This window comes from Dictyobacter formicarum (genome assembly GCF_016587435.1).
In genome coordinates this window covers 1-113,602 of record NZ_BNJJ01000002.1, presented here as the reverse complement: position 1 = coordinate 113,602, position 113,602 = coordinate 1, and the positions used below count along the sequence as shown (strand labels likewise).

General features: G+C 53.9%; 108 protein-coding genes, 13 pseudogenes and 2 riboswitches. Of the genes and pseudogenes, 73 read left to right on the top strand and 48 right to left on the bottom strand.

The window, feature by feature from the left end:
- Positions 1-348 precede the first annotated feature (348 nt).
- From JMI88_RS02955 to JMI88_RS02940, 3 genes and pseudogenes are all read right to left on the bottom strand, one after another.
- Positions 349-858 (bottom strand): annotated as a pseudogene (locus tag JMI88_RS02955) (IS6 family transposase); the annotation flags it as partial.
- Between the two features lie 845 nt (positions 859-1,703).
- Entirely contained in the window at positions 1,704-2,543 is an 840-nt protein-coding gene (locus JMI88_RS02945) for a class I SAM-dependent methyltransferase (protein WP_201360253.1), read from the bottom strand.
- Positions 2,544-2,587: 44 nt separating this feature from the next.
- Entirely contained in the window at positions 2,588-3,772 is a 1,185-nt protein-coding gene (locus JMI88_RS02940) for a sigma-70 family RNA polymerase sigma factor (RefSeq protein ID WP_201360252.1), read from the bottom strand.
- A 229-nt stretch (positions 3,773-4,001) separates the two neighbouring features.
- Here JMI88_RS02940 and JMI88_RS02935 point away from each other — a divergent pair.
- A pseudogene (locus JMI88_RS02935) lies at positions 4,002-4,202 on the top strand (cysteine hydrolase); the annotation flags it as partial.
- A 1,148-nt stretch (positions 4,203-5,350) separates the two neighbouring features.
- Positions 5,351-6,322 (top strand): zinc-dependent alcohol dehydrogenase family protein, encoded by a 972-nt coding sequence (locus tag JMI88_RS02930; protein ID WP_201360250.1) that lies wholly within the window; start codon positions 5,351-5,353, stop codon positions 6,320-6,322.
- A gap of 6 nt (positions 6,323-6,328) precedes the next feature.
- Here JMI88_RS02930 and JMI88_RS02925 read toward each other — a convergent pair whose 3' ends face one another.
- Both JMI88_RS02925 and JMI88_RS02920 read right to left on the bottom strand, forming a co-directional pair.
- Positions 6,329-6,796 (bottom strand): hypothetical protein, encoded by a 468-nt coding sequence (locus JMI88_RS02925; RefSeq protein WP_201360249.1) that lies wholly within the window; start codon positions 6,794-6,796, stop codon positions 6,329-6,331.
- An 893-nt stretch (positions 6,797-7,689) separates the two neighbouring features.
- Positions 7,690-9,351, bottom strand: a complete 1,662-nt coding sequence (locus JMI88_RS02920) for an ISL3 family transposase (protein ID WP_236022793.1) — start codon at positions 9,349-9,351, stop codon at positions 7,690-7,692.
- 311 nt (positions 9,352-9,662) lie between these two features.
- Here JMI88_RS02920 and JMI88_RS02915 point away from each other — a divergent pair, with 311 nt between their 5' ends.
- The 4 genes and pseudogenes from JMI88_RS02915 to JMI88_RS02900 all read left to right on the top strand — a co-directional run bounded on the left by JMI88_RS02915 (position 9,663) and on the right by JMI88_RS02900 (position 16,205).
- Entirely contained in the window at positions 9,663-10,490 is an 828-nt protein-coding gene (locus JMI88_RS02915) for a transposase (protein WP_505712009.1), read from the top strand.
- A gap of 853 nt (positions 10,491-11,343) precedes the next feature.
- Complete coding sequence (locus tag JMI88_RS02910; protein WP_201360246.1) at positions 11,344-13,203, top strand: reverse transcriptase/maturase family protein; 1,860 nt, start codon at positions 11,344-11,346, stop codon at positions 13,201-13,203.
- 174 nt (positions 13,204-13,377) lie between these two features.
- Positions 13,378-15,228 (top strand): reverse transcriptase/maturase family protein, encoded by a 1,851-nt coding sequence (locus JMI88_RS02905; RefSeq protein WP_201360245.1) that lies wholly within the window; start codon positions 13,378-13,380, stop codon positions 15,226-15,228.
- A gap of 288 nt (positions 15,229-15,516) precedes the next feature.
- A pseudogene (locus JMI88_RS02900) lies at positions 15,517-16,205 on the top strand (IS6 family transposase).
- A gap of 212 nt (positions 16,206-16,417) precedes the next feature.
- On the opposite strand, the gene JMI88_RS02895 reads toward JMI88_RS02900, so the two are convergent.
- From JMI88_RS02895 to JMI88_RS02885, 3 genes are all read right to left on the bottom strand, one after another.
- A complete protein-coding gene (locus JMI88_RS02895) occupies positions 16,418-16,804 on the bottom strand; it encodes a hypothetical protein (RefSeq protein ID WP_201360244.1) in 387 nt (128 codons plus the stop codon).
- A 64-nt stretch (positions 16,805-16,868) separates the two neighbouring features.
- Positions 16,869-18,251: an aldehyde dehydrogenase family protein gene (locus JMI88_RS02890; RefSeq protein WP_201360243.1), complete on the bottom strand. Its 1,383-nt coding sequence runs from the start codon at positions 18,249-18,251 to the stop codon at positions 16,869-16,871.
- Positions 18,251-19,348 carry an AMP-binding protein gene (locus tag JMI88_RS02885; protein WP_201360242.1) on the bottom strand — a complete coding sequence of 366 codons (1,098 nt, stop codon included), beginning with the start codon at positions 19,346-19,348 and terminating at the stop codon, positions 18,251-18,253. Before JMI88_RS02885 ends, JMI88_RS02890 begins: the two co-directional genes overlap by 1 nt.
- 233 nt (positions 19,349-19,581) lie before the next feature.
- Between JMI88_RS02885 and JMI88_RS02880 the strand changes: the two genes are divergently transcribed.
- The 3 genes from JMI88_RS02880 (at position 19,582) to JMI88_RS02875 (ending at position 21,902) form a co-directional block, all read left to right on the top strand.
- Complete coding sequence (locus JMI88_RS02880) at positions 19,582-20,505, top strand: LysR family transcriptional regulator (RefSeq protein WP_201360241.1); 924 nt, start codon at positions 19,582-19,584, stop codon at positions 20,503-20,505.
- A 53-nt stretch (positions 20,506-20,558) separates the two neighbouring features.
- Positions 20,559-20,690, top strand: coding sequence for a hypothetical protein (locus tag JMI88_RS40010; protein ID WP_268905960.1), 132 nt, complete (start codon positions 20,559-20,561; stop codon positions 20,688-20,690).
- A 390-nt stretch (positions 20,691-21,080) separates the two neighbouring features.
- A complete protein-coding gene (locus JMI88_RS02875) occupies positions 21,081-21,902 on the top strand; it encodes an ATP-binding protein (RefSeq protein WP_201360240.1) in 822 nt (273 codons plus the stop codon).
- A gap of 48 nt (positions 21,903-21,950) precedes the next feature.
- Here JMI88_RS02875 and JMI88_RS02870 read toward each other — a convergent pair whose 3' ends face one another.
- Positions 21,951-22,349 carry a hypothetical protein gene (locus JMI88_RS02870; protein ID WP_201360239.1) on the bottom strand — a complete coding sequence of 133 codons (399 nt, stop codon included), beginning with the start codon at positions 22,347-22,349 and terminating at the stop codon, positions 21,951-21,953.
- A 132-nt stretch (positions 22,350-22,481) separates the two neighbouring features.
- Here JMI88_RS02870 and JMI88_RS02865 point away from each other — a divergent pair, with 132 nt between their 5' ends.
- Both JMI88_RS02865 and JMI88_RS02860 read left to right on the top strand, forming a co-directional pair.
- Positions 22,482-22,934: a hypothetical protein gene (locus JMI88_RS02865; RefSeq protein ID WP_201360238.1), complete on the top strand. Its 453-nt coding sequence runs from the start codon at positions 22,482-22,484 to the stop codon at positions 22,932-22,934.
- A 102-nt stretch (positions 22,935-23,036) separates the two neighbouring features.
- Positions 23,037-23,330 carry a hypothetical protein gene (locus tag JMI88_RS02860; protein WP_201360237.1) on the top strand — a complete coding sequence of 98 codons (294 nt, stop codon included), beginning with the start codon at positions 23,037-23,039 and terminating at the stop codon, positions 23,328-23,330.
- Between the two features lie 11 nt (positions 23,331-23,341).
- On the opposite strand, the gene JMI88_RS02855 is transcribed toward JMI88_RS02860, so the two are convergent.
- Both JMI88_RS02855 and JMI88_RS40005 read right to left on the bottom strand, forming a co-directional pair.
- A complete protein-coding gene (locus tag JMI88_RS02855; RefSeq protein WP_201360236.1) occupies positions 23,342-24,418 on the bottom strand; it encodes a virginiamycin B lyase family protein in 1,077 nt (358 codons plus the stop codon).
- Complete coding sequence (locus JMI88_RS40005; RefSeq protein WP_268905959.1) at positions 24,391-24,519, bottom strand: hypothetical protein; 129 nt, start codon at positions 24,517-24,519, stop codon at positions 24,391-24,393. The genes JMI88_RS02855 and JMI88_RS40005 overlap by 28 nt, the downstream gene beginning before the upstream one ends.
- A 363-nt stretch (positions 24,520-24,882) precedes the next feature.
- On the opposite strand from JMI88_RS40005, the gene JMI88_RS02850 reads away from it, so the two are divergent.
- Together JMI88_RS02850 and JMI88_RS02845 are read left to right on the top strand one after the other, a co-directional pair.
- Positions 24,883-25,125, top strand: a complete 243-nt coding sequence (locus JMI88_RS02850; protein ID WP_201360235.1) for a hypothetical protein — start codon at positions 24,883-24,885, stop codon at positions 25,123-25,125.
- Between the two features lie 82 nt (positions 25,126-25,207).
- Positions 25,208-26,674 (top strand): annotated as a pseudogene (locus tag JMI88_RS02845) (PAS domain-containing sensor histidine kinase); the annotation flags it as partial.
- Between the two features lie 26 nt (positions 26,675-26,700).
- Here the strand turns inward: JMI88_RS02845 and JMI88_RS02840 are convergent.
- Positions 26,701-27,474, bottom strand: coding sequence for a TnsA endonuclease N-terminal domain-containing protein (locus tag JMI88_RS02840; protein ID WP_201360233.1), 774 nt, complete (start codon positions 27,472-27,474; stop codon positions 26,701-26,703).
- Between the two features lie 63 nt (positions 27,475-27,537).
- Here JMI88_RS02840 and JMI88_RS02835 point away from each other — a divergent pair, with 63 nt between their 5' ends.
- Together JMI88_RS02835 and JMI88_RS02830 are read left to right on the top strand one after the other, a co-directional pair.
- A complete protein-coding gene (locus JMI88_RS02835; RefSeq protein ID WP_201360232.1) occupies positions 27,538-28,236 on the top strand; it encodes a CopD family protein in 699 nt (232 codons plus the stop codon).
- On the top strand, positions 28,197-28,715 hold the full coding sequence (locus JMI88_RS02830) for a hypothetical protein (RefSeq protein WP_201360231.1): 519 nt from the start codon (positions 28,197-28,199) through the stop codon (positions 28,713-28,715). Before JMI88_RS02835 ends, JMI88_RS02830 begins: the two co-directional genes overlap by 40 nt.
- A gap of 151 nt (positions 28,716-28,866) precedes the next feature.
- On the opposite strand, the gene JMI88_RS02825 is transcribed toward JMI88_RS02830, so the two are convergent.
- Positions 28,867-29,094, bottom strand: a complete 228-nt coding sequence (locus JMI88_RS02825) for a hypothetical protein (protein WP_201360230.1) — start codon at positions 29,092-29,094, stop codon at positions 28,867-28,869.
- A 244-nt stretch (positions 29,095-29,338) separates the two neighbouring features.
- Here JMI88_RS02825 and JMI88_RS02820 point away from each other — a divergent pair, with 244 nt between their 5' ends.
- Together JMI88_RS02820 and JMI88_RS02815 are read left to right on the top strand one after the other, a co-directional pair.
- Positions 29,339-29,617: a hypothetical protein gene (locus JMI88_RS02820; protein ID WP_201360229.1), complete on the top strand. Its 279-nt coding sequence runs from the start codon at positions 29,339-29,341 to the stop codon at positions 29,615-29,617.
- A gap of 29 nt (positions 29,618-29,646) precedes the next feature.
- Positions 29,647-29,880, top strand: coding sequence for a hypothetical protein (locus tag JMI88_RS02815; protein ID WP_201360228.1), 234 nt, complete (start codon positions 29,647-29,649; stop codon positions 29,878-29,880).
- Here JMI88_RS02815 and JMI88_RS02810 read toward each other — a convergent pair.
- The 5 genes from JMI88_RS02810 to JMI88_RS02790 form a co-directional block, all read right to left on the bottom strand.
- Positions 29,872-30,015, bottom strand: coding sequence for a hypothetical protein (locus JMI88_RS02810; RefSeq protein ID WP_201360227.1), 144 nt, complete (start codon positions 30,013-30,015; stop codon positions 29,872-29,874). The genes JMI88_RS02815 and JMI88_RS02810 overlap by 9 nt on opposite strands.
- 3 nt (positions 30,016-30,018) lie before the next feature.
- Positions 30,019-30,519, bottom strand: a complete 501-nt coding sequence (locus JMI88_RS02805) for a hypothetical protein (RefSeq protein WP_201360226.1) — start codon at positions 30,517-30,519, stop codon at positions 30,019-30,021.
- A gap of 103 nt (positions 30,520-30,622) precedes the next feature.
- Entirely contained in the window at positions 30,623-31,282 is a 660-nt protein-coding gene (locus tag JMI88_RS02800; RefSeq protein ID WP_201360225.1) for a thioredoxin-like domain-containing protein, read from the bottom strand.
- Positions 31,283-31,465: 183 nt separating this feature from the next.
- Positions 31,466-32,422: a M56 family metallopeptidase gene (locus JMI88_RS02795; RefSeq protein WP_201360224.1), complete on the bottom strand. Its 957-nt coding sequence runs from the start codon at positions 32,420-32,422 to the stop codon at positions 31,466-31,468.
- Complete coding sequence (locus tag JMI88_RS02790) at positions 32,422-32,856, bottom strand: BlaI/MecI/CopY family transcriptional regulator (protein WP_201360223.1); 435 nt, start codon at positions 32,854-32,856, stop codon at positions 32,422-32,424. The genes JMI88_RS02795 and JMI88_RS02790 overlap by 1 nt, the downstream gene beginning before the upstream one ends.
- 240 nt (positions 32,857-33,096) lie before the next feature.
- On the opposite strand from JMI88_RS02790, the gene JMI88_RS02785 reads away from it, so the two are divergent.
- Positions 33,097-33,765: a class I SAM-dependent methyltransferase gene (locus JMI88_RS02785; RefSeq protein ID WP_201360222.1), complete on the top strand. Its 669-nt coding sequence runs from the start codon at positions 33,097-33,099 to the stop codon at positions 33,763-33,765.
- Positions 33,762-33,884: a hypothetical protein gene (locus JMI88_RS40000; RefSeq protein WP_268905958.1), complete on the top strand. Its 123-nt coding sequence runs from the start codon at positions 33,762-33,764 to the stop codon at positions 33,882-33,884. Before JMI88_RS02785 ends, JMI88_RS40000 begins: the two co-directional genes overlap by 4 nt.
- Before the next feature lie 54 nt (positions 33,885-33,938).
- Here JMI88_RS40000 and JMI88_RS02780 read toward each other — a convergent pair.
- The 3 genes and pseudogenes from JMI88_RS02780 to JMI88_RS02770 all read right to left on the bottom strand — a co-directional run bounded on the left by JMI88_RS02780 (position 33,939) and on the right by JMI88_RS02770 (position 36,264).
- Positions 33,939-34,760: pseudogene (locus JMI88_RS02780) on the bottom strand (IS6 family transposase).
- A gap of 319 nt (positions 34,761-35,079) precedes the next feature.
- Positions 35,080-35,745 carry a peroxiredoxin-like family protein gene (locus JMI88_RS02775; protein WP_201360221.1) on the bottom strand — a complete coding sequence of 222 codons (666 nt, stop codon included), beginning with the start codon at positions 35,743-35,745 and terminating at the stop codon, positions 35,080-35,082.
- A 138-nt stretch (positions 35,746-35,883) separates the two neighbouring features.
- Positions 35,884-36,264: an oxidoreductase dimerization domain-containing protein gene (locus JMI88_RS02770; protein WP_201360220.1), complete on the bottom strand. Its 381-nt coding sequence runs from the start codon at positions 36,262-36,264 to the stop codon at positions 35,884-35,886.
- Here JMI88_RS02770 and JMI88_RS40530 point away from each other — a divergent pair.
- Positions 36,190-37,611, top strand: a complete 1,422-nt coding sequence (locus tag JMI88_RS40530; RefSeq protein ID WP_201360664.1) for an IS4 family transposase — start codon at positions 36,190-36,192, stop codon at positions 37,609-37,611. The genes JMI88_RS02770 and JMI88_RS40530 overlap by 75 nt on opposite strands.
- A 27-nt stretch (positions 37,612-37,638) precedes the next feature.
- Here the strand turns inward: JMI88_RS40530 and JMI88_RS40525 are convergent.
- A pseudogene (locus JMI88_RS40525) lies at positions 37,639-38,535 on the bottom strand (dihydrolipoyl dehydrogenase family protein); the annotation flags it as partial.
- Positions 38,536-38,743: 208 nt separating this feature from the next.
- On the opposite strand from JMI88_RS40525, the gene JMI88_RS02755 reads away from it, so the two are divergent.
- From JMI88_RS02755 to JMI88_RS02740, 4 genes are all read left to right on the top strand, one after another.
- A complete protein-coding gene (locus JMI88_RS02755) occupies positions 38,744-39,133 on the top strand; it encodes an RNA polymerase sigma factor (RefSeq protein ID WP_201360219.1) in 390 nt (129 codons plus the stop codon).
- Positions 39,134-39,414: 281 nt separating this feature from the next.
- Positions 39,415-40,428, top strand: a complete 1,014-nt coding sequence (locus tag JMI88_RS02750) for an alpha/beta hydrolase (protein ID WP_201360218.1) — start codon at positions 39,415-39,417, stop codon at positions 40,426-40,428.
- Positions 40,429-40,662: 234 nt separating this feature from the next.
- Entirely contained in the window at positions 40,663-43,413 is a 2,751-nt protein-coding gene (locus tag JMI88_RS02745) for a winged helix-turn-helix domain-containing protein (protein ID WP_201360217.1), read from the top strand.
- A gap of 814 nt (positions 43,414-44,227) precedes the next feature.
- The gene (locus JMI88_RS02740; RefSeq protein WP_201360216.1) at positions 44,228-44,632 is read left to right on the top strand and encodes a TraR/DksA family transcriptional regulator; all 405 of its coding nucleotides are present in this window, start codon (positions 44,228-44,230) and stop codon (positions 44,630-44,632) included.
- A gap of 80 nt (positions 44,633-44,712) precedes the next feature.
- Here JMI88_RS02740 and JMI88_RS02735 read toward each other — a convergent pair whose 3' ends face one another.
- The gene (locus tag JMI88_RS02735) at positions 44,713-45,171 is read right to left on the bottom strand and encodes an Hsp20/alpha crystallin family protein (RefSeq protein ID WP_201360215.1); all 459 of its coding nucleotides are present in this window, start codon (positions 45,169-45,171) and stop codon (positions 44,713-44,715) included.
- A 637-nt stretch (positions 45,172-45,808) separates the two neighbouring features.
- On the opposite strand from JMI88_RS02735, the gene JMI88_RS02730 reads away from it, so the two are divergent.
- Positions 45,809-46,132 (top strand): RidA family protein, encoded by a 324-nt coding sequence (locus JMI88_RS02730; protein WP_201360214.1) that lies wholly within the window; start codon positions 45,809-45,811, stop codon positions 46,130-46,132.
- A 287-nt stretch (positions 46,133-46,419) separates the two neighbouring features.
- The gene (locus JMI88_RS02725) at positions 46,420-47,031 is read left to right on the top strand and encodes a sulfite oxidase-like oxidoreductase (protein WP_201360213.1); all 612 of its coding nucleotides are present in this window, start codon (positions 46,420-46,422) and stop codon (positions 47,029-47,031) included.
- Positions 47,032-47,055: 24 nt separating this feature from the next.
- On the opposite strand, the gene JMI88_RS02720 is transcribed toward JMI88_RS02725, so the two are convergent.
- Positions 47,056-47,439: a hypothetical protein gene (locus JMI88_RS02720; protein WP_201360212.1), complete on the bottom strand. Its 384-nt coding sequence runs from the start codon at positions 47,437-47,439 to the stop codon at positions 47,056-47,058.
- Positions 47,440-47,720: 281 nt separating this feature from the next.
- On the opposite strand from JMI88_RS02720, the gene JMI88_RS02715 reads away from it, so the two are divergent.
- Positions 47,721-48,230, top strand: a complete 510-nt coding sequence (locus tag JMI88_RS02715; protein WP_201360211.1) for a dihydrofolate reductase family protein — start codon at positions 47,721-47,723, stop codon at positions 48,228-48,230.
- Positions 48,231-48,623: 393 nt separating this feature from the next.
- Positions 48,624-49,562, top strand: a complete 939-nt coding sequence (locus JMI88_RS02710; protein WP_201360210.1) for an NADP-dependent oxidoreductase — start codon at positions 48,624-48,626, stop codon at positions 49,560-49,562.
- Here JMI88_RS02710 and JMI88_RS02705 read toward each other — a convergent pair.
- Positions 49,509-49,934: a transposase gene (locus JMI88_RS02705; RefSeq protein ID WP_201360209.1), complete on the bottom strand. Its 426-nt coding sequence runs from the start codon at positions 49,932-49,934 to the stop codon at positions 49,509-49,511. The genes JMI88_RS02710 and JMI88_RS02705 overlap by 54 nt on opposite strands.
- Between JMI88_RS02705 and JMI88_RS02700 the strand changes: the two genes are divergently transcribed.
- The 12 genes and pseudogenes from JMI88_RS02700 (at position 49,927) to JMI88_RS02645 (ending at position 57,721) form a co-directional block, all read left to right on the top strand.
- Positions 49,927-50,106, top strand: a complete 180-nt coding sequence (locus JMI88_RS02700) for a hypothetical protein (protein ID WP_201360208.1) — start codon at positions 49,927-49,929, stop codon at positions 50,104-50,106. The two genes, JMI88_RS02705 and JMI88_RS02700, sit on opposite strands and share 8 nt — an antisense overlap.
- Before the next feature lie 11 nt (positions 50,107-50,117).
- Positions 50,118-51,359, top strand: a pseudogene (locus tag JMI88_RS02695) (ATP-binding protein); the annotation flags it as partial.
- 9 nt (positions 51,360-51,368) lie between these two features.
- Positions 51,369-51,767, top strand: a complete 399-nt coding sequence (locus JMI88_RS02690) for a response regulator (RefSeq protein ID WP_007916152.1) — start codon at positions 51,369-51,371, stop codon at positions 51,765-51,767.
- 327 nt (positions 51,768-52,094) lie between these two features.
- Entirely contained in the window at positions 52,095-53,117 is a 1,023-nt protein-coding gene (locus tag JMI88_RS02685) for a GlxA family transcriptional regulator (protein ID WP_201360207.1), read from the top strand.
- Positions 53,118-53,172: 55 nt separating this feature from the next.
- Positions 53,173-54,120, top strand: coding sequence for an NADP-dependent oxidoreductase (locus JMI88_RS02680; RefSeq protein ID WP_201360206.1), 948 nt, complete (start codon positions 53,173-53,175; stop codon positions 54,118-54,120).
- A 49-nt stretch (positions 54,121-54,169) separates the two neighbouring features.
- Positions 54,170-54,349 carry a winged helix-turn-helix domain-containing protein gene (locus tag JMI88_RS40520; protein ID WP_201360662.1) on the top strand — a complete coding sequence of 60 codons (180 nt, stop codon included), beginning with the start codon at positions 54,170-54,172 and terminating at the stop codon, positions 54,347-54,349.
- Complete coding sequence (locus JMI88_RS02670; RefSeq protein WP_201360205.1) at positions 54,346-54,984, top strand: HD domain-containing protein; 639 nt, start codon at positions 54,346-54,348, stop codon at positions 54,982-54,984. Before JMI88_RS40520 ends, JMI88_RS02670 begins: the two co-directional genes overlap by 4 nt.
- 107 nt (positions 54,985-55,091) lie before the next feature.
- On the top strand, positions 55,092-55,655 hold the full coding sequence (locus JMI88_RS02665) for an alcohol dehydrogenase catalytic domain-containing protein (RefSeq protein ID WP_201360204.1): 564 nt from the start codon (positions 55,092-55,094) through the stop codon (positions 55,653-55,655).
- Entirely contained in the window at positions 55,610-55,954 is a 345-nt protein-coding gene (locus JMI88_RS40515; RefSeq protein ID WP_373323756.1) for a zinc-binding dehydrogenase, read from the top strand. The genes JMI88_RS02665 and JMI88_RS40515 overlap by 46 nt, the downstream gene beginning before the upstream one ends.
- Positions 55,890-56,502: pseudogene (locus tag JMI88_RS02655) on the top strand (IS6 family transposase); the annotation flags it as partial. The gene JMI88_RS40515 and the pseudogene JMI88_RS02655, both read left to right, overlap by 65 nt.
- Before the next feature lie 105 nt (positions 56,503-56,607).
- Positions 56,608-57,274 (top strand): annotated as a pseudogene (locus JMI88_RS02650) (IS6 family transposase).
- 261 nt (positions 57,275-57,535) lie between these two features.
- Complete coding sequence (locus JMI88_RS02645; RefSeq protein WP_201360203.1) at positions 57,536-57,721, top strand: hypothetical protein; 186 nt, start codon at positions 57,536-57,538, stop codon at positions 57,719-57,721.
- 257 nt (positions 57,722-57,978) lie between these two features.
- Here JMI88_RS02645 and JMI88_RS02640 read toward each other — a convergent pair whose 3' ends face one another.
- Together JMI88_RS02640 and JMI88_RS02635 are read right to left on the bottom strand one after the other, a co-directional pair.
- Positions 57,979-58,122, bottom strand: coding sequence for a hypothetical protein (locus JMI88_RS02640; RefSeq protein WP_201360202.1), 144 nt, complete (start codon positions 58,120-58,122; stop codon positions 57,979-57,981).
- Positions 58,123-58,131: 9 nt separating this feature from the next.
- Positions 58,132-58,470, bottom strand: a complete 339-nt coding sequence (locus JMI88_RS02635; RefSeq protein WP_201360201.1) for a hypothetical protein — start codon at positions 58,468-58,470, stop codon at positions 58,132-58,134.
- Positions 58,471-58,734: 264 nt separating this feature from the next.
- Here JMI88_RS02635 and JMI88_RS02630 point away from each other — a divergent pair, with 264 nt between their 5' ends.
- The 4 genes from JMI88_RS02630 to JMI88_RS02615 all read left to right on the top strand — a co-directional run bounded on the left by JMI88_RS02630 (position 58,735) and on the right by JMI88_RS02615 (position 61,631).
- Positions 58,735-58,926, top strand: a complete 192-nt coding sequence (locus JMI88_RS02630) for a hypothetical protein (RefSeq protein ID WP_201360200.1) — start codon at positions 58,735-58,737, stop codon at positions 58,924-58,926.
- 299 nt (positions 58,927-59,225) lie between these two features.
- On the top strand, positions 59,226-59,375 hold the full coding sequence (locus JMI88_RS02625; RefSeq protein WP_201360199.1) for a hypothetical protein: 150 nt from the start codon (positions 59,226-59,228) through the stop codon (positions 59,373-59,375).
- 205 nt (positions 59,376-59,580) lie between these two features.
- Complete coding sequence (locus tag JMI88_RS02620) at positions 59,581-61,323, top strand: ISL3 family transposase (protein ID WP_201360198.1); 1,743 nt, start codon at positions 59,581-59,583, stop codon at positions 61,321-61,323.
- Complete coding sequence (locus JMI88_RS02615) at positions 61,320-61,631, top strand: hypothetical protein (protein WP_201360197.1); 312 nt, start codon at positions 61,320-61,322, stop codon at positions 61,629-61,631. The genes JMI88_RS02620 and JMI88_RS02615 overlap by 4 nt, the downstream gene beginning before the upstream one ends.
- Positions 61,632-62,058: 427 nt before the next feature.
- On the opposite strand, the gene JMI88_RS02610 is transcribed toward JMI88_RS02615, so the two are convergent.
- Entirely contained in the window at positions 62,059-62,682 is a 624-nt protein-coding gene (locus tag JMI88_RS02610; RefSeq protein ID WP_201360196.1) for a class I SAM-dependent methyltransferase, read from the bottom strand.
- A 548-nt stretch (positions 62,683-63,230) separates the two neighbouring features.
- Here JMI88_RS02610 and JMI88_RS02605 point away from each other — a divergent pair.
- From JMI88_RS02605 to JMI88_RS40510, 3 genes are all read left to right on the top strand, one after another.
- Positions 63,231-64,868 carry an IS1182 family transposase gene (locus JMI88_RS02605; protein ID WP_201360044.1) on the top strand — a complete coding sequence of 546 codons (1,638 nt, stop codon included), beginning with the start codon at positions 63,231-63,233 and terminating at the stop codon, positions 64,866-64,868.
- Between the two features lie 312 nt (positions 64,869-65,180).
- The gene (locus JMI88_RS02600) at positions 65,181-66,056 is read left to right on the top strand and encodes a 5'-3' exonuclease (RefSeq protein ID WP_201360195.1); all 876 of its coding nucleotides are present in this window, start codon (positions 65,181-65,183) and stop codon (positions 66,054-66,056) included.
- Entirely contained in the window at positions 66,057-66,260 is a 204-nt protein-coding gene (locus tag JMI88_RS40510) for a DUF6946 family protein (protein ID WP_373323733.1), read from the top strand.
- A 341-nt stretch (positions 66,261-66,601) separates the two neighbouring features.
- On the opposite strand, the gene JMI88_RS02595 is transcribed toward JMI88_RS40510, so the two are convergent.
- Positions 66,602-66,850, bottom strand: coding sequence for a hypothetical protein (locus JMI88_RS02595; RefSeq protein ID WP_201360194.1), 249 nt, complete (start codon positions 66,848-66,850; stop codon positions 66,602-66,604).
- A gap of 477 nt (positions 66,851-67,327) precedes the next feature.
- On the opposite strand from JMI88_RS02595, the gene JMI88_RS02590 reads away from it, so the two are divergent.
- Positions 67,328-67,861: a hypothetical protein gene (locus JMI88_RS02590; protein WP_201360193.1), complete on the top strand. Its 534-nt coding sequence runs from the start codon at positions 67,328-67,330 to the stop codon at positions 67,859-67,861.
- A gap of 649 nt (positions 67,862-68,510) precedes the next feature.
- Here JMI88_RS02590 and JMI88_RS39240 read toward each other — a convergent pair.
- From JMI88_RS39240 to JMI88_RS02550, 7 genes are all read right to left on the bottom strand, one after another.
- A complete protein-coding gene (locus tag JMI88_RS39240; protein ID WP_236022790.1) occupies positions 68,511-70,514 on the bottom strand; it encodes a hypothetical protein in 2,004 nt (667 codons plus the stop codon).
- The gene (locus JMI88_RS02575) at positions 70,438-72,552 is read right to left on the bottom strand and encodes a recombinase family protein (RefSeq protein ID WP_201360192.1); all 2,115 of its coding nucleotides are present in this window, start codon (positions 72,550-72,552) and stop codon (positions 70,438-70,440) included. Before JMI88_RS02575 ends, JMI88_RS39240 begins: the two co-directional genes overlap by 77 nt.
- Positions 72,542-72,718 carry a hypothetical protein gene (locus tag JMI88_RS02570; RefSeq protein WP_201360191.1) on the bottom strand — a complete coding sequence of 59 codons (177 nt, stop codon included), beginning with the start codon at positions 72,716-72,718 and terminating at the stop codon, positions 72,542-72,544. The genes JMI88_RS02575 and JMI88_RS02570 overlap by 11 nt, the downstream gene beginning before the upstream one ends.
- 648 nt (positions 72,719-73,366) lie before the next feature.
- Positions 73,367-74,848 carry a S41 family peptidase gene (locus tag JMI88_RS02565; protein ID WP_201360190.1) on the bottom strand — a complete coding sequence of 494 codons (1,482 nt, stop codon included), beginning with the start codon at positions 74,846-74,848 and terminating at the stop codon, positions 73,367-73,369.
- Between the two features lie 61 nt (positions 74,849-74,909).
- Positions 74,910-75,653 (bottom strand): ABC transporter ATP-binding protein, encoded by a 744-nt coding sequence (locus tag JMI88_RS02560; RefSeq protein ID WP_201360189.1) that lies wholly within the window; start codon positions 75,651-75,653, stop codon positions 74,910-74,912.
- A gap of 26 nt (positions 75,654-75,679) precedes the next feature.
- Positions 75,680-76,942 carry an ABC transporter permease gene (locus JMI88_RS02555; RefSeq protein ID WP_201360188.1) on the bottom strand — a complete coding sequence of 421 codons (1,263 nt, stop codon included), beginning with the start codon at positions 76,940-76,942 and terminating at the stop codon, positions 75,680-75,682.
- A gap of 29 nt (positions 76,943-76,971) precedes the next feature.
- The gene (locus JMI88_RS02550) at positions 76,972-78,390 is read right to left on the bottom strand and encodes an ABC transporter permease (RefSeq protein WP_201360187.1); all 1,419 of its coding nucleotides are present in this window, start codon (positions 78,388-78,390) and stop codon (positions 76,972-76,974) included.
- 326 nt (positions 78,391-78,716) lie between these two features.
- Here JMI88_RS02550 and JMI88_RS02545 point away from each other — a divergent pair, with 326 nt between their 5' ends.
- Together JMI88_RS02545 and JMI88_RS02540 are read left to right on the top strand one after the other, a co-directional pair.
- Complete coding sequence (locus JMI88_RS02545) at positions 78,717-80,108, top strand: sensor histidine kinase (RefSeq protein ID WP_201360186.1); 1,392 nt, start codon at positions 78,717-78,719, stop codon at positions 80,106-80,108.
- Positions 80,101-80,772, top strand: a complete 672-nt coding sequence (locus JMI88_RS02540; RefSeq protein WP_201360185.1) for a response regulator transcription factor — start codon at positions 80,101-80,103, stop codon at positions 80,770-80,772. The genes JMI88_RS02545 and JMI88_RS02540 overlap by 8 nt, the downstream gene beginning before the upstream one ends.
- 537 nt (positions 80,773-81,309) lie before the next feature.
- On the opposite strand, the gene JMI88_RS02535 is transcribed toward JMI88_RS02540, so the two are convergent.
- Positions 81,310-81,552 (bottom strand): hypothetical protein, encoded by a 243-nt coding sequence (locus tag JMI88_RS02535; RefSeq protein ID WP_201360184.1) that lies wholly within the window; start codon positions 81,550-81,552, stop codon positions 81,310-81,312.
- 168 nt (positions 81,553-81,720) lie between these two features.
- Between JMI88_RS02535 and JMI88_RS02530 the strand changes: the two genes are divergently transcribed.
- Complete coding sequence (locus JMI88_RS02530; RefSeq protein ID WP_201360183.1) at positions 81,721-82,083, top strand: hypothetical protein; 363 nt, start codon at positions 81,721-81,723, stop codon at positions 82,081-82,083.
- A 200-nt stretch (positions 82,084-82,283) separates the two neighbouring features.
- Here JMI88_RS02530 and JMI88_RS02525 read toward each other — a convergent pair whose 3' ends face one another.
- From JMI88_RS02525 to JMI88_RS02505, 5 genes are all read right to left on the bottom strand, one after another.
- Positions 82,284-82,754, bottom strand: a complete 471-nt coding sequence (locus tag JMI88_RS02525) for a hypothetical protein (RefSeq protein WP_201360182.1) — start codon at positions 82,752-82,754, stop codon at positions 82,284-82,286.
- Between the two features lie 72 nt (positions 82,755-82,826).
- A complete protein-coding gene (locus JMI88_RS02520; protein WP_201360181.1) occupies positions 82,827-83,249 on the bottom strand; it encodes a hypothetical protein in 423 nt (140 codons plus the stop codon).
- A gap of 310 nt (positions 83,250-83,559) precedes the next feature.
- Entirely contained in the window at positions 83,560-83,820 is a 261-nt protein-coding gene (locus tag JMI88_RS02515) for a hypothetical protein (RefSeq protein ID WP_201360180.1), read from the bottom strand.
- A 476-nt stretch (positions 83,821-84,296) separates the two neighbouring features.
- Complete coding sequence (locus JMI88_RS02510; protein ID WP_201360179.1) at positions 84,297-84,689, bottom strand: HAD family hydrolase; 393 nt, start codon at positions 84,687-84,689, stop codon at positions 84,297-84,299.
- A 60-nt stretch (positions 84,690-84,749) separates the two neighbouring features.
- Positions 84,750-84,944, bottom strand: a complete 195-nt coding sequence (locus JMI88_RS02505) for a hypothetical protein (RefSeq protein ID WP_201360178.1) — start codon at positions 84,942-84,944, stop codon at positions 84,750-84,752.
- Positions 84,945-85,258: 314 nt separating this feature from the next.
- On the opposite strand from JMI88_RS02505, the gene JMI88_RS02500 reads away from it, so the two are divergent.
- Complete coding sequence (locus JMI88_RS02500) at positions 85,259-86,890, top strand: recombinase family protein (RefSeq protein WP_236022789.1); 1,632 nt, start codon at positions 85,259-85,261, stop codon at positions 86,888-86,890.
- Here JMI88_RS02500 and JMI88_RS02495 read toward each other — a convergent pair.
- Positions 86,873-87,874: an ISAs1 family transposase gene (locus JMI88_RS02495; RefSeq protein WP_201360177.1), complete on the bottom strand. Its 1,002-nt coding sequence runs from the start codon at positions 87,872-87,874 to the stop codon at positions 86,873-86,875. The genes JMI88_RS02500 and JMI88_RS02495 overlap by 18 nt on opposite strands.
- Positions 87,875-88,091: 217 nt before the next feature.
- Between JMI88_RS02495 and JMI88_RS39235 the strand changes: the two are divergent.
- A pseudogene (locus JMI88_RS39235) lies at positions 88,092-88,670 on the top strand (GrpB family protein).
- A gap of 45 nt (positions 88,671-88,715) precedes the next feature.
- Positions 88,716-88,889 (top strand): hypothetical protein, encoded by a 174-nt coding sequence (locus JMI88_RS02480; protein ID WP_201360174.1) that lies wholly within the window; start codon positions 88,716-88,718, stop codon positions 88,887-88,889.
- Positions 88,890-89,393: 504 nt separating this feature from the next.
- On the opposite strand, the gene JMI88_RS02475 is transcribed toward JMI88_RS02480, so the two are convergent.
- Positions 89,394-90,563 carry a transposase gene (locus JMI88_RS02475; protein ID WP_201360173.1) on the bottom strand — a complete coding sequence of 390 codons (1,170 nt, stop codon included), beginning with the start codon at positions 90,561-90,563 and terminating at the stop codon, positions 89,394-89,396.
- Here JMI88_RS02475 and JMI88_RS41205 point away from each other — a divergent pair.
- The 5 genes and pseudogenes from JMI88_RS41205 to recD2 all read left to right on the top strand — a co-directional run bounded on the left by JMI88_RS41205 (position 90,495) and on the right by recD2 (position 96,305).
- A complete protein-coding gene (locus JMI88_RS41205) occupies positions 90,495-91,127 on the top strand; it encodes a DUF4037 domain-containing protein (RefSeq protein ID WP_505712008.1) in 633 nt (210 codons plus the stop codon). The genes JMI88_RS02475 and JMI88_RS41205 overlap by 69 nt on opposite strands.
- A gap of 128 nt (positions 91,128-91,255) precedes the next feature.
- Entirely contained in the window at positions 91,256-91,816 is a 561-nt protein-coding gene (locus JMI88_RS02465; protein ID WP_201360171.1) for a helix-turn-helix domain-containing protein, read from the top strand.
- Positions 91,813-92,598 carry a transposase gene (locus tag JMI88_RS02460; RefSeq protein ID WP_236022788.1) on the top strand — a complete coding sequence of 262 codons (786 nt, stop codon included), beginning with the start codon at positions 91,813-91,815 and terminating at the stop codon, positions 92,596-92,598. Before JMI88_RS02465 ends, JMI88_RS02460 begins: the two co-directional genes overlap by 4 nt.
- A 138-nt stretch (positions 92,599-92,736) precedes the next feature.
- A pseudogene (locus JMI88_RS02455) lies at positions 92,737-93,576 on the top strand (IS6 family transposase).
- A 134-nt stretch (positions 93,577-93,710) separates the two neighbouring features.
- A complete protein-coding gene (gene recD2 / locus JMI88_RS02450) occupies positions 93,711-96,305 on the top strand; it encodes an SF1B family DNA helicase RecD2 (RefSeq protein WP_236022787.1) in 2,595 nt (864 codons plus the stop codon).
- 227 nt (positions 96,306-96,532) lie between these two features.
- Here recD2 and JMI88_RS02445 read toward each other — a convergent pair whose 3' ends face one another.
- Positions 96,533-98,053, bottom strand: a complete 1,521-nt coding sequence (locus JMI88_RS02445; protein ID WP_201360169.1) for a recombinase family protein — start codon at positions 98,051-98,053, stop codon at positions 96,533-96,535.
- A gap of 334 nt (positions 98,054-98,387) precedes the next feature.
- On the opposite strand from JMI88_RS02445, the gene JMI88_RS02440 reads away from it, so the two are divergent.
- The 4 genes from JMI88_RS02440 to tenA all read left to right on the top strand — a co-directional run bounded on the left by JMI88_RS02440 (position 98,388) and on the right by tenA (position 103,922).
- On the top strand, positions 98,388-99,203 hold the full coding sequence (locus JMI88_RS02440) for an ISAs1 family transposase (RefSeq protein WP_201360168.1): 816 nt from the start codon (positions 98,388-98,390) through the stop codon (positions 99,201-99,203).
- A 138-nt stretch (positions 99,204-99,341) separates the two neighbouring features.
- Positions 99,342-99,431: riboswitch (adenosylcobalamin-variant (AdoCbl-variant) riboswitch) on the top strand.
- Between the two features lie 131 nt (positions 99,432-99,562).
- A complete protein-coding gene (gene metE, locus JMI88_RS02435) occupies positions 99,563-101,872 on the top strand; it encodes a 5-methyltetrahydropteroyltriglutamate--homocysteine S-methyltransferase (protein ID WP_236022786.1) in 2,310 nt (769 codons plus the stop codon).
- Positions 101,869-102,921: a uroporphyrinogen decarboxylase/cobalamine-independent methonine synthase family protein gene (locus JMI88_RS02430; protein WP_201360167.1), complete on the top strand. Its 1,053-nt coding sequence runs from the start codon at positions 101,869-101,871 to the stop codon at positions 102,919-102,921. Before metE ends, JMI88_RS02430 begins: the two co-directional genes overlap by 4 nt.
- 87 nt (positions 102,922-103,008) lie before the next feature.
- Positions 103,009-103,122: riboswitch (TPP riboswitch) on the top strand.
- A 92-nt stretch (positions 103,123-103,214) separates the two neighbouring features.
- Positions 103,215-103,922: a thiaminase II gene (tenA, locus tag JMI88_RS02425; protein WP_201360166.1), complete on the top strand. Its 708-nt coding sequence runs from the start codon at positions 103,215-103,217 to the stop codon at positions 103,920-103,922.
- A 117-nt stretch (positions 103,923-104,039) separates the two neighbouring features.
- Here tenA and JMI88_RS40505 read toward each other — a convergent pair.
- A pseudogene (locus tag JMI88_RS40505) lies at positions 104,040-104,288 on the bottom strand (transposase); the annotation flags it as partial.
- A gap of 783 nt (positions 104,289-105,071) precedes the next feature.
- On the opposite strand from JMI88_RS40505, the gene JMI88_RS02415 reads away from it, so the two are divergent.
- The 8 genes from JMI88_RS02415 to JMI88_RS02380 all read left to right on the top strand — a co-directional run bounded on the left by JMI88_RS02415 (position 105,072) and on the right by JMI88_RS02380 (position 111,092).
- On the top strand, positions 105,072-105,242 hold the full coding sequence (locus JMI88_RS02415; RefSeq protein ID WP_201360165.1) for a hypothetical protein: 171 nt from the start codon (positions 105,072-105,074) through the stop codon (positions 105,240-105,242).
- A 96-nt stretch (positions 105,243-105,338) separates the two neighbouring features.
- Positions 105,339-105,665 carry a helix-turn-helix domain-containing protein gene (locus JMI88_RS02410; protein WP_201360164.1) on the top strand — a complete coding sequence of 109 codons (327 nt, stop codon included), beginning with the start codon at positions 105,339-105,341 and terminating at the stop codon, positions 105,663-105,665.
- 128 nt (positions 105,666-105,793) lie between these two features.
- A complete protein-coding gene (locus JMI88_RS02405) occupies positions 105,794-106,207 on the top strand; it encodes a TnsB C-terminal domain-containing protein (RefSeq protein WP_201360163.1) in 414 nt (137 codons plus the stop codon).
- An 83-nt stretch (positions 106,208-106,290) separates the two neighbouring features.
- Positions 106,291-106,605, top strand: coding sequence for a Mu transposase C-terminal domain-containing protein (locus tag JMI88_RS02400; RefSeq protein ID WP_201360162.1), 315 nt, complete (start codon positions 106,291-106,293; stop codon positions 106,603-106,605).
- A 95-nt stretch (positions 106,606-106,700) separates the two neighbouring features.
- On the top strand, positions 106,701-108,218 hold the full coding sequence (locus JMI88_RS02395; RefSeq protein ID WP_201360161.1) for a site-specific integrase: 1,518 nt from the start codon (positions 106,701-106,703) through the stop codon (positions 108,216-108,218).
- Entirely contained in the window at positions 108,215-109,810 is a 1,596-nt protein-coding gene (locus JMI88_RS02390; protein WP_201360160.1) for a hypothetical protein, read from the top strand. Before JMI88_RS02395 ends, JMI88_RS02390 begins: the two co-directional genes overlap by 4 nt.
- Positions 109,783-110,481: a hypothetical protein gene (locus JMI88_RS02385; RefSeq protein ID WP_201360159.1), complete on the top strand. Its 699-nt coding sequence runs from the start codon at positions 109,783-109,785 to the stop codon at positions 110,479-110,481. The genes JMI88_RS02390 and JMI88_RS02385 overlap by 28 nt, the downstream gene beginning before the upstream one ends.
- Entirely contained in the window at positions 110,478-111,092 is a 615-nt protein-coding gene (locus tag JMI88_RS02380) for a hypothetical protein (protein ID WP_201360158.1), read from the top strand. Before JMI88_RS02385 ends, JMI88_RS02380 begins: the two co-directional genes overlap by 4 nt.
- A gap of 482 nt (positions 111,093-111,574) precedes the next feature.
- Here JMI88_RS02380 and JMI88_RS02375 read toward each other — a convergent pair whose 3' ends face one another.
- Entirely contained in the window at positions 111,575-111,853 is a 279-nt protein-coding gene (locus JMI88_RS02375) for a TRM11 family methyltransferase (protein WP_201360157.1), read from the bottom strand.
- 839 nt (positions 111,854-112,692) lie between these two features.
- The gene (locus JMI88_RS39230; RefSeq protein ID WP_236022785.1) at positions 112,693-112,929 is read right to left on the bottom strand and encodes a hypothetical protein; all 237 of its coding nucleotides are present in this window, start codon (positions 112,927-112,929) and stop codon (positions 112,693-112,695) included.
- 3 nt (positions 112,930-112,932) lie between these two features.
- Here JMI88_RS39230 and JMI88_RS39225 point away from each other — a divergent pair, with 3 nt between their 5' ends.
- Both JMI88_RS39225 and JMI88_RS39220 read left to right on the top strand, forming a co-directional pair.
- Positions 112,933-113,133 carry a VOC family protein gene (locus tag JMI88_RS39225; protein ID WP_236022784.1) on the top strand — a complete coding sequence of 67 codons (201 nt, stop codon included), beginning with the start codon at positions 112,933-112,935 and terminating at the stop codon, positions 113,131-113,133.
- Between the two features lie 4 nt (positions 113,134-113,137).
- Positions 113,138-113,392: pseudogene (locus tag JMI88_RS39220) on the top strand (DDE-type integrase/transposase/recombinase); the annotation flags it as partial.
- Between the last annotated feature and the right edge of the window lie 210 nt (positions 113,393-113,602).

Genomic DNA, 113,602 nt, shown 5'->3' with positions numbered 1-113,602 from the left:
TGGAGGAGACAAGGCGAAGGTCCGCCAGGGTAAGTCCAAAGAAACGAGGAAAAAGGAGTGAACCGGGAAATGCAGATGACGGTGGATTTTCCACTGGTGCGTCCTGGGACGATCTAGCAATCGCCAACTCTCCACCTGGGAGTATCTGGACCCAACCGGAAAGCCGGATGCCGAGAAATTGGCCTGTCCGGTTTGGAGCGGGGGAAAGGTCGAAAGGCCCTACCTATCGCTACTGGCGATACTCCCTGGTTGTGTTCAGTGTAAATGACGTTTGAGCAGAGCGTATCGCTTTTTCCTCTGGATTTCCAGGGGTTCGATGTCGTCGGACACCCCGGGAGACGAGGGACCAACTGCATACACATAGGCTGCGTTCTTATCGACATTGATCACTCGTGGAATTGATGTGGCGGAGTTGACCGCAGTTGTGAGCTGGGCCATCTGCGCCTCAACTGGATGAGCTTGAGGACCTCCATCAGCGGTGAAACGCAGCGCTTTCAGAAAGAAATGTGTGGCTGCCTCAGCATCGCGCGTCGGACGCAAGAGAAACTCGAGTGTGCACCCCTCAGAGTCGACGGCCCGGTAGAGGTAGAACCAGACTTTCTTGATTTTGATAGATGTCTCATCCCCTTTCCAGGAGTCGTTGCAGGTTTTGAGATGCGGTCGGCAGCGTTTCTCCAGCTCGGAAGCATAGCGCTGCACCCAGAGATAGATCGTGGTGTGATCCACATGCAATCCCCGTTCCAGCATGATCTCTTCAAGATCTCGGTAGCTCAGAGCGGAGCGGAGATACCAGCGCACACACAGAAGAATGAGCTCGACTTCGAAATGGCGCCATTTGAAAGAGTGCTGCACGGTCATACAGAGTCCTCGTTCGTTTTTTTGGGACCATCCTAACAGATCAGCTTTATCTTTGCAACACAGCCGTTCACCACGGTAATCCCCATTGCCAGCATTCCCAAATATGCCGAGAAACTGATGCGTATGCGTTTGGAGAATTACGGTTCTGGTGCGAACCACTTCTCCTCTCTTGCGTCCGGTGTAACCCGGCGCGCACACCTGATCAAACCGGTGATGGGGAGCAGGCAAGGTGTCTGCTTGTGGCAGGGCGCGCTGCCGGGCAGTTTGTCGGGTTCCGTCCACGTCGATTACCACCCACTGCCCGCCTGTTCGGTCAAGCAAACCGCCGAGAGAAGGGAATGGCTTGCGGGCCAGCAAATCCTTGTGAAAGAGCGTGCGAAGTGCCTCCACCGTGGGCTGGTCGAGAGTCGCCAGAAATCGGGACAAGGTGGAGCGATGAGGCAACTGATCTCGACCAAACAAGGCCATGAACGGCGAAGCAAAAGGAGCAAGCCGTTCGTAAAAGGCCAGCAGCGTTGGCTCACCGGAAAGGATGTAGCCAATCAGCACGGCACCAAAATCGATCAGATCGTAGCGGCCAAAGCGTGCGCGCGCAAAGCGCACCTCATCCTGGATGGTTTTCAGCAGGCCCGTATACGTGAGCACTTGAGCAAAGGCTGCCACTTCTCCCAACCAGGAAGGAGGTGAGGGAGCAGATTGAGGCGTGATCTGAATGGTTACCATTTTCGTCAAGATCCTGGTTTTCCCTCCAGTAGTCTTTGGTTATCTCCATCTTCCCCTCGCCGGAGCCTAGATAAGGCGCAATTTGAGGCTAAGCGGCACGAGAAGAGGAAGCCTCGCCTCATCTATTTGCTTCCCACACCAAGCAACAATTCTGCCGGAGCCACAAGGCCATGAGATCCCTCAAACTGGCTCAATGCCTCTCTCACCTCCCCCAACAGTTGCTGCTGCTCAGGTTTTCTGAGCTGCCCCATCACATCAGCGGTCAACCTGCTTGCTGTCGATTGTAGGAACGCATCGAGCGAAGCGTAATGGGACTGAAATGGAAGAGCACGGGTGGTGACCTCGGAAAAGCCAGCTCTTGTGAGTTCCCGCTCAAAGACGGTCGAAGCTGAGAGAGCAAGAGGATTAGGGAGATGAGAGGACGCTCCTCTTGCATATTTTGACAGAATGGCAAGCGGCAAAGAAAAGAGCGGATTGTTTTCAGGTACCGACCAGATCAGCGCCGCAAGTTTCCCGCCCGGTTTGAGGACTCTTCGTATTTCTCTGAGCGCTGACTGCAGATTCGGTATGAGCATTAGACCAAGACGGCAGATCACCGCATCGAAGGCATTGTCTTGCAGGTCAAGTTGTTCGGCATCCATGACGCGCGTGGTGATAGTGGTCAGACCCTCCTGCTGTACCACTCGCGCGGCGATGCCCAGCATTTCCGCAGAAATATCGGTTGCCAGAATGGAGCCGCCCAGTCCCACTAGTCGTGCCGCCAATAGACTCTGATCCCCAGTGCCCGCCGCAATGTCAAGGACGTGATCTCCCGGCCCCAGTCCCGCAGCTTCTAGCATGCATTGTGTCGCTTCTGAGAAATCGAGCCTCCTCCGTTCGACATCCTGCTGCCAGTGCTCAGCTATCTCAGATGAACTCCATAAGCCACTCTGCGGCATGTATCCTTTCTCCTCGTTTGACATATTTTTTTCCCTTTCTCATCTTGTCAGTTCTCTACCATTCGTCTCTAAGCCGTTCCCAGTATGGTGGAGAAACGCTTCACACAATGATCACAAATGAAGATGCTGGGCGAGGGTGTACTCCTTTCCGCAATGCCGACCTCTGCTGGGAAGAGGCGGGCGGCCTCTTCACCGCTGCGCCCACAGAAGGAGCAGATCTGGGAAGCATCGGCAGGCACCGACGCCGTGTGTCCTGGCACGAAGCTGAAGCCGAGCGTACGAAGCAAGCCTGCGCCAATTCCCTCCCCTTCATTCATCAAGCCAAGCAGCAGATGCATCGGGCGGATGCTTTGTTCTCCCTGGCTCTTCATCTCTTCTGCTGCCAGGAAGATCACCCGTTTGGCGCGGGGGGTGAGCAGTTTGAGCGCATCGGATGAGACGTCGGCAAGTGGTGGAGAGCCCTGGACCGATTGGCCTTGATGCGTCTGGCGGTCGAAGAGAAACACAATGCCAGCATGAATACGCTCAGGCGTCATCCCCTGTGGAGTGAGAAATGACGTGAGACTCTCCTCGCTCGCCAGACCCCACAGCAAGTGTTCCGTGCCGATCCACCAGTGTTTCAGGTTGAGCATCTCCTCGCGGGCCAGATCGAGTACCCGGCGGCTTTCTGGTGCCATGCATTTGACAAAGATGTCAAATGGTGATTCTTGTTCTTGCATCCTGTACCTGTTCCTTTCCATTGTTTCCACTTGTGCCGCTCGCCTCAGAGCACGCAATTGCAGCACTCGAATATGGCCCGCGCTTGTTCCCAGGGCAGCGGCAATTTCAGGCGCGCTATACCCCTGGAGGTAGCGCAGGGTCAAAATGGTGCGATCACGTTCTGGCAAGAGGCTAAGAAGGTATTGCACGCGCATCTCGGCCTGCTGGGAAGCCTCTGCAGCGTCATCGCTGAAGAACAACTGCTCCTCCAGGCCGCTCAGCGAACGCACCTCGATCTCTCTCTGCGCCTGCCAGTAATCGACGATAGTGGTACGAGCCGTTGTGTAGAGCCAGCCATGCACGCTGATCTGGCTCTGATCCTCCCTGAGCCAGCGCAGCGCCTTGAGAAAGACCGTGCTGGTCAGGTCCTCGGCCAGAGTGGGATCGCCGACCTTGTTGGAGATAAAGTGTTGGAGATCAGCGGCATACGCACGGTAAATCTCCGCCAGCCAGTTTAGGCGATCCTGGCGGCGCGAGTGGTTAGAGAACTGCATAGCGTTGCGATGGTTCCTTTCTGAGACGCTCAGGTTTTTCACTGTAGTATACAGGGAGGCGTTACAGCCAGAAATGAGGCGGGTGTTTTTTCGATGTGTGGCAGAGGATGCATTTTCTCTCGCGGAAATCTCGTGTTGATGCTCCTAGCAAACAGGCTCTCTAAAAGACATGTTCTGTCAGTTTTTTTCCTTCCTGTTCAACTATTGAATCTCGTTGCGCAACCCGTGGGTGTTGGCAAACATGTGTGTCGAATCTCACCTGCGAGAATTGCTTGAGCAAGGTTTTGAGATTGCCGTCGCCAAAGACGCAATGGCTGCTCCCCGACATCCCGAGTGGGGCGACGGCTACACTGCAGCGCTCATTAACTACCATTTTCTGGCACATGCAGTTCTATCAACAGACGAGGTCGTGAATGCCATGAAGTCGTAACAGGATCTTCCCCCAGGATGGAAATGCCCCATCTTCACTGAAAGCACAGTAGCATACAAGACCGTCTGGAACCAGTTCAGTCACGTGTACATCTCGTTGGGCATCCTGTCGCCAGCAAGCAAGTGCTGCGACCAGGATGGCTTCTGAAGCCGCTTTGCGCTACGCAGCCTGCTTGTGGCTCTCAATGTGTTGTTGACGGTGATGCATCGGATCGATCAGGACTCCCCGGTATGTTGACTGCCGTGGGTCGCCGTCGCTGTCTGGATGGTGAGTTGTGAGCAGAAAATCTCTAACGCTCACACTACAACACTGTGGAAGTGTGCTCATGGAGAGGGACGGGCACTCGTTTGATTAATGCTCATCGGCGTCCTGGCGGGCGAGAGAGACGTTTTTTCTTCCTCCTCGTCCAATTTGGACGTTCTGGATGAGATGGTAAATTCACTGAAGGGCTGGCAGTTTTTAAGGATCTTGTTCAATGTAGGTAGATGTTGAGCTTATTCAAGGGCATTGATTGTCTGATTGAGCACAAGCTTCATCAGTTCAGCCGTTTTCTGAAGAGCTTTTCCACCGGAATTGAGCAAGACCCGTTTTTAAACTGAAGGATGGAAATTTGATCTGAATGGTGAGCAGCACAACCATTGGTTGCTTGAGAAACCGCCTTTGGAGTCATTCACAGCGCATCGTTTTTGGAAATTGAGATGCAACTTCCAGCCCAGAGACAGATGAGTCAATCAATCAGTTTGTACGAAAATGCTCAGGTGTACGGTCTGTCCCGCTTGCATTCCTTCTCTCGCCGATCTAGGCTAGGGGTGCCTCCTTTTGGTACTGTGGTACTGAGGTCTGGCTGAACGTTGAAAGGGAACGAGAACACCCCTGCCATTGTCGTTTGACTTAATTCGGTTCGTTTTTCCGGCTCATAAATTTCGCGTCTGCTTGCTATTGGCGGGCTTGTGGGGCCGACGAAGGTCATGTATCGACTCGATGGTTCTGCCGCATAAATTTTCCAGGCAGCATTTGATTATTTTTCTCGAATTGATCTGTGGCTGGTGTAAATGTGATTACTGGATGACGTCGTTTTTTGATAATGATATGACCGCCTCCCACAGACAGCTTTCTCAATGGGAGCGTTCTTAGAAAGGAGTAGGACCATGCACGCCCTTCAGATAGCAATATTCGGCAACCCATCCGAGGTGGTCGAGCTGGTAGAGCTTCCTGACCCGGATGCCCCTGGTGTCGGTGAGGTGCTGGTCGCCATCGAATATGCGCCGATAAACACTTCCGTCCTCTTGACGATCAGTGGCCGGTATGGCGTTCGGCCTCCCTTGCCCATTGGCGTCGGCAATGAAGGGGTTGGGCGCATTCTGTCAGTAGGAGAGAAGGTGGACCATCTCCAGATCGGGGATCGGGTACTGATTCCAACCACCGCTCCCTCCTGGCGCGAGCGGCTTGTATTACTAGCAAAGGATCTCTTCGCTCTGCCACCTGAGGCTGATCCGCAACAGTTATCGATGCTGCGCATCAATCCTCCGACCGCGTCGCTCTTGCTGAGTGAATACGTTGCCCTCTCACCAGGTGATTGGGTGCTGCAAAATGCCGGCAATTCTGGCGTCGGACGCTGGGTGATCACCTTTGCCAGGGAGCGTGGACTGAAGACGGTGAGCGTGATTCGCCGTCAGGAACTCATTGACGACCTCATCGCTGCAGGAGGGGACGTTGTGCTGGTGGATGGAGCCGACGTAGCTAGTCGGGTTGCCGAAGCCACCGGACACGCGACAATTTCATTGGCGCTTGATGGCGTTGCCGGGGCAGCGATGCAGTCACTGTCTAGCTGCCTGTCCCCTGGAGGCACTCTGGTCGTCTATGGCTTCATGAGCGAACAACCCGGTCAGGTCAACCCGGCGGATCTCATCTTCCGCCGTGTGACGATTCGCGGCTTTTGGCTTGCATCTCCAGCGGTTCGCGGTTCGCCCAAAGAGCTGGAGGCCATCAAGACAGGGGCCAGGCTGATTGCCGAAGACAAGCTACACCTACCCATCGCTGCCGTCTATCCGCTCAGTGCAGCAAAGGAAGCCATCACGCGTGCACAAAGTGGAGGGAAGGTACTCTTCGCGTGCTCCTAGGCGATTTTAACTAAGCCTGGAGTGCTGAGGATGGCCCAACGCTCCAGATCGGCGGCTCGTGGCCGCTTTTGGCGCGCCATAGCCTTGCGTGTAAGGCCGGTAGATGGGCTGTTCTGGCTGTATGTAGACCAACTCCAGAGCCTCTGGTACGGCAAGGAGATAGATCCATAGGCAGATCGGACTGAAAAGGAAGGTACACACAAACCAAGTCCACTGCTGCCGCTTCGCTTGCTTGGTCATCGCTCCAATCCAAGCAATGATCTGTAACACGCCTGCGGCTAATATCGACACCTCCCCAATAATGGAAACAACGATCTGCCAGGTTGGTGGGGTACTTGGGATACTTGGTAGGGGACAGTTGGGCGAAGAGCAGTATACTGCATTTACAGCTGTCTCCACTACAATGGTTCCAATGCTTACAAGGAATAATCCCAGGCCGATGAGCGTAAGGATTGCAAGGGTCTTCCTGCGCATAATGGTCATCCCTTCACTGAATGTGTGCGAGTACTTTTCGGTTGTGATTTGTATTATATCCGCTGAAGAGCTTTCTGGGCACAGCGAGAGAGACAAGTTTTCCTGATGCTGCTGCGAATTTACACCTTCTGAACACCGCAGCCTGCTTCTGGAGCGATTTTTCCAAGCGACGAATCACCATCGCTCATGCTTCGCGCCGATTGCTCACCTTGGCCCTAAAGCCTGCTTGCTCTTCATTTTAATTACCACATATTAAGTGCAACTGTAGTGATCCGCCTTTTACCCGCTCTCACGACGTTCTCGATCCGACGGTTGCCTGTCTCGTTTACGCCTCCAACGCCTAGTGACGGTGATGGGAGCGGGTGTGCTGATGGAGCAGGAGCAGACGTGATTGCCAGGGCCCCTGGATCTGCAGATGTGGAAGCGGGAGGTGAAAGAAGCCCATGTGCATGGGAGCGTGGTGATGTCGCCGCTGATGTTACCGAATGGGAGAGAGGCCGGCGAGTGTGCATAGTGAGGTGTCAGCCACAAAGTGGGAAGGATGGGTCTGGGAGGAAGGACTCATGGAGATCGGATGTGAAGGGATGAAGCGCGTACGTTCGTCGTAAGGGCGTGCGCGCGTTTTTTTTGTGTAAATATGGCGATGCGTCGTCACATTTACGGAAGAGCGAGCGTGTGAGGAAGGGCAACATCGTGAGCCTGGTTTCTTCCTCCTGGCGATTCCTGACTCCTCGCGACGTGGTGGTGATGGCATCGCCGATCCGCCTTTTGGTCACCTCACGTACGCCTCGTGACGCCTTGTGGTGAGGAGTGACTCGTCCTGCAGCTATGTGTTTTTCCTGAGTATGATGGACCCATAGAACGGGCTCTTCCGCATAAACCGTGCTCAGTAATTAAGCGACATCCAAAACGCGCTGCCGAAGGAGTTCGAAACTCCCTCGGCCATACATGGAGCGTTTAATATACTTGAGCCGATTCACGTGGCCTTCGACGGGTCCATTGCTGTATGAGAAAACCAAAGCGGCTTTGATCGCCTCGTAATCTTTTTGTAATCCTTGAGCAAACGACTCCACGTCGGGAATATCACACCTCAGAGCGGCCTCTAACCAGAGATCAAATGCCTCGAAGTCCCCTTCACTCATCAGGGTAACAAAATCTTGGGCGAGATCAGAAAGCCTGGCAATGAGAGGGTTCTGACGAATGAAGTCACGTGTGCGTCGTTCTTGCGTATCCATGGTAGATGGGTCTCGAAGCAGAAGCCAGACCAGATGCCGCGGAGCCTCCAATGATATTGGTTCAACAGGTTTACTCGCTTCCTTTGGCTCCATCCGTTGGGAGTGGGTTCCTGCCTCCTCCTCAGTCTCTAGACCCAAGAGATCTTTCTCACGCAGTGAATGTTTGCGCCCTGGTTTTTCTCGCCGGGGAGCGAGCCAACGATTGACCACCTTGTATTCTCCCGTGAAGCCTTGTGCCACCACTTCCTTCCAGAGTTGGTTGGCATTGCGGCATCCCTGCGCCCACCGTTGTTCAAGATAGGGGACATAGGGATCGAGCAAGCTCTTTGTTCGCAGGGCCGTCGCTCGCTCGGGAAAAGCTCCAGCGTAGACAAAATTGCGTACGGTGCTCCGACTCATGCGCAGTTGATCAGCAATGCCCAGGATACTCATTCCTTGTTTGTACAGCATAACGACCTCCTCATAGCGCGCTTGTCGTCTCAACCGAGCCACTTTGGCCGTTGCGATTTCCGTTTGGCTCCGGCGACGTTTGTAACGAGGCATCTGGGGAGACCCTGAAGCTTGTTGTTGCTCAAGCAATGACGCGTGCAGACGCTTGAGTGCACGTTCCACCGCCTCACGGAAATTCTTCAGAATGTGAAAACGGTCAGCTACTTGCTGAGATTGAGGAGCTCCATCACTGGCTCCTCGAGCGTATTCGGTCGAACGATCCCGACTGATGATCAAAACACCGGGGTGAGCTCGGAGCCAGGAAGAAAGTGCATCGGCAGTTCGTTCGGGGAGTAAATCGATCGGACGATGGGTCTGTAAATCGACCAGGATGGTTCCATAGGTCCGACCACGCCGAAAAGCAAAGTCATCGACGCCCAAAACGAGGGGAACCGTGACGGCTGGCTCGTTCAGGTGTTTCGCCCGTCTCAACAGGGTATCCGCGCTCGTCACCATTCCAATCTGATTGAGGAGTCGAGAACCCGCTTGTCCACTCATAACCATGGCAAAGAGTGTCAATGTACCATTGAGCCGAATGGTTCGCCTCGCGCGAGGGGAGACCACTTCAGGCAAGCGTTCCACGAAGGTTTGCCGTTGACACGCCTGATTCTGGCAACGAAAGCGACGAACATGCAAGCTCAGTTGGACTGTCTGACCGCTCATGGGCAAATCGTGGGGAGAACGAGTGTAATAGCTATGCACACGATGTGAGATGTACTGGCATGTTGGGCAAACGGCTGTTGCCGCCAGAGCACGAGCTGTAATGATCAATGAAGCGCCTTCACGAGAGCACTCTTGGATTTCAAATCCTGGTAACGAAAAAGGGAGCATGAGGAAAAGCAGCACCTTATCTTTGATAGTTCATGAACGAGAATTTTTCTCTTCTCATAATTCTACGAACCAGGGTTGCAAAACTAGCACGGTTTATGACACTGTTGGGAAACCTTTCTAGCCTCTCTTGCTTTCACATGTTAGGATAAGAAATCAAAGAAAGCATCCACGTAAAGATTGAAAAGCAGGAGAAAGATAATGACCTTGCATCCGCAACATGAGTTCTCAATTCCTGAAGAAACAGTGCGTGTGGCTCGTGCAGCCTATCCTAAAGGGAATATCTACATGAACATGCGTGACGCGTTGGAACCATCTATCAGGATCAGTCCTTTGCCCATTTGTTCCCACAGAATGGACGGCCTGTCGAATCTCCATGGCGTTTGGCATTCATCACGGTTGTGCAGTTTATGGAGGGACTTCCTGACCGACAGGCGGCTGATGCCGTGCGAGGACGAATCGATCTCAAGTATGCATTGAGCTTAGAACTTTCAGATCCTGGCTTTGATTTTACCATCCTGTCTGACTTTCGCGCCCGCCTGGTGCAAGGAGAAGCAGAACACCTACTCCTAGATGCGATGCTCGCTCTCTTCAAGGAACGGGGTTGGCTCAAGCAACGGCAACAGCAACGCACCGACTCCACCCACATTTTGGCCAAGATCCGTGCCATTAATCGACTTATGTGTGTGGGTGAAGCCATGCGATTTGCCTTGAATAGCCTAGCAGTTGTGGCTGGTGATTGGCTCCTCACCCATGCCGAGGAGGACTGGGTCTACCGCTATGGGCATCGCATTGAGGAGAGGCGCCTGCCAAGTAGCCAGCATGAACGTCAAGAGCTCGCAGAAACGATTGGCAGGGATGGAGCTCTGCTCCTTGGTGTCATTTTCGAACCAACTGCCCCACCACTGTTGCGCGAGATCCCGGCGATTACGATCTTGCGTCAAATCTGGGTCCAGAATTACTGGTACGAAGATGGGCAACTCCGCTGGCGCAGCAATGAGAATATTCCACCCTCGATCCTCTACATCGGTTCTCCTTATGATTGTCAGGCCCACTACAGTAAAAAGCGGAGCACAACCTGGGTCGGATACGTGCGCCGTGTCGGTGCAGATGAAATTCCTGCATTATGCAGGAGAGGTTGAGAGCAAAACACCTCTAGGACAATGACTTACTTAGAGGGGAAACCCAAAGAGGACAACAGCATGTCTATAAAGCGGAGAACGGGAGAAGGCATGTATGTCGCTGCTCCGCAAGTCCTGTGCGCAAGGTTAGACTGGGACTGTCGAATCTGAGTTCCGCACGATACTATCCATATCCATCACATCATGCCTGAAGTGATGACGCTGGAATACGCATCAGTTGTAGCCGGATGCGCAATGCTCTCTCCAGCGAGTGGCAGGCAAGGAGCCTGAGAAGGAACGGAAGGGGACCTACACGCACTTAACGTCTCATCTGCGCAAACGCGGGATCCCCTAAGGACCGCGAGGTCTATGGGGACGGAGTCCTCGTAGTAGTGCGCCTCTGTGCCACGAACGTCTCTCCCGCAGGGAAGCGGGTTCACTAGAGCAAGGTGAATAAGACAACGGCTTACCTTCAACCCGAAAGGGAGGGGGGACAATAGCATGCCGGAACAAAGGCCGGTGAAGTTCTAGTCTCAAGAACCAGAGGTCGGTCAGTCAGGCTGTATATGGTGAAAACTGCATTGTTTGAACTTTAGTCACGGCGGAACCGGGTGACAGCCCACAGGAAACGAGACTACTGCCTGTGTCCAACGTGAGTGGGAACGGTACTACTTCCTGCTCAAGCTCTTGTTGGAGCCAGCCCTCATGGAGAGGGAAATGACGAACGAAGCACCTACGTACAGACCGAGATGTTCGGAGGAACTGAGGGATGGCCTAAAGCCTGTAAAGGCCACGGTCACGGAGGAGTCATAGTAGTGCCTCAAGATGAGGGCGAAGGACTCTAGGGAATCAAATTCAATCGAGGAGGGTTGACTTGGACGAGTCACAGAAGACCCTACAGCGACTTGAATGCCTACGAAAACTGAATACAGACCGGGAATGGCTCAATAGCAATCTGTATCGATTGCTCTACAAGGTTGATCTCTACATTGTAGCCTACGAAAGGATGAAATCAGCCCCAGGAAATATAACCCCTGGATCAGATGGAAAAACCATCGACGGTTTTTCACTTCAAGCGATCCAACAAATCATCCAAGAGATGCGAACGGAGCAATTCCAGTTCAAACCGGTTCGCACCGTCTACATCCCCAAACCCAATGGAAAAATGCGGAAACTGGGTATCCCTTCTACACGGGATAAGGTGGTACAAGAGGTGATTCGTCTGATCCTCGAATGTATCTACGATAGCCCACACGGCCCCTACTTCCACGAAGCCAGCCACGGCTTCCGACCGGGTCGAAGTTGCCATACTGCCCTCCGAGAGATTCGCGGGAAATGGCCTGCGACGAATTGGTTCCTAGAAGGCGATATCTCCGACTGTTTCGGAAGCATCGAGCATGGAGTGCTCGTCGGCCTGCTTCGTAAGAAGATCCGAGACGAACGTTTCCTCAATCTCATCTGGAAACTGCTTCGGGCAGGATACCTGGACCTGCAAGAAGCAAGACATGATAGTCTGGCAGGAACCCCTCAGGGGGGAATTGCCAGCCCAATATTAGCGAACGTATATCTCCATGAATTAGATGAAAAAGTCGAAGGGATACGCGCACGCTTAGAACGAGGGAAAAAGAAACGGAAGAATCCGCTTTACCACAATCTGGTAGAACGCAAAAGACGACTACAAAAGAAAGGAGGAGGACACACCAAAGCCTACCGCGAACTGGTGAGGCAGATGAGGAGTATGCCAGCAGTCGAGGTCAACGACCCCGATTTCATTCGGGTCAAATACCTGAGGTATGCCGATGATTGGTTGGTGGGTATATGTGGTCCACGAACGCTGGCAGAACAAGTAAAGGAAGAACTCAAGTCCTTCTTGCGTGACCATCTCAAGCTCACGCTGAGCGAGGAAAAGACTCGTATCACCCATGCACGAGAAGAACAAGCTCAGTTTTTGGGAACGCAACTCTTCATTGGTAGAGGAGGAATCCAAAGAGTCGTCACGATCAACAATGGTCTGAGCAAACCATTCAAACGACGGTCAACGGGTTCAGAGATCATCATGGAAGCCCCAACCCACAAACTTATCAAAAAATTGGAGAGCAAAGGGTTCTGTACGGCAAAAGGGATACCTACGACGAAAAAGGCGTGGATCGCCCTCGATCCGGATCAAATCGTTCAACTCTACAATGGAATTAACCGGGGCCTTCAAAATTACTACCGGTTCGCTGACAACTTTCAGCACTTCATGAGAATTCAATATATTCTCCAATACTCGCTTGCAAAAACCCTGGCAGCGAAGTACCGATACTCCGTGAGACGCATCTACAAGAGATTTGGCAAAACGATCACGATCCCTGTGAAAATCAAGGACAAACCAGACCGCAAGGTATCGTTTTATGTCAACCATGATTGGAAAAAACAACGAAACGGGTTCCAGGTCGGGAATGCCAAAATTGACCTCTTGCTGTGGACAATCACGATGCGAACGCGTTCAAAATTAGGGAAAGCGTGCTGTGTATGCAACGATCCCTTACAGGTGGAAATGCACCATGTCCGCCATATTCGCAAGACGGGAGCAAAACCACCAACAGGATTTAATGCCATTTTGCAAGCACTCAACCGAAAGCAACTCCCAGTTTGTAGATCATGTCACCAGAAGATTCATCGCGGCGAATATGACGGGATGCGTCTTACTGACTTGGCGTACAACCCATACGCCTCAGAAAAACGTAGGTGATTTCGTGAGAGCGTAGTGCATCGAAAGGGTGCATGCTGCGTTCGGAGGGGAGGGGTTGGTGTTCCTGAGTCATCAGGACCCGGCCTCTTACCCTACCTCAAAAGCTCATCGTAATGGATGAGACAGGGGGAAGGGCAACAGAGAGTTCATTCTAGTTACAGGAGGTTGACCTGGATGGGTCAAACGATCTCAGAGCGACTGGAATACCTGCGTCAAGCGAACAGGAACAGACAATGGATCAATGATGACCTCTATCGGCTCCTGTACAAGGAGGACCTGTACATTCTCGCCTACGAGCGCATCAAATCAAGACCTGGAAACATGACCCCAGGAACCGATAGGGAAACACTCGACGGCTTCTCGATGGAAACCATTCAAACCTTCATAGAAGAGATGCGAACCGAGCAGTTCCGATTTAAGCCGGTACGGACCACCTTCATACCGAAGGCCAACGGCAAGATGAGAAAACTTGGCATTCCTTGTGTGAGGGATAAAGTGGTCCAAGAGGCCATGCGCCTCATTCTAGAAGCTATCTATGATAGCCCTTACGGTTCCTACTTTCGGGAAACCAGTCATGGGTTCAGGCCAAACCGCAGTTGTCACACAGCATTACGCGAATTTCGAGGGAAATGGTCAGCGGTCAACTGGCTCATCGAAGGAGACATAAAAAGCTGTTTTGATGAGCTGAGCCACGGCGTCTTAGTCAACACACTTCGCAAGAAAATCCACGATGAACGGTTTCTCAATCTGGTCTGGAAGCTACTTAACGCCGGATACATGGACTTGCACGGGAAGAAAAAGGAGAGTCTCATCGGCTCTCCTCAGGGCGGCATTCTCAGCCCAATTTTAGCCAACGCATACCTTCACGAACTCGATGAGTTCGCAGAAGGACTCCAAGTACAGCACGAAAAGGGCCAAAGAAAGATTTGGAACCCCGTCTATCGGCGGCTCTCTCGACAAAAGAACCGTATGGTCAAACGCGGAATGACCAAGACGAAGGAATTTCAACGTATCAGCCAACTGATGCGAACGCTGCCAACCCGACAAGTAGATGACCCTGGTTTCATCAGGATCAAATACCTGAGATATGCAGATGATTGGATCGTTGGAATTTGGGGAAGCCATGCACTTGCTGAACACGTGAAACAGGAGATCAAAACCTTCCTGAAGAACCACCTTCAACTTACCCTCAGTGAGGAAAAAACGCACATTACCCACGCCCGAACCGAAGAAGCCATCTTCTTAGGAACAAGGTTGAGCCTAAGAACAGGGGTAGAAGCTAAACTGACCCTGACCACTAACAGATGGGGCAAGAAGTTTAAACGTCGCTCTACCGGATGGGAGACCGTCATGAAGGCTCCCCTGCCCAAGCTGCTCAAGCGATTAAGTGACCGAGGCTTCTGCACCAAAGAAGGCAAACCCATTGCTAAATCAGGTTGGGCCTTTCTTGATACGGATCAGATCATCCTTCTGTACAGCAGCGTGAATCGCGGCATTCAGAACTACTATCGATTCGTGGATAACTGGGCCAAACTGCAACGAATCCAATATATTCTGCAATATTCACTGGCCATGACCCTGGGGCGAAAGTTCAAAATCTCGACGCCCAAAGTCTTTAAACGCTTCGGGAAAGCCCTCACCTATGTCATTAAAGACAAAGAGGGAAAAGAGAAAACGACGGTCTCCTTTTATCTTAATCACGATTGGGCCAAGAACAGGGATGCTTTTCAAAGAAAGCATGCTGATATTGACCTTATCCAATCAGAGATGCACATGAGATCACGCTCACGTATCGCCAAGCCGTGCTGTATCTGTGAGGACACGCTGGATAAAGTGCAGATTGAAATGCACCATATCCGGCATATTCGGAAGCTCTCCGACAAGCGGCAAGCCTCAGGCTTCAACCGCGTCCTGCGGATGCTCAACCGAAAACAGATCCCAGTCTGTAAGACATGCCATGAAAAAATCCACCGAGGAGAATACGATAGCTTGAAGCTATCGGATCTGGCATATCTGCCAACCTGAGAAGCGAGCGAGGGAACTCTTGGAGAGCCGGATGCGTCGAAACGGCGCACGTCCGGTTCGGCGGGGAGGGGTTGGTGCTCTTGGGCAACCAAGACCTGGCCTCTTACCCGACAAGGCAAGTAGGTTGTTCAAGTGAGCAATAGACCAACGTATGCGAAATGCAAAAAGCGGAAGCCTAAAGCAAACGACCAGGTATCTGGGAACAACTGGAGAGCCGGATACTTGGAAACTTGTACGTCCGGTTCGGAAGGAGGGTCACAGAAACCTCCCTCATCGGGAAAAGGCGCTGTGATCCCACCTTACCCGCCTGAAATCATCAGCCACGCTGTATGGTTGTATTTCCGTTTCTCGCTCAGTTTTCGTGATGTGGAAGAGCTTCTGGCGCAGCGCGGGATCGTCGTGACCTATGAAACAGTTCGGCAATGGTGTTTGAAGTTTGGACAGACCTACGCCAATGAGCTGCGTCGTTGTCGTCCTCGTTGTGGCGACACATGGCATCTGGATGAAGTCTTCCTCACAATCCGTGGAGAGAGACATTACCTGTGGCGAGCCGTGGACCACGACGGCAATGTGCTCGACATCCTTGTGCAAAGCCGACACAACAAGAAGGCCGCGAAACGATTTTTCGCGCCGCGCTTCTCAAAGGGTTACAATACGTTCCACGCGTGAACATCACCGATAAGCTGAAGAGTTATGGCGCGGCGAAACGCGAAATCTTGCCTGGCGTGGAGCATCGTCAGCACAAAGGGTTGAACAATCGTGCTGAAAATTCGCACCAACCTACGCGACTGCGTGAAAAGAAGATGCGGCGATTCAAGTCTGCCAAACAGGCACAACGCTTTCTCTCCGCCTTCGGTCTCATTGCTGGGCATTTTCAGCCACGACGTCACCGTTTGCAGGCCGAGGAATACCGTGCCATTTTACAATGCAGATTTCAAACTTGGAGTGAGGTGACTGGAGTCAAACCGGTCGCATAGCCACACCGATCCCCTCATTCTTCCTGGCTTTCAATACCTTTCCTCTTTCTAAATCATCAATATATTGAATTCCCGCGAACAAGTTGACAGTACCCACACCAGTTGGCCGGTGCGCGGATCCAGCTCCCACGCGCCTACGTGAGTCGCTTCCAGCGCAAGTTGGATCTGCGCTTCATCCATCTGTTCATGCTGTCTTTGTTGTGAGAGGTTCCTCATCCCTTTTTCACCGCCTCTTTCTGTGCTTTCCCACTCTGCTCGGCACCTTCGCGCGACACGGGGAGCGCGTTTGCCGTCGCTCTCTGGTGCTCGGCGTTCCCACCTGCTGACCCGTTCCTTTCCCCCTCTGGAGAGGAGAACCCGAGCATTTGCAGGAATTGGCTCGCCGTGAACGAGGAAGCACGCAGGTCCGTGTTTCCTCGCTCCACCTGCTCATCCAGGTCCTTGCGCGCGAAGGAAGCGAACACATGCACGCACTCAGGCGGAAGTACGAAGTAGAGCCGAAGCACCTGCCCTCCTGCCGCAAGCGAACCGAGCACCGTTGATTTCCACTGCCAGGTGGGTGGCTTCGCCACCTGGACGGCCACACGATCATACATCATTTTTTTCTCCGTTTCTCTTCGTCTTGCTCCTGAGCGCAGGCACGGCTTGCCGCGCAGGAGCGGTTCAGCCGCGGATGACGGCTTTGGTGCGCATGAGAAATTCGCCAAGGTAGCCATCGTGCGGGATGCCTGGCTGTATCCAGTAGGTCGGATGGTTGCCGATGTAGAGATTCTTAATCGTCGGCTCCGCGAGCAGCTCATCCAGCAGGTGCTCGTCTTTTGTCACTGTTGTGAGCACCAGGCTTTGCTTCAACGGAGCGATCCCGGCCCTCCGCGTCCAGGGCGCGACCCACACGCACGGAAAGGCCAGCTCAATGTTCGCCTGGGAAGCGTCGGGGCGGTCCAGCTGGTGGACGGCGGGCCGCAGCACTGCGCTGCCATCTCCCAGTTCATCGACGACCCCTTCGCCACCCAGGTGCGCCCTGGTTCCTGCCGCTTTGGCCAGCAGGTAGCGCTCGATCTTCTTTGCGGCCTCCAGGGAATAGACCGTGAGAACGGCTCGCTCATCCTCCGGTGGCAGGCTCGGAATGGCTGCGAGCCGTTCGGCAATGGCTTCAGCCACTGGCGTGGGGTCGCCCTCTACAAGCACTGCTGTGGTGTTCACGCAGGCTCTTCCGCCCTCATGGCTGATCGAATCGACGATCATGTCGAGGTATTCACGCCAATCGGCGTCCGCGGTGAGCAGGATCTTGGATTGTCCGGGTCCCTGCGGCAACACGGTTGGGCTTGCGGTGTATGTGTCAACCACCTCCTGCCCTCCATAAACCATAGAGAGATCGGCCTGGTGCAGGATCTCGGAGGCTTCATCGTAATCGGTCGGCAGCAGGACGACCTGGTCGTCGCCAAACCCACAGGCACGCAGCGCAGCGATCAGCCGATACGGTGTGAGCGGTTCACGCCGCGAGGGCCGCACGGCCACCCGGTAGCCCAGGGCCAGCGCCTCCAGCCAGATGCCGTGTACGCCAGGGTGGTTGCCTGGCGCATGTACGGCGAAGACATGCCCACGCCGAACCCAGACCGCTGTCCCTTCACGAGCGTTGGGCTCTCGCCAGTCATTCACCGCACCGATGGGACGGGCCTGCTGCGCGCTGTCATACATGTCAGCAGCGTGACGGGAAATCCCCTCAACCGCTTCGCGCACGATGGAGATCGGCGTGCCAGACATCCGGCTTACGATATACTGATACTCAAGGGCAGACATCCCGTTGACCGTTCCACGAGCGAAGAGCTCGCCGGCTCGTGCCAGCGCGTCCAGGCGCACCTTTAGCGGCAGGGGCTCTGCCTTGCGCAGCGCGGTCATGGCTCGCGTGACGAATAACTTCGGCACCAGGCTCAGTTCGGCCAGCGGGTGGCCCGCCACATCCGAGAGGGCCAATCGGTTGCGCGCCCGGTAGGTCCCAGTAGGCCCCAGGGCATCCACCGCGATCAGTTCATGAATCACACGCATTAGTACACCCCCTCAATGACGGCTTCATTGTCAAACTGTGCAACAGGAGTCACATCGGCGACCGAGTCTCCCAGTTGTCCCTCTGGCGATTCGATCCGCGTCGCCAGGTCACGCTCCAGATTGTTGGGCAGCAGCATATTTTTGCTGAGATGGTGCATCACCACCTGGCCCCGCTCGCCATAGCCGACCTTGCGGCCAGTGCCGGGGTCGATCACACTGAAGAGAATAAACGGCGAGGGTGGATCGAAGATGCAGGGATCGTCATCAGTCAGACCCAGACGCTCAGCGGTGCCTCCCAGGATCATGGTGCTTCCATACACTCCCACCAGCTTCACGCCAGGGAAGACCTCCGTCCGGTAGAGGTGGCGCGTATCGGCGTCCATGTGCGCGCCGCCCCAGATGATCCCTTTCACCTTCTGGTTGATGAGCTCAACCAGGTCATCGTGGCGAGCGATCCGTTCCAGCATCGGCGGGGTAGTTGCAAGGATCCCGATGTTCTGGGTGCGCAACAGATGGGCAGCCTGTTCGACGAGATGTTCGGCGTAAGCCTCGGCCTCCTCGATCTTGCCAGCAGCGATCAGCTTCTTAACCCAGCGTGGGTCCATATCGATCGGAAAGGCCAGGCCTCCACGTTGCTCGGCCAGCTGCTTATTGGTCATTCCTGCCATATGGGGCCCGCTTGGGAAGAGGACAAGCCAGTTGACGTTGTTCGGCCAGCCGTGCGCGTCAAGCTGGGCGCTCAGGCACGCCTGGGCGCGGTCGGACCAGCCATGCAGCAGGATGACGCGCTTGGGAGCGCCAGTGGTGCCTCCGCTTTCATAGATGCCGATAATGTCGGGATGGAGCCCATAGCCGCGGGGGATCAGGTCCTCCACCCGCACGTCGCGCAGTTCGTTGACGAGATTGGGGAACAACGCCAGGTCCTCCACACGCTTGATATCCTTGCGTGGATCAAAGTTCAGCGACTTCGCCCGTTCTAGCCAGAAGGCTGAACCGGTTTGGGGATTGAAGTGCCACTCCATAACGGCATGAATGAATTCCCCTGGATCACAGCTTTCTCCCAACGGAAGATCCAGGAGCGTTTGTGATGCAAGCATGTGAAATCATCTCCTTTCCTGGCCGAGCGGACTCGACCAGCTGAGCAGAGTATACAGATCAACAGAGATAGGAAAGAGGCATGGGAGCTTCTCAAATTGTTGTGCTTTAATAGTGTATTGACTACAGTATTTATATTACAAGTGTCTGCTGATAAAGTCCAATACAGAATCATCAATAGTCTCATAGAAAGGAACCTATCAATACACGCCAGCAGATGAGGAGGTATGATCCGATGGATCTCTTGCAACTGAAGTATTTTCAAACGGTAGCCCGGCTGGAGCATATGACCCAGGCAGCCAGAGCGCTCTCGATTGCGCAGCCCTCGCTCAGCCAGACCATTGCGCACTTGGAGGATGAACTGGGGGTGCCGCTCTTTGAGCGACAGGGAAGGCACATCCATCTCAACGCCTTCGGCAGAGCGCTCCTGCGACACGTGGAACGTCTGTTTGGCGAACTGGACGAGGCCAGGCAGGAGCTTGCTGACCTGACGGGCGCAGAACAGGGCCAGATTGCACTTTCCGTGATCGCGCCCCAGATCTTGCCGGAGCTGCTGGGACCCTTCCAGGAACGCCATCCTCACATCAGCTTCCGCCTCTTCCATCAGCACACACTCCAGGCGGTGCAGCAGCAAGTGGAACGCGGAGAAGTGGACCTATGCATTACCTCCCCTCCGCTTGAGCAGGAGGGCATCGACTGGCCGGAGGAGATAAGCTGGGTTCCCTTGCTGAGCGATGAGATCTATCTGTTGTTCCCGCTCGGCCATCCTCTGGCCGGGCGGGAAAGCATTCACTTGTCCGAAGTAGCCCACGAGCCCTTTATCAGTTTGAAGCCTGGGGATCTCTGGCGGGAGCTGACCGACCGCTTCTGTCGCCAGGCAGGCTTTACGCCCAGGGTGGTGTTTGAGGGAGACGAGCTCGAGATGATTCGTGGCCTGGTCATGGCTGGCCTGGGGGTGACGTTTATCTCTCACCTCATGGTGCGCAGTGCCCCGTATCTGGCGACCCAGCCAGTGAGAATCCTTCCCATCGCAGAGCCGCGCTGTTGGCGTCAACTCGGGCTGGTCTGGCGTACCACGCATTACCTCTCGCAGGCGGCCCAGCAGTTTCGAGCGTTCGTCATCCAATATTTCCAACAGCTTGAACAAGAGAGACCGTGAATGCTGGGATAGTGCAGGCGACAGAGGGCGAGGCCTTCGGCTGGAGGAACAAGATGGTACCGATACAAGGGACTGCGCAGTCGGCTCTTGGTCTGTGCCTGAGGGCTGCTCAGGCGAGTATGACGGACAATGAGCGCGAAGCTCCTCTCGTGCCTCTTGTGGAGGAATCCATCCTGCAGCACTGAGACGGCGGCCCAAAGACAAGCCACGTGCAGGATCTCGGAAGCTTGTGAGCGTATTCTGCCCATACCAGGGTGGGAGCAGTGCGCACCTGTGGGCATCAGCAAACGTTGTGAGCAGTCTATGTGACCAACCTCTGATAATGTATGCCTTGCGGTCCAAGACAGGAACCAGACGCATCTGGGGCGGCGTGTCGAATGGAGGTTTCGGCCACGCGTCGAATCGGCGCGAAATCTCGAAAGCAAAAGCCGCTGATCAATAAAGAGCGCGTTTGTTTGTTAGTAACAGAGATATAATCCTCACTAGTGCCAGGGTAAAACTCCCCACCTGGGGATCATGGGACATCCTCAAAGCAATGTGGCTTCAGTGGTCACGATGCTTGAAGGAGGAAACCCATGTTAGCACTAGAGGAACGATTCATGATCAGAGAGATGTATCGCAAGGGGGTCTCGATCAGCGAGATTGCCCGTCGGACGGGACGAGATCGCAAAACCGTTCGGCAAGCTGTCAATGCGCCTGAGCTCTCACCGCCAAAGCATTCACGTCAAGTGAAGGCGTGCAAAATCGATCCGTACATACCCTACTTGGAGCAGCGGATGACAGAAGGGGTGCTCAACGCCCGCAAGCTCTATGGGGAAATCCTGGCACAGGGCTATCCTGGGAAAGAAAGTAAGGTGCGTGAATTTGTGCATGATCGACGCCCCGAAAAGGAGCCTGCTGGCTCGATGGGAGTAGCCGCGATCATGCAAGGGATGAGTGTCGTCTTTTTCACGGTGGCCGACTTGATGGATCTGGTGCAACAAGATAGCAAAGAGGATCGGCTGGAGCGGCGATTGCACGCATTATGCACACCGAAACTCCTGATCCTAGATGAGATGGGCTATGTCCCCTTAGATCAGCGTTCAGCTCAGTTTCTCTTTCGTCTGATTAGTCGCCGGTATCAAAAGGGCAGTATTATTCTCACCAGTAATAAATCCTATGGCGAATGGGGCGATGTGGTGTCGGATTACGTCCTCGCCACTGCCATGCTGGACCGCCTCTTGCATTACTCGACCACGATTAACATTCGAGGAGAGAGCTACCGCCTTCGCGAGAAACGTAAGGCGGGCGTGTTCCATGACCTCCCTGCAAAGCCTACGAAAGATAGCCCTTCCACTCCCCGAAAAACACAGGGGGAAGGGCAAAGCGGAACCAGCAGCAGATATGAAAACTTGTAGATGAGGAAGGAGGAATGACATTTCGGAGAACAGACGTTCTGGGGAGTTTTAGACTGGCACTCGAAAACGCCAACGTAAAATTCCCCACCCTGGAGACTTTTTGAGTGGCACTTTTGGGGATCTTTTCGGTGCTATTGACAATGACCAATGGTGCACTTTCAAGTGGGCCAGGGGCAACGTCGCTGCGGATGCCGAGTCCAACCTGGAAAGCGTACAATCTGGGGCGGGATGCCCAATGAGCGGGCTGCTCACGTTTTCCTGGAGCTTGGTCTGGGCCGGAGTCAGGTGTTGAGAAGCAAGCAGCAGAAAATCGACGTTGATGAGATTGATCAGGAGAACGAGGCTGATCCGTCGAAAGGACCGCTTTGTGCGCGCATGGGCTGTGTGTGGTGAGCGGTCCTGCGCTGATCCGACCGCGTTTTCGGCCTGGTTGCCGAGCGTCTCCATCTGGTTTCCCTCTTTCTTCCTAACGCTTTTTTCCCGCGGTGCGACGAGGGGGGAGCAGAAAAGCGTTTGGTGGTTTGACAGGGACGAGCAGGATGCTCCACTATTCCTGCTGTTCCCATCGGGTTCGTGCTCTTGTGTCCCTTCCCTCGCCGTTTCCAGACCACACGCCACCCGATCTCGCGTATCGTCCCGCAGACAGGAGAGCATCTGGAAGCAGTCAGCACGACAGTTTTCCCGCGTCTCTCGCTGATGACGCTGGGAGCAAGTGAACCAGGGTGGCTGCATCCGCCATCGGTCTGGGGAACGCCGTCAGGTGCATCTCGTTGTTTTCCCGTGAAGCAGGGGTCGGTGAAAACTCTCTCTTCGTGCCGTCCTCGTGCATTTCTCTACTATCTTGTAGGAGTACGACTGGCAACTGGTATAAGGGAAAGTCATCTCTGTGCCAAGACAGCGTGGAACCGACGAGGGCGCGGTACCCCTGGCTATGGCGAGACCCTGCCTGATGAAACGGCGTACGACTCCCAAACGTATCATGAGGAGGTGGGCTACGACGGTACTATCGTACGACTCTCATGCGTAGGTTGAGGAAGGAAAAGCATGCCGGTCTTGATATGATCATCGCGAGACCACTTCGTGGAGAGATGACCACGCTCCATCGTCTTGTTTCGAGAAGGAGGCAAAAAAAGCATGTGCAGTGGAATGATGTTCGGGATGTTTTTCTGGTGGATTTTTGGTCCGCTGCTGTTCCTTGCGCTGATTGCAGCGGTCATCTGGTTGCTGGTGCGCGCGTTTCGAGCACCTCGCCAGCCTTCGCCACCTTGGCCGCAGGAAGCACCCCAACCGTATCAGCGAAGCGCTCCTGTTCCTGGGACGGCTGAGACCTATGAGGAGGGGGGACGCGCCTATCCGTATCCAGAACAGCCATCTCCTCAGTATCCACACGCTCCAGCAGAACAGCAAGAGCAACGACGGCGGTTCTAACCAATGGCACATCATGGGAATCTGAGTTCACCCGCACTCCCTGAAGAAGTAAACCAGACGTGGCCTGCTGCGTCAACTGTAAGTCCGTAGGGCGCGCTGGCTCTTGGAAGAGCAAAGAAGGTGTAGGCAGCCTGGTCGGGGCGATACCGAACCAGGGCTGAGGCGGTGCGGTCTGCAAACCAGATGGTTCCGTCTGGAGCAGCAGCTACTCCATACAACGCGGGTGGTGCGTTCTGGATGGATGGAACCGAGAACAGCGTGACCCGGTTAGTGGCAGGATCAATCATGCCCAGGCGTCCTGGGAGCAGTTCGGTAAACCAGATCCGTCCAGAGCGATCTGTGGTCATCGAAAAGATGGTGGCTTGCGGATCGCCTAGATGGAAGAGGGTGACATGCCCGCTCGCCGGATCGAGCTGTCCCACCGTTCCTCCGGTGAGATAGCCGAACCAGACCTGACCGGCCAGGGTCACCGTCAGGCTAAAGGGGATCGGTGGAGCGCCGGAAATGGGAGTTGGAACCGGCCATGTCCGTATCCTGCCGGTCAAAGGATCTAGTTGTCCAAGAGCCCCACCACTAGAAGCAGTGAACCAGAGCTGCCCTCTTGCGTCAAACCGCACACTCTGCGGCCCCATCGGACGCTGATGGAGGGACCCAAGGGGAAACGTCTGAAAGCGCTGTGTGGCCGGGTCAAAGCGCCCAAGATAGTTGGCATTTTGCTCCACGAACCAGACGTGGCCCGCTTTATCGATGGTGGTGGTCATGAGTCCGCTTTTTCCCTCTGGCGGTTCCCAGGTGCGCACCTGACCGGTTGCCCTATTCAGTCGGGCCAGACGATTCGCCGACATCTCCCCAACCCAGAGCTGGCCCTGTGCATCCACGGCGGGTTGCATCAACCCCGGATTGGTTGACCCAAAGGCATAGCGATACACCGGCGTCGGACGAGCGAACGTCATGCGCGGTGTGAGTACCACCGGTGTGGCGTTCGCCGTCGAGACGGATTGAGGACCAGGGGAAGCTGAGAAGCCGGTCCCCTTGCCAGGACGGCTGAACGGGGCGCTCGTCAGCCCACGATCACCAGACTTCCACACAACAGCAGAACAAGGAGGATGAGGAGATCATGGCGGCGACGAGCTGACCAATCGGCAGGCCAGAAGTCACGTCTCCAGCGGTTCCGTTGTGTAGAAAACATAGGATTCATTGCTCCTCGTTGCTCTTCGTAGATGCTCTGTATAGATGCACGATCATCATCGTCTTCTTGCCCTCCTCACCTACTATAGCGCGCCAAACCGAGAGATAACAAGGGGCAGACGTGTCGCTGTGTCCTACTCCCAGCGTATTGGGGGCGGCATGGAGTGGCTCGTCAGGCCGAACGCCGCCGAGACGAGGAGCGGTTGATATTCTACGAAGTTCTCTAGTACTCTTGACTAATAGTAGCGATGGTTCTATAATCTGACTGACGAGTCCAGTGTCGCTCTCTCTCAGGATGATGGGGGGGAGGGGGGACAAGAACGACTGGTTCCGAAAGACGAAGACGAGATAAAGGGACGCTCCAATGAATATACGACCGCAGTGGTCTTTCTGCATACAGACACCAGCGATCACCAAGCTCTGCATCGCCTTGTTGCTGGCCTGCTGGGTCCTCCTGGCCTTTCCTGACAACAGCTTCGCGCATGCTGTGTTGATCCGCTCTGATCCTGCGCAAGGGGCCGTGCTCCGCGTCTTCTCACATTTCTCAATGCTGTTTCGAGATATCAGAGCAGGGAAGCATCTTCCTTCCAGGGATGGGACCACATGAAAGGGATAGCTACTGCATGATGTTGAATGGAAAACAGATCAAGCATCTCACGCTTCCACTCTGGAAGGCGCCCATCAAGTATATTGCTGTGCAGAAACGTGCGGAGCAGCAGCTCAAAGAAAGCCGGGAGAACTTTCGTGTCCTTGCCGAGACCGTGCCACAACTGGTGTGGGTGAAACGACCCGACGGCCTGTACAAATACACGAACCAGCGCTGGCGTGACTACACCGGGTTGATGCTTGAGCAAGTACAAAGCGGCCGCTGGCCTTGTCTCCAATTCATCCATCCTGATGATCAGGAAGGCCACCGAGCCCACTGGCAGCATGCCCTGGACACGGGAGACATGTTTGAGCACAAAGCGCGTCTCAGAAATGGCCAGACCGGGGAGTATCGCTGGTTCTTAACGCGCGCCATGCCGGTGCGCGACGAAGCTGGCCAGATCGTCAAGTGGTTTGGGACCAACACTGACATCGAGGACCAGGTGCGTATCGAGGAAGCCTTGCGCCAGAGTCAGGAGCGCGCGAACGCCCTGATGAACTCCAACATTATCGGGATCACTATCATCGAAGGTGAGCAGATCGTGGATGCCAACGACACCTTTCTGCGCATGACCGGTTATACCCGCGAAGACCTGCGCGCCGGGAACATGAACTGGAGACATATGACGCCGTCAGAGTATCTGGATCGGACCTTCGAGGCTCATCAGGAACTGGCCACCCAGCAGTCGCTGACGCCCTTTGAGAAAGAGTATGTGTGTCAAGATGGCAGCCGCCTGCCGGTCCTTGTGGGCGCGGTCGTCTTACCGCATCAGCCACGCCAGGCCATCGCCTTTGTGCTCGATAACTCGGCGCGCAAGGAACTTGAACAACGCAAGGATACCTTTCTCAGTATGGCCAGCCATGAACTGAGAAATCCCCTCGCCGCCTTGAAACTGCAGACCTCCTTGCTGCACCGGCAACTGGCCAGGCAAGGCACCCTGGAACAGGCTCCGGCACTTTCCAGCATGGAGACCCAGATCAACACACTTATCCGGCTGGTGGAAGACTTGCTAGACGTCTCCAAAATCCAGGCTGGCAAACTGGGGTATCGGCAGGAGAGAGTCGATCTCGACGCCTTGCTCCATGAGGTGGCCGACACGATGCAACAGATCAAGGCGACGCATACCATTGTGGTACGTGGCGCAACTTCCTGCTCCCTGGTGGGAGATAAAGACCGCCTGGGACAGGTCTTCACCAACCTGCTCAGTAATGCTATCAAGTATTCTCCCCAGGCAGAGACGGTCGAAGTGGAGATGGACACCGCTGAAGATGTGGTCTCAGTTCGGGTGCGCGATCATGGCCTCGGCATTCCGCGAGAACAGTGCGAGAAAATCTTTGAACGCTTCTATCGGGTCACCAGTCCCAGACAGAAAGGGATTGCCGGCCTAGGCATGGGGCTCTACATCGTAGCCAAGATCGTCAAGCATCATAAGGGAACCATCACGGTGGACAGCGAGGTTGGAAAAGGATCGACCTTTACGGTCGCCTTTCCCAAAAGGAGAGCTGTCTGATCGCATGAGATCTAGGCCATTCATGACTAGAGGAATCTTGCTCCTGGCTTGACCTGTCCGAGATCGACTAAGCGCTGAAAATGGTCGTAGCGGAGGCTGAATTCTGCCCCAATTTCTGGCCGGAGCACGACCGTTGTGCCCTGAACTTCAGCTTCCCAGAGCCGTCCATCCCAGAGGAAACGTACTGCAAGCAGGGATGCTTGAGAAGGAGCACGGTTTTTCTCGATGGCGGTTTGCATCTCAGCTTCGCTCTGATACAAAAAGACCTGGTCCCACCTCATGAGGGAGGCGGCTGAGAGATCCGTAAACAGTCGGTGCTTCGCCAGCAGTGCCCAAACCACATCAACGGGGAGGCCAGGGTATGAATCCATGAGGGAAGCCACACTCATTCCAGGATAGGCAGTAATGGCATCGTGAACCAGCATTTCCTGTTGCGCTTCAATGCGCAACGGATGCGTCCAAAAATCGTGGAGAAATTTCAGGTTATCAATGTAGATGGGGTGATACTCGGCTGAGCTGCGCACACGGTAATACAGCCCGACCTGTGAAGCTGCTTGTTCGCCAGGGGGACACTGCCGCCCTCCTGTTGCAGTGCGCAGATAGCGGTAGGGCATCGTCAGCGCAAACTTGTCGAGCGCATTGGCGGGTTTCCATTCTTCAAATCCCGCTCCACCTCGCCGCATAACGAAAAAGTCTGGGGTATGCCACTGGGTGGTTTTGCGCCCCGAACGCGCCTGGTAGTGGAGCTGGATACGGGTGGGCTGATCATACATTTCCAACACATCGTCATCTCGCTCCATCGAGTGAACCTCACACAAGGAAAGAGGGCAACAGCTTTCACTCCTGCCCTCCTGCAGCAGCTCGTGCTCAGCGGACACTTTGGTCTCTGGTGGCTCGTGCGTATGCTCCTGCTGGGGCTGTCATTGCTGCTCCTCCTCTCAGGGAGGTTGGTCAGGCAACGTACCGGCTCCTCCAACCGGTGGCTTGCCTGGGTCGTCCTGTGCTTCGGTCTGACCGTGTTGATCGCGCAGGCGCTGTCCTCCCATGCCGCAGCCCAAGCCTCCGACAAGGTGACGGTAGCAGTGCTCGCTGATTGGCTCCATCTGGTGGCGGCGTCCCTATGGGTAGGAGGCATGCTGGCTATCATGCTGAGTTATGTGCCGGTCCTTTCGCGCGCTCCCCTGGCTGAACGTGCCTCCTCATTCGTGACGCTCTTACCATACTATTCACCGTGGGCACTGGTCGGCGTGGTCTTGATGGCTGTCACTGGCCCGCTCAGTGCCACCTTCCAACTCACCTCCTGGGCGCAACTGCTCTCCACCGCCTATGGTAATGTTCTGCTGCTCAAAATCCTTCTGGTGGCGGGCATGCTCCTACTCAGCATCTACCAGATCGTGGTCTTGCGTCCCCGCATCCGTGCCGCCGCGTCCAAGTATGACTCTATCACCGCACGTCTGGAGACTATGCAGTCATCACCCGCACCCGACCAGGGCCAAATGCAGCTAGCAGAACAGGCCAAACAATGGAAAGCCCGACTGGCACAGCCCACCGGCGACTGCTGACCGTCTTACGCATCGAACCCCTGCTCGGCGTTGCCGTCCTGCTGTGTGTCGGGTTGATGAACGTCCTAGGAGGCACGCTCGTTCCAGCTACGTCCGTTCCGTCTGCGAGCAGCCTGTCCCGTACCACAGCACAGCCTGTACAGCCACGCCCTTTGACGCTCTCGACCTTCGACCATCGTTTCCAGGTCATCTTCACTATGACACCAAAGCTGGTCGGGACCAACCACGTGCAGGTGCGCATTGTTGATCCGCAGACTGGGAAAGCGGTGCCCGTGGTGAAGGTCCAGCTCAATACAGAGCTCCTGGAGCGAGATATGGGGCCGGCTGTCGTTCCCCCGCAAGGAGATGGAACGGGTCAGTTTAGTGGCACGGCGGATCTGGCTGTGCGTGGCACCTGGCGGATCATTGTGCAGATTCAGACGCCCGATGATCCTTATCACTTTCATGAAGCCTATATCGATGTGGATCTGGCTGTTTGACACTCCCTGGATAAATTGTAGGAGAATTCTTCTTTCATCCATCCAGCTTGCCCCATGGTCTTGCAACCGGGAGGGAGAGGCCAGGTGTCCAGAAGCGTTTTACGCACGTTGGTTCCTGCCTGCCCGGCAGTACCGTCATCCATGGCTTCCTTCAGGATATTCCTGGCCGCATTTTCGTCGCGGTCCATCTCCAACTCACAGCTCGGACAAATACACGCACAATGGGGGCAATGGCCGAAACCCTCAGCCGCTGCTCTCCAGCCAACAAGATGATTTGAGCGCGGGTCCGCAGTCGCGGATCTTTGGTGATTCGGGACAGCTTTTCTAAGGCATCCAACTCTTCTTCTGTCAGGGGCGGTATCTCCAGGGGTGGTCGCACGAGTCCCTCCTTTTCCCGACAGTTTACCTCATTTCCCAAAACATTGCTTGATTGTACTTCGTCTATGACATATCATGACATGAGCCTTGGCTCTGCCAGGGATGACCTTTGGGAACAAAAGGCGCTGAGAGCGATAGGCAGAGGCACTTTGCCGAAGAAAAGATGAGTCAAAAGAGAGAGACGGCTCAACCCTGCGCTGCGAAGTCAGTGCAAAAATGTTGCGGTTGAAGTAGGAGAATTTGGGGTGGCGCTTGGCTATTTCGTGGGGGCTGTGCTCTGGGCCAGTGAGCGCTTTCCAAGAGCCGCCTGGACCAGGTGGCTCAACATCGGTGTCCTCGTCGCTCTCACTGGAGGCATCTTGCTGACTCTGAACTATGATTGGATGGCAGGTGCAGTTTTCCCCTGGGTGAACCCAACTGACCCTTTTGACGAAAGACTCAGCCTGGATAGCGTCTTGACGGGGATCGGGGTGAGTCTGTTTCTCCTCCATCTCCTCACCTGGTGGAGAGCCCATCGCTCATAAATGATGCAACCGAAGCCGAGGGCGCCTGCATGCAGGTCGGTAAGCAACTGCTCGACCGGGACGTCTATCGTGTAATTGGGTGCGCCTCCATAGTCGGCTCGCCACACAATCCGTCCATCCGGCTCCACCAGCATGAAGGTATGTCCGTCCCGGCTGGTTCCCATCATCCCATACTGATAGGCCATATAGGTTTGCGAGACGGCGAGATTTGGATCGGAGAGCACCGGGATGCTAAGTCCTTCATCGCGCACTTTCTATTGTAAGGCGCTCAGCGGATCAGAGGTGATGCTCACCATCTGATCAATATGCAGTGCCCCAAACGCACTCCAGTGGGACTGGATATCGTGCATCTGGTCCCAACACGGCTGGCATTCAAAGAAGAGGCTACGAGTCATCACTGCCTACCATTTCACCTCTGCTGATGAGCGCTCACGCTCTGGCTGTTCAAGCATCTGAGCTGGTTCTGCTCCTCGTGGCTCGCACCCTGAGCAACTGATCGCGCGGTGAAGAGCGTTTTCCCGCCTGCGACTCATGGAGACCATCATGATGATCATGGACAGTGGACAGCCCAGCACCAGCAACATGGGAAGGGCTGCCCACAAGAAGTGTGGCGCAACCACACCCACCAGCAGCGCCACGAGGGTCAAACCAACCAGCACTTTCCAGTTCAGGCACATCTGCATACAATTCCAGATAGCCTTGAGGGGAGAGGGAGCAGGTTCAGACAGGGACGTCGAGGGTTCTCGTGTCCCTTCCGGCACGACCGCTCGTTGTCTCTCTTCTGGCTGGTGTCCAGCATCAGAAGGGATCTGTTCTTTGCCCATGCGCATCATGAGCCACATCAGCAGTCTCATACCAACCGGACAGGCCAGCACGGGAAGCAGCAAGAGGAGATTCTGCATGTCATCTCTTCCTTTCTCACATCCCCATGTTGCGACATCTCACACAAGCTCACGAGTTCTTCCTCCTGCTCCTGTCAAACCAACCCAGCCGCAACATGGCACGTTACCGTTTATCAGGGGTCCCTGTGCCGCCGCTACACGGTGCTCCAGGTTCGGGGGTCTGGGGTCCCTGCTCATATTTCTTCAGAAACTGGGCCAGTCTGGGATCGGGGGCACTCGTCACTCGCAACTGCGCGCCCCAGGCCGAAGCCACGACAGGGGCCGGCAGCCCAGGATAGGGAGAGAGCAACGCGTAACTGTGTCCACGCACCAGGTTCTGTAACTGTGCGATATCCTGCGCGCCCAGTTGTGGCTGATAGGTGATCCAGACGGCACCATGCTCCAGCGAATGGACGGCATTTTCATTCGCCACCGGCGTGCGATAGATGCCACAATTTTGCCAGATGGCATTGTGCGCTCCACCAACGGGCGGATTCTGGGGATAGGTGACCTTGCCAGTCACGTGATCTCGACTCAGATTCTTGTAGGTGACCACACCGGCAATCTCGCTAGCTTGCGCGCGCACTGCCCAGACGATGACTCCAACAATGAGTACCAGCACCAGCGCGGCCACGCCCCATCCCCAGCGGCGCCAGAACGAGCGACGCACCTTCCGTCGTGGCTTCTGTTGCTGTGCTTGCCTCGCCCCTCGTTTTGCCGCTTGCTCTTGGGAGGGTGGCGCGTTGCGCCTGGTTTGTTGCCTGTTATGTTCTTCTGATTTCATCTGCGTGTCTCCTTCATCTGCTTTGTTGGCATAGCTCACCATCCATACACATTTCGCCGTGCTAGAAAGCAGAAATACTCGCTGAAAGAGATTCTATGGTATTGATCTACGAAAATCAATAGTACTACAAGGCAATAGTAGGATCAGAGGAGAGACACGGGTGGGACCACGGCGTTCTGATGATTAGCGCAGTGGTCCACATCCCATCAGATGCAGCACCATGAGGGTGTTGAGGAGGCCAAGCAGGAAGAGGCACAACAGGAGCAAGCCTCGAGCGCACCAGGGCAAAAGGATTGAGGCATCCTGTGTGGCAGGAACAGTTGGTGTGAACAGGCGTCGAATCCGTCCTTCCATCTGCGCACCGGTTCCAGTGAGAGCGGGAACGGATTGATGCTGGGCAGGATCGTGAAGGCGGTGCAACCAGACCTTCGTGAGGGCAGAAGCCAGGGAGAGTGGCTGCCGGGTCACCAGTGTTGCCAGGTCATCACAGGCCAATTCCTGCTCATAGCGCAACTGCTGATAGGCGAGATGACTCGTCGGCAGATAACAAAAGGCATCGCGTAAGAGCAGCGCCCACCAGGTGAGCAGATGATCGCACCGGGCATGGTGGGCCAACTCATGCGCCAGCACCGTCTCCAATTCCTGCGTGTCCAGCGTCTCCACCATCCAGCGCGAGAGCACAATCGTTGGTCGCAGGAAGCCATACGTAAAAGCAATTGGGGCAAGAGACGGATAGAGGAGCACACGCGGAGCAGAGACGCCAAGCTGACGTGCAAGGGCACGTGCTCGGCGATGTAACTGTCGAGAAGCGGAGAAGGTCCTTCTGGCTGTCGTCGCCCATAGGAACACCAATCGCACCAGAGAAAGTCCCAGCCCAACCAGGAGGCCACCAATCAACCCGCCAGGAATCAGCACGCTCATGACCTGGTCCCAGCGCGGCGCACTGGTGAAACACGCCACCTGGGCAAAATGCAGGATACTGAGGGCCCCGAGTCCCACTCCCACCAGGGGCAAGGCAAGCAGTAGCAAATGGAAGTATCGTCGAGACCTGCGCGCTCTGATCTCGCGCTGCTGGTTGTAGAGGAGAAAACAACCACCGACCAGCAGCAAAAGTGTGGAGAGCACCAGCAGCGTATGCATCAGGTCCCTCCCTGTTGCTTGCGGCGTGCGGTGATCTCCTCCAACAGCGAACGGGCACGTTCCAGCGTCTCCGGTTCCGCAGCAGGGCCTTGCAGGGCCTCGGAGAAATGCAAGAGCACATCTTCCATCATGCGTCCTGCCACGTGGGAAAGCAAGGCATCGGCGCTCATGGTGGGGAAGTACACATAGGCCGTCTGTTCGGTGGAGGCGCGCAGCACCTGTTTCTTCGCCAGGCGCGTCATCGTACTCATGACGGTGGTATAGGCAATGTGCCGCTTCGCACAGAACGCCTCATACACCTCTCGCACCGTGACCCCCTGTTCTGCCGGGCGGCTCCAGATATATTCCATAATCTCAGCCTCCAGATCGCCGAGAATCTTGCGAATACCGGGGCGATCTGGACGGAAGGTGCGGAGAAAAGGTTCTTGTGTCATCGGCTCTCGCTCCTCTGCTCAGCGCGTGTTCACGTAGCACGTGCATGGACGGCCTTCTACCTACTACGCCTCTACCATGGAACGTCCTACGAAGATCTCTCGTACTACTGATAGTATATATACTATACTCGGAACAGGGGCATCTGTAAAGTCGGGCTGCTCGTCGAACCTCATCACAACGAGTGGGACGCGACCACGGATGCTCGCCCAAGGACACCAAGAAAGAGAGTGAACAGATCAATGGGTTCCCCATCAACCGATACCGGTCTTCCACCGATTCATCATCCCTGTGCCATGGCCTTCTATGAGTGGCTTGCTGATCGCGGACCCATGCAACGGCTGATGACCCCCTTACGCGAGGAAGTCGCAGGTCTTGCGAAAGGCGTGGTGCTCGAAGTCGGCGCAGGGTCAGGACGCACCTTTCCGTACTATTCACCTGAGCAGGTAACACGGGTCGAGGCGGTGGAACCAGACGCCGCCATGCTCCGCTCGGCACATGAGCGCAAGGCTTCGGCGCGTGTCCCGATCTCGTTCGTCCAGGCGAGAGCCGAAGCGCTGCCCTTCGCCGATACCACCTTTGACAGCGCGGTCGCCACCCTGGTGTTCTGCTCAGTAGAGGGTCCACAGCAAGCGATGCACGAACTGCTACGCGTGCTCAAACCCGGAGGCCGCCTCTTGCTTGTTGAGCATGTACGTTCACACCACCCACTCGTTGCCTGGCTTCAAGATCGGCTGGTCCCGTTCACCACACAACTGGCTGGCAATTGTCATTGGAACCGCGACACCGAGCGGCAGGTTCGTGAGAGCGGCTTTCTGATCCGCTCCGTCCGCTTCTCTCGAACAGGAATACTGCCCATCATCGTCCTCCATGCGGTTCGCCCAGCGGTCGGAGGAGAAGAACACGGATGAGCACGTATTATCGAGGGAAACGAGCCAGGTGCTATGATCAGCGCTGGCACCAGTATACCACACGCACCCTCTCAGAAACTCTCGCGCTGATCGATCTTGAGAGGTTCTGTCAGAACTGAGAACGCAGAAAGGCTTGCCGGATCATGGCAAGGTTCGTCTCTCGCTCATTTGACCTATGAGGCTGCTTGTATCACTGTCTGCAGAGCAGCCATCCGCTGGAGAAACGTCTGTCGTTGTTCCAGAAGAGAGACCACTTCTCCCATGGTGCGGCAAGGACGGAGATAGTTGCGTAATTCGTCGTAGGCGCAACAGAAGCGCGCTGCCGCTTCAATGGTTCCAAAACCACGCATCGGATAGTACCGCTGTTTGATGCCACGGTGGTCCTGCTCCAGACGGTTTTTGAGATACGTATTCGTCCGATGGACCACGTCATTTCCCATCGTTTCGCGTATGGCACGAGGATAAGAACGATGCCCATCTGTGGTGACCGTCTCTGGAGTATGACCAACCACCGCAACGGCTTGCTTGAAGAACGGTTTTGCTGCATCCATATCTCGTTTCTCACTGAGCCGCGAAGCAATCAGATTGCCGTCGTGATCAATCGCCCGATAGAGATACCACCTTTTTCCATGGACCGTAAGATACGTCTCGTCAACAGACCAGGATCTTCCTGCGTGTCCATGCCGTTTCGTTCGTAACTGATCTGTTATCAATGGAGTGAACCGTGCTTCCCCGTCTCGAATGGCCTCATGTGTGAAGGCAAAACCGCGCTCTCAAAACAGTTCAGCGACGTCACGCAGACTCAGTTGGTAACGCAGCCGCCATAAGACTGTGAGCAAAACAATGTCCGTGGGACATTCAAGGGAATTGAAGGGAGTTCCAGTTCGTTCGTTGAAGGTACGGTGGCACTGAGGGCAGAAACATGTTGCATAGCCGAGTTTGGTTTTCTTCCTTCGCTTCTTGGTACCAGTTGCAGCGCAATAGGGGCAGTTCATTAGCCAGTCCTCCTTCTTGAATCCCGCTTTGATACGATCAGCAGAACAGAAGTCTGGCTCCTCTGCCAGAAGATTGTTTGAGTTCTGACAGAACCTCCAGAAAGACCTTCCTGTTCTCTCCTGGATCAGAAAGCGCTCCATACCAGGCCGATCCATACAGAGCAACGGTGCTTCTTTCTCCTGTTCCTTTACAAGGAGCTGGCCAAATTGAAACGAGGCCGCCATTGGACGCTCAGAGAGTGATAGGCTTCGTGTTTGATTGGAGGAAGAAAGACGAGCCAGATTCTCACCATGTGTAATGAGAGCCTGGCCGTTCTATTTATGCACGCAATGTGGTAAGCGCATCAAGAATAGCCGCTGGTTCCAGGCGGTGGGTGTGATCTGCATCAACGAACGCCACGCGAATCGTCCCATCCTGAGCAATCACAAAGGTGCCGGCCATGGGAAGTTCCCAGGAATCGTCTCCATTATAGGCCGCCAGATCATTGCCCCGTTTGGTGTAAATGGCGCGTAGTTCCTGGGAGAGGGAGAAGACAAGGCCATAGGCGCGGGCAACAGTATTGCCAACATCACTGACCACCTCAAAGTCAAGATGCCATTTCTCGGCCGTCGAGAGTGAATGATCGGGCGTTTGCGGTGAGACGGCAATCAGGTTCGCTCCCAGCGCTTGCAATTGGGGAAGGAAGCGCTGATACGCATGCAAGGTCAGATTGCAATACGGGCACCACTCGCCGCGGTAAAAGGTCAACACCACCGGCCCCTGCGCGAGCAGCGTCGAGAGCGTTGTGGTGGTGCCTCTGGCATTGGGTAAGGAGAAGTCAGGAGCCGTCTCCCCGACGGCGAGACTTTGCTCTGCGATACCGGAGCGTATGAGTTGCTCCGTTTCATGTTGCATGCGCGCGCGTACATCCGCCGGTGCTTTGGAGCGCTTTTGCAGCTCCTCAATATGATGACGTAACGTGGTATCTTGCATCGATGTATCCATAGTGTATTTCTCTTTCTACTGTTGACCATACATATCTCTGTATGAACACAATGGTGAGAACATTGGCGAGCGCTCTTGTATTCCGATGGCCTCTCGCACTTGCCGCCAGGGGCATAGAAGAACCTACTGCTGCCGATCTCAACGCCTTCCCCAACGCCTGATCGTTCGGTCAGCGATCTCGCCGAAACGAGAAGGCAGGGCTGTTCTGAAACGCAATGCCGTCTGAACAATGGTGAGATTCGTGCGAGCTCGGGCACTGGTAAGATAGGCCTCAAGCGCAATCTGCTGAAGACCTGTAGTCAACGTCGGATAGGGGTGAATGGTGTCCAGGATATCGCCAATCGTCAGGCGTTTCTGCAACACAAGCGCCATTTCGCCGAGCAGTTCCCCCGCATGGGCACCAACCAGATCATTGACTCCAACTAATTCAGGGGTGACTTGAAAATGACAAAAAAAACGAGGATAATACTTGTAAAACACTTTCTCTCCACAGAAAGGATCATCCTCGTTATGTCCCATGATACATCATTGCAGCACCTCTTGCCACCCCCTGATCAGACCAAGGAACTGCTCGGCCAGTTCCTGCACGATGCCGCCTGTGATCTAGCTGCGTCCTCGACGGCCTTGAAGAAACGGGGACGCCCTTTCCAGGTGTCCTGGCTGTTGTTGAGTCTGGGGTGTTTGTGGTGTTTGCTGCGGGGCTGGACTTCCCAATTGGACCTCTGGCGTCTGATCAGCGGGTTCGGTCTGGGCCCTTTCGCTCCGGTAGCGGTCGTGGATCAAGCCATCTACAATCGCTTGCAGGAGAAAGGCTCCTGGATGATGCAGCAGTTGTGTGCTCAGATGACCCAGTGGTTGGGGACACGCATGATCCCCTACGAGGACCGCTCGCTCGCTTCCTTTGCCTCTGAGGTGCTGGCCTTGGATGAGTCGACCCTGGATGCCTTGAAGCGTTGGGTCCCTGATCTGCAAGGGCTTCCCGCCGGCCATTCGCAGTTGCTGGCCGGACGCTTGAGTTGTTTGTTTGACATCCGGCGTCAACAATGGAAACGCATTGATCTGCTGCCCAACGCGGTGGCCAATTGTCAGGCCCATGCCAAAGAGATGGTCAAAAGTGTGCGCAAGGGAGCCTTGCTGCTCTTTGATCTGGGATACTACAACTATGCCTGGTTTGATAGCTTGACCAACGCGGGCATCTGGTGGGTCAGTCGGGTGCGCAGCAATGGCAGTTGGAGCATGGAACATATCCTGGTGCAGCGCGATGGCTATTTCGAAGCGCTGGTGTTCATGGGCAAATATCGCTCCGATCGCTGTCAACATCTGGTGCGCCTGGTGCGCTATCGCTATCGGGGCATCTGGTACACCTACATCTGTAATATCTGGGATCCTCGGATGCTCAGTGGCGCCGATATTGTCCGCTTGTACGCGCGGAGATGGGACATAGAGCTGGGCTTCCGGGTGTTGAAAGACTATTTGCAGATGCGCTTCATGATCAGCTCGAAGCCGGAGGTGCTGGGAGCCCAAATCTGGGGCAGTGTGCTGCTGGCGCAACTGCTGCATGCCTTGCATGTGCGTGTCGCGGCTGAGGCCGGGGTCGATCTCTTTGACGTGTCTCTGGAGCTCTTGATCCGCTATCTGCCCACCTGCCTGGCGCACGGCATCGATATCGGGCAGGTGATCCAAGAGAAGGGACGAGCGCTGGGGTTCGTCCGTCCCAGCACCCGAACCCGACACGAGTTGCCGCACATCAGCTGGCACGAGGTGACCTGGCCGCCAGTGGATCTGCAATGGATGCAGAAGCCACGCTATGCCGTTGATGCCGACCCCAATCGTCGGGGGTCCTCCTCCAAAAAGAAGAAGGAATGAATTAGTTGGAGTCAATGCAACCAGATGCGCACCCACAATTTCATCTTGTTTCCCCGTCAGCACGAATTGGAGCAATCCCAAAGGTTCATCCTCGGTCTGGGCGCGATCGATCTCTGCCCAGGGAAAGGTCACCACACGTGCCTGACGGTACTGGCGCCTGGCCTGCTCAATCGTCAGCCCGACCCGCGCCACCTCCGGGTCGGTAAACGTACACCAGGGGACAACGCGATAATCGACCTTCTTTTTGCCAACGGGAAGCAGCGCATTGCGCACCGCGACTCCCGCCTGGTAGGCCGCCACATGGGTGAAACGGTAACCGCCAATCACATCTCCACAGGCGTAAATCGCATTGTTGGCTGTTTGCAAATACGCATTGACATTGATCCCTCTGGCATCATAGGCGACACCAGCCGCTTCTACATTGAGGGACTCACCATTGGGTTGTCGCCCGAGGGCTAGCAGGATTTCGTCCGCTTCAAAGGTGACCTGGCGATCGCCCTGTTGGGCCACCACCACCTTCCTGGAGTCGCGGCGATACACCTTCACCACGCGAGCGCTTGTCTCCAGCCTTATCCCCCCGGACACCAAAACGCTGGCAAGCGCTGCCGAGACTTCGGGATCTTCTTTTGGCAAAATACGTACAGGTCCCTGGAGCAATGTCACCTGAACCCCGAGGCGGCCCAGTGCCTGACCAAGCTCGACACCAACCGGGCCCCCACCAGCGACAATGATCGAGGGCGGTAACGCCGTCAATTGAAAGACGTCTTCATTGGTCCAATAGCCAACCGCTGCAAGTCCTTCGATGTCAGGCACAGCCGGGCGTGAGCCTGTTGCAATCACTGTGGTATGGGTGGTAATCTCTTCATCATTCACCAGGAGCGTCGTCGGAGAAAGGAACGAAACCGTGCCAAACAGGACCGTCACTCCCTCGACATACGCGTTTTCCGCCTGTCGAGTGCTGGCCTGCTTGTCATTGGGAGTTATTTTGTTGATCTGCAAACCCGCGGAGTGCCACTGACCAGTGTGCTCGTCGGCGCTGTCTCATCGCTGGTCTACCTGACAGAACTTCCTACAGCAATGGACCCGTGGAGGGAACAATTAACAAGCTGAAATATATCAAGCGCAGTTATGTATGGCCGTAGTAGTTTCGAGCTATTACGACAAAAAGTCTTACAAGTTGGCTAACCTGAGCACGGAAGTTGCGGAAGAGCCACGAAAACGGGGCAATTCCACTTTCGTGTTGCCCGGAATCGATGTGTTGATGAAATCCGCAAAAAGAGAAGGCGACCAGCATATCATACATAGAGCGCTTCAGACTTTGTCGATTAAACATCGCACTATTGTCTGGTTGCGCTACAAAGAAGACCTGAGCTTTGTGGAAATTGGACGCCGACTGAACATCCCGATGAATACCGTGAAAACTACCTATTATCGAGCATGCGCAAGATTGCGTGACACTCGTTTTCTATCGGTATCGCTGTTGATAGATGACGCTGAGAATCAGCTGAACATCAAATATTGATTTCCTCTAGCTTGTTCCTTTGCTAGGCAGGATGGATCGCATTTCAAGTCACAGCGCCTCTCAAGGAAACCGCAAAGATAAGACTTAAGTTGTAATCATGCCTCCTCTATATAATAAGACCTTAGGAGGAAGATGTACCTCTCTTTTGTCTGTTATACTGACTCTCCAGTAACAGTATTCTAAATATGCATTACCACGGCAATGCTCTAATTGGGTGAAAAAGCAGGCATATAGTGCCCTCTTCAGAAGCACAGATCGCTTATGCAAGAAAGGACGATTCTATGAGTAGCAAAAACGATCCCCGCTCCCACGTCCTTGAGCCTAAGATGTTAACCTTTCTCCAGGCCTTTGAATCATCTGGAGATCCTCCTGTCTATACGCTGACCCCCAATGAAGCCCGGACTGTGTTTGCCAGGGTGCAGAGAAGTGGGAGTAGGGTGAAGCTGCCTGCTGAGATTGAAGATCGCGTTATCAGCGGAGGTCCAACCGGCCAGATTGCGCTACGAATCGTTCGTCCTCAGGGCGCAATAGAGATGCTACCGGCGATTCTGTATTTTCATGGAGGAGGCTGGGTGCTAGGTGATAAAGAGACACATGATCGACTGATACGCGAGATTGCCAATGGCGTACCGGCTGCTGTGATCTTTGTTGACTACGACCGCTCACCAGAGGCCCGGTATCCGATTGCGATCGAACAAGGCTATGCTGCCTTGACCTGGCTCACAACGCATGGAGATGAGCTCTGCATCGATATCACACGCCTGGCGGTTGTTGGCGATAGTGTCGGAGGGAATATGGCAGCGGTCACGACGCTGCTGGCCAAAGAGCGTCAAGGACCAGAGATTGCATTTCAAGTGCTCTTCTATCCGGTCACAAACGCAGATCTCAACACTCACTCCTACCATCAATACGGCGATGGCTCTTTTTGGCTTACCTCGGATAGTATGAAATGGTCCTGGGATAGCTATGTGGAAGTTTCCAAGCGAAAAGATCCGACTGTCTCTCCTTTGCAAGCATCTCTGGAGCAGCTGCGCGGACTTCCTCCAGCGCTGATCATCACTATTGAAAATGATGTGCTGCGCGATGAGGGAGAAGCCTATGCACATAAGCTCCAGGAGGCGAATGTGGAAGTGACAGCAACGCGGTACCTGGGAGTTATTCATGACTTTATCATGCTCAATGCCGTTGCTGAGTCTTCCGCCAGCCGTGCAGCAATTAGACAGGCAAATGACGCCCTCAGTAGAGCCTTCGAGCGTAAGGGACAGAAGCAGATAAGCGGCTACGGGGTTTTATGAGCTTTATTGGCAGCACAGAACAATGAAGTCAGGGAGTCAATAGCACTTTTGTGTGGTCTTTGCGAGCAGATTTACCGTTGACAATGTCCTTTTTGGCCCATGTTTTCTTTGTTTCTTCACGATATCCTACTGTGGTCAAGGCGGCATATTTCACCTGCCCTGTGGAATCCAGGAAGTGAAAGTAGCTTTACGATAAACGTGCTTTTCTCTCAATAGACAGAAAGCGTATTTCGGATGCATACCATTCTTCTCCATACAAAATCGTTGATACCCACGCTCGTGCACATACTTACGCCTCGTACTCGCCTGCTCTCTTGCTTGACGGAGAGAATCGAAAGTAGTCTGACATTGCTTTCAGCGCCTGCTGGTTATGGTAAAACGACTTTGCTGGCTCAATGGGCCTCTACGCTCTCTTCCGATGAGTGGCATATTGCCTGGCTCTCTCTTGATGAACGGGATAATGATCCTTCTCTTTTCTGGAATTATGTGCTCACGGCGCTCGACGCATGCGTCCCTGGCACTAGTGAAGCTGCCTTGACCTTGCTTGCAAAGCAATCGCGCTTTTCATGGGAACCGGTGCTGACCACTCTGATCAATAGCGTGAGCCATCAAGACAAACGCGTGCTGCTGATTCTCGATGACTATCATTATATTCATGAGTCATCCCTTTATGCTGCATTCATTTTTTTGTTAGAGCATCTGCCTTCTCAGCTGCGCCTTGTTCTTTCGACTCGAACCGACCCACCATTTCCGCTCGCTCAGCTACGAGCCCAGGGACAACTACATGAGGTTCGCGCTGAACAGTTACGTTGTACAACTGAAGAGACCGCACACTTTTTAACACAGGTCATGCAGCTTCCTCTGTCTCAGGTCGAAATCCAGCACTTCGCGCATCGCACTGAAGGCTGGCTTGTCGGGCTCAAATTGGCAGCTCTCTCTTTGCATCAACAGGCAGTCCCTGCACACTTCCTGGCCTCGTTACAAGGCAACCAACGCTATATCCTGGATTACCTTACCAATGATGTCCTTTTCTCTCTCACTCCACAGTTGCAGCATTTTCTGCTGGCAACCAGTATCCTCGAAGAAATGTGCAGCTCCTTATGTGATGCCGTTGTTGGAGATACCGGGAGCCAGGATCTCTTAGAAGAGATAGAGCGTTCAAACTTATTTGTGAGCGCGCTGGATGCACAGCGCGAATGGTATCGCTACCATCAGCTGTTTGCGGAAGCATTGCGCTATCGGCTCCAGCGCACTCACAAAGAACAGTTCATCCATGATTTACATATGCGAGCCTGCCTGTGGTATCAGGAATACGAGCATAGCGAGCAAGCTATTCATCATGCCCTTGAGGCACAAGAGTGGGATATAGCTGCAGAGCTGATCGAGTCTTCCTCATTCCCTGGAGCCCAGAGCAGTTATCGCCTTGTGCAGTGGTTACAACGCTTGCCCGAAGACACGCTGCGGGCTCATCCTTCCTTATGTGTGGCCTATGCCAGATCGTTGTATTACACGGATCAACGGCAGGCACTCTATTGGCTACAGCAGGCAGAGCAGTTTCTGCGTATAGCTCTTGAGGCCGATGAACAAGAAGGGCAAGCCCTAACACACTCTCAGGTACGAGTGGAGCAACGAAATATCCTGGGCGAAGTGTTTGGGCTGCAGGTGACAATAAAGTATCTTCAACAGGATTGGCGAATGACGTTAGCTGCGTGTGAGGAAGCTTCATTGCTTCTCAAGCCGGAGAACGTAAAAGGCCATGCCACTATTCTGCAAGTACAAGCACAGATATATGCCATGAAAGGAGATTTTATCCAGGCTATCACCGTAGGTTTAGAGGCTGCTGCACTCTCTCATACAATCAACGATGCTCCGTCAGAGATCTTCTCTCTGGGAACTGTTGCCTATTGTTGCTCCTATACCGGACATCTCCATCAGGCACAGCAGATTATAGAGCAAGCGCTCTTACTGACCGAGAGGCAAGCGCAATCTGCTGAAACAATCTATTATTATATCTACGGCCTGCAAGGCTATCTCTACTGGCACCGCGGTTGCCTGGAGCAAGCCTACGAGTGGCTCACACGTGCTTATGATATAGCACATAAGGCGAAATTAATCGCGTATCTGGATATGCTCTGTGCTCATCTGGCTCGCGTATGTCTCTCACAAGGGGAGGTGCAACAAGCAGAAGCGTTCCTCCACCAGGCCAGGCAAACAGCCTACGAGAGAAGGGCTGAGGAAGGGCTGAGAGATATACACTATCTCCTTTTTACAACTGGTGCATATGCACAGCTCTTCATTGCACAAAAGAAGAGCGAGCATGTCACTATCACGCATCAGGTCGACAAAACCACCCATGGAACAGTCTGGTGCCTTGAGGAGATGGCTATCTGCCGCCTACTGCTTGCTCAATCACGAACAGGTGAAGCCTTGGTGCGGCTCACCCCGCTCCTGGCAGAGCAACGGAAACTGGGCAATGGAGGGATAGTTATTGAAGTTCTCTTGCTGATTGCATTAGCCTATCAACAGAATCAGCAAGAGGATCAGGCTCTACCAATTATTGCTGAAGCTATTGAGCTGGCCGCCCCAGAGGAGATGCTTCAAGTCTTTTTCGAAGAAGGGGCTCCAATAGAACACTTATTGTATGCATTGCAATGGCATTGGCAAAAACAAGGCCGAAACTCTTTGTCCTTTCTTGATCACCTCCTGGCTGTATTTCCTTCAGAGCAACATGAAGGCAAGCCAGATATCAGCTATGCACCAGAGGAAAAGCTGAATGCGTACCAGGGGCTGGTTGAGCCCTTGAGCAAACGTGAAGCAGAGGTGTTAGAATTGCTAGTGTTAGGATTAACCAACAGAGATATCGCTGAGCGATTGACGATTACAGTGAGTACAGTGAAGCAACATGTAAGTAGCATTCTGGGCAAATTAGGGGTCGTTAACCGTTCTCAAGCACAAGCGCGCATTCGTATGCTGGGTCTTCTCTAACGCACGAGAACAGAGGGAGGTGATATCCCTATTTCTTTTCTCCTGTTGATGCGCCAATGCCGGAAACGGGTTCATGCCTTGATGGCATTCACTATTCTTGGAGTTTTTATCGCTGAGGGTGAGAAGATCATCGTTGAAAGCAAAGTAGGAGAGGGATCTACCTTTCAGGTTACGCTGCCGCGGTACGCTTCTCAAGCTATCAACCTGTCCACCTTTCGTTCTTTCGTTTGTAAGACAGGAGTAGTGCATGTTGTTGGCCTTCGACGATTACAGCAGCCTCCGAACAATAAGCTCTGCCCTCACGTCCGGGGAGAGATGCAGCTCTTCGATAGATCTTAGGTTGTAATGAAGTGTTCCTATGCTCAATAGGACTTTGGATGGAAGACGTACATGCCTCCTGATGGCTATACTGGCCTTATCTCAGTATCGTTGTGAACATGCATCCCAAAAGGAAAAGAGCATATTTGGGAAAAGAGCGAGAGAGAACATCTGGAGGTTGCGTCGAAAAAAACAATGTTGACCTGTTATGGCTGTTGAAAGAGCGAATCTGCCATGGCAACTCAGCATCCATTTCACTAGCGTCATTTTAGTGATGGCGTTGCTCTGCGTCGTTGGCATCTCCACTATTCGCTCAGCTATCATAAGCTGCCGAAAGTTATGCCTGAAGAATATATGTGATACACATGACAGATGAACAAGGATAAGAGGTGGAGATAGTAAAGAATGACAACAAAATCAAACGGAACCGCATCTTCTAAGAGAGAACAAATGAAAGATGTGCTGTTGAGACTAGACAGAGAAAGGACGGAAAGCCATGACCATTGACCTGCAAGAGATGAAAAAGCATCTAGAGAGCAAGCGGGATGAATTGATGCAGAGCATAGGGAGGCTTACAGAGATACATCCGATGGTTGTTGATTCTGATACAGCGGGCGACGAGAGTGTTGAAGATGCGGCTGTTGACGTTCAGGAGCAACAGCTAGAGATCTCGATATCAGCCAATGACGAGGCTCTTTTAGCTCAGATTAACGCTGCTCTTAAGCGTATTGAAGATGGGACATATGGTTTTTGTGTCGTTTGTGGAAAACCTATTAGCGAAGAGCGTCTGCGAGCTATTCCATGGGCAACCCTCGGCGTGGAAGAAGAAGAGAAGTTAGAGCAGGTCAACCTCAGCCGAGAGGAATTGTTTGACCACAATAGAGATACTCACTATGCATAAAACATCGCGATAGAGTATTTGAGACATCAGGCTCCTCGGCTGAGGAGCCCTTAACTGTATCCATCGCACATTTGCATGCGTTAAAGGCTTTTGTCCTCTGCGCTCTCTTGTGTCGATACACGGATTTTTCTGCTTTTACTCTGCTCTGCTTTAGGGAGATGGATCGAAAGAATGCCATCTCGAAAACTTGCACCTGCGGCTTCAGCATTAATCTCCACAGGAAGAGTAAATTGTTCTTGGAAGACACCATACTGAATGCCACGATGAAGGTTTTTGCTTTCCTCTGGCGGCTTGGGAGCGCGCTCCCACCGGACGGTAACAGCATCATTAAGAATGGTGATATCCACTTCTTCTGGCTTCGCACCAGGGATAGGAATATGGACATCGTATCCATTCGCCGTTTCATACAGATCGAGGTCGCCCCCATTCTTCACAAATTGTTGGAGAGAACGCGGAAATGTTGCTTCAAACAGTCGATTCGTTGCATCTCGCAATGAGAGCAAGTCATTGAATGGATGATACGGTTGGATATTTGCCATTGATTTTCTCCTTCTTCAAGAAAGTTGTAATAAGCACGAGGCCTCATGCCGCAGCAGGTTGTTTGTACGATGTTCATTCACAGCATTGCTACATCAAGATCAGTATAGTTCTCAAGAGGCACGTGTGCCTTCCATCTAAGGTCCTATTATACGTGGGAACATTTCAATACAACCTAAGGCCTATCGAAGAGCTGAGCATTGAGAGTGAGAGTGGTGCAGGGTCTGTGTTAGAGACTGTCATAGAAGCTGAGTACAATCATAATACTTTCGCAGGATCGTGTGTGCTTAGCAAACCGATTTTATTCTGCGTTTGTTCTGTGATTGTACTTAGGATCAGCCGATATTGCTGACGATTTACTATAAGAGGTGTGACACGGCGCGATAACACTTTTGCGCCAGGCCTCTTCATGCCGAAAAACATCACGTTTGTGCCATGACACAATCTCGCTTATTTGGTAATATCAATGCCATACAGAGATGAATACTGCTGGAAAGGAGAAATAGGATCCATTGAACTGATAAGAAGATGACTCGTATATTGATGTTGTTTGAAAGAAGATGACCTTTTTTGAAAGAAACCTTGAGCTTTCTCGTATGTGCTCTCAAATCGAGATAGAGATAACAAAGGACACGAGTAATGAACACAATCCACAACATAGGGGTATCAGCGCAGATTGGTCGCTACAGTGATGGGGTGGAGGTCTCAGGCAATGCTCGCTGGCTGCATACATCTGGAACACCTGGCATCAGGTCTGATGGGACCGTGCCAGAGACGATTGAGGCACAGGCCGAGCAGGCCTGGAAGAATATTCTGGCGATCCTGGAGGCTGCTGGTATGGGAGTAGCAGATATCGTCAAGTACCTGGGTGAGGCTCGCCCAGCCTTCATGTTGTCTGTGGTCACCGAATTGATTCGCCCGGAAATTCTCGTTGAAATCGAGGTCTTTGCGGCAAAAGCGTAAGGAAGCCAGAGCCAACCGAGAGCCATGAAAAGAGAAAAACGGGGGAGATGAATGCTGAGGCTGCAGGTGCAAGTTTTCGAGATGGCATTCTTTCGATCCATCTCCCTAAAGCAGAGCAAAGTACATGCAGAAAAATCTATGTATCGACACAAGAGAGTGAAGAAGACAAAAGCCTTTAACGCGAGTGAATATGCAGTCGGTAGAGTGAAGGGCTCCTCAGCCGAGGAGCCGAGAAGGAGATCATTGTTATTGCAGCGTGCGTTATATGCGAGGTGAAAGGTAAGGATATGAGTGAAGGGTTTATTTCGCGAGGATTCCGAGGACGTCGCCAGCAGAGCAACTTGAGCGCTCGAATCCCGCCCGGACAATATCTCGAACATGGTTTTCCTGTGCTCTCTGCCGGGCCAACGCCACATACATCCCTGGCATCCTGGGATTTTACTATCACAGGGGAAGTTGATGAGCCGAAACGTTGGAGTTGGGATGAGATGAAGGCCTTGCCGCATGAAACCTTGACGAAAGACATCCATTGCGTGACAAAGTGGACAAAGCTCGATACACACTGGGAAGGTGTCTCTCTTGATACGCTACTGGAGCAGGTTCCTACTTCTGCCAACTATGTGGTTGCCTTTTGTGATGGAGGATATACCACCAATCTGCCGCTAGATGAAGTTCTCGATGGCAAGGCATGGATTGTCGATACGTACGAGGGACAGCCACTGGCGCCAGAACACGGTGGTCCGGTACGCTTACTGGTGCCTTATCTCTACTTCTGGAAGAGCGCCAAGTGGGTGAGAGGCTTGCGACTGGTTGATAAAGATGAACCGGGTTTCTGGGAGTCATTTGGCTACAACAACCATGGAGACCCATGGAAGGAAGAACGCTATTGGGACGATTAACATGGCAAATTGCTGTAGTGGAGGCTATACAGGCAGGAACTGCGCGAACAAAGAGCATTCGGCTTCTGGTGCTTGCGTAGACGGTGCCTGTGTCGGAGAGGATGTCGCCGTGGTATTCCACACCGCAACAATGGTCTGGCTCTTCCAGAGTGAGCTCCCTTGCTGCGGCGATACCCGATAATGGAGGGTCAATGGTTGAGCGAGCACGAGTGTGGTCAGGGCGTTCCCTTTCGCATCAAACAACGAGAACTGATACGTCCCTAACATCAATCGTCCACTCAGAGACCCACCGCTTCCGGCATCCACCTGCACAATCTTCAGTTGAATCCGTCCACCAGCGTCTTGCACTTGTTGGGGACTCACCATAGCAGCAGGAACGTCCACCTCCAGGTGTCCATCTTTCGTCACGACGTTGCTGCGCCTGCGGCGTCAAGAACATCGTGAGAGAGGGCTGAGGCCGCTGTGGTGTCGAAATATGCTGTTGGGCGGGATTGAGATGTCCCTGCACATATTTGCCAACGTCAGGCGGCTTGACCGCCTTCGGCGGAGTCAACCATTTCGGCGTGGTTAATGCCGGATTCGGATTGGGTTTTGTCGCTGCATAGGTCGGGGGAATATTCATCACCGCATTGAGCAACGACGCACTCACGATCAGAGCAATCAGGAGTGATGTCCAGAGGTCTGAATCTATGAAGCATCCAACTGAAGAAATGATAGGGAAAGTTTTGTGGCACGTCACCATGTCGTTGGACGGCTTTATCGCCGGGCCAGACGATGGGATGGACTGGGTAGCCCGATTTGCTGGTCCGAACCCAGTCGTAGACCAGGTCATCCGGACGACAGGTGCCGTGCTGAGTGGCAGACGGAGCTACGATGTGGGCCGGAAACCGGGACTACCACCAGCGTATCGGAAGGTCTTCGGAGGAGCCTGGATCGGACCTGTGTTCGTCCTGACGCATCACGCACCTGACGACGACGAAGATGAGACGATCACGTTCCTCTCGGATGACATTCGATCCGCAGGTGCGACAGGCTTGCGAGCCACAGAGGGGAAGAATCTGCTGATCATCGGTGCCAGCCTTGCCTGTCAGTGTCTCGAGGCAGGGCTGATTGACGAGATCCTCGTGCATGTAGCGCCCATCTTGCTCGGTGATGGTGTCCGCTTCTTTGCCCGAAAGGCGGGCGAACAGGTTGCCTGAGAGACGATAGCCGTCTCACAAGCAGAGCAACTGACCACCCTTCGTTTCCGCGTGAGAAAGGCATGCACAGAAGCAACAGATGGGGGATGAACGCACCTCTCCGGCCAAGGGCACGCTCGCCAGAGAGAGACCAGTTCCAAAATCTGGCAGAGCTAAATGGCTCCGTACTTTCCCTATAAAATGGCCCTTGTAGCAAGACCATTATCATTCTATAATGTTGCCAGGTACAGCACTTCGGAGCTCCATGCAGGTACATATCCATGCAGAAGCTCCCCTTTCGCTCAAGACTTCTCAGCGCCTGCGGCACTTCCTGAGTCATGTGTCGGTCCTGCTGGCGAGATCAGCCTGGGAATGCGCTGGAAGCATGAGGAAGAACAAGGAGACAGGTAAGCGATGAAAGCTATTCACCTCTATAGTCAGAGCGGACCCGATCAATTTGTGTTTGAAGATGCACCGAAACCTCAGCCAGGAGTGGGAGAAGTCCTGATTCGGGTCCATGCGACCAGTGTGATGTGGCAGGAACCGACCTGGTCGGAAACCTGGAAAACACCGGCTGGTATCGAACGTCAGCATCCCATACCAGGTCATGATGTTTCTGGCGAGGTCGTTGAAGTGGGGGCCGGCGTCACTGGTATCGCCGTAGGAGAGGCTATCTATGCGCTCACCGAATCTTGGCGGGATGGCGCGGCTGCGGAGTACACTGTCGCACGCGCGACTGATGTGGCGCCCAAGCCACGAACCCTTGGGCACCTACAGGCAGCCGGAGTCCCCCTGGTTGGACTGACCGCCTGGCAAGCGCTTTTTGAGCACGCAGGGCTTACCAGTGGGCAATCGCTTCTCATTCATGGTGCCGCTGGTGGCGTGGGAAGCATGGCGGTTCAAATGGCAAAGTGGGCTGGTGCCACTGTGATCGCGACAGCCTCTGCACACAATCATGCATTCCTACGCACGTTGGGAGCCGATGAGATCATTGATTATACCACCACGCGCTTTGAGGAGGTCGTCCATGATGTCGATCTTGTTCTTGATACGGTAGGAGGCGAAACATTGGAGCGCTCCTGGACAGTGGTGAAAAAAGGAGGCATGCTCATCTCCGTTGCCAGCCCACCCTCAACTGAACAGGCCAAGGCGCATGGCGTGCGGTCCGTGTGGTTTATCGTTGAACCCAATCGGGAGCAACTGATCCAGATCGGGAACCTGATAGATACAGGCCAGCTCCGACCAATCACCGAGCGGGTCTTCCCGCTCTCAGAGGCATCCCAGGCGTTTGAGCAGGCCCTACAAGGGCACACGCGCGGAAAAATCATTTTGCGCGTAGAGGACGACGCGTAGAGGACGAGGAAAGGAGGAGATGAGCATGATGCTTGTGACAGGCACAACGAGTGCTGTACGGATGACCTGCATGACAGCCAGAAACATGATCTGCTTTATCGTCCTGGCTCCCCCGCGGGTCAAGGAGGAGGCATCCAAGGTGCTTCCCGATTGAGCCACCACCGGCGCCCAACCAACGTATGCTTTGAGGGCCAAAGCCAAGGGGAAGTGGTGGATCGAGCCGATAGCCGCTCTGATCGTCACCGCCGTGATTGGCCCAAAGCCTGGAAACGACAGCAGAATCTGCCCTTCGCGCGCCTGTTCAACCATCGCGATGATTTCGCTCTCCAATTGGTCAATATGCTCGCGCAAGAGTCGAAGCTCTTTGATCAATTGGCCTTCCTTGTTCCAGAACCAGCCCGCGTTGGCGAATCAGGTCTTTCACGCCGATCCTCTCAGCGGCCAGACGCGGCAATTCCAGCAGCTTGAGATCCGAGAGGGAACGGGCCCCTCCTCGAATCGGTTGCAACACGGTGAGGCTGGCAGTGGCCAGCGCTTGCGTTGATAGTACTGCACACCCTGATGGTCTGGCATCATGCGGTTGAAACAGGGGACCCCTATGAAGTCGAATATCGTTTTCGAGAGGGCCAGACTGGGGAGTATCGCTGGTTCTTAGCCCGCGCCATGCCGGTGCGCGACGAAGCTGGCCAGATCGTCAAGTGGTTTGGGACCAACACTGACATCGAGGACCAGGTGCGTATCGAGGAAGCCTTGCGCCAGAGTCAGGAGCGCGCGAACGCCCTGATGAACTCCAACATTATCGGGATCACTATCATCGAAGGTGAGCAGATCGTGGATGCCAACGACACCTTTCTGCGCATGACCGGTTATACCCGCGAAGACCTGCGCGCCGGGAACATGAACTGGAGACATATGACGCCGTCAGAGTATCTGGATCGGACCTTCGAGGCTCATCAGGAACTGGCCACCCAGCAGTCGCTGACGCCCTTTGAGAAAGAGTATGTGTGTCAAGATGGCAGCCGCCTGCCGGTCCTTGTGGGCGCGGTCGTCTTACCGCATCAGCCACGCCAGGCCATCGCCTTTGTGCTCGATAACTCGGCGCGCAAGGAACTTGAACAACGCAAGGATACCTTTCTCAGTATGGCCAGCCATGAACTGAGAAATCCCCTCGCCGCCTTGAAACTGCAGACCTCCTTGCTGCACCGGCAACTGGCCAGGCAAGGCACCCTGGAACAGGCTCCGGCACTTTCCAGCATGGAGACCCAGGTCAACACACTTATCCGGCTGGTGGAAGACTTGCTAGACGTCTCCAAAATCCAGGCTGGCAAACTGGGGTATCGGCAGGAGAGAGTCGATCTCGACGCCTTGCTCCATGAGGTGGCCGACACGATGCAACAGATCAAGGCGACGCATACCATTGTGGTACGTGGCGCAACTTCCTGCTCCCTGGTGGGAGATAAAGACCGCCTGGGACAGGTCTTCACCAACCTGCTCAGCAACGCCATCAAATACTCTCCCCAGGCAGAGACGGTCGAAGTGGAGATGGACACCGCTGAAGATGTGGTCTCAGTTCGGGTGCGCGATCATGGCCTCGGCATTCCGCGAGAACAGGGCGAGAAAATCTTTGAACGCTTCTATCGGGTCACCAGTCCCAGACAGAAAGGGATTGCCGGCCTAGGCATGGGGCTCTACATCGTAGCCAAGATCGTCAAGCATCATAAGGGAACCATCACGGTGGACAGCGAGGTTGGAAAAGGATCGACCTTTCAGGTGATGCTTCCCCGGAAAAGAACATGAGGAACGCACATGAAGACTTCCCAACAACAGGTATGCAGCGAGGTTGTCATTGTCAAGAGTATTCTCATTGTCGAAGATGATCCCATTCTTGGGAACCTTCTGCTGGAAACGTTCCAGGAGGAGACGACCTATCAAGGCTATCTTGCTTCAAGTGGCGAGAGAGCGCTGATGATGCTTTCAACCATCACGCCTGCGTTGTTTCTGCTCGATTACCAACTCCCTGGGATGAATGGGCTGGAACTCGCCGAGCACCTGCGTCGCCGAGAAGGTGGGAAGCACTACCCCATTCTCCTCATGAGCGCCAATTTGCCACAAGGAAATGGTGCCCTGGATCATATCAGAACATTGCAGAAACCCTTTGACCTGGAGGCACTGTTGCAACTGATCGCAGAACTGCTTGCACCATAAGGAGAACTGGAGCAGAAGAAGTATGTATATCCTGGCGAAGCAAGCCAGAGAGAAGTTTTGGCTAAATTCGTCCTCCTTTTTGTATCATTTGCCCCTGGTCGAGCACAAAGACAACGTATATACTATGTTCATACCTTTCAAACAAGAACAGCTCGAGCCAGATAGGTAGCGCTCTGTTACAGCTCAATTGAAAAAGGTGCCCGGGGATGCAAAGGGACGCCAGCCCCTCGGCATCCAACTTCCCTGCCGCCGCAGCCGGTATACATCTCTTTCAGATAAAACGAAACGGAACAGTAGGTAGCTTGAAATTAAGAGAGAGAGGTTGGGATGAGGGATCTTCACCATCAAGGTCTCACCCTGTTTGGCAAACAGAGTGAAGCACGCAACGTAGTGTTTGTCGTCCTCCCACAAGTCCATTTGCTGGATCTGTCCGGTCCGGCACAGGTTTTTGATACTGCTCGCTGTATGGGCGCCCCCTACACCTTGCGTTATAGCTCGCCTCAGACCCAGCAGATAAGTGCGCAGGGAATAGTCCTGGCTAAGCTCTCGCCCCTGGCTCCTGTCGCAGCAGATGACCTGATTCTTCTAGCAGGGGTGAACTGGGACTTCGCCTCCCACGAGAAACCACTCCTCGATCAGGAGACGCGCGATTGGTTGTCTTCAGCCGCAAAAGCTGGAGCCCATATTGCCTCTGTTTGTACTGGTACGTTTGCACTTGCAGAGGCAGGGTTGCTTGATGGGAGACGCTGTACGACGCACTGGTCCCAGACCAGTGTACTCCAGGCTCGCTTTCCAAAAGCCAAAGTATTTGAAAATGTGCTGTTTGTCCACGATGGAAGGCTCACCACTAGCGCGGGCATCGCTTCTGGTATTGATATGGCGCTGGGGTTGGTACAGCAAGATCAAGGGCCGATGTTTGCGGCCCAGGTAGCGCGTCACCTGGTCGTGTATCTGAGGCGCAATGGATCTCAGCCGCAGAGCAGTATCTACCTTGAGTATCGCACGCACCTGCATTCGGGGGTGCACCAGGCACAGGATTACCTGATCAACCATATCGCAGAGCACGTGACGCTGGACGAACTGGCAAACGTTGCAGGCATCAGCACGCGGGGATTAAATCGAGCCTTTAAGGAGGCCACTGGTCTGACCCCCATTCAGTACCACCAGCGTTTGAGGATTGAGCTTGCTGCCACCTTGTTATCTAACCCGGCGCTTCGTATCGAGGAGGTCGCATTGCAATGTGGCTTTGAGGATGTAAGGCATTTTCGTCGCCTGTGGCAAAGGCAATTTGGTGCCCCCCCTCTGCAGCGCGGGCATCGCTTCGCGTTTCATAGAAGCGTTGAACGGTAACTATACAGCAAGCTCGCATTTGCTTGATACGTTCAGATAAAGGAGCAAAGATAGAATGAAAGCAGCATATATCACCACTCAGAAAGGTGGCCCAGAAGTGATCGAGTATGGGAATATAAAGCAACCTCAAGTTGGAGCTGGTGAGATTTTACTTCAAGTGCATGCTGTTGGTATTTCCCCGCAGGAGCTTGAATGGGTTCCAACGTGGAAGACTGCCGATGGGCAAGAGCGTGCGAAGCCAATCATCATGGGTCATGAGATTTCTGGCTCAGTTGTTGAATTAGGTAAGGGTGTCACAACATTTAACGTAGGTGACGACGTCTATGGACTGAGCAGTTTCTGGAGAAATGGCGCCCAGGCTGAATATACCATTGTCGAACCAGCTGAAATTGCCCTGAAGCCTCGTCGTAGTAGCCACATTGAGGCGGCGACGTTACCACTTTCGGCACTGACTGCCTGGCAAGCATTCTTTGAGCAGGGATCGCTGAAGCGGGGACAGAGCGTCTTGATTCAAGGAGCTGCTGGTGGTGTAGGAAACTATGCTGTGCAGATCGCGCATTGGGCTGGCGCGCAGGTGATCGCAGTCGCATCGGCACGGCATCATGAGTTTTTGCGTGAGCTTGGTGCAGATCAGCTTATTGATTACACAACGATGCGTTTTGAAGATGTTGTCAACGATGTTGACTTTGTGTTGGATACCATTGGTGACGATACACAGAAACGGTCATTTAAGGTGCTGAAAAAAGGCGGTATCCTGGTTGGTATTGCTGGCGAGCAGGAGAATAGGATCTTTGAGTGGGCGAAGCAATATGAACGGGATGCAAAGTGGTTTATTGTTCGCCCTAACCATGAGCAACTAGCACGCATTGCCGAGTTAGTTGATGAAGGTCATATGAAACCTGTTGTGAATAGCGTCTATCCATTAGCTGAAACGCATCAAGCATATGAGCATAGTTTGAGTGGTCATATGCTTGGCAAAGTTGTCATTCAGGTGGTGGAGTAGCCTTACTCTTCCTTAGCATGGTTTTTCGTTCTATTCATACTCAGGGGCCATTACCGAGCAGGCTGGTCACAGGGTCTCTACCCAACGTGGATGGGAGTATCTTCGACGCCTCCGTTTCAGCAAACGGATGTTGCGTCTTTGTCATGTCAAAGCCGACCCACAAGCTCAGAACGCCTTTAAAAAACTGAGCCTGGATGTCGAGCAAATCCAAAGGAGCATGGTCATATGACAAAAAACATTGCTAGTATCATCGTTCCGGATAGTCAATTGGCAAAGGATGCCGCAGATGTGCTTCACGAATACGGCAGTTTACTATTGTGGAACCATTCGCACCGGGTATTCCTCTTTGGATCACTCTTCGGTCGTCAAGAGAAACTGGTGTACGATCCTGAGCTGCTGTATATTAGTGCATTGTTTCATGATCTTGGTCTCACCAGCCATTATCGGAGTCCAGACAAACGCTTTGAGGTTGATGGAGCCAATGCCGCACGGAGTTTCCTTGAACAACATGGGATTTCTCACGAGGCTACCCGGCTGGTATGGGACGCGATTGCGCTCCACACCACGAGAGGAGTAGCTCAATACAAGGAGCCGGTGGTGGCACTTCTCTATCGTGGTGTGGTTTTCGATGTGATAGGGGATCACTTTGCAGAACTTTCCGAGGAGACCCGCTCTCAAGTCGTGTCAGCCTTCCCTCGTGAGGGTTTCAAGCAGAAGATTCTGCAGACGTTTCTTGATGGCTTTCGACACAAACCAGAGACCACGTATGGCAATATCAACGCCGACGTCTGTGAGCGCTACCTTCCCGGCTACAAACGTCCGAACTTTTGTGACTTCGTCCTACAGTCCCCATGGAATGAATAACCATGGGTTGCCTTTGCCGGGTATGATCTTTCATCCATCTCCAGGTCAGCTGAAAGTAGCTGGTCTGGAGATGGATACAGGGAAATCCTTTGGAAGGACACAACGAGATGAAAGCAATCCGTATGCATGGTCGTGGCGGTCCAGAGTGGCTCGTCTATGAAGATGTGCCACCACCACATCCTGGTCGGGGAGAAGTGTTGGTTCGCGTCTATGCCACAGGGGTCATTGCACCGGAATTGACCTGGCCTGGGACCTATCAGACCCGGGCGGGGAGCATACGCTCTCTGCCAATCCCAGGACACGACTTCTCAGATGTGGTAGAGGAGGTTGGTCCTGGCGTCAGTACGCTCGTCAGAGGAGCAGAGGTTTATGCCCTCACCGCCTTTGATCGCGATGGTGCTGAAGCAGAATATACCATTGCCTTACCCAGCGAGCTGGCACCCAAGCCGCACTCCCTCGATTATGTGCAGGCGGCAGCCATTCCGCTGACTGTTCTGACGGCCTGGCAGGCGTTCTTTGATCACGCAGGGCTGATCGCAGTGCAAACCATCTTGATTCACAGGGCGCGGCAGGAGGCGTTGGAGTCTTCGCCGTCCAATTTGCTCGCTGGGCTGGCGCACAGGTCATTACAACCGCCTCTGCGCGCAACCACGACTTCCTGCGTGCACTAGGAGCCAACAAGATCATCGACTATACCACCACGCGCTTTGAGGAGGTCGTCCATGATGTCGATCTCGTCCTTGATACAGTAGGAGGCGAAACATTGGAGCGCTCCTGGGCGGTGGTAAAAAAAGGAGGCATGCTCATCTCCGTCGCCAGTCCACCCTCAACTGAACAGGCCAAGGAGCATGGCGTGCGGTCTGTGTGGTTTATCGTTGAACCCCATCGGGAGCAACTGATCCAGATATGCAACCTTCTTCTGCCTCACATGCCACCATGTTTACAACGAACGAACCGGCACTCCCTTTAACCATCTGGCATTCCCGACAGATATCGTCCTGCTTGCGGTCGTGTGGCGACTCCGCTACAAACTGAGTCTGCGTGATATAGCGGAGATGTTCCTCGAGCGTGGTTTTTCATTCACGCACGAAACTATCCGAGACTGGGAAATGCCGTTTGCTCCTTTGATAGCGGAACAGTTACGAGCAAGGCGACGTGGACAAGCAGGATCCTCCTGGCACGTCGATGAAACCTACTTGAAAGTACATGGGAAGTGGTGCTATGTGTCTCGGGCAATTGACTATGAGGGCAATCTCGTTGATTCCATGTTGAGCGAGAAGCGGAATAGGGAGGCGGCGAAGCGGTTTTTCAAGCAGACAGTTGCTGTGGTTGGCCATGCTCCCGACCAGGTGACGACGGATGGGCATCGTTGCTATCCGCGTGCCATCCGCGAGACGATGGGCGACCATGTCCAGCATCGAACGAATACGTATCGCAATACCCCCGTTGGACCAAGATCGTCGTGGCATCAAGCAACGATACTATCCCATGCGCGGCTTTGGGACAGTTGAAGCAGCGGTATTGTCAACTTGACGGTGTGGCGAAACATGGTGCTAAAATAACCGCATGAAAACAACCATCGTTGCCCCCCCATAGAAAGGCTTTCGTGACCCTCCGGAAATCATGAGCCACGCCATCTGGCTGTCTGTTCGCTTTTCGCTCAGTTTTCGTGATGTCGAAGAACTGCTGGCACAGCGAGGGATCGTCGTGACCTACGAAACCGTGCGGCAGTGGTGCTTGACGTTTGGGCAGACCTCTGCCAATGAGTTACGTCGTCGCCGCCCTCGTTGTGGCGACACATGGCACCTGGATGAAGTCTATCTGAAGATCAACGGGAAAACGCACTCTCTCTGGAGGGCTGGAGATCAGGATGGCAACGTGCTCGACATCCTGGTGCAAAGCCGACGCAACAAGAAGGCCGCGAAACGATTTTTCGCGCCGCGCTTCTCAAAGGGTTACAATACGTTCCACGCGTGATCATCCCCGATAAGCTGAAGAGTTATGGGGCGGCGAAACGCGAAACCTTGCCTGGCGTGGAGCATCGTCAGCACAAAGGGGTGAACAATCGTGCGGAAAATTCGCACCACCCTACGCGACTGCGTGAAAAGAAGATGCGGCGATTCACGTCTGCCAAACAGGCCCAACGTTTTCTCTCTGCTGATCGCGCCCCATTTCAGGGCATTTCCAACCCCGTTGTCACCGTTTGAGGGCCGAGGAATACCGTGCTATTTTACAGGCTCGCTTTCTGATGTGGAACGAGATCACCGTAGGAAAACTCATCGCATACTAGTTAACCCTCCCTCGCATTTCACTGTCTTCAGTCTCTCTCTTCTTTATAACTCAACAATAATCGGCATTCCTAACAAATAAGTTGACAATACCTTTCGGGTGGGGCCTGGCTCTGACGAGGAGCGAGAATTAAATGACCCTGTCTGTGCATTGGTTCATAGACAGGGCCTCAAAAAGTAGGTAGAATTATAGAAAACTGGCAAAAGTGGATAGAGTTACTAAACGCTCTAGAGATATCCTAAGAAAGGCAGGAACATCAAGCATGAACAAGAAACAAACGAACACGCGGCGCCAGTTACAGCAGACGCCCCCAGAGGGAAAGCGCAAGGGAGTGGTCGAACTGACGGATGCCGACCTGGAGAAGGTCCAGGGAGGAAAAGGAACCGATAAGCTTTTCGATGCCTGCTCTACAGGCACACACGTTCCTAAAGTACAGACCACAACTTAAGTAGGCACAATAGCTGTCGCTCACCTCAAGCGCCCAGGTGAAGCGGCAGCGCCTCAGTGGTGCAGGTTGCTGGTACTCATCCCGTTTTCGCCAGCTGCCTGCACTACCGAACAGGATGCTCCGCCCAACGTTTAGGATTTTTCCTTCTTCACACAGAGATGACGTCTGAAGCACATCAACACGCGAGTGCGTGACAACCTCTTCCTGCAATGAAAAGCCATGCATCAGTTCATAAGTTGACTGAGAGAAAACGCCTCTTACGAAGGGCGGATCTCTCCACTCTCCACCTGGCTCAGAATCAGGTGAGCATAGAAACCATTTTGACGTAGTAGTTGTTGGTGGGTCCCGCGTTCAACAATCTGGCCCTGATCAAGCACCAGAATCAGATCTGCATTGCGCATAGTGCTCAGTCAATGAGCGACTAGAATTTGCGTGCAGGGAAAGCGACGCAGGTTATGATCAACAGTTGCTTCCGTCACCACATCCAGGCTACTGATCACTTCATCCAACAGGAGAACGGCGGGCGCGGTGGCAATAGCGCGAGCCAGGGCAATACGCTGGCTGCTCGATAAGCCCGCTCCTCCATCGGAAACGAAGGTTTCATATTCCATGGGCATGCGCATCACATCATCGTGCAAAGCTGTGAGTTGAGCTGCTTTGATCACATGATCAATAATCATACTGAGACCGTTGAACGCAATATTCTGGCGAATAGAGCCGCTGAGGATGCTTGCATCTTGCATGACCACGCCAAATTACACCCGCACTTCCTGATACTTCATCTGTTGAAGCGGGAGGCCATCATAAAACGCGGCAGAACCGTCGGGCGATTCTGCTCGCTTGGTTCGGCTAGCCAGTTAAGGAAGCGAAAAAATTTTGCACTAGCCCTGGCAACTGTGCATTAGTTCATAGGCAAAGCCTCAAAAAGTGAATATAATTATAGAAAGTTGGCAAAGTTAGATAGAATTATTAAACGCTCTAGAAATATCCTAAGAAAGGCTGGATCTTCAAACATGACTAAGAAACAAAAAGATACACAGATCCAGGCGCAACAGACAACTATTCCAGAGAAAAAACGCAAAGCCTTGACCGAACTGACGGATGATGATCTAAAGCAAATCCACGGCGGAACTCGCTCCACAGACAAACCTAGCGTAAGCGACATTTCGATAACCAAGGTCTTTGACACACCCTCCAACTCTTAACGCCGACGTAATTCCAGCTCTTCTTAATTTTTGAAACGTCATGCGCCGCAGGCGCACCACTCCCCATGAAAAATGAGATTGAAGTATGGGCATATACTTAAAGCGACAATCTCCCAAGGAGAAGGCGACCAGCAGTATACTGTGCCATAACGTGTTTTTGAAACTGCACTCTGGTGTCTGGACGAACCACTCCCTGTTGCCTCATGAGTCTTTGGACTCATAAGAACACGAAGAAGATACTGAACAAGAACAGACACCCAGCGGGAGATTGCTCGACAGGAGAGAAAGGAGAGAAAAGTATGCAGGTTCTCTATCAACGCTGTGCAGGCATCGATGTGCATCTGCGCTTTCTCGTCGTCTGCCTGAGTATCGTGGAGGCAAGCGAGCGGCGCAAAGACATCCGCAGCTTCCGTAATGAAACTGCCGACCTGCTCGCCTTACGCGCCTAGCTCTTGCAAGAAGGGTGCACGCACGTGGGCATGTGACGCCCGTAAGAGGCATTCAACATAGTAGGATACGTCCTTGTAAACGCTAAACTGATAGAGGCTCATCCTCACATTAAGTGAGCTTCCTTGCTTCGACAGAAGTGCCGTTTTCTGATAGACTCTCATCGATAAGCAGTGGTGTTGTTACGTCGCAAGGAGAGCATCATCGATGAACCAGACAGACTCCTCTTCTCCTTTTTTACCGCTTCCTGATGGCATGGTCATTGCATCCGTTCATGCGGAGACCAACAGGATCGTTGTTCATATTGCCTGCAGTCTCCCCATTGCCCTGTGTCCAGCTTGTGGACAGCCATCTGAGCGGATACATGAAGCCTATGGAAGGACGGTTGTAGACCTCCCCTGTGGCGGTCGCCCCGTCATTTTAAAGCTTTCAGTGCGCAAATTTGTATGTCGTACAGCCACCTGCTCGCGCAGGATTTTTACGGAGCGCTTCTCTGATTTGGTACTGTCGTATGCCCGCATGACCAATCGGTTGTCAGAGACCCTCCAAACACTTGGGTTTGCCACCTGCGGGGAGTTGGGAGAACGGCTCGCCCCGAAACTGGGGATGCGCGCACGTGCTTGTCCAGAGCCTTCTTCCGTACGCATCCTGGGCATTGACGACTGGAGCTGGAAAAAAGGCGTCACGTATGGCACGATTTTGGTCGATTTAGACTTGCATAAGCCCATCGAATTACTTCCAGATCGAACGGCCTCGACTTCTGAAGCCTGGCTACGCCGCCATCCAGAAGTGGAGCTCGTCAGCCGAGATCGCGGCGGGGATTACGCAGCAGCAGCCAAAAAAAGCGCACCCCAAGCTCAACAGGTGGCCGATAGATTCCACCTCTTACAGAACTTACGTGAGAGGCTCAAAGAGGTGATGGATCGCAAGCAAGACTGCCTCCCTGAAGTCGAAGAGCGGGCCTCTGATGCGATCCCGGCCAAGGCGCGAGGCATCAAAGGCCAGGGCATTCACGAGGTGGTAAAACCACAAGCGGAACGAGAACCAGAGAAACACTACCGAACTGGCTCTGCGTCTCCCAACAAGCGGCCTGAAGGGATGAGGTACGATGACTTTCAAAAGCAGGTCCGACGAGACAAGCGCATAGCTCTCTATCACGATGTGCGCACCCTCGTGGAACAAGGGCTGAGCCAGAGGGCCATAGCGCGCAAACTGGACCTGGCGCGTGCGACGGTCAGCAAACTTGCCCAGGCCGAAGAGTATCCTGAAATGCACCCTCCACAACGGGGAGAAAAATGGAGTATCCTTAACCCATACAAGAGCTACATCTTAGATCGCTGGCAACAGGGGTGTACCAACGGTGTCCAGCTCTATGATGAGATCAAAGCTCGTGGGTATCCAGGATCAGAAGCGCTGCTCAGAATGTTTCTGGCAGATCTGAGGAGCAAACACCGGGAGGCGGGATCAGCGTCAGTCCTGACGCTCGATGGTTCCCGGCACACGCTCGAAATTCCTGCTGATCTTCTGCCTAAGCCCTGTATCAAACGCCGCATATCCGGGACGCGCGCATCCTGGCTCTTCGTCAGTCAGCCAGAGAAGCTGGATGAGAAACAACAGAAGTCTGTTGAGCAAATCCGAAAGGCGCACCCCGACTTAGAGACAGCCTACCAATTGGGTCAAGCATTCGTGATGATGCTGGCAGAACGCCGAGAGACGGATCTGGATGCCTGGCTGATCCAAGCTGAACATAGTAACCTGCCCGAATTCAAAAAGATGGCGAAGGGGATTCACCTCGATTATGCGGCGGTCAAAGCTGCGTTTTCGAGCATGTGGAGCCAGGGTCCAGTAGAAGGAGCCGTGAACAAAATCAAAATGCACAAAAGGCTTATGTATGGTCGAGCTCATTTTAAGCTTCTCCGCCTGAAAATGCTTCACCAAAAAGTATCATGAGCCAAAAGTGTGCAGGCGTTGACACCGAACTCACCCGTGCCCATTTGGAAAAGTCTGTGTTGCCGGATGCCAAATGGGAGCGGATGCGTGCAGATGCCAGAAGTGGGGAAGCCGAATTCCAGTACGCCGATGGGCAAAACAGTTACCTATCAGAACTGGCGAGTATGCCAACGTTCGTCCCCAAGCAAACTGATCTCACTCCTCCCTCGACACCGCTCCTTGAAGGGGGAACTGCTGAGCAGAAGAAGAGCAAGCCAAAGGGTCGCCCAGGCGAGCCATCGCCTCGTCCTCAGGACCCGTTCAACTAGAGGCAGCTCGTTGGTTAGAATCCACTGTGGAAGTCGTGCAATGCCCCATATGCGGATCAGTGAGCAAAGCCAAGCTCAAAGGGCCGTCTGTGGTGATTGTGCCACATCCACCGCGAAAATCGCGGCCAGTGCGCAATGTCACCCGTTGGATGGAGCAGGGAGCCCAGTGGATGCTCGTCCAGAAGAAAGAGTAGTTCGCTCGTTCTCGCGCAGAGTGACAAGCACACCTCATGGTGGAGGCAAGAAGCGGATACCCCGCAGAAAGCAGAGCAACTGGTAAGTCACAAGAGAAAGGAGCTTTACAAACGAGATAGTTCAAAGCATGTTTTCTCGATTATCATACAGGCACCATCCCGTCGCGAAGAGAAACACACATTGACCATGTGCATCTACACGCTTCTCGTTGTTTAGAAGAGAAGATGCCTGGTCATTTCCGATGCGCCACGTAGAGGATGGCCAGATATCCTTTCGTAATACGACCATGATAGCGAGTAGTGATCAAATCAGCGATCTCGTGAAAGAGACGGTCGTGTCGGGGCTGCTCTAACACCCTGTGATTGGAATAGGTGTCCAGCAGGCGAAGATAACTGGCTGCATCGTAGGTGACATCCCAGCGGTAGCGGCGTACCGTCACCTCGCCGAAGAGGCCCGTCTGTTCGATTTCTGCCTTGACCGGTTCTGCGACCTCATGGGGCCACAGTAATGGGACATATTTCTCTTCCTGTTCAGGGACCAGTGGTCGATAGATCTGCTGCACCTCCTCAAAAAAGCCCGCAGATGCCTCACTCTGGACATGCACATGCCAACACAAGGCGATGGCTCCAGAAGGCTTGAGGGCGTGTGCCGTTTTCTGATAGGAGATGGCGGGGTCGATCCAATGGAAAGCAGTTGCCGAAAGCGCAAGATCAAAGCCCCCCTTCTCTATCGGCCAGTCCTCAAACGCCACCGTCTGCACCTGGACTTGCGGATAGACACGCGCATTCCGGCGAGCCACTGCTGCCAGGTTTGCACCAAGCTCAAGACACAACAGATGATAGCCACGACGTGCCATGGGAACCGTTGCCGAATCTTACGCAACTTTGCTGATGCTAGTTATGGTATGCTGAGAGGTTGTGCCGTTTTTCATCATCCTCGATTTCTTCAGACGACATAGTTCCTTTCACCAAAATTTTGTAAATTGGGCTAAATGCAACGAAGCTGTTACCAAGTGCAAAGTAGCGAGGTTGTACGCTCATCTCAAATGCTTTCAGCAGGCTTCTATCCAGCTTCGGACGGAATCAACTCGCCTGAGATATTCCATTCGCGTGCGAGTTGATTCCGCTCAAGGCAAGATTGAGGTCAGTTGAGAGTATTTAATCTGTACAATCATCGGTGTGACCTTACACTTGATAACACACTCGTTCCTGTTACCTCTCATTGAAGTGGAGAAATGTCAATCGCATAACAGATTTCTAAAACTGTCCAGTACCTGCTATACTGGATCTCCCGCACTTTGACACTGTTGGCGAACTCCCTTCCCCTCGCTAAATGAGAGGAAACCTGTTATGCTCGGACAAGAAGAGATCGTAAAGCAAGCTCTGAGCCAAAGAGGAGAAGGATATGTCACTCAAACCAGAACCTATTCATCCCGTACCTCAAGAAACAGCGCGCGTTGCCAAGGCAGCCTTCCCAAAAGGGAGCACCTTTATCCGCATGCGAGACGAACTCGGTATTCTCTACCAAGATGAAGCGTTCGCTGCCCTTTTTCCGCAAAACGGTCAACCCGCTCTGGCTCCTTGGAGACTAGCCTTGATTACCATTATGCAATTCGCTGAGGAACTATCTGATCGACAAGCGGCCGACGCAGTGCGCGCTCGCCTCGATTGGAAATACGCACTCAGCTTAGAATTAGAAGATAGTGGCTTTGACTTCTCGGTCCTGAGTGAGTTTCGCTCACGACTCCTTGGAGGCAATGCTGAATATCTCCTGTTTGACACGATGCTCGATCATTTCAAACAACGAGGTCTTGTCAAAGCCGGTGGGAGACAGCGCACAGATGCCACCCACATCTTAGCCAAAGTCCGTGCCTTACATCGCGTGATGTGTGTTGGTGAGACCTTTCGTGCCACCTTAAACAGCCTGGCTGTTGTTGCTCCCACCTGGCTTCAGTCGTTTGCTCCAGAAGAATGGCATATCCGCTATGACCATCGGATGGAGGAGCATCGCTTCCCACGGGACACAATCAAGCGCATCGCAGCGGCTCAAACGATAGGAGCTGATGGATACCAGTTGCTCAATGCAATTGACACCACTCCAGAGCTCCACTGGTTGTACCAGGTTCCGGCGGTGCAAACCTTGCGACGCGTGTGGCTCCAGCACTTTGAACTGGTCGATGGACATGTCCACTTTCGTTCCGATGACAATATTCCACCGCCGGCAACGATGATTTGCTCCCCCTATGATACTGAGGCGACATATGGTCGCAAACTCACGACCTGGTGGGTGGGATACAAAGTGCATCTGACGGAAAGCTGTGATGAGGACCAACCTCGGCTGATCACACATGTTGAAACGAGTCCTGCTGGGAAGGGAGATGTCGATGTGACGCCAGTGATCCATCAAGCCTTAAAAGACAAGCAATTACTGCCCAAAGAGCATTTGACCGACACGAACTATGCAGAGTCCAAACAATTCGTCGCCAGCCAGGTGGACTATGGAATTGATTTGATCGCTCCAACCAGAGCGGATAACAAGTGGCAAGGCCAGGCCAAACAGGGTTTTGCAGCCAGCAGTTTCCAGATCGATTGGCCTGCACAACAAGCCATCTGTCCAACTGGGCACCCAAGTTCAAGTTGGACGCCAGCCATTGATCGACGTGACAATGAGGTCATCAAAATCAAGTTTTCGACCAAGGATTGCCAAGCATGCCCTTGCCGTTCTCAATGTACCAGGACGGATCGACGAACGATTACCGTCAGGAAAGAGGAACATCACATGGCCTTAGAGAAGGCCAGAGCACGCGAAAAAACTTCTGAGTTCTGGAAGGTCTACGACCAACGAGCTGGGATCGAGGCGACGATGTCACAGGGAGTACGAGCGTTTGACATGCGCCGAAGTCGGTATGAAGGATTTTCTAAAACCCATCTCCAACATCTTGCCTGTGCCACAGCAATGAACATCGTGCGTGTGTTAGCCTGGTTGGAAGAACCGTCCGTTGCCAAGACACGAACCTCTCACTTTGCAGCCTTAGCTGCTTGAGTTTGAGAAGTTCGCCAACAGTGTCAAAACGCGGAAGAGCCGCTATACTAAACAGAACAACAAGGAGAGGTATTGGATCGCATGGAAACAAAACGGAAGAGTTATATGCTGAGGGAGTTTTTGCGAGCGGCTGAGACATGGATCAATTTTTATCATCAAGAGCGACCAGCATGTGGGGCTCGATAACCTCTCTCCGCTTCACTATGCGAAGCCGCATGAGTTGGAGGATATTCCTTCACTCGCCCTATGGTGATGTCTATTTTAGCAGCGATTGGACAATTCTGAAATTACGGAAGGAGCACCGGATATTCTATGAAGATCTACCTGGTGGATGGTACCTATGAGCTGTTTCGCAGCCACTTCGGCGCGCCGCCGCGCAAGGCACCGGATGGGCGCGAGGTCGGCGCAACGCTGGGCCTTTTACGCAGCCTGCTGATGCTGTTGACGACGCCTGGCATCACCCACGTGGCCTGCGCGTTCGATCACGTGATCGAGTCCTTCCGTAACGACCAGTACCCCGGCTACAAGACCGGCGCGGGCGTTGACCCCAACCTGATAGCCCAGTTCCCGCTGGCCGAAGAGGCGGTTTCCTCGCTTGGGCTGGTGGTCTGGTCGATGGTGGAGTTCGAGGCCGACGATGCCCTGTCCAGCGCGACCGCCCGTTTCAAGAACGAAGATGGGGTCGAACAGATCGTGATCTGCTCGCCGGATAAAGATCTGGCCCAGCTGGTCTCTGGAAGCCGCATCGTTGGCTGGAACCGCCGCCGCAATATTCTCATCGATGAGGCGGGCGTGGTGGAGAAATTTGGCGTGCGCCCACAGTCGATCCCCGACTGGCTGGGGCTGGTGGGCGATGCGGCCGACGGCTTCCCCGGCATCCCGGGCTGGGGTGAAAAATCCGCGGCGGCCGTGCTTGCAAAATACGAGCACCTCGAGGCGATCCCTGCAGACCCGCAAACCTGGGGGTTGAGCGCCAGCCGCGCGGCGCGTCTGGCCGAGAGCCTGGCACAGCACAGGGCTGAGGCGCTGCTTTTCCGCAAACTGGCTACACTGCGCGAGGATGTGCCATTGAAGGAAACGCTCGCCGATCTGAAATGGCAGGGCGCCTACACACGGCTGAAAGATGTCTGCCACCGGCTGGGCGATGAAAAGTTCCCCGGGCGGGTTCCGAGGTGGCGCGAGAGATGAATGTGGCAGCGCAAAGAAGCGCAGAAGAAGCTTAAATACGCAATAACTTTTCATGGGGTATCGAATAAGATGTATCCCCCGACCGTAGGCCCACAAAATTGGCAGAAGCTGCTGGCTGATCCTGAAAAGCAATGGCGAACAGGCTATTCAGCACGTACCATTGCGGATGCCTGTTCGTTGCAGTTAGCCCAATATGGCCCTTGAGTATGAATGGATACTGTTGCTAAATTATTTCTTGGTGCTCAATCTGAGCATGGCGTTCTGTCCATTTCAGCGTGGTAAACGAATGTAGCAACAGTATCCATTCATACTCGGAGGCCAATTTACAAAATTTTGGTGAAAGGAACTAGATTGGAAGCGGTTTGTTAGGAAACATGTGTCCTGATGCTCAAGATTGAGGGCAATGTTTCACGTTTGCGGGCCAGATCTGCCCACTTCTCGGGGCATTTACCAACAATTTGTGTGGCACTACCCTTTTATTTTGTGGCTGGTGACAGCAACCTTACAACTATGCTCAATGCGTAACGTCGATTTTTGTCCAGTTGCTACGGAAACTCCGTCACGCACCGCTCGGCGATCCAGGGGAAGCTGGCTTCGCGTAACGATGGCCCGTTACGGAATGAGTGAGAGGTGGCGGAGATCTCCAACCGTGACGGCGGCAGCCACGTCACGAAGGTGACCAGGCCTGGAGCATGTGACGCCGACGAGGCGGTCACAATGAGGGGTATCTGCTTTTCATAGTGTGACGGTTGGCCGGGAGTCACACAGCCACCGAGAGCTGGGAATAGTGACACAGAACCGCCCGTCACAGGCCAAACATCAGGTATAGACCCCTATTAGGGTTGAGAGTATTAATGGACCGGAAAACCACGCTAAGAGCTTGTAGCCGTCGCTCAGGAAACATATGAGGAAGTTATGAAGAACTTTCCTATTCAGTAGCAAGGGCAAGGAATATCGAATGGCGAAGGTAACAAAGAGACGTAGAGATCCATTTATAGCGGTCTTCTGTGCCTTTATCGGAATTCTGATTGTCTTTTTTGTTGGTATCACTTTGAAAAATAGTCTTTTCACCAATTTGCTCGACGGATACACAGCATGTATGTGTTATAGATTCCTGGTCTATTGCAGGTCTGACAGCCGCCGTCTTTGGTATTGCAGCAACACTTCTCACCTTTCTTGGCGCGTTCGCTGTTGCTTACTGGTGGGCAAACTTAGATCAAAAAGTAGACAAGCAGGTAGAAACGCGAACTAATGACCTTATTGAGCAACGCTTGAAAGATCAGGAGGGGAAGTTTCAGACCCAGATTGCTGATAACGTAAAAGCATTTGAAACACAAATAACCCAATTGGAAGCAAAATTTCAGGCGCAGCTTACAGACAGTGTAGAGAAATTTAATGCTCAGATTACACAACTGAATGGAAGTTTCCAATTTATCAGGAAAGAGCTTGTCATTGCTGCAATGATTTCCCCTCCCTGGGAGGTAGAAGAATGGGCAACGGAACTCCTCGCACTAGATCCCTCAAGCGAGGTAGCCGTTCGTATGGTCATGAGTTATCTCGAGGAAGTCGATTACTTTCTTCCCGATCCATCGAAACCGTCAAAATGGAAGACTCTACGCATTATGCCCGATGGCACAGACGCTCTCTATTACTGGAATAAAGCATTAGAATGGCAGCAAATCGTAAAAAATCAAAATATTCCGGCTTATTTGAGCACTTCAGAATGGAACGTAAACCAAAGAAGAGCAAGAGTTGAGGAATACGAAAAGCAAAAAATGAATGACGCTCAAGGTAACAATCCTTAGCGGGCCTCCATCCTTTTAGCAGAATACCTGTTTATGTAAAACGGTATTCTGCGCTATTTTGCTTCTTGATACCAATAATCTCATAATAAATGAGATTATTGGTATTTCTTCTTATGACTCATTCGCCCGCTACTCTGCCGCTGGTATTGCTTATGTAGCGCTACCCCTCCTGCTGCATCTCGCCGGCACTCTCTTGCACTCCTCTCATACTCTCGCGCACGCTTACGCCTCCAGGCACAACGCCTTCCTCTTCCCGCGGCCCGCCTCATCCACAAAGCACGACACAGAGACCAGGGGCTTCCCTTTTCCGCAGGATGCTGCTACTATGTTTGGAACAAAAAAGATAAACCGCTCCTAACTTAGACGCTATCGCCCCCATTGGAGGACCACACATGGCACGACCCAAACACCCGCTGACAGAACGCACGCGTGCGAAAAGCCAGAAGAACCGCCTATACTGGCAACCCAATGACCCCCATGCCCTCGATCCCACGAGATAAGCTCAAGTAAAAGAAATCGCAACAGAGTCACAGAGGTGTTGGCATTGTTAAAAAGTGAAGGAAAACGCCGACAATTGACATATCTCGATAGAGAAAAAGCGGCCAGGTCAAACAGTATCGAGGGAAGAAACAAAGCGTGCAGCGAGTGCTTAGGCGGTGGCGCGCAGATCAAAGCCAAAAGAGGAAGCAAAGGTGGCTGGCAGACCATGAAGTGTGACCGTCAAGGAAGGAGCGTCGAATGGACGGGCATTGCGGGCCAAGCGCTGCTCCCAGGAGAGACGCCAATGCGCGCGCTCTGCGCGGGTCAAGATGGCCTCAGAGGACAACGTGGTGGATGAGAGCGTTGGCATGGCGAAGCTTTCTGTCAAGCCAACCGTTTCGCTGCGGACCACGTTCAGCCATCTTCGCCGGATGTCACACCGGGGCCAGTCTTTCCAGGGAACCGGAGCACGAGGTGGGGAGGCAAGTGCGTCGGTGTGTGCCGGAGAAAAAGTTGGGGGTGAGGATTCGAGCGGCCACACTACCGCGCTCACTCTCCGGGGCTTGATCGTGTCACTGCTTTCTTGACACTGTGCCCGCAGCGGACAGGAGCGGCAATGGCCGATGCGAGCGGCATACAGAATCCGCAGGGAGCCATCGCGCTCGGGGCGTCGTTCCTGGGGATAGAGGGGATGGTTGGCAGGGCAAAGCAGAGTCCCATCAGGTTGTGGAGTAAAAGCAGAGCCAGGAAAACCCCCGGTAAACGAAGGACGAGCGAACTTCGGAGGACCATAGATAACCGAAGGAGCGGACTTTTCAGCAGGTGTAGACTTGTCTTTCCTAGCAGGTTCAGCCTCAAGGGCTGGAGCAAATTCAGTGGTGCGCGGTTCGGTTGAAGCGAGTTGTTGCCCCAGTTCAAGTCGAAGGTTCCAAATCCATTGGGCAAGGATCTGGGCAAACTCCTGGCCGCACGGCGTATGCGAGTACCAGCGATCCGCGTCCTGCTCGATATCTTCATCTGCCAAAACCGTCTCAAATGATCCGCGATGCAGGTAGAGGTCAAGCACATCCGAGGCGGTAAATGCCGGGGAGGGAAGAGTACTGACAAACAACTCGTAGACGGTGCCATCCCGCTCAACACCGACGGCAGGAGAAGAGGTGGTGGCACCATGCGTTGCGACGACCAAGCGTACCTCGAGTCCGGCTGGTGTCAAGGGGACGCCCTGGCAATCATAAAGCGCTCGCGTCATGCCACTTTCTGGATGCGTGCTCACCTGATCTGGAGCACGCAGAAGTCGCTGCTGGACCACTTCCAGAGCCAGCAGGTGATAGGCGCGACTTCTGACGATCACTCCAAGGCCAGCCGAGAGGACATCGAGGAGGGGAGCGGCGTCGCCATACAGCCCATCCAGGCGCACGAGGATGGAAGCAGTGGGGAGCCCAAGCTGTGTCGCATAGCTGGTGGTCACCTGGACGGCTCGTCGCAGTTCGTTCCGGTAATCCCCATTGCCTGTCCCACCAAACGTGCCGAGAAACTGATGTGTATTCGCCTGGAGGAGAACTGTGCGGGTGCGTACCACTTCTCCCCGCTTGCGCCCCTGATAGCCCGGCGCGCACACCTGATCAAAACGACGATGAGGAGCAGGCAATGACTCCGTTTGCGGCAATGCACGTTGACGGGCGGCTTGTTTTGTTCCGTCCACATCGACGACGAACCACTGCTTCCCTGTCCGGTCGAACAGGCCGCCGGGGGAAGGAAACGGTTTGCGGGCAAGCAGATCCTTTTGAAAGAGCGTCCGGAGCGCTTCCACGCTGGCTTGATCGAGAGCGGCAAGAAACCGGGACAGGGTTGAGCGATGGGGTAAGAGATTTCGGCCAAAGAGCGCCATGAACGGCCCGGCAAACGGAGCGAGCCGTTTGTAAAAAGCCAGCAAGGTGGGTTCGCCCGAAACGGCGTAGCCGATCAGGACGGCGACAAAATCGATGAGGTCGTAATGGCCAAAGCGCGCGCGGGCGAAGCGCACCTGCCCAGCGACAGCTTTCAGGATTCCCTCGTGGGTAAGGACTTGTGCAAAGATTGCCACTTCCTCGAATACGTCATAATGCCTCCCTTTTTGATCGTCTGGTACGTCGGCCTTGACATCGCAGCCATTCGTGAAGTCGTCTTTCATCATCTTCCGTCATGTAAATTTTCCAGGGCATGCTTCTGGCCAGGTGTTCGCCTTTGAGTCTGCCTGTTTTCAGCCAATTGAAAATCGTGTCCTGGCCCACATCCAGCTTTGCTGCAGCACCTTCGACCGAGTAAGAGCCATCTTCCCATTGAGCCAGGTTGTGCTGATTTTTGTTGAGCTTGACCGTGGGGATCTGCCACTGATGACGTAAGTGGCAGACGATCTTGCTCGTAATCGGGTGAACAAGCCCAGGGGTCTGATATCCCTCAGCCTCCAATATCGCAGCAATCTGCGCATCCATTAGCCCTGCTGCGTTGAGCTCACGCACGCGTTGCTCAAGCACTTGGGCACCGGCGAAGAGGACATAACTGCTTATCCGGCGTTGGTACCAGAACTGCTCGCTTGCCCCTGTTTGCCAGTTGATTTGCGCCCAGACCTGGCCTCCAATGCGCCTGCTATCGACGATGACCTCCCGGATCACCAGGCGCAACATCTGCTTGCGCTCAGCACTCGTCGTCGTCGGGGCGTGCCAGAGCGCTGGTAAATCGCTGCCCAGGGCTACAATGGCTTCTCGGTCTGCCTGGGTAAAGGTCCCACCGCGACTGGATTTCCAGGCATGATACTCTTTCTCTACGGTTTCCACTCCCCGGAGTTGCTCTTCCCACTGCCTCTCCAGCGAGCGAGCCACCAAGCGGTTTTCTGGCTCTACCGCCTGGTATTGTCGTTCGGCCCGCTTGGCCTGGTAGCGCGCACGCTCCAGGCGCAGCTCCCATTGCTTGCTTTCGACTTGCTCCTCCTGTTCCAATTGCGCCAAGGCCGCGAGCGCGAGCGCCAGTTGATCGGGCTGCAGCGCCTCCAGAAACCGCTGTTCAACCTGGGTATCCAGAGCCAGCGCGCGCACCCGTTGGCAGTCTGTTCCTCCAAACTGGCTCTGGTCGGCGCTACACCGATACTCGGGATATTCACCCTGCTTCCCAGAGTAGTGGAGGTGGAATAAGGCCCCACAGCGCCCACAGCGCACGATACCTTGCAATAACGCTTGGCCTGTGCGTGCCATGCCGGGTTGCTCCTCTCGATACTTCATGCTATTGGCGCGTAATTGTGCCTGATTCGCTACAAATTCGTCCCACGAAATATACGCTGGATATCTATTGTGTAAACAAATCTCCCATTTGTCAATGGGTTGGAGAATCCGCCCTCCAGATGGATGCCCTGCGGTGCGGCGTGCCGGGTCAAACTGCTTGCGTCCATAGACATAGGCCCCAGCATAGGCCGGGTTGTGGAGGATATCGAGAATGGCAGAGGTGCGGGCGGGTTGCCAGACCACCTCATAGGGAGCAGGGCCGACTCTGGGGCAGGCTGGCAGAGGCAAGTGCGCCGCTCTCAGACACCGCATCACGCCGCTGGCCGAGCGGATTTCACGGAATTTCTCAAAGACCAGCCGGATGCGCGCCTGCACCTCTTCGTCGGGATTCAAGGTCACAACTCCAGCAGGCCCGCGAATCAACCCCACAGACAATCCCTGGTGCAGTTCTCCCCGTTCGGCTTTGTGTCGGGCTCCCGCCAGCATACGCTGTTTGAGCTGGTGGAGTTCAGCCTCGCTCATCATGCCCGTTAATCCCAACAGTAATCGGTCGTGGTAGAGCCGTGGATCGTAGAGTCGTTCACCGTCGGCGATCAGTGTGCCGAAGATGGAGCAGACTTCCAGCAATTGATACCAATCGCGATTGTTGCGCGCCAGGCGGGAGGCATCGAAGCTGAGCACTAAGCCTGCACGAGCCAGACTAATCTCAGCGAGCAGATACTGGAAACCGCCACGGGAAAAGACATTGGCCCCTGATTTGCCCAGATCCTCATCAATCACTTCCACCCGTTCACGAGGCCATCCCAATTTGACAGCTCGCTCCACCAACGAGTACTGCAGTTCGGTGCTCTCGGCGTGGCGCGTGACTTGCATGAGGGAGGATTGGCGAATGTAGACATAGGCCATCTTCGCCCGCTGTTCGGTAGTCGGCATGAGAGCCAACGACTCAGCGTTCATGGTCGCCCTCCCTCTCTTGTGCGGCTGTGCGCAGGCGTCGAATGAGGTCGGCGATCAGATGGGCGAGTTGCTGCTGGTGGCTCTGGGGAAGCCGTTGGAAGATCGTCGTGGGATCTGCGGACACAGGACGCTGTTGGATGAATGGTTGACATTGTTTGCTCGGCATGGCTTTCCTCCTTGGCCTGCTTGAGTTGTTGCACCAGGCGTGCTAGAGGAAGAATAGTCCGGACCGAGATGGAAGGCAAGGGAGAAGGAGGCGAGACAGTCTCTGCTGGGCGTTCAAGGTTCGTGGCAGCGCGTGGAACCATGTGCCGCCGCCCGCTTGGCAGCAGCACCATCACATGGGGCGTGCGGCGATTGATCCGTACAGGAAGCTGCGGGAAGGTTTGACCATAGAGGGCATGAGTGGGATCAGTTATCGTAACCTCACCACATACCCTGTCTAAAAGTGGGGTTTCTTGTTGGGTTCGATTCTCCCATCCAGGAAGGGGTCGAGGGCCTCGATTCCGGCGTAATCTGGATCCTTACAGTAGAAAGTGTCATATCACATGTATCCTCCTTGTCTCGGAAGCAGCGTTTAGAGGTAGTCTCTCCCCAGGCGTGTGGTCGTTCGTTTCCCCCTCAAGGATCTCTCGTATTGCAGCAGACTCTTGCCCAATCTGGGAGTATGCAGAGTTCATGCAGTTCCTTCCAGAAAGAACCTCCTTGACAGCTTTGGAGTGACGCTCATGAACGTGAACCCAGGAGCAAAGGGCAGGGGCTCAGGACGGTGGTACGCCCCTGTCACCCTCACTCCTGGCGCAAGGTGAAACTTTTAACGCAACAAACTCATCGCCTTCTCAATATCAGGATCGTGCCCGGCGGAGAGGTCCTGCGCGGTCAGCGGAAGCAGATAATCGGGCGCCACGCCAGTCCCATCCAGCTTTTCTCCTCTGGCCCCCAACCCAAACTGCATGGTAATACCCAGCATACTTCCATCGTTCAGGAAGTAATCGGAGGCCGTTCCGGCTATCGCTCCCGCCGTCCTCGTCCCCACCAAGGGGGCAATTCCCAGGTCTTTGACGGCTCCAGAAAATTCCTCACAGGCGGAGGCACAGCCGCGGTTGGTGAGCACTACCAGAGGCTGATGCAACAGGGAAACCGTATCCGTCGTAGACAGGGCCGTACGCTTGCCCTCGCCATCAACAAGATAGCCCACGATTTTGCCATGCACAAAAGCACCTAGTAGCTGCGAAACCCCATCTGGAGAGCCACCATGATTGTCACGCAGGTCTAGGATGATCCCGCGTAGGTGGTCCCCCACGTGCAGACTGTTAATGGCTTTAAGCACCTGGTCGCCAGCGTCGGGTGTAAACTGCGTCAGCTTGACGTAGGCCAGCGAATTGGACAGCACTCGCGCACTGACGACAGGTGCCATGGTAGGAGCAAAAAGGGTTGGGGTGAGAGCCACCGTCCAGGTTTTCCCCGTCCTGGGTCGCATGAGCGTCACCTGCACCACGGCATTGTTGGATAGTTGGGGGTAGAGCCAGGCCATCACCCCTGGATTAAGCTGATTATTGGTAAAAGGGGCACTGCCGTTGACCGCAGTGATGATATCACCGAGGGCGACTTGCTGGCGCTCCGCCGGCGAACCTGGCTGGACTTCGGTCACAAAGAGCGGAGGGCGTGCTTCAGGCAGAAAAGAGGGGCCGCTTGATGCAGAAGTAGTGATGCCCAAACCGTAGAAAGCGCCATTCGGAAACTGTTTGAGCACCTCAGCAGGCGGTGGAATGCTCCAGGTGGTGTGATTATCGTGTAAGCTTTGCACCATGCCCCGCATAGTTGCCGCCACGAGATCCTGCTGAAGATCGGCATTGTGAGGCAGGGCGTTGCTCACCCTCTGGTAGACCGCGCTGAAGGCGTTCCAATCCGCCTGCCGGTCGCCCAAGAGCGCGGGTGGCATCGCCGTAGGCCGGTCCAGACCCTTGCGCAGTAACTCCTGTACTAACGCGCTAAAGGCGCTATTGAGTAGCACCCGGTCATCGAGCGCTTTTCCAGTCACGTAATGGTCCAACAGACACCAGTACGCTTGCTCAAGTGTAGTCAGGGCGGTTGGAGCGGGTGAGGGAGCCGGATGTGTTGGATCGGCGGACACACACGGCGCTGTACTTTGAGTAGACGCGATTGCATGGCTCGTAGCTGTACCTGTGCCCTGCGTTCCACACCCGGAGATGCACACGCTCAGCACACACAGACCCAGAACGAGCATAAACGGCAAACGCATACGAGAAGACCTCCGTGGTCGATCTTGTTTCATAGCTTCCTCCTTGAAATGTTGTTTCTTCTTCCCGATGAATAGTTGTACTTAAACGACGGAATCAAATGGATTCGACCGAAATTCTCCCGTCCTGCATTCCCAGGCACACATCTGCCACTTCCGCGATACTGGCATCGTGTGTCACCACGATCACCGTCTTCCCTTGTTCAGCCAGTTGCTTCAACAACGCGACGATCAGCTTGCCGGTCTGCGAATCCAGGTTGCCGGTCGGTTCGTCCGCGAGAATCACACGGGGATCGTTGGCCAGCGCTCGCGCGATCGCGACGCGCTGCTGTTGCCCACCCGAGAGTTTGCCAGGGATATGGTGATGCCGATTTTCGTCGATATCGACCTGTCTGAGCAGCATGCGAGCTCGCTCATGCATTGCCGCGTCCGATGCACCTCCCATCAGTTCCATCGGTAGCATCACGTTTTCGAGTGCCGTCAGGCCGGGGATCAAGTGGAAGGATTGAAACACGAAACCAAGCTTTTGTCTCCTGAAGCGGTGTTCCTGGCTGGCTGAGAGCCGCTTCACATCCACTCCATCAATTACGAGTTCACCTGAGTCCGGTCTGTCCAATCCCCCCAACAGGTAGAGCAGGGTCGATTTACCGCTGCCACTGGGTCCCAGAATGGCGACAAACTGCCCTCTGGTGAAGGCAAAACTGACCTCGTCTACCGCCTGGATAACCTGGCTTCTTATCTGGAAGAATTTGCTTAATCTCTCGGCGCGCACCGTCACTGCTGCCGTTGTTGCGTCTGCTTGCTCTTGTGATTGTTTCAGCGGAAAAAGTTCTGCATCCATTCGGGTATATTCTCCTTGTCTTTCATTCACATCATTTTGTGAGCTCTTCTCAAAACCTCGGCGGGCTTGAGATGGACGACAAACCATATGGGGATAAGGCTCGCGAGCAATGCCAGTCCAATGCCCACCCCCAGGATAGTCAGCAACGTCTGAACATTCAGCGAGGCGGCGGCCAGATGAAGATTGCTGAGATATGACGGCGCTGCGCCCGATGCTGCCGGGCTTATCCCGGGACTCTTGATCGCGGCGGCAGGATTGGGAAGACCTGAAACGCCGTCTGCATTTGCCAGGGATGAGGCGTCAATATCGAACTTCTGGGAGAGAAAAGGTCCCAGGATCACAAGCAGGAGGACGGCTAGCGCCGCCGCCATAGCGCTCATGGCCAGAATTTCAGTCCAGAACTGTCGGAAGACCTGCATGTGCGAGGCGCCAATGGTTTTGAGGGTGGCGATCTCAGCAGTCCGTTCCCTCACCAGCATGAGCACTGCAAAGACGACCACGACAGCAGCGATCAAGAAGGAGGCGACGAGCGCCGCTTGAATGCTGTTTTGCGCGACACGCAGCGCGTTAAATGCATTGCTGTACTCAGCAGTCTGGGTGGTGACGTTGAACTGCCTCCCAAGAAGACTGCGCAATCTGGCTGCGACGATTTCGACCTGCTCGTAACTCACCACGTTGGCGGTAATAGAATCAACGCCATTGATCTTGAACACCTGCTGCATGGCTGCCATTGGGATGATAATGACGCCATTGTCAAAGGGATTCGCTGTCGTATACAGCCCGATCAGGGTGAACGTCGTTCCATTCAAGGTAAAGGTTGAACCAACGTGGAGATGATTGACCTGTGCTACCGATTGGCTCATCATGGCCACGTGAGCATTGGCATCGCCATCCTGGAAGCTGCGCCCGGCAACGAGTGCAGGTGTAAGACCATCCCCCAGAGTACCATCAGTGGCATCACGGGAAACGCCATTGATGGTCAGGAAAGAACCTCTTAAGATGCCGTCTGTGTAGGATCGTACTACGCTTGATTGCGTGCTGGTCACTTCCTGAACGCGCTTGACTTTCGCCACCACGCTGTTTGGGATAGGCGTGCCCAACTGGGCAGGGCGAATAGTAATGGCAGTTCCAACCTGCCTGTGCACGGCGGCCAGCATCTGTTGAGCGCTGGAGCTCAAGCTCACCATTACCGCGACAAACATCAAGCTTGCTCCCAGGAACGTGACCACCAGCATCAATTTGAACGGTTTGCGCAGCACGTTCCTGATACTGCGTCTGACAAGTTTCATAGAGAAGAACTCCTTGCCTTCCGATGGGATTAACTGGCTTTTCGCAAGACCTGGGCAGGCTTGAGATGAGCGACAAACCATGTCGGGATAAGGCTCGTGAGCAAGGCCAGCCCGATACCTACTCCCAGGATGATCAGCAACGTCTGAATATTCAAAGTGGCCGCGGGCAGGTGCGCAGCATTGAGAACATCTGACGCTGTTGAGCTTGTCGTGCCTGTCATAACGCCATTCGCGTTCGTAACAAGAGGATGGTCAATACTGGGTCCGTTGGTAAGAGGTTCCATCAGTGATGAGGCGTTGATGTCGAACAGGTGGGAGAGAAAAGGCCCCAGGGCCACAATCAGGAGGATTGCCAGCGTCGTGGCCAGGGCACTCAAGGTCAGGATTTCGATCCAGAACTGCCGCAGGACTTGCAGGTGCGAAGCACCAATGGTTTTGAGGGTGGCGATCTCAGCGATCCGCTCGCGCACCAGCATAAGTACCGCGAAGACGATGATGGCTGCCGCAATCAAAAAAGAGGCAATTAGCGCCGCCTGGATACTATTTTGCGCCACCTGGAGGGCGTTGAATACCTTGCTGTAGTGATCAGCCAGGGTGGTCACACTGAACTGCGGCCCGAGAAGGTTGCGCAACCTGGCCGCCACGGCATCGACTTGCTCAGGACCCGCGGCAGTGACAACCATGGATGTCACGCCATCGAGGTGGTATATCTTCTGCAACGTTGCCAATGGGATGATGATCGTATTATCTGTCGTTTGGCTTGCTGTCGTATACAGCCCGATCAGGGTGAACGTCGTTCCATGCAAGGTGAAGGTTGAGCCAACGTGGAGATGATTGGCCTTCGCCAGCGCCTGGCTCATCGTGGCGACATTGGCGTTGGCATCACCGCTCTGGAAGCCGCGCCCGACAACCAGAGTTGGTATAGCACCTCCTGATACGGTAAAATGGGTGGAGTCACTGGGGATGCCATCGATCGATACAGGAGGCAAGATGATCGAGATGCTTTTTAAGGCCGTCTCCGTGTAAGGAACAGCAAGGCTTACTTCTGTGTGGGCTACCCCCTGGCTATTCTTAACTTTTGTCACCATACTATTTGAGATATGGGGGCTGTCGGGGACAACCTCCATGTTTCCAGGGCCCCCCGGAACAGGGGTTGCGGCGGTGCTTCCGGGTCCATTGCCCTGCTGTGAAGAGCCGCCCTGCTGCGAAGAGCCGCCCTGTTGTGAAGAGTTGCTCTGTTGTGAGGGCGCGCCCTGATGCGCTGCATCTCTAATGACAATTGTGGTATCTACCTGCTTGCGCACGGCGGTGAGCTCCTGCTGAGAGCTGGCGTTTAAGCTCACCATTGCCGCAACAAACATCAAGCTTGCTCCCAGAAGCGTGACCACCAGGATTAACCTGAATGGTTTGCGAAGCACGTTTTTGACGCTACGTTTGAACAATTTCATAGTGTATGACTCCTTTTCTGACTTTTATGAAAACATCAGCGAGAAAAACCTGTTTTGCTTTGCCTCTCGTCTCTCCTGAGGGCATACGCTTCCAGTGGAGACGGGCAGCAAAGCCAGGATGTACTGGCTCGGCTTTCTCTCGTATGCGTTCTCTTGCCGAGAGTGTAGCCGCTGGCGAGGGAGCTTGTCATCGTGGAAAACACGGTAGTAGAAGCCACAGTTGCCTGTTACTGAGGCGCGTGTATAATAAGATCTGTTGCTATTGACCGTCTGCTCCACACATATGGGGCAACGCATGATCTGGTCTCAGGGAGGAGAGAAGCGTTATGAAAAATGTTCGGGCCGAACGCCTGCTACGCTGGCTTCTACTTTTGTGGTTAGGTCTGATTTACCTCTGGGGATTACAACTCCTGGGACTGTCCATTGGGGATGGAGCGCTTCCTGGCAGGATTTTCCCTGGAGAGACTATCTCCTTTCAGTCCCTCACCCAACCTTCCTCGCAAGGTGTTGCCGGCTCGCTCTGCACGCCTTTCTCCTTTTCGTTCTCCTCAGTCCTGCTCTTTACCGGACTGATGGTTGGTCATGCCGGGCTGTACTGGCTCGGTCTGTCTGGCAAAATAGCACGCCGCTGGCGCTTTCTCTACCTGGCTGCTCAGGGGTTCCTTGCAGGCATGATAAGCTTCTCATTCTACCTGAGATGTGCTGCCATCAATCCGCCAGAAGACTTTCTGATTTGCCTCTATCTCGCGTTGATTGTGGGAGCAATTAGCGTCCTGGACCGCGCAAAGGCCATCATTGGGGTCGTCACTGGTTATATTCTTCTCCTGGTCGTGAACACGGTCGTCCTGGAAAGTAGAAATGCGCTCCAGAATTCTGCCCAGGGTTCTACTCAATCTTCGATCTGGTATGCTGCCATGATCTTGTTTGTTGTCGGGTATATCATTGTCTATCTGCAACAGTTACGCACGCATTTACAATTGCAAGTGACGCACGCTCGCCTGAAAGCATCGGCGGAAAAAATCGAGGAATTGACGCTGGCAAACGAACGCCAGCGGCTCGCGCGGGATCTCCACGATACTCTGGCCCAGGGATTGGCTGGCGTGGCTATGCAACTCGAAGCCGCCAACACGCATCTTTCTCTCCGCCATACCGCGACAGCCCAGGAAATTGTGCAGCAGGCAATTCTTTGCGCTCGTGAGGCGCTGGTTGATGCTCGCAGCGCAATTGATGATTTGCGCGCGAAACAAACCAACACCGCTGAAATCACTGCGGATCTCCAAAAAGAAGTCGATCGGTTTGTCATGGCTGCCAGCATCCCCTGCATTGCGGACATTTCTCACGGTCTCTCTGTGCCTCCGCTCACGGGTGAACACGTTCTGGGGGTCCTTCGTGAAGGATTAACCAACGCGGCACGCCATGCACAGGCCCACCAGGTCAGGGTCTTCTTTGGTCCGCGCGGCGATGCGTTGACTCTTGAAATAGATGATGATGGGGTTGGCTTTGATCCCGCTATAGCCGCTCAATCCGGGCATTACGGGCTGATCGGCGTCCGCGAGCGCGCGCGATTACTCGGTGGATACCTGACCATTCGCAGCGCACCGGGGATGGGAACCCGTTTGCAGTTGCTTCTGCCCAGGAAGCAAGAAACATGGGGTATACCAGAACCAGATCCGGCGCATCACGAGAAAGAGACGGAAAGAGAGGACCTCCATGTCTGAAAAAATTCGAGTAGTGATTGCTGACGACCACCCGGTCGTTCGTACCGGTCTGCGCCTGATGCTCGGAACAGAAGAGGATATTGAACTGGTAGGCGAAGCCGCCGACGGAGCAATGGCGGTTCGCCTGGTCAATGAGCTCAAGCCAGACGTCGTTCTGGTCGACCTGTGCATGCCAGAGATGGATGGACTGGAGGCCATTGAGCACATTCGAGCAGAAACACCGCAGAGCGTTGTGTTGATCTTGACGACCTATAATGAAGACGACCTGATGCTTCGGGGGCTGCAGGCTGGTGCTCGCGGCTATCTCCTGAAAGAGAGCAGCCAGGAGACCTTGCTGCATGCCATTCGTGCAGCAGCGCGCGGCGAAATGCTCATGCAGCCAGAAACAATGGCTCGTCTCCTGACCTATTCTACCCGTACCATCGCGCCCGCTGTCTCAAAGAGAGAACGGCATGCCGTCAGCTTCACCGAGCGAGAACAAGAAGTGCTCGCTGGCTTAGCGCGTGGAGAGCGCAACAAAGAGATTGCCGCCCACATGGGGATTACCAGGCGCACAGTTGAAGCGTACCTCACCTCGATCTACACCAAACTCAATGTCGATTCCCGTTCTGCTGCCATTGTTGCCGCCATTGAGCGCGGTCTTTTGCCGATACAATCGGAGTAAGGCCGCGCGAGTGCAGAGCAGATCAGGGACCAGGTGGTCATTTCCAGCAACAAGGGTGAGGCCATTCGCGCATTCCGCTCTCCATATCCTTTGATATACTCCTTCATTCTTGCCTGTGGCGAGTCTGATCCCTATTTTGCCGATCAAGCTGCAAATCTGCTGTGAGCTCTGCTTTGAGGTACATGCCCCACCCCTCTCCGACACAACGGGGATTTCTCTTTTTGCTTCTCTTTGGGTCAGGCGCGTGATCGATCGCGATACCATGCGGCATTGCTGTGACTTGTATTTGTGCACCTGACTGGCTGCTTTCTTCGCCTTATGGAAGCAAGAGCATTAGGACGAGTTCTTCCGAGCCAGATTGCTAAGGATGAGTGAGAAACTCGTTGCGCATCCCGTGGGTCGATAGCCTCCAAGAATCGATAGCCTCCAAGAAGAGGTACGAGCAGCGGATCAGCAGATCCCAGGGCAACTCCAGAACCTGCTGGCCAAAGCCAAACAGACAGGGGAACACCTCCAGGTGCTCTTCTCCTCTGAGCACTACCAGGAAGACGTCACCGCCCCTTCAGAGGGGCCGATCAGCAGGCCACCCGGGTCATTCACGAACGCTTTGGCAATCGCAAACATCTTCACCACCTGCAGTGGTTCTTCGCGCTGCTCCGCCGCAGACGCCTCCTGGGGCGACTGCGCGCCATCGAGGCCGCACTGGACCTGGTCAATGGACTCCTGGCAGAAGAAGAAACCCTCACCCAGGAATTCCTCTCTGCCGTACCAGGGAGACACACGCCTGCACCCCAGCGGGATGAGCAGCCTCAACACCAGGAACCACCTGAGGAGCGAGCCCCACGCTCACAGGAAGAAGAGCGTCTTCACGGCATCGAGGAACCACTCACGCCACTGGTCAGTTCAGCCGAACAAAGCCGGCGCCTCCTGACGCACTTTGAAGCGCAATTGCCAGAGCTGCGCCGTCACCTGGCAGCCTCCAACGGCTGGTTCGAGGTCTTCTTTGTGCCCAAACGACAGACCAAGCGCTCGATCATTGCGTATGCCACGGCGCTGGAGCAGGAACACACACAGGGGAAACCCATTCCCGCAGAGCTTTCACAGAACCTGCACCCAGAGGTGGTCAGATTATTGCGCAGAGGCATCTCACCACTCGACATGCCCAGGCACCTGCGCGACGAAATCTACGACATCACCCAGCTCGGTCCTTACGTTCGCTACCGCTGGCGCGAGCAAAAACACCTCTCTACCATCAGCCTGGGACTGCTCGACGATTATCCCCCCTTTCCCTTTGTCCCGTCTGGCTTCTGATCACGTGGGCGGCCGCAACACGACGCGTGCACAACACATGAAAACAACACGAACACGGGGCCAGCGCCAAACGTGAATTGCTCGCCGGCGTCCGTGATCCCTTCCCCGCAGCGCACGCCGGAGGCGACGACTGATCGCGCCCCCGGCGTGCGAGCACAGAGCGGTGTCAGCTGCTCCGGATGCGGCCAGCGTTTCCGCGCTCACATCCCGTTCCTCTGGCAGACGGCAGACACATCCATGACAGAAAGATCCTCGCCATCGGTCGATACGGGAGGAGCCAGATCTGCCGTCTCTAGCCCGGCGGTCTGCTCAACACGACGCATACCATCCTCCAGAACGTCCCCACCAGGGCTTGGCGCATCAGGATCCTGTCCCAGCCTCTCGGTTGTCGCCTCGTCTCCTTCCTGCTCCAGCAGCAAGCCCTGGTGCGCTGCCTGGGCTGCCTGCTGCTTGCGATAGCCTTTCACGCAGGGATGATACTCATGCCCGCGCAGCCACGCCCAGAAATCCGGATGATCTGTCTTGATCAACCAGGCATCCCCCGACCGATACGCACTGCTCCCCAGCACACCCGCTTTCGCCGCCTGTGCCAATGTCGTGCGGTGGATCCCATATGCCTCCCCTACCACCGTCGCCGTCTGCACTGGCTCCCCAAACTCCTTCTTCTCCATACAGCTCTCGTTCCCTCCGTCCTTCCAATTCATCATACGATGTCCAATGCACCACGTATCTATTCTCTTGCCCTACTTGAATACAGCGAGATATGTTGAAATGTCTGGTATCCACCGTTCGTGATGATTGTGTATCAGCAGATAGTGAAGGTAGGATTTCGTTTGTTCACGCGGAATCGTACACGCCTCCACATCAATCCGGCCGGAGGCTCGATCACGGCTAGCCATGACAAGTGGTGCGAGTTCGTCCTCTGCCTGTCTTCTTGCCTCGTCAGTATCAAAGATCTCCAGGCGGCTCACGCTTCGATCTGCATCAACACGTATAGTCGCGGTACGACCATCTGGAAAATCAATTCCGTAGAACTGCCATAGCATATTATGACCAACAAAGTAGGTAGAATGCTTTGTTTTTATCCTTCTGATCAACAACCACACAAACCACAACACGAGAAGGCAACCTAATACAATACCGACAATTATGACAAATAGAGGCATCTTCCTTTCTCCTCCCATTCCAGACGAGTATCGTTCCCTGCCCTCTGGTTCATCATATGATGCCAATTCATGGGGTAACGAAGACAATCTTTAGAGGCAAAGCATCACTCCTATAGCCTTGCTCCTTCCATCGCTGTAACACGTGGGCAGAATCAGAAAGAAGCTCAAGACTAAAACGCCAGGATCCTGGGGCTTCAAAAGATTCAAAGCTCATGGCCAGACGATTTATGCCATCATAAAAAGAGATAACATCATTTGCAAGAAGCGTTCCATCATACTTTTTACTCATGCTATACAGTTTGATCAGTATCTAAGTAACTTGCCGATAGATACCTTCCTCCGCATTCACGTGCAATGCATGGCCAACTATATCCAATGAGAAATTGCTCAAACATTGGACAACGGCATCAATGTTTGAGCGATCATAGCGATCGTCCTCACGTCGATCAATACGGACAGCACAAAGAGCCTCGACCAGTTGCCTTTGATGCTGATTGAGCTTCCTCAGTTGCTCCTCTCCCACCTGAATAGTGAGAACCGTCTTTTTCCTTTTAAACCACCCAAACACCATGTTCCATGACTCCCTTCTGGCTCGCGCGGCCCACGCAGCGGCAACAAGCCAGCAAACACCTTCGCGTTCCCCTCACACCTGCCACCGCTCCTCTCTCAGATCCATGCGGCGATTCATCCTCCTCCGCGCTCCTTTTTCTCTCTTTACAATACATCCAAAGATGCACTATAACATACTAAGATGTATTATAATGCCAGACGCCAGCGCGTCAAACTTTTTCCTCGATTTTGCTTCTCTTGCTATTTCTCTCATCTACCGATCCTTCTCCCCTCAGATGAAGCGCTGGGCGTGCATCAGGGCCGCGCTCCCCTTCTCACATCGCACCCGTGGTAAAAACCCTACGAAGTGGACGGATTTGGCCCGCAAACGTGGAACATTGCCCTCAATCCTGGACACTGGGACAAACTTTTCTAGAAAAGCTGCTCCTCATCTGGCTTCTTTCATCGATGTTTTGTAAATGAGCGCTCTACAACTTCTTACCTCTCACAAAAGGCGCGTTGGGCAAGCACGTCAGGCAGTTCCGAAAGCTCAGTGATCTCGGCAAAAGGTTGTATGCTTGTTTCATTTCGCACTTGGTGACGATTCACCAAGATGGCCCAGATACCGGCTGCTTGTGCTCCACCTACGTCGTTGTGTAAGGAATCGCCAACATGAATGATCTCCTGAGGGTGTGTGTGCGTCTCAGAAAGGACCCGCTCCTCATAGAATTCAGGCTGAGGCTTCTGTACTTGATAATCTTGGGCAAAAATCGTAAAAGCAAACAGACCTGGTAAGCCGCAGCGTTCTGGGTAGGTGTTTCCATTGGTGACAAGCCCGAGACGATAGGTATCTTTCAACAGAGAGAGCGTCGGGAGTACATCGGGATACAACGTAATGGCAGCTTAGCACCCGATTGTTGGTGGAATCTCCTGGTCCAGGGCTTTTCAGTTCTAATAAACATGGCATGATCCCTGCAAAACTAATTGAATAGCTTGCTCAGGAAAGGAGCCGAAGTAGCGGATCTGGCGTGCCGTGTTACGTACATCCAGTCGGTCCATCAAGCTCAGAACCGTTGAGTTCAATTGGGCTAAGACGCTGGGAGCGACACCCGTACGGGTTTGACAAGCATCCTCTCCCAGCGTCACATCACGTCGCCAATGGAGTCGATTTTCAATGGTACAATCACAAATGACAAATTTTGCTTGAGTCGGCTGAGATATCTTCCCAAAAGGTCAGCACGAAAAGGCTTCCCACATGAGAGACAATACGCTTCAGAGACCATCAAGATCATAGATTGCCCGAAGGTAGAAGTCTATGAACAAACGACAATGGAGCATCCATCATTCCACGATTGAGGCTCCTGGTGCTGAGCGTCGATGGGATCAAGCCTATCAGCTGCTTCTCCAATGGAGCAGGCCATCTTCGCCTTCCACCTTCCAGGAGTCAGGACACCGGGAGGATGACAATGAACATCGCAGTCTACGTCCGCGTTTCAACGCAACGACAAACACAGACACAAACGATCGAACAACAACTCGACAGTTTGCACAACTATCATGAAGCACAAGGCTGGCCGTGGCAAGAGGAACACATCTTTCGTGATGATGGCTACAGCGGGGCCAAACTGCGTCGTCCGGGGCTAGATCGGTTACGAGAGCAAATCGGACGGGCCATCTTTGATCGCGTAGTGATCACGGCCCCTGATCGACTGGCTCGTAACTACGTGCATCAGATGCTGCTCATTGAAGAATTTGAACAAGGTGGATGTCAGGTGGAGTTTGTGGATCGTCCCATGAGCCATGATCCCCACGATCAACTTCTGCTCCAAATTCGCGGAGCCGTTTCCGAGTACGAACGCAGTTTGATTGCCGAGCGTATGAGGCGGGGACGACGTCAGAAGTACCTGGCAGGTGGGTTGCTTCCTTGGACCCGCGCACCCTATGGATATCGGGTTGATCCTGCCCATCCCCGTGATCCGGCAGGGGTCCGTCTTGACCTGGCAGAAGCCGCGGTCGTGGCAGAACTGTTCTCAAGCTACCTGCAAGAAGGCAAGAGCTTAAAGGCGGAAATCCAACGCTTAACAAACCTGGGTGTGGCCAGTCCTGCCGGGAAAACCCGATGGAATCAGGCCACCCTCCGAGGCATTCTTACCAACCCTGTCTACACGGGAACTGTCTACATTGGACGCAGTCGTCCTACTGAGGCTCGTGGACGACACTCAGCCCTGGTCCCTATTGGCCGAGGTCGAGGAGGACATGTCCAGACGAACCAGGAGGAATGGACTGCCATCACTCAAGTTCCAGCAGTGATCAACCAGGAGCAATTTGATTTGGTGCAACAAAAACTGGTACACAATCAGCAATTTGCCCGTCGCAACAATACCGCCTATCCCTACCTGCTACGTGCCATGGTCAGTTGTGGGACATGTCGGCTTGGCTGTATTGGTCGCAGTAGCCGCGGAGGCTATGCGTACTATGTCTGTGTGGGCAAAAGCCATGGAACTATCTCGCACCGAGATGAAAAATGTCCAGCACGTTCGATTCCTGTTGAGCAACTCGATGAACTGGTCTGGCAAGATGTCTGTGAGATACTCACGCATCCCAACGCCATTACCACTGCGCTCGCTCGTGCTCAAGGTGGGCTGTGGCTTCCTCAAGAACTGCAAGCTCGTCGGGAGAATCTGCGCAAGGCGAGAGTTAGTTTGGAACAGCAGATGGAACGGCTAACGGATGCCTATCTGGCGAATGTGCTTCAACTCGAAGAGTACAAGAGACGCAAGATTGAATTGGAACAGCGCCTGTCTGTTATTGCCGAACAAAAGCGGCAATTGGAAGCTACTGTGGGATGCCATGATCAGCTTGCTGGAATGGTGCAATCGATTGAAATATTCTGCCAGCGCGTTCAGCAAGGGCTCAGTGCCGCCACCTTTGAACAGAAGCGGCAGCTCATCGAATTGCTTGTTGATCGTGTCATCGTCACGAACGAAGAGGTTGAGATCCGCTATGTGATCCCAACCTCTTCCAAGGGCGAAACGACTCGTTTTTGTCATTTGCGATTAGACTATTTCAATCCCCTAATGTGCTCTTGCTAACGCGAGGATCTTGGAAGCCGAAGCTTCTTGCAGTCGCAAACTACTCAGGCCATATACAATCTCATGATGGACCACTCCTGTTTTCAGCGTGGTGACCGTCCGCTCCAGACGAAACACCTGTTCAATCCCTTCCCAGGTCTTAGCAAACCACTCGTTGAGATCAGGGCTACAGACAATCTCTCGATGCTCTAAGCGTCCATGTCCTTTGTCCCAGCTTTTGGCCCTCTGCCAGCGTCGTTGATCTGGCTTGGCATCCTCAAAGAGATCGGCAATATCTTCGTGCAAACTGGGCTGATTGTCTTTGGCCACAAGCAGGTAGTCGCCCCCCAAACGCGTGACACGTGCACAAAAGTCTCGCTGGGTGTGCATGGCGTCAGCGCTGAGGATCCGTCCTTTGACGGTTGCTGTGGTCAGCAGGGGAGCCAGGGCACTGATCTCATTCTGCTTCTGCTGCACATTGCGATGCCAGAGCACCCGTCCTGTCGTGACCTCATAGCAACTCAATTGATGCACCGGAAACGGTTCATCCGTCGTGGCACGGATCGTTTTACCGTCGATTGCCAGATGGCGATGATCCGCCTGTCCTTGGGGCGTCTGTAAGCGACTTGGTTCATTGCCACAGCGGCTTTGGGCCTCCCACCGACCAAAGAAATCGGCCAGAATCTCATCAAGGCATTGAGCATCGATACAGGTCAGCACAGACCGATAGGTGTTCTGACAGGGCATCCTCGAATGAGACACACCAAACGAGCGGTGTAATACCTCCTTCTGATGGCGTGCCCAATCCGTCACCGCGCTGAGGTTCTTAGCTCCTGAGAGTTTGGCGAGAAGGACCATCGTGATGACAAAGGCCAGCGAATAGCGTTTTCCTTGTGCACGGCGCGGATCGGGTAATCGTTGAAGGGCTTCATACAAACTGGTCAGAGCTTCTTGTTCTGGAAGTTCACGGGTTCGTGTCTCCAGCTTCAGTGTGGTATAGTCCATGCAGAGTCTTCCTTGTGGTGGTTGTTTTTTGTATTCTACAAGGAAAACTCTTCTTTTTCATCTCCTCTCCGAGAACTGAAAAGCCCTGATCACAGATCAGGCTTTCTTGTTGAAACGCTGAAAAAGTGGTAAAGTATCTATCCAGCACCTTCTCCTTTTCCGGTTATTTTTTGCTTACTCTCCCTCCAATAAGTTTCTTAAGGATGTTCTCTAGGAGATGTTTCTCATGTCTGAGTTCATGAAAGCGGGTGATCCTGTGTGGGTGGTTCCCTATGATGAGAATTGGCCTGATCGGTTTCAGATGCTCGCACAGCCGTTACGACAGGCTCTCGGCCCTGTTGCCATGCGCATTGACCATATTGGCTCCACGTCCGTTCCTGGGCTGGCAGCCAAACCAATCATTGATATCCAAATCTCTGTGGCTGATTTTAAGCCACTTCATGGCTATCGAAAGCCATTGGAGCGTCTTGGATATATTTTTCATGCCGACAACGCTGAACGAACAAAACGCTACTTCCGTGAGGCTCCGGGCCTGCCACGAGTCCATATTCACGTTCGGAGATCAGGAAGTTTCAGTGAACAGTTTGCGCTCCTTTTTCGCGATTAGGTACGAACTCACCCAGATATTGCCTTCCAATATGCTCAGTTGAAAATCGAGTTGGCACAGCAGTGTTCTCGGGTTGAGGATCGACATGCCTACACAGAGGCGAAAAGCCCCTTTATCTGGAAGGTCATTGCTCAAGCCGATGAATGGGCTCAACAGATTGGGTGGATTCCTGGCCCTTCTGATTTGTAGAAGCATACGGCTTTGCTATGTATCTCTGTTTTCCATCACTGCACTATGGTTACAATTGATCGGCTTCTGACCGTGGAACGCACGGCGGATCAAGAGCGTGAACGCTGGCTCGCCCAGCAAGATGAGGTACTGACCTGGCGATTACGTGCGGGAGCTGCCGAAGTACGGTTGTCACGAGACAGAGATGATTTCGATAGATCCAATACGGCAGAAAGGTGAGAAAAGATATGAACGAAGCGAGTCGCTGGCGTTATGACCTGGCTCAAAAGATGGCCCCATTTTACAGTGAGAACTCCAAGACACGGCTCGTGGAAATCGGAGGCTCTGTGGCACGAGGATGGGCTGATCGCTACTCTGACATTGAGCTTGGCGTCTTCTGGATAGAGGCTCCTACCGAAGAGGAACGCAGAGCCATCATTGAGCGTGCTGGAGGAGTACTCAAAGAGATGTGGCCGTACCACCCTGAAAAACAAACCTGGTCAGAACTGTACAGCATTGATGGGGTAGACTTCGATGTAAGCCATATGACCATTGAGCGTATGGAACGCCTCCTGGTCGATGTTCTTGAGCACCACGATCCGAACTTCCTCAAACAGTATGTGATTTCGGCTATTGTTCCTGCCCTGCCTCTCGTTGGAGCACCACTACTAACCCAGTGGCAGGACAAAGCAAAAACGTACCCCTCTCTCCCGGACAGAAAATCTGTTCTAAGAGAAAGACCCGTCATTGATGGTAAATCGAAAAGCACAGGCGCCCTCCCCGATGAAAAAATGGCAGACAATTGGCCAACTGCGCAATCACTCGGGTGCGCGTCTCTGGCGTCAGATCCTGCCGGGCTTTTTTGAGGATCGCCCGGAACCACAGGCGACCGATGCGCAAGAGGCCTTTGTCACGTCGATCCGGGCGATCCACCTGTGCTCGATCCCCATGACGGACGCAACTACTCCCCAGATGCGCGATCCACCAGGTGGCCAGAAAGACCACCAGCAGCCACCGATGCAGGTGATCGCGCTTGGTGAAGCGGCTGCATTCAATGCCACCGCCTCGACTCTTGTCATCTTGAAAGGTGGCTTCCACCTTCATCCGTTTGCCATAGTCCGTCACCCGTGCATGCGATGCTGGCAGATCCGAGATCAGGATCCACGGTTCCTCATACCCTGCTTCCCAACACAGGCTCAAGGTGGTGGCAAACTGATGTTCTTTCCACAACAGGACTTGCCCATACCACTGTTGTCCCGCCTGCTTGACGCTGTGGTGACAGCGTTGCCAGCCCTGATAGGCGTGACGAAGTTTTCTGCGGAACCACTCTTGCTGTTTGATGCGCAAGACATAATGCCATCCCATCTGCTGACAGAGCCGAATGAGCGGCAGGCAACTGAGCCCACGATCGGCCAGCACGGTACAGGTGGAGCCCTTGAGCCAGCCATGGATGCGGGTAAAGAGCGTGTTGACCAGGTCCCATTGACTTTGCTCCCATCGCTGCTGTTGGGGCATCACGCACCAGGCCAGCGGTAAGATGCGTGAGTAAACAAGCAAGCCCACGTAGACAATGCTCGCCTCAGTGGTATAGGGCATCACATCCAACACCAGGGTCACCGATTTCCCGTTCCAGTGGGGCAACACCTGCTCGAGAAACCGGTCCCAACAGCCGTCCACGTCAATGCGTTCATTTTCCGTAAAGCGTTGCAGCCGCTTCTCATGGCTCATCATTTTAGTTTCACGGTCGCTGTATTCCCAGATCGCCTCGGCGACTTTTTGCAGCACGGCGGTTCCTGAAAGCACCACGCCTTGGACGCAAAAGGCAAGAGCCGCTTGTTGATAGGCATGCAATCCTGGAAACAGGTCCTTGACTTGTCGGGTCCATTGCGTTATAACGAGATCGAATGCATTCATGGTGGTCCTCCAAAGAGTTTTTGTAATAAGACGATCATGAATGCGTATTCTCTTGTCTTCTCCTTTTCCTCTTTTTGCTGCTCTTGGATTTCCTCTCTCTTTCCTAGAACAGATTTTCTGTCCGGGAGAGAGAAAACGTACCCCCATGAACTTGCTCAGGCAGTGATTCGTGCCAACCTTGGCTTCAGCGCTGCCTGGATACGAGAGGTCTTTGCGGCACGTCAAGATCTCTTGCCACTCTATGAGTCCTACAGTTTTGCTCAGAAACGCATCTTGACCTTGCTCTTCGGCCTCAATCATCTGTATCATCCTGGGTTCAAGTGGATAGATCGACGCATCGAAGCGTTATCTTTCGCTCCTCCAGAATTGTCCCTTCGCTTCAAACAAGTGTGGAACAGTGAACCAGTGGCAGGAACCCGACTGCTTCATACTCTGATTGAAGAGGCATTTACCCTGATTGACATGCATATGCCAGAAGTGGGTACTGCGCAAGCCAGAGCTGTTTTTGAACAGCACCTGCTGGAATGGAAACAAGCCCCAAAAAGGTTCCTGGAAGAACACTGACTGTATAGATGAAGACGTGTCCCTATGGTACAATGACACAGTTCTTGAGCACAACGACCTAGTGGGTCACTTGCCAACTGCTGTAGGAATGTGCGATGCTCAACAAAAAGTCTGGAAGGAGACCAGCCATGTCCCGTCGAGCATCACAACCCCTGCGGCTGTTTTCGGAAGAAGAAGCCAAAGAACTTCAGCGTGTGAGCAGAGCCTCAAGTGAATCGCGTAACCGTCACCAGCGAGCCGTCGCGCTCGTAGCCGTTGCAGAGGGGAAGAGCTTGAGCGAGGCGGCGCGCCTGGTTGGATGGAAAAGCCACGACCCAGTCACACGGCTGACCAGGCGCTTCAATCTAATGGGGTTGGCGGCGCTCGATGATTTGCCCCGATCGGGAGCCCCTCGAACCTATGGGCCAGTGGAACGAGCACGGATTGAGCAGGAGGCACGCCGCACGCCTAATCGCAAGGAAGATGCAACAGCCACCTGGTCCCTCACACTCTTGCAACGCGCCCTGCGCCAAGCCAGCGATGGGCTTCCGAAGGTGAGTACCTTTACGATCCTGCATACCTTGCACGAGGCGGGCTACAGTTGGCAGAAAGATCGCACTTGGTGCCATACGGGAAGAACCCTCAAGAAAGGGAAAGACGGGACGGTGTATCAGAGCGAAGACCCCTACACCCAGGAAAAAAAACGGTGATTGAGCGTGCCTACGTGCTGGCCGAACGTGTGGGTCTCCCCTTGTGGTGTGAAGACGAGGCAGGTCCGTATCAGACCATTCCTCACCCCGGCTTCGCCTGGCAGCCAGAGGGAGAACCAGGGCGACAGGACCATCAATATATCCGCGGGAAGACCTGCAAATTCTTGACCTTGTTTCGGCCAGCTACGGGGGAACTGCGAGCCAAACCAGTTGATCAAAGTACCAATGCCATCTTGCATCCCTGGCTCAAGGAAGAATTGGAGGCTCTTCTCAAAGAGTGTCCTCCAGTTCCAGAGGCGGTTCCAGAAGGAAGACGCTGGCAAGATTGGGACCCCTTTCCTGCTGCCGAACAACTAGATCGGTTCTTACCTCCTTTGCGCATGTTGCTCATTTTAGACAATTTAGCCGGTCATTACAGTCGCGATTTGGTGAGCTGGTGCCATGAACGCGGCATTGGACTGTTGTATACCCCGTGTGCTGGATCCTGGCTCAACATGGCTGAGTCTGTGCAACGGATCATTATCCGGCGGGCACTGGAGGGGCATCATGTCTATGATGTCGAAATTCTCAAAGATTGGCTCCGGGACACCATCGAGGGATGGAATCGTCATCCGACCCCTTTCATCTGGGGAGGCAAACGGCATGCTCGTCGCGACCGTGCCTATGCGCGTCGTCATCGGCAAGGCGGGTCAGGAGCAACATCTCAATACGTGGTGCCACGGCGCATTCGTTCGGTGCGCTATTACAAACCGGCCAGCAATGCCACTGGATCTAGCAAGTGACCCACTAGTGTGAGTGATGCGTACATATTCCGTACCCTTCCTCGGTTCTGTCAGAACTCAAACCATCCTCTTGGCAGAGCACTCACACTTCTGCTATGCTCATCCCATGAAAACAGGATGGAACAGGAGTGTTGACCGATGAACTGCCCCTATTGTGCTGCCGCCACGACCAAGAAGCAAGCGAAGAAAACCAAACTGGGCTACGCAACGTTCTTTTGCTCTCAGTGTCACCATAGCTTTAACGAACGAACTGGTACCCCATTCAACTATCTAGCATTTCCCACGGACATCGTCCTGCTTGTGGTCTTGTGGCGATTGCGCTACACACTGAGCTTGCGGAATGTCACCGAGTTATTTTTAGAGCGCGGCTTTGTGTTGACGCATGAAACGGTTCGAGACTGGGAAGAGCGGTTTGCTCCCTTGATCGCGGACCACTTGCGGACCAAACGGCGAGGCCAAGTAGGAACCTCGTGGTATGTCGATGAAACCTATGTCAAAGTGCATGGGAAGTGGTGCTATCTCTCTCGGGCCATTGATCGAGCTGGCAATCTGGTTGATTCACGGCTGAGTGAAAAGAGGAACATGGATGCTGCCAAACCGTTCTTTACGCAAGCCGTCGCGGTAGTCGGTCATACTCCAGAGACGGTCACCACAGACGGACATCGCTCTTATCCGCGTGCCATACGCGAGATCATGGGAAATGATGTGGTGCATCGGACCAATGTGTATCTCAACAACCATCTCGAACAAGACCACCGAGGCATCAAACAACGCTAGTATCCGATGCGTGGTTTCGAAAGCTTTGAATCGGCAGCCCGTTTCTGCCGTGCCTTTGATGAATGACGTCAGTATTTCCGTTATCGTTCTCCAACAAGGGAAACACTACCGCTGGCCCAACAACGACGGATATTCTGTGAGCGACTGGCCGCTTTGCAAGGACTGATGGGTGCAGTCGCATCGTTTTGCTCATGGTTCTGAGAAACGTTGAAGGTCTTGCGCACCTTGGTGTTCTCAGTTCTGACAGAACCCTCATGGTACCAAGTTTGCTGCTCAGAGTCGTTCTCGCCTGTGCTACAATGCTTCTACATGAGCAGGAGGATGAAACAGCGTGTATGGCATCATCTGTCTTTACCCAACAGAATACGCTTGAAAAAATTTCCGGCATTGTCAAACGGATCACCTTTCATAGTGTGGAGACCGGCTGGACCGTCCTGAAAATCAGCCCGTTTGACAGACCGCTGGAGGAAGTGGCGGTCACGCTGCATCAGTCCAAAGTGTTCGCTGGCGCGACCATGGACTTTTACGGCAACTGGACCCACCACCCAAAGTTTGGCGACCAATTCAAAGCGGTAAGAGCGGTGGAGAAAAAACCGGCCACAGCCAATGCCTTGCAAAAATACTTGGGCTCTGGACTCATTAAAGGGGTAGGCCCTGCTACGGCAAAAGCCATTGTCACGTATTTTGGCAAAGAGACCCTGGAGGTCTTTGATACCCAGATAGAACGCTTAGATGAGGTGCCCAACATTGGCACCAAAAAGCTGGAGATGATTGCGCGCGCTTGGGAAGAGCACAAAGATATTAAAGACGTGATGCTCTTTCTGCAACAGTACGATATCAGCACGCTGTTCGCGACCAAGATTTATAAAACCTATGGCAAAGAGGCGATTGCCATTGTCTCAGAAAACCCCTATCAACTGGCAGAAGATATTTATGGCATTGGTTTTTTCTCGGCGGACACGATTGCCCGGAACATGGGCTTGGGTGAAGCGTCAGACCAGCGCATTCAGGCGGCCATTGACCATGTGCTGGATAATAGCCGGGAAGAAGGCCATTGCTATTTAACCCGCGAGCAGATTGTCAAAGCGGTCAATGATCTGTTGTCGATCTCACTTGACAGCCGAACAGAAGCACTGCTTGCCACCTTGGCCGCTGAAAACAAAGTCAAGATGCGGGTCCTGTCGCAGGCACCTGGCGCACCAGCGCAGGAGGCATCACCAATCACCTGCTACTACGCACCCTCCATTTATTTTGATGAAACATACATTGCCAAAAAAGTGAAAGACCTGGCAAAAAAGACCATCCCTGTGGAGGAGGATCGGGTGAGCAGGTGGATCACGCGGTTCTGCGAACACCAAGCCATTGCCCTCAGCGAGGAACAGCAACAGTCCATCACAGGGATGGTCCAGCAGGGCTTCTCGCTGCTCACTGGTGGTCCCGGAGTAGGAAAAACCACCACCACACGAGTGCTGGTCAGGCTGCTGCTCGCGATGAAAAAGCAGGTGCTTCTGGCAGCACCGACCGGACGAGCTGCCCAGCGCATGACAGAAGTCATTGGGCAAGAGGCCAAGACTATTCACCGCTTGTTGGAGTGGCAACCTGCAATCGGCGGCTTTAAGAAAAATGAGCAAGACCCGCTGGCTACCGATGTGCTCATTATTGATGAGTCTTCGATGCTGGATGTCCACCTGGCAGCGGCCTTGCTGCGGGCTGTCTCCCCTCTCACACAGGTGCTCCTTATTGGCGACCCTGACCAGTTGCCCGCTGTTGGCGCAGGCAATGTATTTCACGATCTGATCCAGTCACAGACCGTGGTCTGTTTCAGATTGACCAAAATCTTCCGGCAGGCAGAGCAGTCCTCGATTATCCGCTCTGCCCATGAGATCAACAAAGGGGTGATGCCCCGGATTGTCTCACCTCTTGAGAAGCGCGATGCCTGGAAGCAGATTGATTGCCTCTTCCTTGATTCAGAAGAAGCGACCCAGGAACAACTGCATTTTATTAAGCGTGTCAAAACGCTGATAACCAGAGGGAATGGGGCATCAGGTGCTCCTGGTACTGCCAACAACGCTGACAAGGATGCGAATGGTCCCAATAGCACTCCTAATAGCACTCCTCCCCTCAAGGCAGACAACCAGGGCGAACACGTCTCTGACGAGGAATACCTGTTTGTCATTCCTGACAAATTCCGGCATGTTGATATTGCAACCTTAGCGGCTACCACTACCCACATCGAGGAGCTAGAGGCAGTGCTCAAAAAGATCCCCCATCACTCTACCTTGCACTATGGGATGAATGCCTCAGAGACCATTACCAGGCTGTATAGTCACACCATTCCCCACTATCTTGGCAAAGGCGCGGAAATCCAAATTCTTTCTCCCATGACAAAGGGTAGCCTGGGAACCATTGCCCTCAACAAACGCATGCAGGAGGCTGTCAATCCTCCTCGCCCTGGGATTGCGCAGCTGCGCTTGGGCGAGCGGATCTTTCGGGTGGGAGATAGAATTATCCAGAAGCGCAATAATTATGACTTGCAAGTGTTTAATGGCGATATCGGTATGATCACTGCTATTGACAATGAAGACATACAGATGACGGTGGCCTTTCCCCTCGGCGGTGAGACCAAATCCGTCACCTTTGCCAAAGAAGCCCTCTCAGAAATCGAGTTGGCGTATGCAATCACGATCCATAAAAGTCAGGGCAGTGAATTTCCCGCAGTGATTCTCCCTATCACGACCCAGCACTTTACCATGCTCTTTCGCAACCTCATCTACACAGGACTCACCAGAGGCAAACAGTTCGTGGTATTTGTGGGGAGCAGAAAAGCGTTGGCACTGGCTGTCAGGAACAACCAGACCATTGTGAGGCAGACGGCACTTCAGCAGTTGCTGATCGAATCCCCAGGGAAACAGACAAAAGCTCACACTTGAGTGAACGGAGCCCTTGTCATTCGTCAGATTTAGGCCTCTGAGGAACAATGGATACTGTTGCTAAATTGCCAAGCTCTCCCCTGACGTTTTCAGTGCGACAAACCGCGAGGTGCGCGTCTTGGCATGAGGGGCCCCCGCCATCCAAGAGGCGAAGCACACAATGTTGATGGCTCCTGCGGTCAAGATATGTTGTAGATGTGTTTTGGCGATGTCATATCAGTGCCCTCCTAACGATAGCAGCATCGATCGCGTTGAGCGCGGAGGGTCGCAAGGATCTCTGGCTCATCGGCGATCAAGTAGTGGCCTGTAACGCTGTGGCGAGTTGCCGGGAGCGTGCCTTTGTGTATTCGGGTATACAGCCAGTTGCGATGGACCTCCAGTTCCTGGGCTAACCCAAAGATCGTCCATTGTCCTTCGACCTTGGCTTGCGTTTTGAACTGTTCGGTTAGAGAGATTTGCCCGCGCGCTCGTCGGATCTCCCCCACCAGCGAGGCAGGAATATGCGCACTGCGCGCAGAACGAAAACCCTCGGCTGAAACGATCCGCGCGATCTCAGGGTCCTGATATCCCTGAGCCCCCAAGGCCAGAATCCGCTCAACTAACTGTTCATACCCGCTCACGTCCGAACCGCGAGCAATGGGGGGATGGACTGAGAACGGAGTGACGGCTCCGCTGATCCATACTACCCTGGCTTCGACAGTATCAGGCGTTGGTCGTGTCACGATCACGCGTTGGATCAGACTGCGCAAGATCTCCTTCTGTTGGGCAGGTGTCAAGCGTCCACTTGCCCACATCGCGGGAAGATGGCGTCCAACATCCTGCATTTGCTCTTTCATCTCTTCCGTCAGCTCAGGAATTTGAGCCTGCGAAGCCATGCGTTCCATCTCCTCTCGCGCTTCGACCACCGCTCGTAGTGCGACTTCCCAGCGGCGTTCGAGTTCGGCTGCCACCAGGCGATTGTTTGGGTCAACTGCCTGGTAGTGCCGCTGAGCGAGCCTGGCCTCATACTCTGCTCGCGCTAGCCGATCAGCACGCAGTTTCGCCACTCGACCCACATCTGCTCGTTTGGCTGCCAAGACCGCTTCCAAAAGATTGAGTTCGGCCGTGGTCAGTGCTGCGAAAAAGGCATCGACGACCACTGTTTCCAGGCTAGCACCATCGACATGCAAGCAAGTCGCCGCCCCATAGCTTGCGGCGAGCGCCGTACAGGTGTAGCGTCGTTGCGGTTTGTAGGTCACCTGCATCTGGTAGCCACACCGTCCACACACGACTAACCCAGCTAAGAGGGCGGTCCCCTGCCGTGGAGCCCCATGGGCTCGTCGAGCGAAATCACTGGCATTGTCTGCCAGGCGTGCCTGATGAGCCAGAAACTGCTCCCACGTGATGTATGCAGGATACACTCCATGGTGGATGGTTGTCCACTCTTCCATCGGATGCCGGATCTGACGCAGCTGGCCAGGTCGTCGGTCCGGATGGGGACCTCTGCGCCCATAGACGAAGGCTCCTGCATAGGCCGGATTGTGCAGGATCTCACTCAGAGCAGCTTGAGTAGGTTTACGCCAGACCATTTGCCCGGCGTAGGGTCCTCCACGCTGGTGACGAGGCAAGAGAATCCCATCATCGCGCAGGCTCCGCAGAGCTTTTTGGCAACTGCCCAGGGTTTCAAAACGTGCAAACACCAACTCGATGGTTCGCTGCACCTGCAGGTCGGGCGTTTTGCTTACCCTCCCATCCTCCAGGCGGACCAATCCTGTTGGGACATGCTGCTGGTAGCGCCCTGCTCAATCTGGCGCCGTCGTCCGGCATCCATGCGTAAACGCAGGGTATGGAGCTCTGCTTCGCTGAGAAGCCCTCGCAGGCCGGGAAGTGTCAGAACTCAGAACATGACCGGAAAAGCTCACCCAAAGTGGGGAAATGCATGTTCAAAATGAGCGAAGGGTGGGGACAATGAACCCATTTTTCCGCCTTTTTTGGGCGAAAGTGGGGAAACATTCCTTCCGTCACCTCACTGTATCCTGAGTTCTGACACTTCCGCATGCACAACAGGGCACCTCCCAGCGGGGAAGGCAACACGATGAACGGTTGCATGAACATATTGCCTTTGATGGCAAAGCCTTGCGGGGAACCTATGGGCACCAGGATCCAGAGCAAACAAGCGTTCACCTCTGTGCGTTCTATGAGGTGAAGACGGGGGTCGTGTTGGCCCAACGAGATGTGAGAGAGAAAGAAAACGAGATCAGTGCGCTCAAAGAGATGCTCACCCCGGACCTGATCAAAGGGCGGATTCTCAGTGCCGATGCGATGCATACCCAACGGTTTTTTTGTCAGCAGGTCACGCTGGGAGGAGGCCATTACGTGCTCATAGCCAAAGACAATCAGCCGACCTTGTGGGAAGATCTCAAGCTCTTTTTTGAGGATCATGCCCCCGATGTGCGATGGCAAAGCCACCGAGAGGTGAGCAGTGGACATGGTCGTTTGGATATTCGTGTCACCACCTGCAGTCCTGATCTGCGTGACTATCTGGCCCAAGATTGGTGCGGTATTGAGCAGGTCTTTTGTCTTGAACGGACCAGTATCCAAAAAGGGAAACCGACAAGCAGAGAAGTGCACTATGGAATCACGAGTCTCTCTCCCACCCACGCGGATGCCGCGCGTATTGGAGCCTTGCACAGAGCCCACTGGGCCATTGAAAATCGGCTCCATCGACGCCGAGATGTCACCCTGAAAGAAGATGCATCACAGATCCGAACCAAGCATGCTCCTGCGATGCTCGCGGTGCTTCACAACACCATGCTAGCGTGTATGGATTTTCTGGGAGTCAAAAATGTGGCTTCGCAACGGCGCTTTTACGACGCCCATCCATGGGAGGCTGCACGCTTGCTTTTTCAAGGGTTCTGACTTTCAAAAAGCCCTGGGGTCTCCTGGCCTTCCTCTTGACTTCTTCCCGAAGAAATGGTAGCCTGACTCTTGGAATGATCCTGTGCTGCTTGCTCCAAAGCAACAGGGTCACACTCAAGGGGCGATGCTATCGTGGCATTGCTGAAAATGGGGAAAGTCCGGTGAAAATCCGGCACTGTCGCGCAACGGTGAAACTGCTTGAGGTTGAGTCCGAATGCCCACCTTTGAGTCTTTGGAACCATCCCTTCGCGCAAAAGGGGAGACCAGCAAGCAGTTTTTGCATTTTTTTCTTGCCTGCGTTGTCTCTTTTGCCAGGGAGACAGACTTTTTTTGAGCAGATACTAAAGAAGGAAATCATCATGCTGCAAGCAACCAACCTTGGCTATCCCCGTATTGGCAGGCAACGCGAATTAAAGAAAGCCTTGGAGCAATTCTGGTCTGGCCGGATCAGCGAGCAGGATCTGCTCGCCCGTGCAGCCATCCTCCGCCAACAACACTGGCAACTCCAGCAAGAGCTTGGATTGCATCATATTCCCTCCAACGATTTTTCTCTCTACGATCAGGTGCTCGATACCATTGCTCTGGTCGGGGCCATCCCTGAACGCTTCCATTGGGATGGAAACCAAGTTGATCTCTCCCTCTATTTTGCCATGGCGCGAGGCATGGTCCATGATCAGAACCAGGACGAAGCCCTCCCGGCGATGGAAATGACTAAATGGTTTGATACCAATTATCACTACATTGTGCCAGAATTTCAGCCCCAGCAGACTTTTCATCTTGCCTCCACCAAGCCAATCAATGAGTTTCTTGAGGCAAAGCTTCTTGGTATCCATACTCGCCCGGTTCTGCTTGGCCCCATTTCCTTCCTCCTGTTAGGAAAAATGTATCCTCACGAAACCAAGTCTTTAACCTTACTTGATCGCCTCCTGCCAATCTATGAAGAAGTGCTGCGAAAGCTATCTGAAGCCGGTGCGGATTGGATTCAGATCGATGAGCCATGCCTGACCCTCGACCTGGATACGGCGACCATCGCGCTTTTTCAGCAGGTGTATCGCCGACTTAGTGCCGTTTCGTCTTCTCTGCGCCTCCTTCTCGCCACTTATTTTGGCGACCTGGGTCCCCACACCCCGACGATTCTCCATCTCCCTGTGGCAGCGGTCCACCTGGATCTCGTGCGTGCCCCCCAGCAACTGGCGCTAGCCCTGGAGGAAGCCCCGGGCTCGTTAATCCTCTCGCTCGGTGTGGTCGATGGACGCAATGTCTGGCGCACCGACCTCGATCACGCCATAACGCTCATCAGAGAAGCAGTTCAGAAGCTGGGAACCGAACGCGTTTTGCTCGCTCCCTCGTGTTCGCTGCTGCATGTTCCGGTTGATCTGGCACAAGAGACGCATCTGGGAAACGAGTTGATGCAGTGGCTCGCTTTTGCCCGCCAAAAGCTCGAAGAGGTGGTACTCTTGACCAGGCTTCACCAGGAAACAGACCCTGCATCCCTGGAACAGCAAGCAGCTGCGCGCCAGGCCTTGGAGCAACGGTGGACATCACCCATCATCCATGACCCGAAAGTAAAGCAACACGTGGCCGCTGTCAAAGATCACGAGGCTCGTCGCCAGAGTCCCTTTGCTGTGCGCCAGGCGCAACAACAGCAGATTCTTGCGCTCCCGCTCTTACCCACTACTACCATTGGTTCCTTTCCCCAGACGGAAGCGGTGCGAACAACACGAGCAGCCTATACTAGTGGAAAATTGGTAAGCGCGGATTACGAGACATTTCTGCGTGAGGAAATCACGCGCACGATTCGCTTCCAGGAAGAAATCGGTTTGGATGTGCTGGTTCATGGGGAGTTTGAGCGAACCGATATGGTGGAATACTTTGGCAAGCTCCTCAACGGCTTTGCCTTCACACTCCATGGTTGGGTCCAGAGTTATGGATCACGCTGTGTCCGGCCTCCCATTCTTTATGGAGATGTTACACGCCCGGAACCCATGACCGTCCGCTGGTCAACCTTTGCCCAATCGTTGACGGAACGTCCCGTCAAAGGGATGTTGACCGGGCCTGTGACGATTCTGCAATGGTCCTTTGTCAGAGATGACCAGCCACGCCGGGACACCTGTTATCAACTCGCTCTGGCATTGAGAGAGGAGGTCCAGGATCTGGAGGCGGCAGGCATCCGGGTAATACAGATCGACGAGCCAGCGTTACGAGAAGGCTTGCCGCTACGACACAGTGCCTGGGCCGAATATCTGGCCTGGGCGGTCAATTGCTTCCGCTTGGTCTCCTCTAGCGTGCGTGATGAGACGCAGATTCATACCCATATGTGTTATTCGGAATTCGGAGACATCTTTGAAGCGATTGCCAGCATGGATGCGGATGTCCTCTCCATCGAGGCCTCCCGCTCCCGCCTGGAATTGCTGGAGACGTTCCTGATAGTCCACTACCCCAACGCGATTGGGCCAGGCGTCTACGATATTCATTCGCCGCGCATTCCTTCACAAGACGAATATGAACAGAACCTGGAGCATCTGCTCAAGGCCCTGCCGGCCCAACAACTCTGGGTGAATCCTGATTGCGGCTTGAAAACGCGGCGTTGGGAAGAAGTGCTTCTTGCTTTGCAACATATGACCGCAGCCGCGCAGTCTATTCGCCAGAGACAGGGTAGACAAAAATGAATGCTGGACCTTCCTGGCTACCGCTGGGGGCAGTGACAGGCATTGGCAGCCTCCCGTGCATCGATGCACGGGAAGCGCTCCAGCTGATAGCCGAATGGTGTCCAGAAATCCCATTCTGGCCGCAGTTGCCTCGCCGGGCTGCGCAGGAGGGAATGATTGAGCAGGCCCTGGGTTCTGGCATCTCTTTCTTTGTTCCCCGTCGGACAGCATATGGGTACGCATTGCGGATCAGGTCTCGGCAAGCGTGCTTGCGGCATCTCTCTCAGGGAGATGCCGCACTGACCGAGCAAACTGCCGCCGGCTTTTTTGCCTTTGAACAGGCCCTGGCATCTGGCCTCTTCCCTCACGCCCACGCCTTGAAAGGGCAATGCGTGGGACCGCTCACTCTGGCCTGCCAGTTGTTCTCTGGTGACCAGCCGTTGCTCTTTGACCCGGAGGCGCTCTCTGCTCTTGCAACCCATGTCACACGTCAGGCATTGTGGCAAACTCAGCGCCTGCAACGCTGGAGACTGCCAACCCTCTGTTTTCTGGATGAGCCATGCCTGGCGCTTCTGGATACAGAACCATATCTGTCCGTCAGGTCGCAGGCCGTCATGCTCCTGAGGGGTGTGGTGCAGGCCATCCAACGGTCAGGGGTGCTCGTTGGCGTACATTGTTGTGCCGAGCAGGTCTCTTTTCCCTTGCTCTGCCAGATTGCGCCAGATGTTCTCTCGTTTGACGCTTTCCAGCGGCTGGAAACCTTTTGCTCTGACCAGCGGGTAGATTCCTTTTTTGAGCACGGTGGGCTGACTGCCTTTGGGCTCGTCCCGACTACTGATCTTTCCATGCCTGACGCCTCGGTCCTCTTTGCTCGCTGGCTGCTCGCGTGCCCAGAGAAAGAGGTCCAATACCGAGCGGCCCGAACGTTGATTACAGCAACCTGTGGTCTGGGCCTCCTCGACCGGGAACACGCGCAGGCATCATTCCAGGTGGCAGGAGCCCTTGCGGCTCTGGTCAAAAAAGTGGCTACAGTCCATAGCCTTCCCCAAAGACAAGATCGTAAGCATTGACAGAATACCTGTTGTGACAAAGACGCAAAGGAAGATCTTTGGTGAGGCAATGTGTGTGTTATACTTATTGATGTAACCAAACAATCTATCGTCTGCAAGGGGAGCTCGGTGAAGCCGGGCTGAGAACACAACCGGAATGTGTGGTGGACCCTTAACCTGATCTGGATAATACCAGCGGAGGTAATGCGTCGATGATAGCAACGATCATGTTCTTTCGATGCCCCATTTCGTTCATCCATCCATGTTTGACTCCTTGATTGAGCTCCCTTTGCCTCTTTATTGGAGGTTAAACGATGTCTTTTGAAACACATCCATATACAGCGGATATGGCGCGGCCACGGCTGAGTGAGCGCCTGCGTGAGGGCTGTCGTTCACTCTGGCAACGCCAGATGGAACATCCCTTTGTGGTCGCACTGGGCAACGGTACGCTACCCAGTGCCAACTTCCAGTTCTATATTCTTCAGGATGCGCTTTTCCTGGATGAACTGACGAAAACCTTCGCGTATGCGACGACCAAGACCACCAATCATGAAGAGATGGAGCAGTTTGGCACGTTTGTGCTCAATACCCTGCTCGTTGAGGCTGACTTGCATCATCGTTATGGCGAACGTTTTGGACTTTCGCCTGCTGAAATGACGACGATCCCTATGGCTCCAACGAACTATGCGTATACACCTCATCTCTTAACCATTGCCACCGTGGGAACGCTTCCTGAACTCCTCACAGCTATCCTCCCCTGTGCCTGGATTTATGCAGAAGTTGGTCACCATCTGCTAGACACTGTGCCTCCTGCACCCGACCATCCCTATCGAGATTGGCTGCTAACTTATGCCTCACCTGACTTTGATAGTGTCGGTACGTGGATTCGTGAGCGGCTCGATCAACGAGCTCCCTTTCTCAATGCTCAAGAGGAAGCGCGTCTGCATGAGATCTTCTTGACGAGTACACGTTACGAATGGCTCTTCTGGGACATGGCCTGGAAGATGGAGGAATGGCCATAAAGATGGAGTGAACCTCTCAGGCCGATCAGTGCCCAACGTCGACTTGTCCGTTCGCAGAGCCCAATAGGCTCTTCTATTCCAATCTAAGGATGGTATGTATGGAACGATTAATGTCGCGTTACCCAGGAGAACATTGGGATTGTATCCATATCCCGCGTACATCACTGCCGTCCCGATGGAGACGCCCCACTCTCTGGTACGATCTAGCAATCCCAGCGCGATGTCTGGCTTGCTCTGTTGGCTTATCGACTCGGGGGCCTGTGCCTGTTTGCGGCGCTCGGTATCCTGTATCCAGGCTTCCGGCAGAAAGAGTTGGGCGCTGACTGGCCAATGGAAAAGGGGACTGCTCGCAGGGTCATCAGCCAAGAACTCAACACTGACTATGACCTGGCAGTTGCCAATCTTGCCCAGGGTTCCCGATGAAGCGATAAAATGAATCCAGCTCCATTTTATCGCTTTTTTTCTGTTGTTGTCCTGGTCGTCCAAGTATCCATCTGTGTGCTCCTTTTCGTCTTGAGTGTGATTGTGTACGCTTCACGCATTGCGTTGACGATCATGTGTGTTCCGACGATGTTAATCGCTTTCAGGCGGATTGGAGCGTTTTACTGATTGATGCAGACGATTTGCGTCAGATGGGGCAACGGCTTGGTCAGCTTGGGCAAGCGATGAGGAAAGTGGTCGGAAATGCCTCGATAGGAGCTATTGAGCGAGTTGGAGGAACGAGTATCGTCCCAGCCTGTTGAAAAAGCTCTCCTAAAACTCATCGGTAAAGCTAGATGGGCATGATGTTCAAATCCTTGAGAAACTCGACGTATCGGGAAAGAGAAGGCTTCTTCCCCCGAAGGAGATGAACGCCACGCTCCAAAATCCCCAAAAAGAGGCTGTCATGGCCTCCGTTGGGAATGGACGCCGTCCCCACCCCCGCTTTTTGAGCAGCCGTTTAAGATTTTGCCCTGCCGCGGTCATCAGCGTTTCACAATTCACTTTCCAGAGCCGTCGTAAGCGAAATCGCCTGTAAATTTTCACGAAAAATGAAGGGTATTTTTGCGAATTAAGTGAAGGAACAGTATTTCGTGTAGTCATTCAATGAATCAATGGGAGAGCGTGAGAAGCGGGCTGAAGGAGATCTGTAGCGTAGGGAAAGACAGGTTGCTTCGTGAAAAAGCGGCGAAAGAAGTGCGTGAAAGAGCGGAGAAAGTGATCCCGGAAGGGGATATGAGAGCAAGCAAGCGGCAGTATATGCCTTGGAAGCGGGTGCAGTGCTCTTCTGGTGTGGATGTGTCCTCTTTTTCTGCGCATGGAGTAAATACATCTTTTTAAATAGAGTGAAGTATGAAGATATTGTCACGTGTATTGATTGACAGAGGATGTTTTGCTCGATAGAGTGGTAGAAATGCGGAGGAGGAAGGAAAGGGGATGGAAGAAGAGCCGTTGGTGATGCTGGTGGGGTTAACGCCGAGGCAGCGAGAGAGCGCGCTAGAGCGGTATGCGTTGCTGCGGCCGTGTCTGGAAGAGGGAATGACGCAGTCGTGGGTGGCGCGAGAGCAGCAGGTGTCGAGGTCTCCGGTGCAGCGGTGGATGCGGGTGTATCGTGAAAAGGGGTTGAGCGGTTTGGCGCCAGGAGGACGTGCGGATCGAGGGCAGGTGCGAGGCGTGCCGCAGGAGTTGATCGCCTTGATTGAGGGGCTGGGACTGGAGAGGATTGAGCGGGAAGTCGGGTGCGATTCATGCGCTGGTGCGTGAGGTGGCAAGGGTGAATGACTGGCCGGAGCCGAGTTATGGACAAGTGTATCGCATCATCCGAGGCCTGCCGGAGGATGTGAAAACGTTGGCGAGGGAGGGGCGAGCGCGGGTATCGAGAGACGTATGATGTGCTCTATCGGCGAGAGGCCTCGAGAGCGAATCGGATCTGGCAGGCAGATCATTGCCGGTTGTGCATCTATGTGTGTCGAGGGAAGCAGGAGAGGGACAAGCCATGGTTGACGGTGATCGAAGACGATTACAGCCGAGCGATCGCCGGGTATCAACTGGGCTGGAAGACGCCATCGAGTTATCAAACGAGCCTGGCCTTGCGGCAGGCGATCGGGGTGAAGGATGATCCGCGGTGGCAGATCTGTGGGATTCCGGAGCGTTTGTATAGCGATCATGGATCAGATTTTCGGTCAAAGCACCTGGAGGCGGTGGCGATCGATCTGAAAATGGGATTGATCTTTTCGCAGGTGGGCAAGCCACGAGGGAGGGGAAGATCGAACGGTTTTTTCGCACGATGGAGGAGATGCTGTTAGCGAGGTTGCCCGGGTACGCGCCGGTGGTGAAAGATCTGAGAGAGCAGGGGGAAATCAATGCGTGTGCGAAGAAGGAAGCGTGTTTGACGCTGGAAGAGCTGGAGACGATTCTGCGGAATTGGGTGCTGGAGACCTATCAGAAGCGAGAGCATACGGAGACGCAGATGGCCCCAGAGGACCGTTGGCGCGGAAGTGGAGTGTTGCCCCGACTGCCGGAAAACGAGGAGCAATTGGATCTGTTGTTATTGCACCCGCGGCGCCGGTATAAAGTGCACCAGGAGGGAATTCGATTCGAGGGGGCGTGGTATCAGCATGCGCTGCTTGGGGATTCTGTGGGAGAGGCGGTGACGATTCGATACGACCCACAAGTTAATGTGAGTGGTCAAGCGGAGCGGTAGGACCTCTGTCCTGCACTGTTTACAACATTCCTCTCGGGGTGTATCTTCTGCTGAAGAATGGTGTGGTGAATAGGTGGAAAGTGGAAGGGAAGAGGATGCAAACAACGACGCCTCCAAAACAGCAGGGAGATACTTCCTCACAGATTCGTCGGGTACGTGGCCAGCCAGGAGACCGCTACGATCTTATTTTTCTCGATCACCAGGATCGGATCATTGTTCCGCTCACAGAATGGTATCGCTTGCGGAAAGAGCAGGGGCCAGAGAGCACGAGAAGGACCTATCTTGCGTGCCTGCAGTCCTACTTTGCGTTTCTGGCAGAGAGCGGATGTCACTGGGATGCTGCTCCAGAGCAGTTGCGTCAAACGTTGATGACCTTTTATCGCGAACGTCTCAAGTGTCACATCCGCCCACAAAGAGGAATGGATACTGTTGAGATTATCTTGACCCGTGAAACGCCGCTGCGAGAGAGTACCCTCAAGGTCATGCGCGCAGCCTTGCGAGATTTGTACCTGGTCATGAAAGAGGCCGGGCTGTATGCGTTTGCGAACCCACTCTCCTCGGATGTGCTTGTTGCGCTCAAGCGTGAACGGGAACGCATGCTGGCGAACAAAGGTGCTCCGGATCAGGCTGGGATACGGGGAGAGACGCATGAGCAATCCCGACGGCGACCAACGGCCTTTCTGCGCCAGCATCAACCCCAAGGGTGGAAGCCCGAGAGACGCAAAGAGTTGGCTGATGTGCGCGAAGGGATCCACAAGGTCATCAATGCCATGCTTGATAGTGAGGTGGTGTCGGCGCGTGAGAAAGCGGTGCTCCACCTGCTGCAATCAACCGGAGCCAGGATTCACGAAATTGCCCACATGACGGTGGGCGGCTACCAAAACACAGGGATGGCCGGTCAGGCGCAGGTCATGAACAAAGGGAGCTATGGTCGCGAGGTCAAGACCATCTACTTTGCCCACAATCCGTGCGTTCAGGTGGCCCTCAACGTGTATTTTGAGCAGATGAGGCCACTGCATGATCCAGAGGGATGCCGTCGACTCAGCGATGTGGCTCCTGACGCTCCTCTCTTCCTCACAGAGCGAGGGACGCCCTATTCTCCGAACGTGTTTTACTGGCATTGGTATCGCCACTATCTATCATGGCAGACGCTGTGTCCGGTGCGTTTTTCTCCCCATGACCTGAGACATTTGTTTGTGACAGAGTATCTGATCAAGCTCAAGCAGGCATGTGGAGCTGGCACAGCCTCCTTTGATGCGGAAAAATATCTCCGTGAACGAGAGGCGTTCGGCAAAACCATTATGGCCTGGCGGAGTATCCACACCATCGATATGTACGATCAGAGCCGTGAAGGAGAAGCGGTTTTTTCTGTCCTGGCAGGCTATCAGCAGGATCTTGCCCAGCGCTGCTACGCGATAGGGTCACCCCAGGCTGCGCTTCCCGCAAAGCCGTGTGTGGTGACCCAGGCAACCGAGGCAGAGCCACGACCCAATCAGGAGGCGACGGTTGTGTGGATGCATGATGAAGAGACGCTCAACTGGATTAAGAGCATGGAACAGCAGGCAGGGCAGCCATGGGAAACGGTGGGAAGAAGGGAGGAAAGAGGGGAATGATGATGCCATCGGGGAGCACTGCATCTGCCACAAGCACATCTGTAGACCAGCCTGATCGTGTGCCACGGCTGCATTTTAACAAGCCGAAGGAGCGGGCAAATCATATTCAGGCGTTTTTGACGTGGCTGCCACCGATGCTGAAAACTGCTCCTGGTATTTGTTGGGAACGGTTGCCCAGCGTCATCATGGGCTATCTTATCAATGCGGTTGACCTGCCAGAGGTGGTTGCCATTACGCTTGCGATTGGCTGCGCGATGGATGCCATGAAGCCAAAGACCTTGTACACGTATTGCATAGCGATCACCAACCTCTTCCGGAGGTTACGCAGAAGCTACGGAATGATGACGCTTGCTGATCTGAGTGAGCGTCGCATTTGGGATGCGTTTGTGGCAGGGAGATTGATCACCAGTGGTGATCTCAACATGCTCAAACGGTACGAAACGTTGGCGTGTGTCTATCAGCGACCCTATGTGGAGGACCTTCCTGAACGGCACCAGGTGATATGGAAGCCCTATCTGCTGCCGAAGCTACCGCGTGGATTTTGTGAAAAACAGGCTCAGCAACAGGCAGTGATTGCAGCCACCGAGGCTCGGCGTAAGGAACAATCGGATGTCATTGTGCCGCTCTTTCCCTTGCTCGTCGAACTTGCCCAACTGCGGAAACAAGCGGCCGAACGCCTGGTCAAGGAATATCGAAGGCTGTGCAGGTGCGCTGAGCGCGGAGAGATTGCGCTGCCCTATCACTTTGCGTATGCAGATCGGCAGTTTTCCGTGGCGGAGCATGCGCAGACGCTGGCGGAGGTCCAACTCATTGAACAGCCCATCACCCTTTCGCTGACGCTCTGGAATCGGACGCAGTGGGTCAAGAGCCATCCAGATCTGTACACGAAAGACGTTCAGAGGCGTGCACAACGGCAAATCGAGGCATATGCGCCGGAGCGCAATGGCTACTTCTTGCAGTACGAAGGACCGCCGGAACAGTTGCTCTGGTGTGGTGACCTCATTGAGAAGCAACACATCAGTCAGCGCCATGGAAAAGACATGGTGGGTACCCGTCGCCCCGGACTCCTGTCACCGGATGCCAGTGTTGCGTACTGGTTTCGATGGGCAAGAGGGCTCTCTGGATCTGTCCTCTTTGAGCCTGAGTCGCTCTACAGAGGAGTGCTTTTTGCCGCAGCGTTGGCGACGCTGTCTCTGACCAATGGAAGTCGCGTGAGCGAACTGCTTCAGGTCAGCGCTTCCCGTTTTGAGACCATCGTGGTGGATGAATTGAAGAACCAGCAACCGACTGGTCGCAAAGTGGGTGTGCTCGTCCAGAAGCTCTTACCCAAAGGATACCAACACGAGAGTGAGCGGCAGTTTTTTCTCATCAGCGAGATGGCAGTTCGCCATCTGAAAGAGATTGCGGAACTGCTGCAATCTGCCCATGGTGGGCGTATCCCCCTGGTGTACCCCGAGGCGTTTGGCAACAAAGCCGATGATTTGGTCGCTGAACCGTACTTTTTTCAATGGGGGCCACCTCAGATGGGCATCTTGGCCACTTCACGGCACAGGATGTTGCTCAGTTGCTGCGTTTTCTCTTCCATGGCCTGACCCTGACTACTCGAGCAGGCGATCCGATCCGTATTGCTCCCCATCTTCTCCGACATGTCCTGGCCACGCACGCAAGAACGGCTCTGAACATCCCGGCAGAGGCGATTGCCTACCTGTTGCACCATCGAGTGCGGTTGGAAGGCTCATCAGGGGTGCTGGCCATCCCGGAAGCGACTGCCTACTACAGCCGTTTACCGGTGGCCCAATTATTGGCATTGCTGTTTGAGATCCAACCGCAACTTTCTTCAGATCAAGGGTGCTCCTATCTCCAAGCCCCCTCGCCTCAAACGTTAGAGCAGATGGATGAGGCGTTGCGCACACAATTTGAGCGCTCCGGCCTGATTGGGCCGACCGTCCTTGGATTTTGCAGTGCTGGCACCTGTGTTCGTCCTGATAACCGGGGAATTTGTGCCAATTGCCGGTATCTGGTGCCTCATTACAGCAATTTGCCCAAAGCTAAGATTTGGCGAAGACTCTACGTGTTGCAAGCCAAGCTTCATGATGATCAGGGACATGCTGTCGATGCAGAGCAAGCCCGTAAGATGGTTCAGTCGATTGATGATGCGATTGGGATCATGGAGATTCAGATTCGTACCCGTCAAGATGGTGGCTATCTCCCATTTGTAGATACCCTGCCGTCAACCCAGGGTGAGGAAGGAGAAGAGCGATGACCCGCCCCTCTGATGATGCGTATGCCCACCTGCGAACGCATGCCGCAGTCCAAAGACAAGCCACAGTTGATCGTCTTCGCCAAGCCATTACACAGCTTGAGGCCGATGGTCGCCCAGTGAATACGTTCACGATTAAAGAAGTGAGTGGCCTGGATTACATGTCCTACTACCGGAATCGAGAAGCCTTCTCACTCTTTCAGGAACATAGTACCCATCTGCGCAAGGAGCGCGAACAGAAATGGGCGAAGCAGCAAGCCGCCAGTCGAGGGAGGCCAAGAAAAACGAGGCAAAGCCAGGCAACGTCGTCCAGAGTCAAGGTGTTGCCTCGCGATCCTCTGCTTGACTACAAACGCTCCCGTCTGGTGGAACTTTTGCATGAGGCGCGTGCCGAACGCGATGAAGCAAAACGGCAGGCACGAGTGGCCCAAGTCGAAGCAGAACAGCAGGTACAAGGAGAACGAACCACATACGAACAGCACTACAACACCCTTCTGCAAGAGCATATGCTCTGTGGGGTGACCATCGCGCGTCTGAAGGCCGAACTTGCCGAGTTCCAAGTCTTCATGGAGCGCTTCCGTTCGGCGCTGCGAAAAGAAGAGTATGACCACTGAACCACTGATCGTCGGAAACCAACCGCCATGTTTCTCGGTGGTACTGCTTTTTTTCTTCCCGAGAGATTCAAGCAAGATGTATCGTCGCGCTCTGGCATTGAAGAAGGTCGAATGCTCTCGTGATTGCATTGCTGTATCCATACATATTGCACTGTGAATGCTGTCAAAGGGAACCTGTGTCGCATGGTATCTAGCACGTTTTATCCACCATCAGGACGAAGGGAGCCAAAGGAGCCAGGCAACGATCGTGGCTCGGGCTAGGTACTGCATGAGGCCGATGCGGTGTAAAACGTGTAACACACGCGTATTTCGGCCATATCGGTGGGTTTCTTCTAGTTGCTATTGATCCACGCTCTTTTGAACTGAAACAGGCGTAGGTCTACCTCTGTTTTAAACAAAGGAAGAGAAGGAGTGTTGATGTTGGTTCTCAGCGGAGTTGTCGTCCATCTCGGCATTGTTATCATGAGGTGTAAATTTTATGATTAAATAGCTCGTTTTTTTTGTTGATCATGTGTTTCGTTTGTGCGAGGCGAGTGAACTGGGCGGCACAGCAGGCTGTTCTGGAGGCCAGCGGACGCGCGGCCTGTGCTTCTGCTTCTTATGGCACGCAGACCACAGTTGAGTGCGACGCGCAGAACGGTACCTGATCCCATCATTGGATCAAGAATAATAGAGTGTTGAGGGAGTTTCTGAAGTTCTTTCAGCGCGATCTCGGGAGCCATACGCGCAGGGAAAGCATGAATAGGCCGAATAGAGACCATTGATGTTAAATCCTTTCAACTATCATTAAGCAAATCATAACATATCTATTGACTCTATTGACTCTATTGCATATTTATGAGCTAAATAGTTGGGCCATGAATAGCAATGCTTTGGAAGATGAAGTAAACGGAGCCTGGAAAACGTGTGGTTACTTCCTCTAAGGAGATCGAGAAGCAAGGAATCAAAAAGAGAGGCTTACTCTGCTGGACGGGGAGGGTTGAAGGGAATTGGGGGATGCGAAAGTGAAAAAAGATGCCCGACATGATCTGTCCTGTGTCTGATCAGCCGTTGTGCTGGACCGAGCCTGCGAGAGGAGAGCTGATGTGTGCTCCTCTCGCAGGGCCCTGCGATCTTGTTTAATTGTTGTGTGTGTATCGTTTCCCTCCACCCAGGGCGTCAAATCATCCGGCGCCCTGGGTGGAGGCGTGTACACGACGTGCCTCGGTGTCGAGGCAAGAACTGGTGCGTCTCTCTCCTCCTGCACGTGTTTTTTTAGTATGCTCCACGGAGAAAGGTGCGTCAAGAGGGTTTCCCTTTTAAACATAGCATAGATGGTGCCATTTTACAAGAGTAGGGAATACGAGCGAATGGTGAGTGGGAAAGAAAAAAGAGCAGCTATCCCTCTCTTCGGGGGGCAGCAACCAGCGCGGGCGGTGCGAACCCACACCTCGTACGCCTGCTTGTTTCTGGGGGAGCTGCTCATTGGGCGCCAGTGGATCCACTGGCGCCCAATCTTGCCTGTTTCCTTATGAGGCCTGCTGTTGTGCGCTCTGTTGCTCTCAGGCAAGGATATGATATTCCTTCTTGACAGGAAACCAGTGACAGGAAACCAGTGACATCATACTCCATGGCCCAGGTGGAAAGGGATATGTCCCTGGCTCGTCACAGGTGAACAGGAGGGCCACGATGGCGAAGACATGAGGGTGGGTGCACGATCGCTGAGTCCAGGAGTGAGAGCCAGCCGTGCGAACCGCGACAACAGTTCAGCTTCCTGAACTGTGCGGGTTATGGGAGCGAGAATGACCGTGGTGGAAGACACATCGGCATGTGCAAACCGATCACGCAGGTGCGGCATCTGATGAAAGCCCTCCCGGTGACGCAGGAGAATAGCTGGGAGAATCCGCGCACGAATGAACGAGAACAGAGTGGGCTGCGGGTGTTCAATCTGTCGGAGGGGGAAGGGGTACAGATGAACGCGCGCACCCAGGGCGTGACCCAGGAACGACTCAGCCAGCAGGTAATGCTCAAGGATCCGAACGGCCTGGTGGAGCGCGCCTGACCACGTGGAATTGAGGCAGGTGAAATACCTCAACAACCTGATCGAGCAAGACCACCGGTTCATCCAACCTTTCCTCAACGCTTGACGAAGCCGGGGATGGGCTTCTTTTCCTTCGAGACAGCGTGGCGAACCGTACAAGGCTTCGAGATGATGAACATGTTGCGGAAAGGGCAAGTCAGCGGGGTGAGCAAAGGAGACAAAAGGAGACATCAGCAGGCAAATCACCTTCATCGCTCACCAGTTTGGAGTGGCTTCCTAAGCTGAACAGGAAGCGAGGTTCACGTCCTCATGTTTCTCCCAGAGTTTTTGCAACACAGCCAATTATCAGGGGTCAGTAGTGCGGGAGTATGTGAGCCGAGTATGTGAGCCAAGGGTGTGGGGAGCTGAGGAGAGTGCTGCTGGTGGTGGTGGTGCGTCGTGCAGCGTTTTGAGGCTGATGAGGGTGGTATGTCAGCGGTGTGGGGAAAGG

Bases quoted from the DNA above. Each gene is read 5' to 3' on its own strand.
- JMI88_RS02945 (WP_201360253.1), bottom strand. From the start codon at position 2,543: ATGTCAAACGAGGAGAAAGGATACATGCCGCAGAGTGGCTTATGGAGT.
- JMI88_RS02940 (WP_201360252.1), bottom strand. From the start codon at position 3,772: ATGCAGTTCTCTAACCACTCGCGCCGCCAGGATCGCCTAAACTGGCTG.
- JMI88_RS02930 (WP_201360250.1), top strand. From the start codon at position 5,351: ATGCACGCCCTTCAGATAGCAATATTCGGCAACCCATCCGAGGTGGTC.
- JMI88_RS02925 (WP_201360249.1), bottom strand. From the start codon at position 6,796: ATGCGCAGGAAGACCCTTGCAATCCTTACGCTCATCGGCCTGGGATTA.
- JMI88_RS02920 (WP_236022793.1), bottom strand. From the start codon at position 9,351: ATGCTCCCTTTTTCGTTACCAGGATTTGAAATCCAAGAGTGCTCTCGT.
- JMI88_RS02905 (WP_201360245.1), top strand. From the start codon at position 13,378: ATGGGTCAAACGATCTCAGAGCGACTGGAATACCTGCGTCAAGCGAAC.
- JMI88_RS02895 (WP_201360244.1), bottom strand. From the start codon at position 16,804: ATGATGTATGATCGTGTGGCCGTCCAGGTGGCGAAGCCACCCACCTGG.
- JMI88_RS02890 (WP_201360243.1), bottom strand. From the start codon at position 18,251: ATGCGTGTGATTCATGAACTGATCGCGGTGGATGCCCTGGGGCCTACT.
- JMI88_RS02885 (WP_201360242.1), bottom strand. From the start codon at position 19,348: ATGCTTGCATCACAAACGCTCCTGGATCTTCCGTTGGGAGAAAGCTGT.
- JMI88_RS02880 (WP_201360241.1), top strand. From the start codon at position 19,582: ATGGATCTCTTGCAACTGAAGTATTTTCAAACGGTAGCCCGGCTGGAG.
- JMI88_RS40010 (WP_268905960.1), top strand. From the start codon at position 20,559: ATGGTACCGATACAAGGGACTGCGCAGTCGGCTCTTGGTCTGTGCCTG.
- JMI88_RS02875 (WP_201360240.1), top strand. From the start codon at position 21,081: ATGTTAGCACTAGAGGAACGATTCATGATCAGAGAGATGTATCGCAAG.
- JMI88_RS02870 (WP_201360239.1), bottom strand. From the start codon at position 22,349: ATGGAGACGCTCGGCAACCAGGCCGAAAACGCGGTCGGATCAGCGCAG.
- JMI88_RS02860 (WP_201360237.1), top strand. From the start codon at position 23,037: ATGTGCAGTGGAATGATGTTCGGGATGTTTTTCTGGTGGATTTTTGGT.
- JMI88_RS40005 (WP_268905959.1), bottom strand. From the start codon at position 24,519: ATGTTTTCTACACAACGGAACCGCTGGAGACGTGACTTCTGGCCTGCC.
- JMI88_RS02850 (WP_201360235.1), top strand. From the start codon at position 24,883: ATGAATATACGACCGCAGTGGTCTTTCTGCATACAGACACCAGCGATC.
- JMI88_RS02840 (WP_201360233.1), bottom strand. From the start codon at position 27,474: ATGGAGCGAGATGACGATGTGTTGGAAATGTATGATCAGCCCACCCGT.
- JMI88_RS02830 (WP_201360231.1), top strand. From the start codon at position 28,197: ATGGAAAGCCCGACTGGCACAGCCCACCGGCGACTGCTGACCGTCTTA.
- JMI88_RS02815 (WP_201360228.1), top strand. From the start codon at position 29,647: ATGCAGGTCGGTAAGCAACTGCTCGACCGGGACGTCTATCGTGTAATT.
- JMI88_RS02805 (WP_201360226.1), bottom strand. From the start codon at position 30,519: ATGCAGAATCTCCTCTTGCTGCTTCCCGTGCTGGCCTGTCCGGTTGGT.
- JMI88_RS02800 (WP_201360225.1), bottom strand. From the start codon at position 31,282: ATGAAATCAGAAGAACATAACAGGCAACAAACCAGGCGCAACGCGCCA.
- JMI88_RS02795 (WP_201360224.1), bottom strand. From the start codon at position 32,422: ATGCATACGCTGCTGGTGCTCTCCACACTTTTGCTGCTGGTCGGTGGT.
- JMI88_RS02790 (WP_201360223.1), bottom strand. From the start codon at position 32,856: ATGACACAAGAACCTTTTCTCCGCACCTTCCGTCCAGATCGCCCCGGT.
- JMI88_RS02785 (WP_201360222.1), top strand. From the start codon at position 33,097: ATGGGTTCCCCATCAACCGATACCGGTCTTCCACCGATTCATCATCCC.
- JMI88_RS40000 (WP_268905958.1), top strand. From the start codon at position 33,762: ATGAGCACGTATTATCGAGGGAAACGAGCCAGGTGCTATGATCAGCGC.
- JMI88_RS02775 (WP_201360221.1), bottom strand. From the start codon at position 35,745: ATGGATACATCGATGCAAGATACCACGTTACGTCATCATATTGAGGAG.
- JMI88_RS40530 (WP_201360664.1), top strand. From the start codon at position 36,190: ATGACAAAAAAAACGAGGATAATACTTGTAAAACACTTTCTCTCCACA.
- JMI88_RS02770 (WP_201360220.1), bottom strand. From the start codon at position 36,264: ATGGGACATAACGAGGATGATCCTTTCTGTGGAGAGAAAGTGTTTTAC.
- JMI88_RS02755 (WP_201360219.1), top strand. From the start codon at position 38,744: ATGGCCGTAGTAGTTTCGAGCTATTACGACAAAAAGTCTTACAAGTTG.
- JMI88_RS02750 (WP_201360218.1), top strand. From the start codon at position 39,415: ATGAGTAGCAAAAACGATCCCCGCTCCCACGTCCTTGAGCCTAAGATG.
- JMI88_RS02745 (WP_201360217.1), top strand. From the start codon at position 40,663: ATGCATACCATTCTTCTCCATACAAAATCGTTGATACCCACGCTCGTG.
- JMI88_RS02740 (WP_201360216.1), top strand. From the start codon at position 44,228: ATGACCATTGACCTGCAAGAGATGAAAAAGCATCTAGAGAGCAAGCGG.
- JMI88_RS02735 (WP_201360215.1), bottom strand. From the start codon at position 45,171: ATGGCAAATATCCAACCGTATCATCCATTCAATGACTTGCTCTCATTG.
- JMI88_RS02730 (WP_201360214.1), top strand. From the start codon at position 45,809: ATGAACACAATCCACAACATAGGGGTATCAGCGCAGATTGGTCGCTAC.
- JMI88_RS02725 (WP_201360213.1), top strand. From the start codon at position 46,420: ATGAGTGAAGGGTTTATTTCGCGAGGATTCCGAGGACGTCGCCAGCAG.
- JMI88_RS02715 (WP_201360211.1), top strand. From the start codon at position 47,721: ATGAAGCATCCAACTGAAGAAATGATAGGGAAAGTTTTGTGGCACGTC.
- JMI88_RS02710 (WP_201360210.1), top strand. From the start codon at position 48,624: ATGAAAGCTATTCACCTCTATAGTCAGAGCGGACCCGATCAATTTGTG.
- JMI88_RS02690 (WP_007916152.1), top strand. From the start codon at position 51,369: ATGAAGACTTCCCAACAACAGGTATGCAGCGAGGTTGTCATTGTCAAG.
- JMI88_RS02685 (WP_201360207.1), top strand. From the start codon at position 52,095: ATGAGGGATCTTCACCATCAAGGTCTCACCCTGTTTGGCAAACAGAGT.
- JMI88_RS02680 (WP_201360206.1), top strand. From the start codon at position 53,173: ATGAAAGCAGCATATATCACCACTCAGAAAGGTGGCCCAGAAGTGATC.
- JMI88_RS02670 (WP_201360205.1), top strand. From the start codon at position 54,346: ATGACAAAAAACATTGCTAGTATCATCGTTCCGGATAGTCAATTGGCA.
- JMI88_RS02665 (WP_201360204.1), top strand. From the start codon at position 55,092: ATGAAAGCAATCCGTATGCATGGTCGTGGCGGTCCAGAGTGGCTCGTC.
- JMI88_RS02645 (WP_201360203.1), top strand. From the start codon at position 57,536: ATGAACAAGAAACAAACGAACACGCGGCGCCAGTTACAGCAGACGCCC.
- JMI88_RS02640 (WP_201360202.1), bottom strand. From the start codon at position 58,122: ATGCGCAATGCAGATCTGATTCTGGTGCTTGATCAGGGCCAGATTGTT.
- JMI88_RS02630 (WP_201360200.1), top strand. From the start codon at position 58,735: ATGACTAAGAAACAAAAAGATACACAGATCCAGGCGCAACAGACAACT.
- JMI88_RS02625 (WP_201360199.1), top strand. From the start codon at position 59,226: ATGCAGGTTCTCTATCAACGCTGTGCAGGCATCGATGTGCATCTGCGC.
- JMI88_RS02620 (WP_201360198.1), top strand. From the start codon at position 59,581: ATGAACCAGACAGACTCCTCTTCTCCTTTTTTACCGCTTCCTGATGGC.
- JMI88_RS02615 (WP_201360197.1), top strand. From the start codon at position 61,320: ATGAGCCAAAAGTGTGCAGGCGTTGACACCGAACTCACCCGTGCCCAT.
- JMI88_RS02610 (WP_201360196.1), bottom strand. From the start codon at position 62,682: ATGGCACGTCGTGGCTATCATCTGTTGTGTCTTGAGCTTGGTGCAAAC.
- JMI88_RS02605 (WP_201360044.1), top strand. From the start codon at position 63,231: ATGTCACTCAAACCAGAACCTATTCATCCCGTACCTCAAGAAACAGCG.
- JMI88_RS02600 (WP_201360195.1), top strand. From the start codon at position 65,181: ATGAAGATCTACCTGGTGGATGGTACCTATGAGCTGTTTCGCAGCCAC.
- JMI88_RS40510 (WP_373323733.1), top strand. From the start codon at position 66,057: ATGTGGCAGCGCAAAGAAGCGCAGAAGAAGCTTAAATACGCAATAACT.
- JMI88_RS39240 (WP_236022790.1), bottom strand. From the start codon at position 70,514: ATGATGAAAGACGACTTCACGAATGGCTGCGATGTCAAGGCCGACGTA.
- JMI88_RS02575 (WP_201360192.1), bottom strand. From the start codon at position 72,552: ATGAACGCTGAGTCGTTGGCTCTCATGCCGACTACCGAACAGCGGGCG.
- JMI88_RS02570 (WP_201360191.1), bottom strand. From the start codon at position 72,718: ATGCCGAGCAAACAATGTCAACCATTCATCCAACAGCGTCCTGTGTCC.
- JMI88_RS02565 (WP_201360190.1), bottom strand. From the start codon at position 74,848: ATGAAACAAGATCGACCACGGAGGTCTTCTCGTATGCGTTTGCCGTTT.
- JMI88_RS02560 (WP_201360189.1), bottom strand. From the start codon at position 75,653: ATGGATGCAGAACTTTTTCCGCTGAAACAATCACAAGAGCAAGCAGAC.
- JMI88_RS02555 (WP_201360188.1), bottom strand. From the start codon at position 76,942: ATGAAACTTGTCAGACGCAGTATCAGGAACGTGCTGCGCAAACCGTTC.
- JMI88_RS02550 (WP_201360187.1), bottom strand. From the start codon at position 78,390: ATGAAATTGTTCAAACGTAGCGTCAAAAACGTGCTTCGCAAACCATTC.
- JMI88_RS02545 (WP_201360186.1), top strand. From the start codon at position 78,717: ATGAAAAATGTTCGGGCCGAACGCCTGCTACGCTGGCTTCTACTTTTG.
- JMI88_RS02540 (WP_201360185.1), top strand. From the start codon at position 80,101: ATGTCTGAAAAAATTCGAGTAGTGATTGCTGACGACCACCCGGTCGTT.
- JMI88_RS02525 (WP_201360182.1), bottom strand. From the start codon at position 82,754: ATGGAGAAGAAGGAGTTTGGGGAGCCAGTGCAGACGGCGACGGTGGTA.
- JMI88_RS02520 (WP_201360181.1), bottom strand. From the start codon at position 83,249: ATGCCTCTATTTGTCATAATTGTCGGTATTGTATTAGGTTGCCTTCTC.
- JMI88_RS02515 (WP_201360180.1), bottom strand. From the start codon at position 83,820: ATGGTGTTTGGGTGGTTTAAAAGGAAAAAGACGGTTCTCACTATTCAG.
- JMI88_RS02500 (WP_236022789.1), top strand. From the start codon at position 85,259: ATGACAATGAACATCGCAGTCTACGTCCGCGTTTCAACGCAACGACAA.
- JMI88_RS02495 (WP_201360177.1), bottom strand. From the start codon at position 87,874: ATGGACTATACCACACTGAAGCTGGAGACACGAACCCGTGAACTTCCA.
- JMI88_RS02480 (WP_201360174.1), top strand. From the start codon at position 88,716: ATGGTTACAATTGATCGGCTTCTGACCGTGGAACGCACGGCGGATCAA.
- JMI88_RS41205 (WP_505712008.1), top strand. From the start codon at position 90,495: ATGCAATCCTGGAAACAGGTCCTTGACTTGTCGGGTCCATTGCGTTAT.
- JMI88_RS02475 (WP_201360173.1), bottom strand. From the start codon at position 90,563: ATGAATGCATTCGATCTCGTTATAACGCAATGGACCCGACAAGTCAAG.
- JMI88_RS02465 (WP_201360171.1), top strand. From the start codon at position 91,256: ATGTCCCGTCGAGCATCACAACCCCTGCGGCTGTTTTCGGAAGAAGAA.
- recD2 (WP_236022787.1), top strand. From the start codon at position 93,711: ATGGCATCATCTGTCTTTACCCAACAGAATACGCTTGAAAAAATTTCC.
- metE (WP_236022786.1), top strand. From the start codon at position 99,563: ATGCTGCAAGCAACCAACCTTGGCTATCCCCGTATTGGCAGGCAACGC.
- JMI88_RS02430 (WP_201360167.1), top strand. From the start codon at position 101,869: ATGAATGCTGGACCTTCCTGGCTACCGCTGGGGGCAGTGACAGGCATT.
- tenA (WP_201360166.1), top strand. From the start codon at position 103,215: ATGTCTTTTGAAACACATCCATATACAGCGGATATGGCGCGGCCACGG.
- JMI88_RS02410 (WP_201360164.1), top strand. From the start codon at position 105,339: ATGGAAGAAGAGCCGTTGGTGATGCTGGTGGGGTTAACGCCGAGGCAG.
- JMI88_RS02395 (WP_201360161.1), top strand. From the start codon at position 106,701: ATGCAAACAACGACGCCTCCAAAACAGCAGGGAGATACTTCCTCACAG.
- JMI88_RS02390 (WP_201360160.1), top strand. From the start codon at position 108,215: ATGATGATGCCATCGGGGAGCACTGCATCTGCCACAAGCACATCTGTA.
- JMI88_RS02380 (WP_201360158.1), top strand. From the start codon at position 110,478: ATGACCCGCCCCTCTGATGATGCGTATGCCCACCTGCGAACGCATGCC.
- JMI88_RS02375 (WP_201360157.1), bottom strand. From the start codon at position 111,853: ATGGTCTCTATTCGGCCTATTCATGCTTTCCCTGCGCGTATGGCTCCC.
- JMI88_RS39230 (WP_236022785.1), bottom strand. From the start codon at position 112,929: ATGCCGCACCTGCGTGATCGGTTTGCACATGCCGATGTGTCTTCCACC.
- JMI88_RS39225 (WP_236022784.1), top strand. From the start codon at position 112,933: ATGAAAGCCCTCCCGGTGACGCAGGAGAATAGCTGGGAGAATCCGCGC.